The sequence below is a fragment of the Wenzhouxiangella sp. YN1 genome, assembly GCF_056324145.1.
In genome coordinates this window covers 1-115,343 of the sequence record NZ_JBJNIO010000123.1, presented here as the reverse complement: position 1 = coordinate 115,343, position 115,343 = coordinate 1, and the positions used below count along the sequence as shown (strand labels likewise).

General features: G+C 64.6%; 95 protein-coding genes and 1 tRNA gene (1 of these 96 running past the window's edge). 44 read left to right on the top strand and 52 right to left on the bottom strand.

The genetic code is table 11. The features are described from left to right. The 3 genes in view from ACEWQZ_RS04690 to ACEWQZ_RS04680 are tightly spaced (at most 59 nt apart) and all read left to right on the top strand, a layout consistent with a single transcriptional unit that may run on beyond the window. On the top strand, positions 1–130 hold the final stretch of the coding sequence (locus ACEWQZ_RS04690) for an SdpI family protein (RefSeq protein ID WP_476481906.1). Its footprint begins 572 nt before the window's first position; only the last 130 of its 702 coding nucleotides appear in the window; its start codon lies beyond the left edge, outside the window; its stop codon occupies positions 128–130. 59 nt (positions 131–189) lie between these two features. After that, positions 190–435 (top strand): hypothetical protein, encoded by a 246-nt coding sequence (locus ACEWQZ_RS04685; RefSeq protein WP_476481905.1) that lies wholly within the window; start codon positions 190–192, stop codon positions 433–435. Continuing rightward, the gene (locus ACEWQZ_RS04680; RefSeq protein WP_476481904.1) at positions 432–1,199 is read left to right on the top strand and encodes a YggS family pyridoxal phosphate-dependent enzyme; all 768 of its coding nucleotides are present in this window, start codon (positions 432–434) and stop codon (positions 1,197–1,199) included. The genes ACEWQZ_RS04685 and ACEWQZ_RS04680 overlap by 4 nt, the downstream gene beginning before the upstream one ends. A gap of 18 nt (positions 1,200–1,217) precedes the next feature. Here the strand turns inward: ACEWQZ_RS04680 and ACEWQZ_RS04675 are convergent, their stop codons facing one another. Beyond that, positions 1,218–1,850, bottom strand: coding sequence for a glutathione S-transferase family protein (locus tag ACEWQZ_RS04675; protein WP_476481903.1), 633 nt, complete (start codon positions 1,848–1,850; stop codon positions 1,218–1,220). Positions 1,851–2,001: 151 nt separating this feature from the next. Here ACEWQZ_RS04675 and dauA point away from each other — a divergent pair, with 151 nt between their 5' ends. Continuing rightward, positions 2,002–3,795 (top strand): C4-dicarboxylic acid transporter DauA, encoded by a 1,794-nt coding sequence (gene dauA / locus ACEWQZ_RS04670; protein ID WP_476481902.1) that lies wholly within the window; start codon positions 2,002–2,004, stop codon positions 3,793–3,795. On the opposite strand, the gene nei is transcribed toward dauA, so the two are convergent. Genes nei through ACEWQZ_RS04655 form a run of 3 tightly spaced genes read right to left on the bottom strand, consistent with a single transcriptional unit; the run spans position 3,737 to position 7,816 of the window. Continuing rightward, positions 3,737–4,570: an endonuclease VIII gene (nei, locus tag ACEWQZ_RS04665; RefSeq protein ID WP_476481901.1), complete on the bottom strand. Its 834-nt coding sequence runs from the start codon at positions 4,568–4,570 to the stop codon at positions 3,737–3,739. The two genes, dauA and nei, sit on opposite strands and share 59 nt — an antisense overlap. Positions 4,571–4,574: 4 nt before the next feature. Further along, a complete protein-coding gene (locus tag ACEWQZ_RS04660; RefSeq protein ID WP_476481900.1) occupies positions 4,575–4,925 on the bottom strand; it encodes a hypothetical protein in 351 nt (116 codons plus the stop codon). Positions 4,926–4,969: 44 nt separating this feature from the next. Beyond that, on the bottom strand, positions 4,970–7,816 hold the full coding sequence (locus tag ACEWQZ_RS04655) for a hypothetical protein (protein ID WP_476481899.1): 2,847 nt from the start codon (positions 7,814–7,816) through the stop codon (positions 4,970–4,972). 96 nt (positions 7,817–7,912) lie between these two features. Here ACEWQZ_RS04655 and ACEWQZ_RS04650 point away from each other — a divergent pair, with 96 nt between their 5' ends. Continuing rightward, on the top strand, positions 7,913–9,253 hold the full coding sequence (locus tag ACEWQZ_RS04650; RefSeq protein WP_476481898.1) for an amidohydrolase family protein: 1,341 nt from the start codon (positions 7,913–7,915) through the stop codon (positions 9,251–9,253). Between the two features lie 103 nt (positions 9,254–9,356). Beyond that, the gene (locus ACEWQZ_RS04645) at positions 9,357–9,941 is read left to right on the top strand and encodes an N-acetylmuramoyl-L-alanine amidase (RefSeq protein WP_476481897.1); all 585 of its coding nucleotides are present in this window, start codon (positions 9,357–9,359) and stop codon (positions 9,939–9,941) included. On the opposite strand, the gene ACEWQZ_RS04640 is transcribed toward ACEWQZ_RS04645, so the two are convergent. Continuing rightward, entirely contained in the window at positions 9,938–11,473 is a 1,536-nt protein-coding gene (locus tag ACEWQZ_RS04640; RefSeq protein ID WP_476481896.1) for a phospholipase D family protein, read from the bottom strand. The genes ACEWQZ_RS04645 and ACEWQZ_RS04640 overlap by 4 nt on opposite strands. 70 nt (positions 11,474–11,543) lie before the next feature. Next, positions 11,544–13,244: a serine hydrolase gene (locus tag ACEWQZ_RS04635; RefSeq protein ID WP_476481895.1), complete on the bottom strand. Its 1,701-nt coding sequence runs from the start codon at positions 13,242–13,244 to the stop codon at positions 11,544–11,546. A gap of 259 nt (positions 13,245–13,503) precedes the next feature. Here ACEWQZ_RS04635 and ACEWQZ_RS04630 point away from each other — a divergent pair, with 259 nt between their 5' ends. Together ACEWQZ_RS04630 and ACEWQZ_RS04625 are read left to right on the top strand one after the other, a co-directional pair. Further along, positions 13,504–14,616, top strand: coding sequence for an HlyD family secretion protein (locus ACEWQZ_RS04630; RefSeq protein ID WP_476481894.1), 1,113 nt, complete (start codon positions 13,504–13,506; stop codon positions 14,614–14,616). Positions 14,617–14,620: 4 nt separating this feature from the next. Next, positions 14,621–15,706 (top strand): FUSC family protein, encoded by a 1,086-nt coding sequence (locus ACEWQZ_RS04625; RefSeq protein WP_476481893.1) that lies wholly within the window; start codon positions 14,621–14,623, stop codon positions 15,704–15,706. Between the two features lie 33 nt (positions 15,707–15,739). Here ACEWQZ_RS04625 and pepN read toward each other — a convergent pair whose 3' ends face one another. Then, positions 15,740–18,394, bottom strand: coding sequence for an aminopeptidase N (gene pepN / locus ACEWQZ_RS04620; RefSeq protein WP_476481892.1), 2,655 nt, complete (start codon positions 18,392–18,394; stop codon positions 15,740–15,742). Positions 18,395–18,496: 102 nt separating this feature from the next. Between pepN and ACEWQZ_RS04615 the strand changes: the two genes are divergently transcribed. After that, positions 18,497–19,387: a threonine ammonia-lyase gene (locus ACEWQZ_RS04615; RefSeq protein WP_476481891.1), complete on the top strand. Its 891-nt coding sequence runs from the start codon at positions 18,497–18,499 to the stop codon at positions 19,385–19,387. Positions 19,388–19,646: 259 nt separating this feature from the next. Continuing rightward, on the top strand, positions 19,647–20,141 hold the full coding sequence (locus ACEWQZ_RS04610) for a SixA phosphatase family protein (RefSeq protein ID WP_476481890.1): 495 nt from the start codon (positions 19,647–19,649) through the stop codon (positions 20,139–20,141). On the opposite strand, the gene ACEWQZ_RS04605 is transcribed toward ACEWQZ_RS04610, so the two are convergent. The 10 genes from ACEWQZ_RS04605 to pilM all read right to left on the bottom strand — a co-directional run bounded on the left by ACEWQZ_RS04605 (position 20,120) and on the right by pilM (position 31,198). Further along, on the bottom strand, positions 20,120–20,572 hold the full coding sequence (locus ACEWQZ_RS04605; protein WP_476481889.1) for a GAF domain-containing protein: 453 nt from the start codon (positions 20,570–20,572) through the stop codon (positions 20,120–20,122). The two genes, ACEWQZ_RS04610 and ACEWQZ_RS04605, sit on opposite strands and share 22 nt — an antisense overlap. Further along, entirely contained in the window at positions 20,569–21,171 is a 603-nt protein-coding gene (locus tag ACEWQZ_RS04600; RefSeq protein WP_476481888.1) for a DUF938 domain-containing protein, read from the bottom strand. The genes ACEWQZ_RS04605 and ACEWQZ_RS04600 overlap by 4 nt, the downstream gene beginning before the upstream one ends. After that, positions 21,168–22,523 (bottom strand): formimidoylglutamate deiminase, encoded by a 1,356-nt coding sequence (locus tag ACEWQZ_RS04595; protein WP_476481887.1) that lies wholly within the window; start codon positions 22,521–22,523, stop codon positions 21,168–21,170. Before ACEWQZ_RS04595 ends, ACEWQZ_RS04600 begins: the two co-directional genes overlap by 4 nt. Beyond that, positions 22,520–23,302 carry an N-formylglutamate deformylase gene (hutG, locus tag ACEWQZ_RS04590; RefSeq protein ID WP_476481886.1) on the bottom strand — a complete coding sequence of 261 codons (783 nt, stop codon included), beginning with the start codon at positions 23,300–23,302 and terminating at the stop codon, positions 22,520–22,522. The genes ACEWQZ_RS04595 and hutG overlap by 4 nt, the downstream gene beginning before the upstream one ends. 85 nt (positions 23,303–23,387) lie before the next feature. Next, complete coding sequence (locus tag ACEWQZ_RS04585) at positions 23,388–26,057, bottom strand: hypothetical protein (protein WP_476481885.1); 2,670 nt, start codon at positions 26,055–26,057, stop codon at positions 23,388–23,390. 74 nt (positions 26,058–26,131) lie between these two features. Beyond that, positions 26,132–28,294 carry a type IV pilus secretin PilQ gene (locus ACEWQZ_RS04580; protein ID WP_476481884.1) on the bottom strand — a complete coding sequence of 721 codons (2,163 nt, stop codon included), beginning with the start codon at positions 28,292–28,294 and terminating at the stop codon, positions 26,132–26,134. 65 nt (positions 28,295–28,359) lie between these two features. After that, positions 28,360–28,890 carry a pilus assembly protein PilP gene (locus ACEWQZ_RS04575; RefSeq protein ID WP_476481883.1) on the bottom strand — a complete coding sequence of 177 codons (531 nt, stop codon included), beginning with the start codon at positions 28,888–28,890 and terminating at the stop codon, positions 28,360–28,362. Between the two features lie 8 nt (positions 28,891–28,898). Next, positions 28,899–29,522, bottom strand: a complete 624-nt coding sequence (locus ACEWQZ_RS04570) for a type IV pilus inner membrane component PilO (protein ID WP_476481882.1) — start codon at positions 29,520–29,522, stop codon at positions 28,899–28,901. A gap of 3 nt (positions 29,523–29,525) precedes the next feature. Further along, on the bottom strand, positions 29,526–30,125 hold the full coding sequence (locus ACEWQZ_RS04565) for a PilN domain-containing protein (RefSeq protein WP_476481881.1): 600 nt from the start codon (positions 30,123–30,125) through the stop codon (positions 29,526–29,528). Continuing rightward, a complete protein-coding gene (pilM, locus tag ACEWQZ_RS04560) occupies positions 30,125–31,198 on the bottom strand; it encodes a type IV pilus assembly protein PilM (RefSeq protein WP_476481880.1) in 1,074 nt (357 codons plus the stop codon). Before pilM ends, ACEWQZ_RS04565 begins: the two co-directional genes overlap by 1 nt. A 223-nt stretch (positions 31,199–31,421) precedes the next feature. Between pilM and ACEWQZ_RS04555 the strand changes: the two genes are divergently transcribed. The 3 genes from ACEWQZ_RS04555 (at position 31,422) to mnmG (ending at position 36,585) form a co-directional block, all read left to right on the top strand. After that, positions 31,422–33,932, top strand: a complete 2,511-nt coding sequence (locus tag ACEWQZ_RS04555) for a penicillin-binding protein 1A (RefSeq protein WP_476481879.1) — start codon at positions 31,422–31,424, stop codon at positions 33,930–33,932. Positions 33,933–33,953: 21 nt separating this feature from the next. Then, complete coding sequence (locus ACEWQZ_RS04550; protein ID WP_476481878.1) at positions 33,954–34,604, top strand: hypothetical protein; 651 nt, start codon at positions 33,954–33,956, stop codon at positions 34,602–34,604. A 100-nt stretch (positions 34,605–34,704) separates the two neighbouring features. After that, positions 34,705–36,585, top strand: coding sequence for a tRNA uridine-5-carboxymethylaminomethyl(34) synthesis enzyme MnmG (gene mnmG, locus ACEWQZ_RS04545; protein WP_476481877.1), 1,881 nt, complete (start codon positions 34,705–34,707; stop codon positions 36,583–36,585). A 60-nt stretch (positions 36,586–36,645) separates the two neighbouring features. Here the strand turns inward: mnmG and ACEWQZ_RS04540 are convergent, their stop codons facing one another. The 3 genes from ACEWQZ_RS04540 to ACEWQZ_RS04530 form a co-directional block, all read right to left on the bottom strand. Further along, positions 36,646–38,064 carry an alanine/glycine:cation symporter family protein gene (locus ACEWQZ_RS04540; RefSeq protein ID WP_476481876.1) on the bottom strand — a complete coding sequence of 473 codons (1,419 nt, stop codon included), beginning with the start codon at positions 38,062–38,064 and terminating at the stop codon, positions 36,646–36,648. 121 nt (positions 38,065–38,185) lie between these two features. After that, positions 38,186–40,045 (bottom strand): signal peptide peptidase SppA, encoded by a 1,860-nt coding sequence (gene sppA, locus ACEWQZ_RS04535; protein WP_476481875.1) that lies wholly within the window; start codon positions 40,043–40,045, stop codon positions 38,186–38,188. 90 nt (positions 40,046–40,135) lie between these two features. After that, positions 40,136–41,524, bottom strand: a complete 1,389-nt coding sequence (locus tag ACEWQZ_RS04530) for an MATE family efflux transporter (RefSeq protein WP_476481874.1) — start codon at positions 41,522–41,524, stop codon at positions 40,136–40,138. Between the two features lie 131 nt (positions 41,525–41,655). Between ACEWQZ_RS04530 and ACEWQZ_RS04525 the strand changes: the two genes are divergently transcribed. Next, positions 41,656–42,252 (top strand): hypothetical protein, encoded by a 597-nt coding sequence (locus ACEWQZ_RS04525; protein ID WP_476481873.1) that lies wholly within the window; start codon positions 41,656–41,658, stop codon positions 42,250–42,252. Here the strand turns inward: ACEWQZ_RS04525 and ACEWQZ_RS04520 are convergent. Both ACEWQZ_RS04520 and panD read right to left on the bottom strand, forming a co-directional pair. Then, complete coding sequence (locus ACEWQZ_RS04520) at positions 42,249–43,670, bottom strand: hypothetical protein (protein ID WP_476481872.1); 1,422 nt, start codon at positions 43,668–43,670, stop codon at positions 42,249–42,251. The two genes, ACEWQZ_RS04525 and ACEWQZ_RS04520, sit on opposite strands and share 4 nt — an antisense overlap. A gap of 16 nt (positions 43,671–43,686) precedes the next feature. Further along, positions 43,687–44,067 carry an aspartate 1-decarboxylase gene (gene panD / locus ACEWQZ_RS04515; protein WP_476481871.1) on the bottom strand — a complete coding sequence of 127 codons (381 nt, stop codon included), beginning with the start codon at positions 44,065–44,067 and terminating at the stop codon, positions 43,687–43,689. A gap of 330 nt (positions 44,068–44,397) precedes the next feature. On the opposite strand from panD, the gene ACEWQZ_RS04510 reads away from it, so the two are divergent. From ACEWQZ_RS04510 to ACEWQZ_RS04500, 3 genes are read left to right on the top strand one after another with little or no spacing between them, the layout of a single operon-like run. Next, positions 44,398–45,108, top strand: coding sequence for an ABC transporter ATP-binding protein (locus tag ACEWQZ_RS04510; protein WP_476481870.1), 711 nt, complete (start codon positions 44,398–44,400; stop codon positions 45,106–45,108). Next, positions 45,108–47,537 (top strand): ABC transporter permease, encoded by a 2,430-nt coding sequence (locus tag ACEWQZ_RS04505; protein WP_476481869.1) that lies wholly within the window; start codon positions 45,108–45,110, stop codon positions 47,535–47,537. Before ACEWQZ_RS04510 ends, ACEWQZ_RS04505 begins: the two co-directional genes overlap by 1 nt. After that, complete coding sequence (locus ACEWQZ_RS04500; protein ID WP_476481868.1) at positions 47,534–48,652, top strand: lipocalin-like domain-containing protein; 1,119 nt, start codon at positions 47,534–47,536, stop codon at positions 48,650–48,652. Before ACEWQZ_RS04505 ends, ACEWQZ_RS04500 begins: the two co-directional genes overlap by 4 nt. A gap of 241 nt (positions 48,653–48,893) precedes the next feature. Here ACEWQZ_RS04500 and ACEWQZ_RS04495 read toward each other — a convergent pair whose 3' ends face one another. The 3 genes from ACEWQZ_RS04495 to erpA all read right to left on the bottom strand — a co-directional run bounded on the left by ACEWQZ_RS04495 (position 48,894) and on the right by erpA (position 51,537). After that, on the bottom strand, positions 48,894–50,186 hold the full coding sequence (locus ACEWQZ_RS04495; RefSeq protein WP_476481867.1) for a metal-dependent hydrolase family protein: 1,293 nt from the start codon (positions 50,184–50,186) through the stop codon (positions 48,894–48,896). Between the two features lie 72 nt (positions 50,187–50,258). Beyond that, positions 50,259–51,071 carry a hypothetical protein gene (locus ACEWQZ_RS04490; protein WP_476481866.1) on the bottom strand — a complete coding sequence of 271 codons (813 nt, stop codon included), beginning with the start codon at positions 51,069–51,071 and terminating at the stop codon, positions 50,259–50,261. A 124-nt stretch (positions 51,072–51,195) separates the two neighbouring features. Next, complete coding sequence (gene erpA / locus ACEWQZ_RS04485) at positions 51,196–51,537, bottom strand: iron-sulfur cluster insertion protein ErpA (protein WP_476481865.1); 342 nt, start codon at positions 51,535–51,537, stop codon at positions 51,196–51,198. Positions 51,538–52,031: 494 nt separating this feature from the next. Between erpA and ACEWQZ_RS04480 the strand changes: the two genes are divergently transcribed. Together ACEWQZ_RS04480 and ACEWQZ_RS04475 are read left to right on the top strand one after the other, a co-directional pair. Continuing rightward, positions 52,032–53,699, top strand: coding sequence for a M20/M25/M40 family metallo-hydrolase (locus ACEWQZ_RS04480; protein WP_476481864.1), 1,668 nt, complete (start codon positions 52,032–52,034; stop codon positions 53,697–53,699). A 55-nt stretch (positions 53,700–53,754) separates the two neighbouring features. Next, on the top strand, positions 53,755–54,174 hold the full coding sequence (locus tag ACEWQZ_RS04475; RefSeq protein ID WP_476481863.1) for a CopD family protein: 420 nt from the start codon (positions 53,755–53,757) through the stop codon (positions 54,172–54,174). A gap of 891 nt (positions 54,175–55,065) precedes the next feature. Here ACEWQZ_RS04475 and nudE read toward each other — a convergent pair. From nudE to gspG, 10 genes are all read right to left on the bottom strand, one after another. Then, positions 55,066–55,629 (bottom strand): ADP compounds hydrolase NudE, encoded by a 564-nt coding sequence (gene nudE, locus ACEWQZ_RS04470; protein WP_476481862.1) that lies wholly within the window; start codon positions 55,627–55,629, stop codon positions 55,066–55,068. After that, positions 55,626–56,369, bottom strand: a complete 744-nt coding sequence (locus ACEWQZ_RS04465; RefSeq protein WP_476481936.1) for an inositol monophosphatase family protein — start codon at positions 56,367–56,369, stop codon at positions 55,626–55,628. The genes nudE and ACEWQZ_RS04465 overlap by 4 nt, the downstream gene beginning before the upstream one ends. A 79-nt stretch (positions 56,370–56,448) precedes the next feature. Beyond that, positions 56,449–57,168, bottom strand: a complete 720-nt coding sequence (gspN, locus tag ACEWQZ_RS04460) for a type II secretion system protein N (protein WP_476481861.1) — start codon at positions 57,166–57,168, stop codon at positions 56,449–56,451. Continuing rightward, positions 57,161–57,649 (bottom strand): type II secretion system protein GspM, encoded by a 489-nt coding sequence (gene gspM, locus ACEWQZ_RS04455; protein WP_476481860.1) that lies wholly within the window; start codon positions 57,647–57,649, stop codon positions 57,161–57,163. Before gspM ends, gspN begins: the two co-directional genes overlap by 8 nt. Continuing rightward, positions 57,646–58,821 (bottom strand): type II secretion system protein GspL, encoded by a 1,176-nt coding sequence (gspL, locus tag ACEWQZ_RS04450; RefSeq protein ID WP_476481859.1) that lies wholly within the window; start codon positions 58,819–58,821, stop codon positions 57,646–57,648. Before gspL ends, gspM begins: the two co-directional genes overlap by 4 nt. Before the next feature lie 2 nt (positions 58,822–58,823). Further along, entirely contained in the window at positions 58,824–59,747 is a 924-nt protein-coding gene (gene gspK, locus ACEWQZ_RS04445) for a type II secretion system minor pseudopilin GspK (RefSeq protein WP_476481858.1), read from the bottom strand. After that, a complete protein-coding gene (gspJ, locus tag ACEWQZ_RS04440) occupies positions 59,744–60,334 on the bottom strand; it encodes a type II secretion system minor pseudopilin GspJ (protein ID WP_476481857.1) in 591 nt (196 codons plus the stop codon). Before gspJ ends, gspK begins: the two co-directional genes overlap by 4 nt. Next, positions 60,331–60,690: a type II secretion system minor pseudopilin GspI gene (gspI, locus tag ACEWQZ_RS04435; protein ID WP_476481856.1), complete on the bottom strand. Its 360-nt coding sequence runs from the start codon at positions 60,688–60,690 to the stop codon at positions 60,331–60,333. The genes gspJ and gspI overlap by 4 nt, the downstream gene beginning before the upstream one ends. Further along, entirely contained in the window at positions 60,687–61,220 is a 534-nt protein-coding gene (locus tag ACEWQZ_RS04430) for a prepilin-type N-terminal cleavage/methylation domain-containing protein (protein WP_476481855.1), read from the bottom strand. The genes gspI and ACEWQZ_RS04430 overlap by 4 nt, the downstream gene beginning before the upstream one ends. After that, positions 61,189–61,629: a type II secretion system major pseudopilin GspG gene (gspG, locus tag ACEWQZ_RS04425; RefSeq protein WP_476481854.1), complete on the bottom strand. Its 441-nt coding sequence runs from the start codon at positions 61,627–61,629 to the stop codon at positions 61,189–61,191. The genes ACEWQZ_RS04430 and gspG overlap by 32 nt, the downstream gene beginning before the upstream one ends. A gap of 94 nt (positions 61,630–61,723) precedes the next feature. Between gspG and ACEWQZ_RS04420 the strand changes: the two genes are divergently transcribed. Both ACEWQZ_RS04420 and prmA read left to right on the top strand, forming a co-directional pair. Next, positions 61,724–62,455: a 16S rRNA (uracil(1498)-N(3))-methyltransferase gene (locus ACEWQZ_RS04420; protein ID WP_476481853.1), complete on the top strand. Its 732-nt coding sequence runs from the start codon at positions 61,724–61,726 to the stop codon at positions 62,453–62,455. Beyond that, positions 62,452–63,381: a 50S ribosomal protein L11 methyltransferase gene (prmA, locus tag ACEWQZ_RS04415; RefSeq protein WP_476481852.1), complete on the top strand. Its 930-nt coding sequence runs from the start codon at positions 62,452–62,454 to the stop codon at positions 63,379–63,381. Before ACEWQZ_RS04420 ends, prmA begins: the two co-directional genes overlap by 4 nt. Before the next feature lie 40 nt (positions 63,382–63,421). On the opposite strand, the gene ACEWQZ_RS04410 is transcribed toward prmA, so the two are convergent. After that, positions 63,422–64,300 (bottom strand): class I SAM-dependent methyltransferase, encoded by an 879-nt coding sequence (locus ACEWQZ_RS04410; protein ID WP_476481851.1) that lies wholly within the window; start codon positions 64,298–64,300, stop codon positions 63,422–63,424. Between the two features lie 109 nt (positions 64,301–64,409). Between ACEWQZ_RS04410 and ACEWQZ_RS04405 the strand changes: the two genes are divergently transcribed. Genes ACEWQZ_RS04405 through ACEWQZ_RS04395 form a run of 3 tightly spaced genes read left to right on the top strand, consistent with a single transcriptional unit; the run spans position 64,410 to position 67,977 of the window. After that, positions 64,410–65,564 (top strand): class I SAM-dependent methyltransferase, encoded by a 1,155-nt coding sequence (locus ACEWQZ_RS04405; RefSeq protein ID WP_476481850.1) that lies wholly within the window; start codon positions 64,410–64,412, stop codon positions 65,562–65,564. Then, on the top strand, positions 65,561–66,973 hold the full coding sequence (locus ACEWQZ_RS04400) for an MBOAT family O-acyltransferase (RefSeq protein ID WP_476481849.1): 1,413 nt from the start codon (positions 65,561–65,563) through the stop codon (positions 66,971–66,973). Before ACEWQZ_RS04405 ends, ACEWQZ_RS04400 begins: the two co-directional genes overlap by 4 nt. Before the next feature lie 2 nt (positions 66,974–66,975). After that, complete coding sequence (locus ACEWQZ_RS04395) at positions 66,976–67,977, top strand: hypothetical protein (protein WP_476481848.1); 1,002 nt, start codon at positions 66,976–66,978, stop codon at positions 67,975–67,977. A gap of 30 nt (positions 67,978–68,007) precedes the next feature. Here ACEWQZ_RS04395 and ppa read toward each other — a convergent pair whose 3' ends face one another. After that, entirely contained in the window at positions 68,008–68,541 is a 534-nt protein-coding gene (gene ppa, locus ACEWQZ_RS04390; protein ID WP_476481847.1) for an inorganic diphosphatase, read from the bottom strand. A 129-nt stretch (positions 68,542–68,670) separates the two neighbouring features. After that, the gene (locus tag ACEWQZ_RS04385; protein WP_476481846.1) at positions 68,671–69,258 is read right to left on the bottom strand and encodes a hypothetical protein; all 588 of its coding nucleotides are present in this window, start codon (positions 69,256–69,258) and stop codon (positions 68,671–68,673) included. Positions 69,259–69,478: 220 nt separating this feature from the next. Between ACEWQZ_RS04385 and ACEWQZ_RS04380 the strand changes: the two genes are divergently transcribed. Then, positions 69,479–71,500, top strand: coding sequence for a sodium-translocating pyrophosphatase (locus ACEWQZ_RS04380; protein WP_476481845.1), 2,022 nt, complete (start codon positions 69,479–69,481; stop codon positions 71,498–71,500). 298 nt (positions 71,501–71,798) lie between these two features. Here the strand turns inward: ACEWQZ_RS04380 and ACEWQZ_RS04375 are convergent, their stop codons facing one another. Further along, complete coding sequence (locus ACEWQZ_RS04375; RefSeq protein WP_476481844.1) at positions 71,799–72,500, bottom strand: M48 family metallopeptidase; 702 nt, start codon at positions 72,498–72,500, stop codon at positions 71,799–71,801. Between the two features lie 116 nt (positions 72,501–72,616). Here ACEWQZ_RS04375 and ACEWQZ_RS04370 point away from each other — a divergent pair, with 116 nt between their 5' ends. From ACEWQZ_RS04370 to ACEWQZ_RS04360, 3 genes are all read left to right on the top strand, one after another. After that, on the top strand, positions 72,617–74,572 hold the full coding sequence (locus ACEWQZ_RS04370; protein WP_476481843.1) for an ATP-binding cassette domain-containing protein: 1,956 nt from the start codon (positions 72,617–72,619) through the stop codon (positions 74,570–74,572). Between the two features lie 74 nt (positions 74,573–74,646). Beyond that, positions 74,647–75,903 (top strand): metallophosphoesterase family protein, encoded by a 1,257-nt coding sequence (locus tag ACEWQZ_RS04365; RefSeq protein ID WP_476481842.1) that lies wholly within the window; start codon positions 74,647–74,649, stop codon positions 75,901–75,903. Further along, the gene (locus ACEWQZ_RS04360; protein WP_476481841.1) at positions 75,900–79,337 is read left to right on the top strand and encodes a hypothetical protein; all 3,438 of its coding nucleotides are present in this window, start codon (positions 75,900–75,902) and stop codon (positions 79,335–79,337) included. The genes ACEWQZ_RS04365 and ACEWQZ_RS04360 overlap by 4 nt, the downstream gene beginning before the upstream one ends. A 77-nt stretch (positions 79,338–79,414) precedes the next feature. Here the strand turns inward: ACEWQZ_RS04360 and speD are convergent, their stop codons facing one another. Further along, complete coding sequence (gene speD, locus ACEWQZ_RS04355; RefSeq protein WP_476481935.1) at positions 79,415–80,206, bottom strand: adenosylmethionine decarboxylase; 792 nt, start codon at positions 80,204–80,206, stop codon at positions 79,415–79,417. 280 nt (positions 80,207–80,486) lie between these two features. Here speD and crp point away from each other — a divergent pair, with 280 nt between their 5' ends. After that, the gene (gene crp, locus ACEWQZ_RS04350) at positions 80,487–81,116 is read left to right on the top strand and encodes a cAMP-activated global transcriptional regulator CRP (protein WP_476481840.1); all 630 of its coding nucleotides are present in this window, start codon (positions 80,487–80,489) and stop codon (positions 81,114–81,116) included. 31 nt (positions 81,117–81,147) lie between these two features. Here the strand turns inward: crp and ACEWQZ_RS04345 are convergent, their stop codons facing one another. After that, positions 81,148–81,663, bottom strand: coding sequence for an FHA domain-containing protein (locus ACEWQZ_RS04345; RefSeq protein WP_476481839.1), 516 nt, complete (start codon positions 81,661–81,663; stop codon positions 81,148–81,150). A gap of 14 nt (positions 81,664–81,677) precedes the next feature. Continuing rightward, a complete protein-coding gene (locus ACEWQZ_RS04340; RefSeq protein WP_476481838.1) occupies positions 81,678–82,475 on the bottom strand; it encodes a PP2C family protein-serine/threonine phosphatase in 798 nt (265 codons plus the stop codon). A gap of 123 nt (positions 82,476–82,598) precedes the next feature. On the opposite strand from ACEWQZ_RS04340, the gene ACEWQZ_RS04335 reads away from it, so the two are divergent. Continuing rightward, positions 82,599–85,187: a bifunctional aspartate kinase/diaminopimelate decarboxylase gene (locus ACEWQZ_RS04335; protein WP_476481837.1), complete on the top strand. Its 2,589-nt coding sequence runs from the start codon at positions 82,599–82,601 to the stop codon at positions 85,185–85,187. Here ACEWQZ_RS04335 and ACEWQZ_RS04330 read toward each other — a convergent pair. Further along, entirely contained in the window at positions 85,184–86,062 is an 879-nt protein-coding gene (locus tag ACEWQZ_RS04330) for a hypothetical protein (protein ID WP_476481836.1), read from the bottom strand. The genes ACEWQZ_RS04335 and ACEWQZ_RS04330 overlap by 4 nt on opposite strands. Beyond that, positions 86,052–88,454, bottom strand: coding sequence for a Lon protease family protein (locus ACEWQZ_RS04325; protein ID WP_476481835.1), 2,403 nt, complete (start codon positions 88,452–88,454; stop codon positions 86,052–86,054). The genes ACEWQZ_RS04330 and ACEWQZ_RS04325 overlap by 11 nt, the downstream gene beginning before the upstream one ends. A gap of 184 nt (positions 88,455–88,638) precedes the next feature. On the opposite strand from ACEWQZ_RS04325, the gene ACEWQZ_RS04320 reads away from it, so the two are divergent. Beyond that, positions 88,639–90,174: a Na+/H+ antiporter NhaC family protein gene (locus ACEWQZ_RS04320; protein ID WP_476481834.1), complete on the top strand. Its 1,536-nt coding sequence runs from the start codon at positions 88,639–88,641 to the stop codon at positions 90,172–90,174. Further along, entirely contained in the window at positions 90,171–90,413 is a 243-nt protein-coding gene (locus ACEWQZ_RS04315; protein ID WP_476481833.1) for a DUF7513 family protein, read from the top strand. The genes ACEWQZ_RS04320 and ACEWQZ_RS04315 overlap by 4 nt, the downstream gene beginning before the upstream one ends. A gap of 17 nt (positions 90,414–90,430) precedes the next feature. On the opposite strand, the gene ACEWQZ_RS04310 is transcribed toward ACEWQZ_RS04315, so the two are convergent. Continuing rightward, positions 90,431–91,243 carry an Nmad3 family putative nucleotide modification protein gene (locus tag ACEWQZ_RS04310; RefSeq protein ID WP_476481832.1) on the bottom strand — a complete coding sequence of 271 codons (813 nt, stop codon included), beginning with the start codon at positions 91,241–91,243 and terminating at the stop codon, positions 90,431–90,433. 75 nt (positions 91,244–91,318) lie between these two features. Here ACEWQZ_RS04310 and ACEWQZ_RS04305 point away from each other — a divergent pair, with 75 nt between their 5' ends. The 8 genes from ACEWQZ_RS04305 (at position 91,319) to xth (ending at position 102,558) form a co-directional block, all read left to right on the top strand. Then, positions 91,319–92,431, top strand: a complete 1,113-nt coding sequence (locus ACEWQZ_RS04305; protein WP_476481831.1) for an energy transducer TonB — start codon at positions 91,319–91,321, stop codon at positions 92,429–92,431. 58 nt (positions 92,432–92,489) lie between these two features. Further along, positions 92,490–94,379, top strand: coding sequence for a DNA topoisomerase IV subunit B (gene parE, locus ACEWQZ_RS04300; protein WP_476481830.1), 1,890 nt, complete (start codon positions 92,490–92,492; stop codon positions 94,377–94,379). Positions 94,380–94,461: 82 nt separating this feature from the next. Next, entirely contained in the window at positions 94,462–95,022 is a 561-nt protein-coding gene (gene msrB, locus ACEWQZ_RS04295; RefSeq protein WP_476481829.1) for a peptide-methionine (R)-S-oxide reductase MsrB, read from the top strand. 92 nt (positions 95,023–95,114) lie between these two features. After that, positions 95,115–95,693 (top strand): peptide-methionine (S)-S-oxide reductase MsrA, encoded by a 579-nt coding sequence (gene msrA, locus ACEWQZ_RS04290; RefSeq protein WP_476481934.1) that lies wholly within the window; start codon positions 95,115–95,117, stop codon positions 95,691–95,693. Between the two features lie 106 nt (positions 95,694–95,799). Continuing rightward, positions 95,800–98,583 carry a M16 family metallopeptidase gene (locus ACEWQZ_RS04285; RefSeq protein WP_476481828.1) on the top strand — a complete coding sequence of 928 codons (2,784 nt, stop codon included), beginning with the start codon at positions 95,800–95,802 and terminating at the stop codon, positions 98,581–98,583. A 63-nt stretch (positions 98,584–98,646) separates the two neighbouring features. Next, complete coding sequence (locus ACEWQZ_RS04280) at positions 98,647–99,294, top strand: lysophospholipid acyltransferase family protein (protein ID WP_476481827.1); 648 nt, start codon at positions 98,647–98,649, stop codon at positions 99,292–99,294. A 63-nt stretch (positions 99,295–99,357) separates the two neighbouring features. Beyond that, entirely contained in the window at positions 99,358–101,760 is a 2,403-nt protein-coding gene (locus ACEWQZ_RS04275; RefSeq protein ID WP_476481826.1) for a sensor domain-containing protein, read from the top strand. Between the two features lie 33 nt (positions 101,761–101,793). Continuing rightward, a complete protein-coding gene (xth, locus tag ACEWQZ_RS04270; protein WP_476481933.1) occupies positions 101,794–102,558 on the top strand; it encodes an exodeoxyribonuclease III in 765 nt (254 codons plus the stop codon). A 27-nt stretch (positions 102,559–102,585) separates the two neighbouring features. Here the strand turns inward: xth and ACEWQZ_RS04265 are convergent, their stop codons facing one another. Together ACEWQZ_RS04265 and grxD are read right to left on the bottom strand one after the other, a co-directional pair. Continuing rightward, on the bottom strand, positions 102,586–104,025 hold the full coding sequence (locus ACEWQZ_RS04265; protein WP_476481825.1) for an MltF family protein: 1,440 nt from the start codon (positions 104,023–104,025) through the stop codon (positions 102,586–102,588). 14 nt (positions 104,026–104,039) lie between these two features. Beyond that, positions 104,040–104,942, bottom strand: coding sequence for a Grx4 family monothiol glutaredoxin (grxD, locus tag ACEWQZ_RS04260; protein ID WP_476481824.1), 903 nt, complete (start codon positions 104,940–104,942; stop codon positions 104,040–104,042). 215 nt (positions 104,943–105,157) lie between these two features. Here grxD and hemP point away from each other — a divergent pair, with 215 nt between their 5' ends. After that, entirely contained in the window at positions 105,158–105,328 is a 171-nt protein-coding gene (gene hemP / locus ACEWQZ_RS04255) for a hemin uptake protein HemP (RefSeq protein WP_476481823.1), read from the top strand. 69 nt (positions 105,329–105,397) lie between these two features. Further along, the gene (locus ACEWQZ_RS04250) at positions 105,398–107,635 is read left to right on the top strand and encodes a TonB-dependent hemoglobin/transferrin/lactoferrin family receptor (RefSeq protein ID WP_476481822.1); all 2,238 of its coding nucleotides are present in this window, start codon (positions 105,398–105,400) and stop codon (positions 107,633–107,635) included. A gap of 3 nt (positions 107,636–107,638) precedes the next feature. Here the strand turns inward: ACEWQZ_RS04250 and ACEWQZ_RS04245 are convergent, their stop codons facing one another. Continuing rightward, a complete protein-coding gene (locus ACEWQZ_RS04245) occupies positions 107,639–108,943 on the bottom strand; it encodes a hypothetical protein (RefSeq protein WP_476481821.1) in 1,305 nt (434 codons plus the stop codon). 120 nt (positions 108,944–109,063) lie between these two features. On the opposite strand from ACEWQZ_RS04245, the gene ACEWQZ_RS04240 reads away from it, so the two are divergent. After that, complete coding sequence (locus ACEWQZ_RS04240) at positions 109,064–110,065, top strand: serine/threonine protein kinase (RefSeq protein ID WP_476481820.1); 1,002 nt, start codon at positions 109,064–109,066, stop codon at positions 110,063–110,065. Between the two features lie 52 nt (positions 110,066–110,117). Here the strand turns inward: ACEWQZ_RS04240 and ACEWQZ_RS04235 are convergent, their stop codons facing one another. Further along, positions 110,118–110,882 carry a hypothetical protein gene (locus ACEWQZ_RS04235; protein ID WP_476481819.1) on the bottom strand — a complete coding sequence of 255 codons (765 nt, stop codon included), beginning with the start codon at positions 110,880–110,882 and terminating at the stop codon, positions 110,118–110,120. Positions 110,883–110,974: 92 nt separating this feature from the next. Then, positions 110,975–113,233 (bottom strand): choice-of-anchor Q domain-containing protein, encoded by a 2,259-nt coding sequence (locus tag ACEWQZ_RS04230; protein WP_476481818.1) that lies wholly within the window; start codon positions 113,231–113,233, stop codon positions 110,975–110,977. A gap of 233 nt (positions 113,234–113,466) precedes the next feature. Between ACEWQZ_RS04230 and ACEWQZ_RS04225 the strand changes: the two genes are divergently transcribed. Beyond that, positions 113,467–113,541 (top strand) — tRNA-Val (locus ACEWQZ_RS04225). A gap of 451 nt (positions 113,542–113,992) precedes the next feature. On the opposite strand, the gene ACEWQZ_RS04220 is transcribed toward ACEWQZ_RS04225, so the two are convergent. Together ACEWQZ_RS04220 and ACEWQZ_RS04215 are read right to left on the bottom strand one after the other, a co-directional pair. Further along, the gene (locus tag ACEWQZ_RS04220) at positions 113,993–114,478 is read right to left on the bottom strand and encodes a hypothetical protein (RefSeq protein ID WP_476481817.1); all 486 of its coding nucleotides are present in this window, start codon (positions 114,476–114,478) and stop codon (positions 113,993–113,995) included. Positions 114,479–114,627: 149 nt separating this feature from the next. Further along, positions 114,628–114,999, bottom strand: coding sequence for a hypothetical protein (locus ACEWQZ_RS04215; protein ID WP_476481816.1), 372 nt, complete (start codon positions 114,997–114,999; stop codon positions 114,628–114,630). Positions 115,000–115,343 lie beyond the last annotated feature (344 nt).

Sequence of the window (115,343 nt, the reverse complement as noted above, 5' to 3'; positions counted from 1 at the left end):
GACCGCCTGGATCGTCATGGCCGCAGCCGTTGCAAGCGCAGCACTCGTGTCGACCGTGCTGTCCTACCTGGTGTGGCGCAAGGATCCCGAAAGGGAAACATACAGCGCCGACAACCACGACGGAACCTGACGCTGCCCGGTCAGGCCAGTGGGCCAGCAGGTTCAAGAACTGATCAGAAGGAAAACGCCATGCCCGATGCAAGCACACCGCCGCACCAGGACCAGGGTCTGCAAACCCTGGCCAGCCCCTGGTCGGTCAGCGAGACCATCGACCGGCTCGAAGCCGCAGTGCGCGCCCACGGGGCAACGGTCTTTGCCCGCATCGACCACGCTGCGGCCGCCGGGCACGCGCTGGCACCGGGCGCACGCGCGGCGCTGGCCGATGAAATCGGCAAACTCGTGCAAGATACCTGCGGAGGCCGGGCCGAACAGTGAGAAAAAGCGACTCGAACGCCCACCACCAGGCCGCGGCCGATGGCGTTGACATTGCCGGCAACCTCGCCGCGGTCAAGCGCCGGATCGCGGCCGCCTGCCAACAGGCTGATCGCGACCCGGCCGAGGTCACGCTGCTGCCGGTAAGCAAGACCGTCGACGAGCGCCGCATGCGCCTGGCCTGGCAGGCCGGCTGCACAAGCTTTGGCGAAAACAAGGTCCAGGAGGCTCAGCGCAAGGTCGAAGCCCTGTCCGACCTGGACGCGCGCTGGTCGATCATCGGCCACCTGCAAAGCAACAAGGCCAAGTACGTGGCCCGCTTTGCCCACGAGTTCCAGGCGCTGGATCGAATAAGGATTGCCGAAACGCTCGAACGGCGCCTGCAGATGGAAGGCCGGAGCCTGGACGTATTCATCCAGATCAACAGCTCGGGCGAGGTAAGCAAGTACGGCCTCGAGCCCGATGACGCGATCGATTTCGCGCACGCGCTCAAACCCTTCTCCGCCCTGCGGGTGCGCGGCCTGATGACCCTGGCCGCGCTGACCAGCGATCGCTCGCGCGTCAGAGACTGCTTTCGCCTGATGTACCGGCTTCGGGAACGGCTGCGCCAGGACGGACCGGTCGATATGCACTTCGATGAGCTATCGATGGGCATGTCCGGCGACTTCGAGATAGCCATCGCCGAAGGCGCCACGGTGGTCCGCGTCGGTCAGGCCATTTTCGGGCCACGGCCGCTGCCCGACAGCCATTACTGGCCGTCGAACTGACTGGACCCAGAGCGCTCTTCAGCCCTTGATGGCCGGGCGGTTGGAAACGCGTGCATGCCAGGCCGTGAGCGCCCTGGCTCGGGCGGGCATTTCCATCTTCAAGCCCCGCAGGCCAAAATCGAGAGCGACCAGCGCGGTGATATCGGCAACGCTGAACTCGTTGCCGGCAACGTGATCATGCGCGGTGAGCATACCGTCAAGGTCGTGCATGAACCAGTCGAAGCGCTGACGCCCTCTTTGCGCCAGCTCGGCAATCTGCGCGACCGGGCGCCGACCCGGCAGTGCGCGGTCCTTGAAGCCCTCGAGCGAATTGCGAAAGCCTTCCATGACGGCCAGCAGACCGTTCATTTCCACCCAGCGATCACGGTCATCGATGCGGGCGCGCTCCTGCGGCGTCACTCCGAGCAGCGGCGGCTCGGGCTTCAGGCCTTCGAGATGGCGGCATATGGCCGCGCTGGAGCCCAGACGCAGTCCATCATCGAGCTCGAGCACCGGCAGCGTGAGATCGGAGTGAACAGCGGCGAACGCTGGCGTCAGGTGTTCACCCTTGCGCATGTCCACGAAAACCTGCTCGATCTCCAGGCTTTTTTCGGCGAGAAACAGATGAACGCGGCGCGGGCTGGGCGCCTCCGGGAACGTGTAGAGTTTCATGACCTCACCTCTTTTGCTGCGTACGCCAGGCTGGCAAGCCGTCGTCGGGATGGCGCTCACGATCCCGGGTGGCGACCAGATTGTCGGCTGACGCCGACCGAGTCAAGCGCAGACGCGGGCCGGCACTCTCCAGCGCTATAATCAGGGGCCTATGACTGCACCCTCGAACTTTCTCGATCGATCCCCTTTTTCAGCCCTGATCGACACCCTGCGCGCCGGTTACGGGCTCAACGAACTCAAACGCGACATTCTTGCCGGGCTGACCGTCGGCATCGTGGCCATTCCGCTGGCCATGGCGCTGGCAATTGCCATTGGCGTGCCGCCGCAGCACGGTCTGTATACGTCCATTGTTGCCGGCTTTCTGATCGCTGTCACGGGCGGCTCGCGCTTCAACATCTCCGGCCCCACCGCCGCCTTCGTGGTGGTACTGATGCCGGTGGTTGCCGAGCACGGCCTGGGCGGATTACTGCTGGCCACGATGATGGCCGGCCTGCTGCTGGTGCTGATGGGCGCCACCGGCCTGGGCCGAATGATCCGTTTCGTTCCCTATCCGGTGGTGGTCGGCTTCACCGCCGGGATTGCGGTGGTGATCGCCACGCTGCAGATTCGCGATCTGCTCGGACTGGTTGCCACCGAATCAGGTGGGCATTTCCTGGAGCAGGTTCACGACATCGTGCTGGCACTGCCGAGCACCAGTTTTCAGGACCTGGCCGTGGGCCTGCTGACCCTGGGCATTCTCCTGGGCTGGCCGCGCCTGAAAAGTGCCGTACCCTCGCCGCTGATTGCGCTGCTTGTTGCCGGGCTGGGCGCCTGGCTGGCGGCGCGTTACTGGCCGGGCTTCGAAGTGGCCACGATTGCCAGCCAGTTCAGCTACGAGCTGGGCGGCGTCTCCGGACAGGGCATTCCGCCGGGGCTGCCGCATTTCAGCCTGCCGTGGCATCTTCCCGGCCCGGACGGCACACCGCTGCAGCTTGATTTCGCGTTGCTGCGCAACCTGTTTGGCCCGGCCCTGGCCATCGCCATGCTCGGCGCCATCGAGTCGCTGCTGTGCGGCGTGATTGCCGACGGCATGACCGGGACCCGACACCGCCCCAACTCGGAGCTGGTCGGTCAAGGTATCGGCAACCTGGTCGCCCCCCTGTTTGGCGGCATCACGGCGACCGCTGCCATTGCGCGCACCGCAACCAGCGTGCGCTTTGGTGCGGCGTCGCCGGTAGCGGGGATGGTACACGCCGCCGTTGTGCTGCTGGCGATGCTGTTCTTGGCCGGCATCCTGTCGCAACTGCCCATGGCGTCGATGGCTGCCCTGCTGCTGGTCGTGGCCTGGAACATGAGCGAAGCCGGACACTTCCTGCGCATACTCAGAACCGCTCCGGGCGGAGATGTTGCCATCCTGCTGACCTGCTTCGGCCTGACGGTGGTCTTTGACATGGTGGTGGCCGTGGCCGTGGGTGTGGGGCTGGCGGCCATGCTGTTCATTCAGCGCATGGCCGACGTGACCGCCTCGCAGCCGATGATCGGCAAGGAAGGCGGCCTGCCGCGGGACCTGCCAACCGACCTCGCCGCCTACCGGCTGCGCGGGCCGATGTTCTTCGGCGCGGCCGAACGCGCGCTGGCCACCCTGCACCGGCTCGAACCGGAAGTGCAAATGGTCATCCTCGACATGCGCGAAGTGCCCAGCATGGACATGTCGGCCATTGTCGTTTTCCAGTCCATGCTCGAGCAGCTTGCCAAACGCAAGGTCGGCCTGATCGTCACCCACGCCGAGCCGCGCATCATCGTCAAGCTTCGGCGGGCCGGCATTCGCCGCGTCAGCCGCCAGCTGACCTTTGCCCGTGACACGGCGCACGCGCTGCGCGTGGCCGAGCGCTGGCGAGACCGGCCAATCAAAAAGCACGCCGCCGGGCCTGACAGCTCGGACAGCAATACAGGCGCCGACCACTGACGCTGATGCGCTCGATCGGCGTATTGCAGGCATGGCAGACCTGACCGTCGCGATTGAATACGTAATGCCGATAGTCACGCCGCGGCCAGCCGGCGTGCTCGAGTTGCACGATGCGATCGGGATCGTTGGTCAGCCCGCCGGTCTCGGCCGAGCGCCACATCAGCCCATGGGCGGCTGCCGCCAGCCCCCATAACGCAGCATCGTCGAGATCGCGCAGTCGATGCTGCCAGTGCAAGCCGGCGACGTACAGGATTTCCGAGCGCAGATAATTGCCCACGCCGGCCAGAAAGCCTTGATCAAGCAGTAGATGGCCGAGACGCTTGCCGCCGAAACGATCCTGGCTGATCCACTCGGCCACGCGCTCGACCTCCGCGCCGCTGGAAAGGATATCCAGACCGGCCCGGGCGATGAAGGGGTGCTCGCCGAGCCTGCCGGACTCGATCACCAGGATTTCCGAGGCGCTGTAGAGCAGCGCCGAGCGCTCGTCGGTGGATAACGCCAGGCGCAGCTGCCGGCGGGTATCGGGGCGGCGCCCGGCCGCAGCGAACATCCAGCGCCCGTAGAGCTGATTGTGGGTATAGATCGTGGTGTCATCAGCGAAACACAGCAGCAATGCCTTGCCCAGCGTCTCGACCCGTGCCAGGGGTTGGCCAATCAAGCGCTGCGACCAGGGCTTCAGGCGCTCGAAGGCAAACCATACCTCTTCCAGCGGGCGTTGCCCCACCGCAGCGGCGATATCGCGCGCGGCACGGTACATCTCCGGCCCTTCCGGCATGCGGTTACAGTCCCAGCGCCACGATCAGCGCTGCCAGTGCAGCCAGACCCAACGCCGTGATCGTCAGCCAGCGGATCAGCGTGCGCCGGGCAATCTCCGCGCCCTCGTCTTCGAACCGCTGGAGCTCGTGCTCGTCGAGCGCGGTGGTGGCCCGATGATCGGCATCTTCGAGCAAGGCAGCGGCATCCTCGGCCTGCTCGCCCAGCACCGCCCACAGCGCAGCCCGAAACCGGCCCCGATGCGCCAGATTGAGCCGCAACGAGGTCATGTCCGTGACTTGAGTAACGATACCGCGTGAACGCAGGAAGGCGGCGCGCTCCTCGGCCTGTGAACGCGAAGGGTATCTGGCAATCATCTGCATGCATTGCACGCTACCACGATTCCCAGGCGGCGGGCGGTTCAGGCCTCGACAGTATGGCTGAAGCGCAGTTTGCCACCGGCGTCGTAGAGCCGAATGCGCCGCCGCTCGAGCAGACCGAGAAACGGCGGCTGCATGCGTTGTTCGTCGACGCGGGACTCCAGCCTGACCAGCCTGGCGTGCTCGCTGAGCAGCGTCGAGCGTACCAGCTGGTAGAGCTCTTCACGGCCGCTGTCGCCGGCGCCGGGCTCACCGCCCCGCGCCTGTCGCAGCTCCTCCAGCGCCTCGACAACACTCACGTCCCACAGGCGGATGTTGTTCCAGGTGGTGGTGAATTCGCGGAGGGCCGCGCGTGCGTCGGGAACCCGATCAACCAGCTCGGCAAACTCCCGAAGCTGCCGTGGCAGTTCAGCCAGCCCGAGAAGACCGCAGTCCGGATTGAAGTGCAGACGATTGACCTGCAGGTAGGACAGCATCCGGCGCCGCCGCGCATTGGCGGTCTGGCGGTCAGCGCGCTCAAGTCGGGTTGCTTCGGCGCGCAGCAGGGTTTCAGCCGTGCGATACAGCTTTGCCACCCGGCTGCGCGTGACCTGGTCGCGGCGGAAATCGCAGACCAGATGGTCGAGCATCTCGATCACCCGCGGGTCCAGCCATACAGCCAGGCCACTGCTGTTGTCCCTGGCGTGCTGCACCAGAGGCGTGATTCGCTTCTTGTCGCTGACGGTCTCCGAACGCAGGCTGACGACATCCAGCAGGCGGCTGTCGCACTGCTGCATTGCCGTTTCGAGCTGCTGCATCACCCCCGCGTCCACGCGCCCTTGCCGCTTGAGACGAATGGCCTCGGCCAGATGGCGGGCAACATTCTCCTGAGCGCTTTTCCGACGCCGCAGACGCCGTGCTTCTTCTTCCGGCGGCAGGCAGTCGATGAGCGAGCCGTAAACGATTTCCCACGCCGTCGTGCCGCGGTTGGCAATATCCTGCTCCAGCAAGAGCGCATCGATTCGGGGCAGCACCCCCTTCTGCTGCCGCAGCGCGGTGGGCTGCGTTCCTTCGCTCAGACCCAGGCTGGTGAATTTCCAGCTCGAGTAGCGAATCGAGGTTGGCAGGCCCTCGCCCTTCGCCAGGTTGTCAATGGCTCCTTCGCGCCCGAAATGAATGCCGGAGAAATCTCCTTCGAAGGTGGCTTCACCATCCATCAGCCCCTCCAGCTCGGGAATGGTCAGGCTCTCCCAACCCTTGTGTCGTGCCTTCTTGAGCGCGCGATAGGCGGGCCCGGGCTGGTTGACGATATTTTCCGGCTTGAGATCGCTGTGCGTGACGTCATCTTGCAGCAACTGGTAGCCATTGCGGAACAGGTTGGCGGCCATCCGCAGTCGATGGCTGAGCGAGCAGTCCTCGAGCAGGCGGCGGCGGGCGACCATGTCCGACAGCATGCCGTGCTCACTCCAATCCAGCACCGTCAGCATCAGCTTGTGTTCATAGTCCACGGTCACCTGGTGCAGCAACGGCCCGATATTGCGGGTGAACAAGCGGGTCCAGTTCTGCTCGAAGAGTTTCATGGCCGAGGCCGGAAAAATGTCGCGCGTATACCTGCGTTCGCTGAGAAGCCCGGTGGCGGCAGCCAGGATTTCGCCCGCAAGCTCCGGGCAGCTGTCTGCCTGCGCCATCAGCGCCGGCACCTGAACCCCGTGAACGTACTGATGCGCCTGAGCCAGACGGACCAGATCGCCGGCTGACTCGAAGGGCACCGCCTTGACGGCGACCCGATGCGAACCGCTGCGGTAGACCGCCACGTTGCGGTGGCTGCCAACCACCCTGGGCGCGTCATTGCTGTCTCGCTCCAGCGACCACTCCAGCCCCTTCATGACAAAGGACTCGTGGTTGTGGAACCAGGCCTCGCACTCGCCGGGCCCGCCCCAGATTCTCTCTTCGGCATTCTTGCGCCATGAGCGCCGCTCCAGGCTGTTGAGCCGCTCGGCGCTGCGGCTTTCGACAAACGCGCGAAAATGCCGCTCCACGTTTCCGCCGGCCGCCGCGAACATGACCTTGCCGCTGGCCGTACGCAAGGCAGGCCCGCGTGAATTGCCCACCAGCACGTGCGTGATCGACTGTGAATGACTGCCGTCTTCCTGTCGGTGGGGACGCACCGACAGGCGCAGGGAAATCGGTCCTTCCTCGGGGGTATGCGCACTGAAGTCGTAATCATGCATGGCGCGCTGAAAGGCATCGCGCCCGCCGCCGGGAGAACGCCGCTGTTTGACGATATTGTGGTTGAAGGTCTGGATCGCCGCGAGCAGATCGAACTCGCTTGCATCTCTCTCGGGCAGGATCAGCTCGTTGAACCACTCGGCCAGCTCGAGATTGCAGTCGCTTTGTACGGCCATGAGCGCAAACACGCGCCGAAAGTAGGCCGAGCGCAAGCGTTCGGAGTCGCGAACCTGTTCCACCGTATGACCACGGCCTTCCAGGTAGAGCGGATCCTCGATGCGCGCATACAGCCGTGTATGGCCGAGATTCAGCTCGTGTGCCGTATCCCCCTCAGCCGATGCATAGCGAAACGTCAGCTCCACGTATGTCACCGCCGGATCATCGGTGGGAAAGATCCGGCGCGGCCGGGCCTCGAGATCGGCAAACGCGGCGGTACCGAGCGCAGAGTCATCCTGCCCGGTGCGGTGTTGAACGAGCGGAATCGGCGGCACACGGCTGGCAAACTCCTCCACCAGCGCCCGCTCCCGCCGAAGCTGTCTGTGCAGGGCAGCAGCGGACAACTCCCAGTCCTGGGGGGAGCGCGACAACAGACGTTCGAGCGGGTTGGCGATCAAAATGGATACAGTCTGCAGGCCGATATCAGCCGCAAGCACTTTACTGGAGGGGGCTGAATGCGGCAAGTCGGCCGGGCACCAGGGCCCCACTTTCGAGCGCGCGGGGAGACATCCGTTACACTCGAAGCTGCCATTCGATCGTTCTTGCGCGAGGAGCCAACCATGTGGAGCCGAGTATCCATCGTCCTGACCGCAGCGCTGCTTGCCGGGCTCGCTCATGGCGAGAGCCTTGTTTTCGAAAATGTTCGCCTGGTCGATATCGACCGGGCGACGGTGTCCGAACCGATGCACTTGGGCGTTCGCGATGGCTTCATCGTCGCGGCCGATTCGATTGACACCGCCGTTGCCAGCGAGGTTGTCAGCGACGCCGGTTACCTGATTCCAGGCCTGGCGGAAATGCACGCACACGTACCGCCAATGCTCGACGGCGAGCAGCACGTTCACGACACCCTGATGCTGTGGCTGGCCCACGGCATCACCACCATCCGCGGCATGCTCGGCGAGCCCGGCCATCTGGCGCTTCGCCAGAAGCTGGCCGACGGCCAGACTCCCGGCCCGCGCCTGATCACCTCCGGCCCGTCGTTCAATGGCGGCTCGGTCTCGTCGGCCGAGGACGCCCGGCGCATGGTGCTGGCCCAGCACGAGGCCGGCTACGATTTTCTCAAGCTGCACCCGGGCCTGTGGCCGCAAGCCTTCGATGCCATCGCCGGCAGCGCCGACGCGCTGGGCATCGGCTATTCGGGGCACGTCTCGGTGGCCGTGGGCCTCGATCGCGTGCTGGAGTCGAGCCAGGGCACGATCGATCATCTCGACGGCTATGCTCAGGAGATGGTGCCGGAAAACCATGAGCTCCACGGTAGCGACCCCGGCTTGTTCGGAGCAAACCTGATCGCGGCCATGGACGCGGGCCAGATCTCCGAACTGGCGCGGCGCACGGCCGATGCAGGCATCGCCAACGTGCCCACCCAGAGCCTGATCGAGAACTGGGCCACCGGCGATATCGAGGCGCTGATGAACCGTGACGCCATGCGCTGGATTGCGGCCGACACCGCCGCGCGCTGGCGCGAGCGCATCGGCCGGATGCGCGAAAGCTACAGCTCCGAAGAAAATGCCGAGCGCTATATCGAGCTGCGCCGCAGGCTCATCAAGGCCCTGCACGAGGCCGGCGCGATGATCCTGGCCGGCGCCGACTCGCCGCAGATCCTGAGCGTGCCCGGCGATGCCATTCACCATGAGCTTTCGCTCTACGTCGCCTCCGGCCTGAGCCCGGCGGAGGCGCTGGCAACCGCCACGACCAACGTGGCCGAATACCTCGGCGAAACCAACCGCGGATGCCTTAAGCCGGGCTGCGTGGCCGACCTGGTGCTGCTCGAAAACAATCCGCTGGACGATATCGACAATACGCGCTCGATCCTGGGCGTGATGCGCGCCGGGGCATGGTTTGATCGCAAACGCCTCGACGCCGCGCTGGATGCGATCGCATCTCGGGCAAGTGACAGCTGAAAATCAAAACCCTTGAAACGCAAAGACGCCAAGCGAAAACTTCGGAAAAAGAAATCCTGAACCACGGAAGACACGGAATTCACGGAATGGAATTTCTTGGGCCATGACTACTACCGTACCGCTGGACATGAACTGCAACCCGCTGAGCTACGTCGACCGGCTCGACGAGCGCCCGCTCGCGTCGATCGAGCTGGTGGTGATTCACGCCACCGAGCTGCCGGATCTGGAAACGGCGCGCGAGTACGGCGAGCGGATTCACTACCAAGGTTCGCAGACGGGCAACAGCGGGCATTTCTACATCGACCGCGACGGTTCGGTTCATCAGTGGGTGGCGCTCGAGCGGGTGGCGCACCACGTGCGCGGCCACAACCGGAACTCGGTCGGTATCGAACTGGTCAACCGCGGGCGCTGGCCCGACTGGTTCGACAGCCGCCATCAGGACTGGCCGGAAGATTACAGCACCGCCCAGATCGAGGCCTTGATCCTGCTGCTGTCAGAATTACGATCCAGGCTGCCGGGGCTGCGCCATATCGCCGGCCACGACGAGCTGGATACCGGAACGGTCGCGGCCAGCGACGATGCAGCCATCGAAGTCCACCGCAAACTCGATCCCGGCCCGCACTTTCCCTGGACCCGGGTGCTGGACCGCGTGGCTCTGGAAAGAAACGCGGGGCTGAGCAGAGGTTAAAGCAACCACTCGACCGGCAGCCAGCCGACCACAGTGATCGCGGCATTCTTCCAGGCATTGCTGCCGGGCTCGCGCTCAAGCGGCGCAGCATTGGCGTCAGCAGCGTCGGTCCAGACCATCCCACCGCCGCGATTCTGGACCTTCCAGGCCAGTCCGGCCAGGCCCTGGTCGAAGGCCCGGTGCAGACCTCCGGCCATGTGCTCGCTGTGAATGAGCACGCCCATTTCCGTATTCAGGCGTGCCGAGCGCGGGTCGAAGTTGAATGAACCCACGAAGATGCGATCACCGTCAACGGCGAAGGTCTTGGCGTGCAGGCTGGCCGCCGAAGAACCGAACGGCCCGAGGATGTCCGACGGTTTGGCCGGCGCGGCGGCCGGACGCAGCTCGAACAGTTGCACCCCGGCCGCGAGCAGATCGTCGCGCCGCTTGGCGTAGCCGGCGTGAACGGGCAACACATCGGTGGCGGCCATGGAGTTGGTCAGCATCCGCACGCTCACGCCGTGTTTTTCCAGACGGGTGAAGGCCTTGACGCCTTCCTCACCGGGAACGAAATACGGCGATACCCCGTCGAAACGCTCCGAGACATCCCCCAGCGCTTCTGCCAAATGACCGGTCAGCAGGTCCTTGCGCGGCAAAGCACCAAGCCCCTTGGCCGGATCATCGCTGACCAGAGTAGCCCGGGTCCATTCAAAATCCAGCGCGCCTTTGGTGATCTGTTCGAACAACTTCGAAGCCTCGACCACCTGCCGGTAATGCGCCATCTGCTCGCTGTCGCGGAAACGCGCCAGGCTCTCGCCGACCGGATCCCGGCTTTCGCCGGCAGCAACAATTTGGTCAGCCGGATAGGCCGACCGGCTATTCCAGTAGCGATCGAAATCCCGGGAGATTTCAGGAACGATCTGGCCGACGGTCAGTACGTCGAGGTCAACAAAGAGCGCGGCCGAGCCGGTGCCGAAGTACTCATCGCCGACGTTGCGCCCGCCGAGAATGCTGACACGATTGTCGACGGTAAAGCTCTTGTTGTGCATTCGGCGATTGAGGCGGAAAAAGTCGAAGCCGTAGGAAAGCGCCTTCAGGGTGCGCAGGTTGAAGGGGTTCCACAGCCGCACTTCGATGTTGGGATGCGCGTGCAGGGCCGCGAGCTCGGCATCCAGCCCGGCGGTGCCGTTGTCATCGAGCAGCAGGCGCACGCGAACGCCGCGGTCGGCCGCGCGCTTGAGCCGTTCGAGCAGCAAGTAGCCGGTCAGATCGCCGTGCCAGATGTAGTACTGCGCATCGATCGACGAGCTGGCGGCATCGGCCAGCAACAATCGCGCGGCGAAGGCGCTGGCACCGTCGGAAAGCGACACGACACCGGACCGTCCCGGATGCCGGGACGTCTCCGCGGCCACCGATTCGGCCAGCCGGCCCGCGGTTGCGGGCGCCAGCGCAGTCGTCGGTTCAGCCTGGTGGGCCGGCAGCGCGAACAGCCATCGCGCCACGATCACCGCCAGCAGGCTGACGCAAACGGTAATGAACAATATCCAGAGCATTCGACGTATCACGCAGACTTTCCCGCAGATTCCCGCAGCACCACCGGCCCAGCAACCGCTATCGACAAAGCTATTGTTGCCTGGCCCTGATGACCGGGCCTTCGATCGTCGACAAAATCAGCGCTCCGGTCGAATCGATGCGGTAGCGCTCGATGACCGACAAGAGCGTCAGTATGGCTTGCTCCTGATTCATCAACGCCTCGGGACAGGCCATTTTCGTCGTGCCCGTCGGCGACAGGCTCAAGCGCCCGCCTTCCTGGGCCTGGTAGCTGCCGATGATGCGGTTGCAGGTGGCGTTGCCCGCCAGGCGACCGTCCGGCAAGAACTCGAGGCTGGCCCGGGTGTCGTCGATCACGCCGCGACCGGCCACATCCTCGATGATCCACTCACGTCCGCGCAGCAGCGCATCATCATGGGGCATCGGATTCTTGTCCATCAGGTAGCGGGCCACCGCCCGGTAGGCCGGCAGCGAGGTCGCGTCGTTGGCGGCATTGGCCGCGACCGGATGCGAAGCGAAACGCACGATGACCATGTCGGCGGCCGGGTCGATCCAGATCGTCTGGCCGTGAACGCCGCGCGCGGCGAACGCGCCGTGCTCGTCATGGCTGTTCCACCACATGCTCGCGTAGCTCCAGCCCGGCAGCGTGTCGTAGCCGGCAACGGCGAACTTGTCGGGGTCGCCGCCGCGCCGGATGCTGGCGATGGCCTGCGGCGGGACGATCTGGTCGCCGGCCAGGCGGCCGTCATCGAGCATCAGCTGCCCGAGCCGGGCGAGATCGCGCAGGGTGGCGTTGAAGCCGCCGCCCGCGAACGGCGTGCCGATGGAATCAACGGTGTAGAACGCCTCGCGCTCGGTGCCGATGCGGCTCCAGATGCGCTCGGACAGCAGCTCGGCCACCGACTGACCGGTCGTGCGCGCAATCAGCCAGCCGAGCGCGTCGGCGTTGACGGTCTTGTAGCCGAAAGCCTGGCCGTGGCGCCCGCTTTTTTCGACCGTCTGCAGGAAATCGAAATAGCTGCGCGGCCCGTCGTAGCCTTCGGGCTTGGGCAGCGGGCTGCCGGCCTTTGCGTAGGTCCAGACCTCGGCGTCGGGGTCGCTGTAGTCCTCGGAGTAGTCCAGGCCGGTGGTCATGTTCATGACCTGGCGAACGGTCGCCTCGCCGAAGGCGCTGCCCTGAAGTTCGGGAATCAGATCGCCGGCCCGGGCGCGCTCGTCGAGCCGGCCTTCGGCCACCAGAATTTCAGCCAACAGGCCGGTCAGCGACTTGGTGACCGACATGGCGCCGTGCAGGCTGCGCTCGGTCAGGCAGCCGGCGTAGCGTTCGTACACCACCCGGCCGTGGTGAAGCACGATCACGCCGTCGCTGTAGTTGGCGTCGAAGGCTTCGTCCCAGCTCATCGTCTTGTCGCTGCCCATGGGCGCAAACGTCACCTCACCGATCGCCGGATCGATTGCGCGCGGCAGCGCTCGGGCCGCACCGCTGCTGTTATCGACGCCGACGGTCGGCATCAGCTCGCGAAAGTGGCACACCGTCCAGCGCAGCTTCGGGAAAGAGAAATAATCCGGGTCGGTAAAGCGGATGAGCTTGTCATCAGGCGGCGGAAAACCCTGCATCCAGCCGAGCTGTTCGGGATCGGAGCCCTGGGCCGTCGCCGGCGATTGCGAGGGCTGCCGACGCTCGTCCGGGCCGGCATCCTGCGCGGGCGTGGTCGCGCAGCCGACGCTCGCGGCGGCCGCAGCCAGGGCGATGGCGCGAATCAGATGCTGCATGAGACCTACTCCTGTGCTTTTGATTTTTTCGAGCCAATCGGGCGGTTTCAGTTGATTGCTTCGGCTGGCTGACACACACTGCAAACGGCAGGCGTCCATCCATCAGGGCACCCTGCGAAGAACAATTTACTCTAGCACGGCGCTTTCGCAGCTACGTTCATGCCCTGGTACAGATACCGGCGCTTCTTGCCGCGGCAAGGGCTTCGACAATTGGAGACCAGGCCGCCATCGACAGCGAGCAGGCTCAGGGAGATTCCAGATGCCGGATAACAACACGAACACCCGCAAGACCGAACCCGCCGAAGCCCGCAATCCGGCCGCACCGATCGCAATCGGAATCATTCTGCTGCTCCTCGCGCTGGTGGTGTACTACGCCCTGAGCGATCGGCTGGCCCCCAGCTCGTCGCGCGGCACGGTCTCGGCCCAGGTTGTCCAGATCGCGCCGCGGATCGGCGGCCAGGTCACGGCGGTGACCGTGGATGACGATGCCGTTGTCGAGGCCGGTGACGAGCTGTTCCGGATCGATCCGCGACCTTTCGAGCTCGCCGTCGCGCAGGCCGAAGCCGAGCTGGCGAGCACGACTCAGAGCATCGACGCCTCCAGCGCCGCGCTGGTGGCTGCGCAGGCGGCCGTCACCCAGGCACGCAGCCAGCTCGACACCACCCGCTCGGAGGTCGACCGGATCCTGCGGCTGGCCGAACGCGGCCTGGTATCCGAGGCCGATGCCGACGCGGCACGCGCCCGTCTGGCCGACGCCCGTTCCGGCCTGCGTTCGGCACAGGCCAACCTGGAAAGCGCGCGCGCCGAGCTGGGGCCCAGGGGCCGCGACAACCCGGCCATTCTCGCCGCCCAGGCGCGCCTCGAGCGTGCCCAGTACGATCTGGCCTCGACGTCGGTGCGGGCGCCTCACTTCGGCGTGGTCACCAGCGTCACGCTCTCGGAGGGCCAGTTCATTTCGTCGGGCAACCCGGCCATGACCTTCATCGACGCCGAGGCGGCCTGGGTCACCGTCGATTTTCGCGAGAACCAGCTGCGCGCGGTCGACCCCGGAGATCACGTGCACCTGCTGTTCGATGCCGTGCCGGGGCGGATTTTCGAAGGCCGGGTGCAAAGCATCGCCTGGGGCATCGACCCGGGCCGCAGCAGCCAGGGCGGCCTGGTGGTGAATCAGCCCGCCAACCGCTGGTTCGAACCGGCGCGGCGGATTCCGGTGCGCATCGAGCTGGCCGACGGAATGGATGCCTGGCCGCGATCAGCGCGGGTGGGCGGCAAGGTGCACGCCCTGGTCTTTGCGCACGGCGCGCTGAACCCGATCGCGCTTGTCGGCCGCACGCTGCAGCGCCTGCGCTCGTGGACGAGCTACCTGCACTGAAGCCATGTACGTCACCCCGCGCCCGAGAACCGAGGATGACCCGCTGTTCGCGCTGCGCCTGGGCGCAACGGGCGCCCTTTCCTACCTGGCCATCGCGATCTTCGACCCGGCGCTTGCGCCGATCATCGCCGCGCTGCCGGCGGGCATGATCGGCGCGCAGCGCAAGGCCTTCAATGCCGGCAAGGCGATCGGCGGGCCCGTGGCGATGATCGTGCTGGTCTGTGCCATGACCTGGCTTGTCGAGCAGCTGCGTCCGATGCCGCTGGTCTACATCGGTGCCATGTGGCTGGTCTACTTCGCCGGGTTCCGGATGATTCTCAAGACCGGCGCCCAGGCGGGGATGCTGATCGTCATCATGGCGGTGCTGCTGTCGGTGATGGGCATGCACGGGAGCGCGACCGTCGAGTCGATGCGCGACGGGTTCGTCCAGGCATCGCTCGTGGCGCTGGTGATCGGGCCGCTGGTTTATCTGCTGTTTCCGCCGCGAAGCCGCGAGCAGCACGTCGATGAGCCGATACCCACGCCGGGCAACGTCAGCGTCGGAGCCGCGATTCGCGCGACGGTGCTTCTGGGGCTGAGCTTCTGGCTGTATGCCGTGATGCAGCCCTCGGACATGATGATGGCGGTGATCGCCGCCATGGTCGTCGTCTTCCCGACCCGTCGCGCGGTCTTTCACGAGGCCCGGCAGCGAATCCGGGCCACGTTCTACGGCGGCGCGATCGCGCTCTTGGCGCTCTTTCTCTTCACCCTGTCGCCGCACCTCCCGATTCTTCTGGGGCTGATCTTTCTCGGCGGCCTGTGGCTGGGCAACCGCGTGCTCCAGGGCCCGCATCCGGCCAACGTGTATCAGTACGCTTTCTCGGTAACCCTGGCGCTGATCGCCGGCGCGCTTTCGACCCAGGATCCCGGCTACGCGACGTTCACCCGGATCGTGCTGACGCTGATCGGGGCGCTGTCGGCGGCCTTGTGCGTGGCGCTGCTCGACGCTTTTTTCCGCTGGCGAGAGCCATGGCCCAGAGCGGGGGCACTGATTACCGAGAGCCGGAGCGGATCGCATGTTGACCTGCAGCCTTCCGGGAAAGGCGATTGACCGTGAACTCCGTGGCTTCCGTGGTTCCGGATTTCAGTCTTTACGCTCCTTCAGCGCCGCGGTGACGATTTCGCCGATGTCGGGTGACAGGCCCTTTTTGGCCGCCAACTTCTGGAGCTGGTCCTTCATCATTGCCGAGCGCTTGTCGTCAAAGGCGCGCCAGCGGTTGAAGCAGGTCGTCAGGCGGGCGCCGATCTGGGGGTTGATTTCGTCGAGCTTTTCGAGCACTTCGCCCACCAGCCGGTAGCCGGCGCCATCGGCGCGGTGGAAGGCCACCGGATTTCTCATCGCCAGCGCGCCAATCAGCGCGCGCAGCTTGTTGGGGTTGCTCAGCCGGAAGGCGGCGTGGCCCATCAGGCGGCGCACGTCGTCGACCACCGCCTCGTCGGCGCGCGTGGCCTGGACGGCAAACCACTTGTCCATGACCAGCGCATCATCGGCGAAGCGCTGCTCGAAGTCGGTCAGCGCTCGATCCGCGCCCTCGAGCCCGTTGTGAACCAGGGCGCGCAAGGCGGCGAGCCGGTCGGTCATGTTGTCGGCCCGGGCATAGTGATTCGAGGCCAGCTCGGCGGCCGACTCCGAGCCGGCGGCGGCCAGCAGGCCGAGTACCGCGTTGCGCAGGCGTCGGCGGGCGGCGTCCGGGCCATCGGGAGACCATTCATCGCTCGGCGCCAGGGCATCGAAGCGCTGCCGCAGCGCGCGCTCCAGGCGCTCGCCCAGCAGGCCGATCAATTCCTGCCGTGCAGCGTGGATGGCTTCAATATCGACCGGATCGCGATCCTGGGCGAGTTCGCCCACCGAGGGCAGGCTCAGCAGCTCGGCAGCCAGCGCGGGATCGGCATCCGAGCCGTCAAGCACGGCCGCCCAGGCCTCTATCAGCAGCTCGGCGTCGTGCCCGTCGCGGCCTTCGATCAGGTCGCCGAGCACGCGCAGGCTCAAATCGCGCATGGCGCGCCAGCGGCAAAACGGGTCGGGGTCGAAGCCGGCCAGGCGGGCCAGGTCGCGGCTAGCGTAGTCGTAATCGAACTTCACCGGGGCGGAGAAGTCCCGGAGCAGCGACGGCAGAGCGTCGGTCGGCAGATCGCGAAAGCGGAACTCGGTCTTGTCGTCGGTGAGTACCAGCAGGCGGGTTTCCGGGCCCTGCTCCGTTTCCCCGGCCAGGGTGACCGGCAGCGGGCGGTTGTCGGCGTCGAGAAAGCCGACCTTTACCGGAATCATCAGCGATCCGATGTCGCGGTTGTCCGGGTGCTCGGGCAGGCACTGCGAGAGGCTGAGTACCAGCTCGCCGGTTGCCTCGTCAAAGCGCGTGGCGGCCGCGACCGTGGGCGTGCCGACCTGGCGGTACCAGCGCTCGAACTGCTCGAGATCGCGCTCGTTGGCGTCGGCCATGGCGCGGCGGAAATCGTCGCAGGTTACCGCCTGCCCGTCATGGCGCTGGAAGTAGAGATCCAGGCCGCGGCGGAAACCGGCGCGGCCGAGCAGGGTTTCGTACATGCGCACCACCTGCGCGCCCTTTTCGTAGACCGTGGCGGTGTAGAAGTTGTTGATCTCGACGTAGCGCTCGGGCCGGACGGGGTGGGCCATCGGGCCGGTATCCTCGGGAAACTGGTGTGCCATCAGATCGGCGACGTCCTGGATACGCTTGACGCCGGCCGAGCGCTGGTCGGCGCTGAATTCCTGATCGCGGTAGACGGTCAGTCCTTCCTTGAGCGTGAGCTGGAACCAGTCGCGGCAGGTGACGCGGTTGCCGGTCCAGTTGTGGAAGTACTCATGCCCGATGACGGACTCGATGCCGGCATAGTCGGCGTCGGTGGCGGTTTCGCGGTCGGCCAGCACGTAGCGGGCGTTGAAGACGTTGAGGCTCTTGTTCTCCATCGCGCCCATGTTGAAATCGTGGGTGGCGACGACGTGGAAGATGTCGAGATCGTATTCCAGCCCGAAACGTTCCTCGTCCCAGGCCATGGCGCGCTTGAGGCTGTCCATGGCGTAGTCGAGCCGGTCGATGTTCTCCGGCTCGGAATGAAATTTCAGGGTCACTTCCCGGCCCGAGCGCGTGGTGAAGGTATCGCTCAGCTCGGCCAGATCGCCGGCGACGATGGCGAACAGGTAGCTGGGCTTGGGAAAGGGATCTTCCCAGACGGCGAAGTGCCGGCCGTCGTCGAGTTCGCCGGACTCGACGCAGTTGCCGTTGGACAGCAGAACGGGAAAGCGCTCACGATCGCCGGTGAGGCGCACGCGGTAGGTGGCCATCACGTCGGGGCGGTCGGGAAACCAGGTGATCTTGCGAAAGCCCTGGGCCTCGCACTGAGTCAGCAGCATGGAGCCGGATTGATACAGCCCTTCGAGCGCGGTATTGCGGTCGGGGTGGACGACTACCTCGATGCTGACCTCGGCGCGCTCAGGCACATTCTCGACGATCAGCATCCCGTCGCCGGCGCGCTCCTCGAACTGCGCCGGCTCGCCGTCAATCTCGACGCGCTTGGTTTCCAGGCCGGCACCCGACAGGGTCAGCGGCGCGGACTCGAGCTCACCGAGCTCACGATTGCGGCGCACCCGCATGCGGCTTTTCACGCGGGTTGCGGCGGCGTCCAGGTCGAAATCGAGCTCGACGTGCTCGACCCACCAGGCCGGCGGCCGGTAGTCCTGGCGCAAAACGGGGGTGCGGGGCTGGTCACCACGGGCTGACATGAGCGGGCTCCTGTTCGATCGGGCAAGTATCATGGGCGGATGCCTGTCGAATCCACGCTGACCCCGAAAGACGTTGTCCGCGCCCGGGAGCGGATCCGGTCGATGATCCGAACGACTCCGGTCATGACATCCGATGTGCTTGATGAAGTGACGGGCGCGCGCCTGTTTTTCAAGTGCGAGCACCTGCAGCACACCGGCTCGTTCAAGCTGCGCGGCGCCGGCCATGCGGTGTCGCTGCTGAACAGCGACTGCCCCGGCGTGGCCACGCATTCATCCGGAAACCACGGCGCAGCGCTGGCCTGTGCGGCCGCGCAGCGTGGCTTGCGCGCCGAGATTGCGATGCCCGAGGGTGCGGTGGCCGACAAGGTCGACAATGTTCGCCGCCACGGCGGCCGGGTTCATTTCTGCGAGCCCACGCAGGCCGGGCGCGAAGCGATGCTTGCCCGGCTGGTCGACACCGGCCTGGAACCGATTCCACCGTATGACGACGACCGCATCATCGCCGGCCAGGGCAGCGCGGCGCTGGAGCTGATCGAGCAGGTACCGGATCTCGACTGCATCGTCGCGCCGGTGGGCGGCGGCGGGCTGGTGTCCGGCACGGCCCTGGCCGCACTGACAACCACGCGGCCACCGGAGGTGGTCGGCGTCGAGCCGGCCGGCGCCGACGATACCGCGCGTTCGCTGGCCGCCGGCCGCCGGGTTGCGGACCATCAACCCGACACCGTCGCCGACGGCCTGCGGGCGCTGGTGGGCGAGCGCAATCTCGATCTGATCCGGCGCCACGTCACCGCCGTGACTACGGTGACCGAAAAGCAGATCCTGGCGGCGATGGAGCTGATCTGGGCACAGCTCAAACAGACCGCCGAGCCCTCAGGCGCCACCGCACTGGCCGGCATACTGGCCGATCCGGAGCGATTTGCCGGCCGTCGTACCGGCGTGATCATCAGCGGCGGCAATCTGGACGTCGCCGCCTGCCTGGCGGCGCTGCGCTGAGCCGACGCGCTTGATCAAACCAGTCGCTCGCACTGCTATTGACCCGGCGGCTTGCGGACGGGCGCTGCAAGCGTTTCCGTTAACGGTTTTCAATTCACTTTCCGTGTATTCCGTGTTTTCCTTGTTTTGCGTGGTTACAAGCCTTTTCCTGCGAGAAGAAAGCGGAAAGCGGCGTAGTCTGCGCCCCCCGAACTGGGGCCGGATATGGAAGCGACGCACAAAGGTTCGCGCGCTGGTATGCTGACGCCCCTTGCAATCAATGGAGAGGCCTGCCCGGATGGAGCTGTGGCTGTTACGTCATGCGCGCGCCTGCTCGGCTGCGCGCGACCAGAAGGATCAGGAGCGCCCGCTGACCGAGTCCGGTCGCGAAACCGCGCGCAAATTGGGGGAGTGGATTCAGCAGTCGGGTCTGGACGTTCCGTCGACCGTGCGTGTTTCTCCTGCGGTGCGCACCCGCGAAACGACGCAGCTGATGCTCGATGGGCTCGAAGGGCCCGAGCACATTGTCGAGCCGGACCTGTGGGAGGCGCTCGAGGAGGATCTGGTCGGCATTCTGAAAAAGCATCAGGACGCCGAATCACTGCTGCTGACCGGCCACAACCCCGGTTTCGAGTGGCTGGTGCAGTGGCTCACCAACCAGCGCCCGCGTCTGGGCATCCAGCCCGGCACGCTGGTCATCATCGATGCCGACATGCCACCCGCGCCCGGCTGCGGGCAAATCCGCACGCTGGTTCAGCCCAGCGACCTGACGTAGGCTTCCGCCAGCTTTTCCAGCCCGCGCTGATCGGCCTCGTCAAAGCGGCCGCGCCGCGGGCTATCGAGATCGAGCACGCCAATGACCTGGTCGTCGACAATCAGCGGCACCACCACTTCCGAGCGCGAAACCGGGTCGCAAGCGATGTGCCCCTCGAAAGCCTGAACGTCCTCGACGCGCTGCGTTGACCGGGTGGCCGCCGCCGTGCCGCACACGCCCTCGCCCATGGCGATGCGTACGCAGGCCGGCTGCCCCTGAAACGGGCCGACGATCAGCTCGTCGCCTTCGAGAAAATAGAAGCCGACCCAGTTGACCTCGGGCAGCGCGTGGTAGATCAGCGCGCTCAGGTTGGCGGCGTTGGCAATGCGGTGCTTCTGCCCGGACAGCAGCCCTTCGGCCTGCCGGGCCAGCTCATCATAGTTGACGCTCATTGTTGTCTCCTGAAGATCACGATTCGATTATTGGCCGGCATGGCAATTTCAGCCTCGGACGTCCAGCCACAGGATTCCGCTTCGCGGTGAACCTGCCCGATGTCGCGAAGGCCCATGGCCGGGTCGGTCGAGCCCAGCTGCTGATGGAAGCGTCGGTTGCTGTCGGTATCGAAGCGCTCGCCGTCGCGGAAGGGGCCGTAGATCACCAGCAGGCCGCCGGGGCGCACTCGCTCGGCTGCACGCTGGAGCAGCACCGGCGTGCACTCCCAGGGCATGATGTGCAGGGTATTGGCGGTATAGACGGCATCCCACGGGCCATCGGGCCAGTCCCGGGTCGCCATCACGTCCAGCGCCAGCGGCGCCGGCAGATCGGGCGCCTCGGCGCTCAGGCGGGCGCGGATCGCGGGCAGGTTTTCAGACAGATCGCTGGCCTGCCAGGTCACTCCGGGCAGCAGGGAATGGAACCAGGCGGCGTGCTGGCCGCTGCCGGCGCCGATCTCGAGCACGCGCGCGTCGGGTTCGAGCCAGCGCTGCAAAATTTCACCAATGGGCTGGCGGTTGCGCTCGGCCGCCGGAGAATGTGACGGGCCCGGGCTCATGCTGACGCCGTGGCCTCGACAAGCCGTCGACGAAGCCCGGCCACGCGCGTCTCCAGCGCCGCCCTGGCCGGATGGCGGCCTGCGGACACAATCTTCTGGCCGCCGACCCGGACCTGATCGATCATGCCGGCGGCGTGCGCGAAGATGAAGCCGTCGAGCATCTCGGGCGCCGGCAGACCGGCGAGCAGTGGATGGGCGTTATCCAGGATCACCAGATCCGCGCGCCGGCCCGGTTCGAGAGCGCCGGCCGGCTGCTCGAGCGCGGCGGCGCCGCTGGCGGCCGCCTGCCGCCACAGGCCGGTGCCGATATGCTCATCGGCGTTGCAGAGCACGTTGCGCTGGTGCAGGCGCAGCCGCTGCCCCCACTCGAGCAGGCGCAGCTCCTCGGCGGCCGACATCACCAGGTTGCTGTCGGAGCCGATGGCGATGCGGCCGCCGCGGTCGAGATACTCGCGTACCGGGAACAGGCCGTCGCCGAGATCGGCCTCGGTGGTGGGGCAGATGCCTACCAACGCCGAGCGTTCAGCCAGGGCCTGCATTTCGTCTTCGCTGGCGTGGGTGGCGTGAATCAGGCACCAGCGGCTGTCGATGTCGACGTGCTCAAGAAGCCAGTCGATCGGGCGTTGGTCGTGGTGCTCGAGGCAGCTCGCCACTTCCGCGGGCTGTTCGGAGATGTGCAGGTGAACCGGCCCCTCGCCGATGCCTTTCAGAAGCTGCGGCAGATCGCGGGCGTCGACGGCGCGCAGGGAATGCGGCGCCACACCGATGCGCTGCAGGCCGCCGGCCTCGCGCTGGAGAGAGGTCACCAGCTCGACGATCTGCTCGAGCTCCATGCCGAAGGCCCGCTGGCGCTCGCCGAGCGGCTGGCGGCCAAAGCCGCCGTAGCGATACCAGACCGGCAGCAGGGTCAGGGCGCAGCCGGCCTGCTGAGCCGCGTCGAGCACCTGCCCGGCGGTCTGGGCAGGCTGCTGCCCGTCCAGACCATGCGGATAGTGAAACTCGCCGGTGGTGGTGTAGCCGCCTTCGAGCAGCTCGATGAAGCCCCAGGCCGCCAGGGCGCGAAAATCTTCGCCTGTGAGCAGGCCGACGGCCTTGTACATGCGCTCGCGCCAGCTCCAGAAGCTGTCCTCCGCCCCGGCGCTGCGGCCGGTCAGGCCGGCAATCAGTCGCTGGTGAATATGCGAGTGGACGTTGACCATGCCCGGCAGCACCGGCCCGGACAGGCGCTCGGCGCCTTCGGCGCAGCCGGGGATGACCGAGGTGATGACGCCATTGGCGTCGATTTCCAGGGTGACGTCCTCACGCCAGCCCGTGGCCAGGAGAACCCGTGAACAGTACAGCCTTTGCGTCATGCCGGGCGCCATTGCGAGAGCGTATCGATGAGCTGCTTCAGCTGCGCGATCAGCGGAGCAGCGGCGGTCGGGTCCCAGTCTCGGGGTCGTGACTCGTCCATGTAGCAGGCCTGGGCAATCTCGAGCTGCAGCGCGTGTACGCCTGCCTCCGGACGACCGTAGTGACGGGTGATGAACCCGCCCTTGAAGCGGCCGTTGACCACGCTGGAGAACCCGCTTGCGTCGGCCAGCAAGTCGGCCGCCCGCTGTTGCAGTTCGGGGTCGCAACTCCGGCCTTCAAAGGTGCCCAGATTGAGGTCGGGCAACCGACCCTCGAACAGCCGGGGAATGGCACTGCGGATCGAGTGCAGGTCAAGCAGCACCGCAAAGCCGTGGCGGCGGCGCAGGGCTTCGAGCTCGGCGGAGAGCTTGTGGTGGTAGGGCCGCCAGTAGCGCTCGATGCGCGCGTCGACTTCTTCCTCGTCGGGCGGGCTTTCACCATAGACCGGTGAACCGTCGAAATTCACGGTAGGCACCAGGCCAGTGGTTGCGCCCGCATACAACGGCTTGTCGTCGCTGCCGCGATTGAGGTCGATCACGTAGCGGGAATAACGGGCGCACAACACCGAGACTTCCGATCCGGCGGCTGCCTCGGCTAATCGATGCACATGCCAGTCGGTGTCGGGCAGCTCACGGCTGTTGCCACTCAGCCGGGAGGCCAGCTCTGGCGGCAGTTCGACACCCGCGTGGGGAACATTGACAAGCAGCGGCGTGCTGCCGGAACGGTCATCGTGAAGCATGCCGCCATTGTACTGCTTCCCGGCAAAAAGAAGGCCCGGCAGTGCCGGGCCTTGGGTTTCGTGGACAGATGGCCCCTCAGCCCCCTCAGGGCGTGCAAGGTGGTGAGACCCCGCTGGCGCTGGCATTGACGCCAGTAGCGACAAAAGTGCCCACCGGCGAGCCACTGGATGTGGTGAATGTACAGCGGCCCAGGCGCGGGAAGCCCTCGGAATCAGGATCACCGGTGCATTCCGTGAGCCCAACTTCTACGCGGGCGTTTGTCCTGCCGTCGGCGTCGGTCACGCCGGGGCCAGACGTCAGCTTCAGAGTACCGCCGTCGTCAGCGCTGCATTCGCCGACCAGGTCAACGCCAGGCATCGGATCGCCGCCGCTGGCCAGCAGAGTCAGCGTCAGCCTTACACTCACGACGCTATCACTCGGATCAGTGTAGCTGGACGGGCTGACCTGAAGCATGGCCGAGCCCGGTGGCACCACCTTGACGTCCGCCGTTGCGCTACCGGCGCTGAAGCGAATCAGTGACTCGTCACCTTCGGGCAGCATGCCGCTGGTGTTGACTTCGGTGACGGTGCAGCCGTTGCCGCTGGAGCCAGTCGGCATTTCGGTCGTGGCCGGCATGGCCCGTCCATCCAGCCTACCGCTGGCCGGGCCCTCGACCAGATCGCCGCGGATGAACACGTTGTTGATGGGCGCATTCAACGCGTCCGTGTAGCACAGCCGCACGGTGGTCGTCGAGTTGCCCTGAATTGACGAGGGCGTGGCCGACAGCTGCGCCGGCGCAATACCCGGGAAAGTCATCGCATGAACACGACCCACGGTCTTGCTGCCGCCGTCTTCGACCCGGTGGCCCTGCCCCCAGATCACCAACGGACGCCCCACGGCGCTGATGGGATAGGTCAGCTTGACCGATCCGCGTCCCTGGGTGCTCAGATTGGCCTGACTGTCGATTGCGCCGAAACGCGCGCGACCGATCACCCAGGGAATGACGAAGCTATCGTCGACGATGACACCGCTGCCGTTATTGGGATTGAAGTCCTCGGTGACCGTGACGGTGCGGTTGTCAACCACGCTGGCCACGGTTCGAGCGGCTTCGTGTTCGCGGTTGCCGGGAATATCCTTGCCCAGCAGCACCAGGGTGTCGCCCGGCTCCACTGCCTCGTCAACATCCGGCGCGCTGGGCAAGAAGCCGTCCGGCGGGTTCTGGGCGCTGAACAGATTGCCGCCCTCCTCGGGATTGCCGTCGCCGCCTGAAAACACGAACTCACGCGGCAGCGTCTTCGTCAACGGCGCGTCGATCTTGCCAAAATCAATGGGCGTACCGGAAAGCACCGGATTGCCGGCCTGGTCCTTGCCTTGCGCGGTGACGGTCAGGGAATAGGTGCCGTCGGCGCTGGGCGGAATGACCACGCCCGTGTCCGGATCAATATTGGGTTCTTCATCAGTGATGATGGTGCCCACCGTGTTATTGGCATGGATGGCACTGACCGAGGGACTGACGATTTCGAGGCTGAACAGCCGGCCGTCGCCCACCTTGACCGTGGTTTCGGCGGTAATCGGGTCGAGCAAATCATTGTCGACGTTGTTGTCGGCCCGGTCGGCGGTCGCCGTGATCCTGTGGCCGCCGGTTTCCGTGGCGCCGTTGAGGGAGAAATTCACCACGCCATTGACTGACTGGACGTCAATCTCGCTGCCGCTGACCGACCCGGAAGCCCCCGTCCCGCTCAGCCGGGCCTGACTGTCGCCGGGGGCGTCGAGGGTCAGGGTCACGTTGTTGAACCCGGCACCACCGCCTTCGGGGTTGGGCACTGGGTTGCCGCCGGAGTCATCGACGAACAGAGTCATGTTCTTGCTCGTGCTGCCACCCGAGCCGGTAATGTAAATCGGGTCGGTAGGCACCGAGAAGTCAAGATTGGCCGGCAGAAAGTCTGCGGCGCCCTCGGCAATCTGGATTTCGAAGTCCTCGGAGAAGGTATCTCCGGTGGTGGCGTCCTGGGCCGATACGGTCACCGTTACCGGGCCCGGCTGCGTATCGCTGTGGACAAAGATGGTGGCCACGCCTGCCGCCATATTGACCGGGCCATTGCCCATCAGTACGTAGAACTCGTTGATGTCTTCGGTTTCAGGATCATCCAGGGTGGAATAGGCTGCCCGACTCACCGGTGAGATGCCCACGGCAATCTTGCCGTCGGTGACGCTGCCGGCACTGCCATCGGCGTTGCGGTAGCGCACGGTAAGCTCGTTGATGAAGGGAGAGCCCATGAATATCTCCACGCCTTCGGTGTTGGGCGGCATGGTGCGGGCACCCGTGACCTGCAGCCGTCCCTCGGCACCCGGGTCCTCGATCACTTCGATCTCACGCGTGGCGGAAACCGTTCCGGCACCGCTGGGGTTGGCAGCAGAGGCGGTGAGCGTGACGCTGCCGGTGTTCGAGCGTGCGGTGAAGTTGAAATTGGCCTGGCCACCGCTGGTAGTGGTGCTGGCAGAAGCGCCCGAGGACTCACCCATCGCCGAAACGACGCCGCGATTGGCATTACTGGAGTTGAGGGTGACCTCGGTTCCGTCGGCCACGGCCGAGCCGTCGGCGGCACGAAAGCGTACCGTGACCTGAATGGAACTGTTGGTGGCCACCTGGCTGGACTCGACCGCAATACTCATGCTCGCCGAACCACCGTTATCGAAGCTGCCTGAAGAGCTGCCCCCGCAGGCCGCAAGCAGGGCAGTCGCTGCCAGAATGATTCCGTATCTGATTGTCTTCATGAATCTCAATCCCGAGTTTTTTGATGTGGTGTTCATCGCTGCTTTGTTCATGGCTACGTTGCTGCGCTGCAGCATCAGTCAGCCGATACGCGCTCATCAAGAATGGACGGCGTCACGAAAATCAGGAGCTCCCGTTTGAGATCCTCGGTTCCACGCTGCCGGAACAGGCCTCCAAGGACCGGCACGTCGCCGAGAACCGGCACCTTCTGCTCCTGATAGGAGCGCTCCTCCTGGAAGATTCCGCCCAATACCACGGTCTGGCCGTTGTCGACCAGGATTCGCGTCGACAGCTCGCGGGTGTCGATCGAGGGAATGAAACCGCCGCGCCCGTTGGGGTAGAGCTCACCCACCGTGTCCTGCTTGACCTGAAGCTGGAGCTGAACACGGTTGTCCGGCGTGATCAGTGGCGTCGCGCGAAGCTCGAGGACGGCTTCCTTGAACTCGACGTTGATGGCGCCGGCCATGGAGCCACCCTGGGTTGATTCGTACGGAATCTCCACGCCCTGCAGCACATAGGCTTCAGCCTGGTTGGCGGTGATCACTCGCGGCGTGGAAATGATTTCGCCGCGGCCTTCGCTTTCCAGCGCGCTGAGTTCCAGATCGAGCAGCACATCGGCAGCAAGCACGCTGAAGCCAAGGCTTCCGGCCGGGTTGGCAACGGGCAGGTTGACGTTGAGGCGGTCGCTCAGGCTCGGTAGATCCACCGGCGTGCTCGAGCCGCTGCCCGAGCGGCGATTGGCCAGGCCATCGCGCACCATCTGATCGGTGCCTTCGTTGGTCGAGGCCATGGTGTAGAGGTTGCCGCGGGAATCCTGGCGCGCGCCGGTGACACCGAAGCGGACGCCGAGCTGGTGATTGAAGTCGCTGCGCGCAATGACAATGCGTGACTCGATGAGCACCTGACGAACCGGGCGATCGAGATCACCAACCAGCTCCCGAACAGCATCGATGCGATCGGCCGTGTCGTTGACCAGCAGAGTATTGGTGCGCTGATCAATGGTGACCGAGCCCCTCGGCGAGAGCAGGCCGGTCGAGCCGCCGCCAGCCTCTTCGCCGGCACCACCCGAGGCCGACTGGATCAAGGCGGCCATCTCGCCGGCATCAGCGTAGCTCAGCGGGAGGATTGCCGTGCGCAGCGGTTCAAGCGTCTGGCGCTCGACGCGGGCCTGCAGAATGGCCTGTTCACGCTGGGCAATCTCCTGGGTGGGCGCAATCCAGATGACGTTACCGGATTCGCGCATGTCGAGGTTCTTGGTCTCGAGCACGATATCAAGCGCCTGATCCCAGGGCACGTTGGTCAGGCGCAGCGTCAGATTGCCGCTGACCGAGTCCGAAACCACGATGTTGCGCTGCGACACATCGGCGATCAACGACAACACCGAGCGCACCGGAATATCCTGGAAGTGCAGCGACATGCGGTTGCCCTGATAGTCGCGATCCTCGAAGAATGTGAGCTCGCGATCCTGCGGCGTTTTCTCTTCCGGCTGACTGAGCTCGACCACGACCTGGCCGTCGGACTGGTAGGCGAGGTGCTCGTAGGCCCCGGCCACTTCAACATTCAGGCGCACATTGTCACCGCGCTGCTCCGGCGTGATCATCTGCGCCGGGGTGGCAAAGTCGGTGACGTCGAGGCGCTGGTAAAGATCATCGGGCAGTTCGCTGTTGAACAACACCACGCGCAGGCCGCCGGTCTGTTCGCTGACCGAGATATTGACTCCCGGACGGTTCATGTCGACAAGCACCCGACTCTCGCCATTCGCTCCGCGGCGAAAGTCGATGCCCGTTACCTCGAAATGTTCGGTGCTCGCCGACGAAGCGGTGCCCTCTGCGCTGGCCACGGCCGTGGCGGTGGTGCCGGCACCGCTGGACTGGACCGCCAGGGTGACACGACTGCCGCTGACCTCGACATCGTAGGGAGCGCTGCGAGCCATATCGACCACCAGACGGGTACGCCCTCCGGCGCTCAGCGCCGTGTAGCTGCGCGCCGGGCCTGCACCGACCGGCACCCTGGAGGCATTCACGCGGGAGTTCGTGTCGGGCAGCTCAAGCACAATTCGCGGCGGCTGCTCGGTGGTGAATACAGATGGTTCGCCCGGCTCGCCGTCCAGCTCGAGTATGAAACGAACCTCGTCGGTTCCGCTCTCGACCTGGATATCGGTCAACTCCGTGGCCTGGGCCATGGAAACCATCCAGAACAGCCCGACCAGAAGCGTTAGCGCTTTGCTACTGCTGTTCATTGCCCATCTCCCGTTCATCGCCCATGAAGACTTGCTCATGATGTTCAATTCCTTACCGGTATTCATTAGTCTTCTGCCATGGTCACGCGTACCCGGCGTTCTGACCAGCCGCCACGACCATCCTGCACAAGTTCACGCACCTCGACCCGACTGGCACTGATGTCTGTGACCAGGCCATGGTTCTGTCCCATGTAATTGCCCTCCCGCACTCGATGGACCACTTCCTCGTTGTCTTCGATGAGTGCGTACTGGACACCTTCCATGGTCAACGTGCCAACCATCGCCAGCGTATCGAGAGGGAAACTCTCGAGATACTCCTTGCGTCGATTGGGATCGGGTCGCAGCCCACCACCCTCTTCACGGGCTTCTTCGCTGATCTCTTCCTCGTCCTCGCTTTCGCTTCGAGCCGGCTGGAAGGGATCACGCAGGCCCATCGCATCGTAAGTCACCGGCTCCGGCGTGCGAATCGGCGGAATCGGCTCGATCGGATCCGGCTCGCGGGCGCGTACCTGAGCCGTCCAGTCTTCCAGATCACCGGTTCCCCGCTGACACCCGGCCAGCAACACGATCATTGCCAGAAGCAACAGATTTCGCATGCTCGAGCTCATCGTACGCCTCCTGCCGAGACGGCCCCACCCTCGGTCTCGTCGAGATAACGATAGGTGTTGACCACGCCCTGCAACCTGAGTCGCCCCTGAGAACCCTCGACCGGCTCAAGCGAAATATCGCTCATGGTCAGGATGACTACACGCGACAACGATGCAACCGTGCTGACGAAGCTGCCGAACTGATGATAGTTGCCCACCAGGCGCACTTTGATGGGCTGCTCGGCGTAGAAGTCGCGCTTGATTTCCGACTGGGGTTCGAACAGTTCGTTGTCGATGCCGGCACCCAGTGCGGTCTGCGAAATATCGACCAACAGCGCCGGCATCTCGGTTTTCGACGGCAGCTGGAGAAGCATCGCTTCGAGCATTTCCTCCATCTCGGCCAGCTGCTGTTCGTAGGCCGACAGGTTGGCTGCCTTCTCCGCCTTGACCTCGAACTCCTGCTTGAGCTGACGCTCGGTGTGCTCGCGCCGCTCGAGCGTTTCGAGCTTGCCCTTGACGATGTAGAAATAACCACCCACCAGGATGACGACCGTAAGCACCGCCAGCAAAAACACCTTGACGCCCGTGGAGGCCGAACCGATGTTGCTGAAATCCAGGTCTCTGAGTTCAGACAGATCCATTGGTCAGGCCTCCTTTTCCAGCGCTTCTGCAGCGGCCTCTTCCTGCGCCACCGTCTTGGGTGATGCAATCCGGGCACGCAGCTCGAAGCGATAAGGTTCAAAGCCGGAATCGGACTGCTCGATCGCCTCGATGATGCTCAGCTCCGGATCATGCATCCATTCAGCACGCTCGATATTGCGCATGTAATCGGACACCCGGGTCTCCGACTGCGCTGTTCCGCGAATGGTCAGGCGCTCGCCGGACTGCCCTACCGAATTGAGGCGGATCCCTTCAGGCACGGTCTGGGCCAGCGAATTGAACAGATGCACCATCATCGATCGATTCTCCTGCAAGCGCTCGATCACTTCCTTTCGCTGCAGCAGATCATCACGCTTGGCCTCGAGCTTCTCGATGGTCGCGATCTCGCGGTCGAGCGTGCGGATTTCATTCTGCAGATATTGATTGCGATCATCCTGCCCGCTGATCTCGCGCTCGACCATATAAGAGCCGGCGAATACCAGAAGAATTGCCACCACGGCCGTGGCGGCCAGTGCAATCATGAAGTTTCGCTGTCGTTCCCGGCGCAGATTCTCGCGCCAGGGCAGCAGATTGATTCTGGCCATCAGTCAAACCCCCGCAAGGCCAGCCCGCAGGCTGTAGTCAGTGCCGGCCGCACACGTTCAAGGCGGGCGGCATCGATGGACGGCGCCAGGCGCATGCCCTCGACGGGGTCGGCCACCTCGCAGGAAATGCCAACCTCGTCACCGACCGCTTCGGCCAGGCCGGGTGTGGACGCCGCCCCGCCGGTCAGGAACAACGTGTTGATTCCGGAGTAATCGCTGGAAGAGGAGTAGAACTGCAGCGCACGGCTGATCTCCTGGATCACGTTCTCGCGGAATGGCTCCAGGATCTCGTCCTCGAATCCGGCCGGCGGGGTCTCGCCGCGCTGCAGAAAGGCCGCCTGCTCCGAATCCATGCCGTAGCGCCGCATGCAATCGTCGACCAGCTGCTGCCCGCCGAAGGCATGCTCGCGGCTGTAGATCGTGCGATTGCCGCGAAGCGCGATGAACGTGGATGCGGTCGCGCCCATATTCAGCACTCCGATCGCCTCGCCTTCGTCGATCCCTGCATGCCTGCGTACCAGATCGAAGGCGTTGGCGATGGCGTAGGACTCGACATCGACGACCCTGAGACCCAGCCCCGCCAGCTCGGCCACCTCGCGACACAGATCGACATGTTCGGTCTTGGAGGCTGCGAGCAGGATCTCGACAAGCTCGGCACTGCGCGGAGCGGGCCCCAGAACCTCGAAATCCAGGCTGACCTCATCGCGCGGGTAGGGGATGTATTGCCCCGCCTCGACCTCGATCTGGGCCTCGATATCGTCCTCGGAAAGATCCGATGGCAGGTTGATGACCTTGGTAATGACCGCCGAACCGCTGACGGCCATGGCGCAGTCCCTGGCCTTGGCGCGCGAGCGCTTGATGGCACGCTTGACCGCCTCGGCCACGCGATCGGTGTCGGTGATGGTGCCCTCGCTGATCGAGCCGTCGGGCGTTTGCTCGATGGCAAACGCTTCGACGCGATAGCTTGAACCGCTGCTGCCCAACTGCAGCACCTTGATGCTGCTGGTGCCGATATCGACGCCCAGTAAAGGCGGCGGCGCGGCGCCCAACAGCTTTCTCAGAAAGTTGCTCATGTTGTTGTCTTTCGCCCTCTGGTCGGCCGGCCGTTCATGACTGGCTCGTGCTTTGTTGGCCGACCGGACACTACCCCTCACAGTGCCGGTCTGGCCAGGTACAAGTCGTGCTACCCTCTGATCGAAGGTCGTCCGGACCTCAGTTCACGGGCACTTTTGCCCTCGGTTCCCGTCCAAGACGTGCATTGCCCTGTCTTCACTGTGCCTACATTTACCATAACTGATGGCCCGAATAAAGCCTTTAATAGTTTTTTCTATCCGCCTGTTTTTGCTGCTGTTCATTCTCGCAGCAATTGGCGCTCTTGTCATCTGGCTGACGATCGTTCCGTCCCTGCCCCCGGTCGAGTCGCTTCGGGACGTGCAGCTGCAGGTCCCGCTGCGGATCTACTCGGCCGATGACGAGCTCATGGCCGAGATCGGCGAGCAGCGCCGCCGGCCGGTCGCGCTCGATCAGATGCCCGAGCAACTTGTCCAGGCATTCCTTTCTGCCGAGGACGACCGATTCTACAGCCACCCCGGGGTGGACTGGCGGGGAACGGCGCGTGCGGTCTGGCTGTATGCCTTGAGCATGGGCCAGGGTCGGGTTCCCGGAGGATCGACCATCACCCAGCAGGTGGCGCGGCGCTTTTTCCTGTCGACCGATTACTCGGTCACGCGAAAACTACGCGAGATGCTGCTTGCCTTCAAGATCGAGCGGGAGTTGAGCAAGGACGAGATTCTCGAGCTCTACCTCAACAAGGAGTTTCTCGGGCATCGCGCCTACGGCGTGGCCGCCGCCGCCCAGGTCTACTACGGCAAGCGGCTCGACGAGCTCACGCTGGCCGAGACCGCCATGATTGCCGGCCTGCCCAAGGCGCCGTCGCGCAACAATCCGATTTCCGGGCCGGCGCAGGCGATGGGACGTCGCGACTGGATTCTCGGGCGCATGCTCGAGCTGGGGCACATTACCGAACCGCAATATCGCCTGGCGCTGGCTCAGCCCAACAGCGCCAGTTATCACGGTCCGATCGTCGAGCTCGAGTCACCCTGGGTGGCGGAAATGGTGCGGCAGAATGTCGTCGATCTGGTCGGCTCGGAAGCGGCCTACAATGACGGACTGGTGGCACGGACGACCATTCGGGGCCGCCTGCAGCGAGCAGCCAATCAGGTCGTCCGCGAGGGCCTGTTGACCTATGACCGTCGCCATGGCTGGCGTGGGCCGGAAGACCGGATCGATGCCGCCGGGCTCGATGATTCCGAGGCGGTATCGGAACGCCTCGAATCGATGCGACCGATTGCCGGGCTGCAGCCGGCGGCGGTGCTGTCGACCGACGAGAAGGCCGCCTACCTGCAGCTGGCCGATGGCAGTTCGGTAACGCTGCCGTTCGAAGCCCTGTCCTGGGCTCGCCCGTTCATCAGCAGTGATGCAACCGGCGCGGCGCCGGAAACACCCGCTGATGTCGTGGCCGCCGGCGACATCGTGCGGCTGCGCAAGAACGATGGCAGCTGGCAGCTGGCACAGCTGCCGCAGGCCGAAAGCGCGCTGGTGAGCATGAACGCTGAAACCGGCGAAATCCTCGCCCTGGTCGGCGGGCTCGATTTTGCCCACAGCCAGTTCAATCGCGCCACACAAAGCCGCCGGCAGCCAGGCTCGGCGTTCAAGCCCTTCATCTATTCCGCGGCGCTGGATCACGGCTACACGCCCGCCTCACGGGTCAACGATGCTCCGGTTGTGGTCAATGATCCGTCGATGGAGCGCGCATGGAAACCGACCAACTTCAGCCACCGCTTCTTCGGCCCGACCCGACTGCGCGAGGCGATGGTCAACTCCCGTAACCTGGTCAGCGTGCGCCTGTTGATGGATATGGGCGTAGATTACGGGCGCGACTACATCACCCGTTTCGGCTTCGATCGCGAACAGCTGCCCAACGGCCCCTCCATGGCTCTGGGCAGCGCATCGATGTCGCCGCTGAAGCTGACCTCCGCCCTTGCCCCCTTTGCCAACGGCGGTTACCGCATCGAGCCCGAGTATCTCTACAGCATTGGCGACAGCGACGGTGAAACACTGTTCGCAACCGAGTGGGCACTGCCTTGCGAGCACTGCGCCGACATACCGCCACCAAACCCGACCGCAGCCGACGCCGTGGCGCCGCCATCAGTCGAGGAAAAGAACGCCCCGCGCCTGCGCCGGCCCGAGCTTGCAGGCAGCGAGTCGCCCGACATGGAAGAACCAGTGGACTCCGGTCGCGAACTCATCGGCCCGCCGCGCCCGACCGGCGCTGAGCGCGCGCTCAGCGCCCAGACCAGCTGGCTGATCGACTCCATGATGCGCGACGTCATCCGCCATGGCACCGGGCGCCGGGCGCTGGCCCTGGGGCGCGACGACCTGGCGGGCAAGACCGGCACCACCAATGATCAGCGTGACACCTGGTTCGCCGGTTACGGCGGAAACATCGTCACCGTTGTGTGGGTCGGCATGGACAGCAACGAATCACTGGGACGCCAGGAACAGGGGGCCCGCACTGCCCTGCCGCTGTGGGTGAACTTCATGCAGATTGCACTGGAGGGTCGCCCCGAAGCCCATCGGCCGGTGCCGGTGGGCATCTCCCGGGCGCTGATCGACCCGGAAACGGGTCTGCGCGCCCGCCCCGGAACACCCGGCGCCATCCCGGAGTGGTTCCACAGCGACAATCTGCCGCCGATGGCAGACGACAAGGCCGGCGGGAAGGAAACCGACCCCTACCGGGTTTTCTAGCGTGTCCGGGAGGGTCTGATCATGAGCGAAAGACACATCATGCGTAACAGCCGAATCCGGCAGGAAGTCGCTGCCGAAGCCGCGCGCATCATCGCGACCGAGGGCCAGAAGAGCTATCTGGCCGCCAAGGAAAAAGCCGCCCGGCGGGTGGGCGCCTCGTCAAGAACGGGCCTGCCGTCCAACAGCGAGGTCGAGCGTGCCCTGCGTGAATGGCAAAGCCTCTACGGCGGGGTCGAGCATTCGGCAAATCTGCTCGAGTTGCGCTCAGCGGCGGCCTCGGCCATGCGTCTGTTCGCCCCCTTCCGGCCTCGCCTGGTCGGCCCGGTTCTTGACGGCACCGCAGACGAGCACTCGCGCATCAGCCTGCACGTGTTCAGCGACGACCCCGACGCCATCGTGCACTTCCTGATGGAGCGTCACCTGCCCTTCAGCCAGGAAACCCGGCGCATACGATGGCATGACGGCAGCGCACGCGATCTCGAAATCGTGGTCCTGGAAGGCGGCGGCCACGTGGTCGAGCTGATCCAGATGATCGGGCCACAGGCACGCCAGGCACCACCCAGCCCGGTCGACGGCCGCCCCCAGCAGCGCATGGCCCTGCCCGAACTGGAGGCCATGATCGAAGCGGACTCCGCCGCCGTTGACGCAAGCCAGACGGATTGGCGCACATGACCGCTCCGGCCGCCGCCGGAGCCGCCCGGAGCGGCGGCTTTCGTCACCCCCGGGATTACGGTTAAAATACGCCCTTAATCACGCACTTGGCTATTGATTCATGCGCTATCCCGACAGCTATGATGTCATCGTCATCGGCGGCGGCCATGCCGGCACCGAGGCCGCGCTGGCCGCAGCACGCACGGGTGCGCGCACGCTTCTGGTGACCCACGCGATCGAAACCATCGGCCAGATGAGCTGCAACCCGGCCATCGGCGGTATCGGCAAGGGACATCTCGTGCGCGAAATCGACGCGCTGGGCGGCATCATGGGCCAGGCGGCCGATGCTGCCGGTATTCAGTGGCGACGCCTCAACGCGCGCAAGGGGCCGGCGGTTCGCGCCACGCGCTGCCAGGCCGATCGCACGCTCTACCGCAACGCCATCCGCCGGGCCGTGGAGGCACAGGACAATCTCACCCTGTTCCAGCAGCCGGTCGATGACCTGGTGGTCAAAGGCGATCGCGTCACCGGCGTGCGCACGACCATGGGCCTGGAGTTCAGCGCGGCCGCGGTGGTGCTGACCACCGGCACGTTTCTCGGCGGCCGCATCCACATCGGCGAGACTCAACTGGCCGGCGGCCGCGCCGGCGACGCGCCGGCCAACGCCCTGGCCGCACGCCTGCGCGAGTTGCCTTTCAGCGTCGGCCGACTCAAGACCGGCACCCCGCCGCGGCTGGACGGGCGCAGCATCGACCTGCCCCGGCTCGAGGAGCAGGTCGGCGATGCGCATCGACCCGTGTTTTCGTTCCTGGGCGAACGCGACCACCACCCCGAGCAGGTCTCGTGCTACGTCACGCGCACCGGGCAGGCCACGCACGACCTGATTCGTGCCAACCTCGATCGCTCGCCGATGTATGCCGGCCAGATCGAGAGCAGCGGCCCGCGCTACTGTCCCTCGATCGAAGACAAGGTAGTGCGCTTCGCCGACAAGGACTCGCACCAGGTCTTTCTCGAGCCCGAGGGCCTGGGGCTGAACGAGTGGTATCCCAACGGCATTTCCACCAGCCTGCCCTTCGACGTGCAGATCGAACTGGTGCGCTCCATCCAGGGCCTCGAGCATGCGCACATCACCCGGCCGGGCTACGCCATCGAATACGACTTCTTCGACCCGCGCGAAATCCGCGCCAGCCTCGAGACGCGCCACCTCGCCGGCCTGTACTACGCCGGTCAGATCAACGGCACCACCGGCTACGAAGAGGCTGCAGCACAGGGCCTGATCGCCGGCCTGAATGCCGCACGTCAGGCGCGCGGACAGGCGCCGTGGACGCCCGGGCGAGACCAGGCCTACATCGGCGTGCTGATCGACGATCTGATTACCCAGGGCGCGCCCGAGCCCTACCGGATGTTCACCAGCCGCGCCGAGTTTCGCCTGCACCTGCGCGAAGACAACGCCGATCTGCGGCTGACCGAAACCGGGCGCGAACTCGGCCTGGTCGACGATACGCGCTGGCGTCGCTTCTGCGCTCGCCGGGAAGCCATCGAGGCCGAGCGCGCGCGCCTGAGCGCGCTGCGGGTTCCGGCGCGGTCCGAGCTGGCACAGCGCGCGGCCCGAACCCTGGATATCGACATCCGCAAGGACGTCACCGCCGAGGAGCTGCTGCGGCGACCGGAAGTCGAATATGCGGCGCTGATGGACATCGAGGGAATCGGCCCGGGGGTCGAGCTCGACGACGTTGCCGACCAGGTCGCCATCCAGATCCGCTACGCCGGCTACCTCGATCGCCAGCGCGCGGAAATCAGGCGTCAGCGCCGTGCAGCCGCAAAACCCATTCCGGACGACTTCGATTTCGAGACGGTCAAGGGGCTGTCGTCCGAGCTGCTGGAAAAACTCGAGAAAACCCGCCCGGCCACCATCGATCAGGCCAGCCGCATTCCCGGCATGACCCCGGCGGCCATCTCACAGCTGCTGGTCTATCTCAAGCGCCACCGCGCCGCGGCCTGACGAACAGGCGACCAGACGCGGCGCTGCTCTGCAAAACATGAGAACCACGGAGGGCGCGCCCTATTTCCTGACGCGATCGATCGAATCGGCGGCATCCTTCCAGGCTTCGCGATCAATGTTCAGATCGGCAAACTTGTCCGGATCAAAAACCGGCACTTTGCCGGCGCGCGACTGCTGGTCGTAGTCGTTCATCAGGCGGAATGCGACTTTCATCAGCAGTGCCAGCGCGACCAGGTTGAACACTGCCAGCAGCGCCATGGTCAGGTCGGCAAAGCTGAACACCGTGGTCAGATCCTGCATCGATCCCCACAGGATGAGCACCAGCATGAGCACCCGAAACATGATGAAGAACACCGGATTGCCGGGCGTCATCCAGCTCGAGGAGTTCTCGCCCAGATAGAAATTGTAGAGAATCGAGCTGAAGGCGAACAGTGTCAGGATCACGCTGACAAAAGTCTGGCCCCAGGGCCCCACGTGCTGCTGCAGCGCCAGCTGGGTCAGCACGACCCCGTTGTCGACCGAACTCTGCTCGTGCATGCCGGCAATGAGAATGATCAGCGCTGTTGCCGTGCAGATGATGGCAGTGTCGATGAAGACGCTGAAACTCTGCACAATGCCCTGATTGACCGGGTGCGGAACATAAGCTACCGCCGCGACGTTGGGTGCGCTCCCCAGGCCGGCCTCGTTGGAAAACAGACCACGCCGCACGCCCATCATGATGGCAGCACCGATACCGCCGCCGACGGCTTCCTCCAACCCGAAGGCGGACTTCACGATCAGCGCCAGCACGCCCGGCACCTCGCCGGCATTGAGCCCGACGACAACAATGGCAACGATGACATAGGCCACGGCCATGACCGGCACGATGACCTCGGTGACACGGGAGATGCGCTGCACACCCCCGAAGATGGTCAGGCCCACGACAATGGTCATCACGATACCGGTGACATGCATGGGAATGTCGAAGGCTTCTTCCAGGGAGGATGAGGCCGTGAACGACTGCAGCGCCACAAAGGCCAGACCGAAGGTAAACAGCAGCAGCAGCGTGAAGATCATGCCGAGCTTGCGGCTGCCCAGGCCGCGCTCCATGTAGTACATCGGGCCGCCACGGAACGTGGACGTCCTGGAATCAATGGTCTTGAAAGCCTGCCCCAGAGAGCATTCGAAAAAGCTGGTAGCCATGCCGATCAGGCCGACCACCCACATCCAGAACACGGCGCCGGGACCGCCCAGGGTGATGGCCACTGCCACACCGGCCACGTTGCCGGCGCCCACGCGCCCGGCCACGCTCAGCGTCAGCGCCTGGAAGGAAGAAACATGCCCGGTGTGGTGCTTGAAGGCCTGCCCGAGCACGCGAAACATTTCGGCGAAGTAGCGCAGCTGGACGAAGCGTGAAGCGACGGTGAAGATCAGGCCAAGCGCAATCAGCACCACGACCAGGACATAGGACCAGAGAAAATCAGTTACGGCAGCCAGCATGGGTTGAACTCATCCCCGTTTGGTGTATGGATCGCGTCGACCGCCTCCGTCCCCGCCCGGCCAGAGCGAAGCGGCCATCATACTCAAAGCAGGTCGAGATTGAAACGCGTTTCCGTGGCGCTCAGCGCGGCGCCCGGCACAGGCAGTGCGCCATGACGCCGGGTCGGCCGGTTTGCGTCTGATTCAGCACCAATCGCAGGTCAGCGAGCAGAGTCTGCCCCAGCTCGCCGGGAAGCCAGCTCGCGACCCGAGTCGTGGAGTGGGCCGCAGCCATCCGAACCGAGGCCGATGCCATGTCGACCAGGAACTGCTCGACCGGCGAGAGCCTGGGCTCGACATAGGTCACCTCATAGCGCTCGCCGATGCCCGCGCTGCGCGCCACCGAAGCAACCGCCTCAGAGAGCGTGCCGAGCTGATCAACCAGCCCGAGACGCTGGGCCTGCGCACCGCTCCAGACGCGACCCTGAGCGACCGCATCGACCTCCTCGAGCGACATGTGGCGGTGCTTTGCCACCAGCCGGGTGAACTCGCGATAGCCATGCTCGATAAAACTCTGGAGCAGATTGCGTGCCGGCTCTTTCAGTGCACTGTCGACACGCAGGGCGCCGGACAGCGGCGTGGTGCCGACGCCATCGGTATGCACGCCAATCTTCGCCAACGTGTCCTGAAACGTCGGGAAAAATCCGAAAATGCCGATCGAGCCGGTGAGCGTTGTCGGATAGGCCCAGACTTCATCAGCGCCCATGGCGATCCAGTAACCGCCGGATGCGGCAACGTTGCCCATGCTCACCACCACCGGCTTGCCGGCCTCCTTGAGCGCCATCAGCTCGCTGCGGATGACCTCCGAGGCAAACGCGCTGCCGCCGCCCGAGTCGATGCGCAACACGACGGCCTTGATGCTGTCGTCGCGCGCGGCCTGGCGAATCAGGCGCGAAGTCGACTCCGAGCCGATCGTACCCGGCGGCTGGTTGCCTTCGACAATCGCTCCCTGCGCGACGATGATGCCCACCTGATCGGCGCCTGGCCGCCACTGCTGCGAGGCCTTGACGTAGGTCGCAAACCCGATCTGACGGAACCCCTTGTCGGCATCGGCACTGCCACGATTGGCCAGCTCGGCGCGCAGCTCCGGTCGACTGACAAGTCGGTCAACGAGCCCACGCTCCAGGGCCATGGCGGCCAGATTGCCGTCGGCCGCCTCGACCACGGTGGCAAAATTCTCGGTCAGATCGACCAGCACTTCCACCGGCAGGCCGCGATGAATCGCTACCTGATCGAGCCAGCTCTGCCAGAGATCGCTCAGCCAGGTTTCGGTTGCCCGGCGGTCGGCCGCGGACATGTCGTTGCGGATGAACGGCTCCATCGCCGACTTGTATTCGCCGACGCGGAACAGGTTGACATCGACCTCGAGTTTTTCGAGGCCTTCGGCATAGTACTGCCGATACTGGCTGTAGCCCTCGAGCAGCAACATGCCGTCCCGATCCAGCCAGACCTCATCGGCCATCGAAGCCAGCATGTACTGCCCCTGCATCATCGTGCCGCCGTAGGCGATGACCTGCTTGCCCGTCTCACGGAAGCGCGCAAAGGCATCGGCCAGCTCGCTCTGCAGCCCCGGGGCCAACCCCCAAAGCTTGTCGGTGCGAACCAGGACCTGCACGATGCGATCGTCTTCGGCGGCGCCGTCCAGAGCCGCCAGAATGTCGCGCAGCCGGGTTTCGGTCGCTGCCTGGCCGATGGCCTCGCCCAGGGCACGATCCAGCACGGTCCCGGTGTATTCCTCGACGATCGTACCTTCGGGTTCGATGACCAGCGTCGTCTGCGCATCGACGATGATCTGATCGGATGTAAAGAACAACACGCGGATCAACAGCGCCAGCACAACCAGGAAGATGATGTTGAACACGGCCATGCGAAATGCGGTCAGGCCGCGCCAGAAGCCCAGCCACAGCCGGACGAGCACGTTGGGTCTCGAATTCAGAGTCATTGAGGAATTTTTGGCGAGGAAGGATCTACAGCCATTCTACTCAGTCTCCGCAGAAGCTCACAATATGCCGTTAGTCATTGACGTCGTGAATCACTCAGGCGCACTCTGCACCGCCGCGAGCGTGCGGACGCGTTCGCCAGAAGTGGTGGTGCGCAGAAACCGGAAGCTCAGCAGAAAAGCCGCAGCCGTCAAACCGGCAATGATGCCGCACCACATGCCCGCCGGCCCCCAGTTCTGACGGAAGGTCAGCCACCAGCCCAGGCTCATGCCCACCAGCCAGTAAGCGGCGACGCTGTAGAACATGGGCACGCGCGTATCTCCAAGGCCACGCAGCGCGCCGGCAGCCGAGACCTGCAGACAGTCGGCCAGCTGGAAGACCGCAGCAAAGAACAACAGGCTGACGGCCAGCGCGACGACCTCGGCGTCTGCGGTGTAGAGGCGCACGATGGCCTCGGGGAAAAGCACCATGAGCGCGGACGACAGCGCCCCGAACCCCAGCGCCATCAGCATGCCGACGACGCCGGCGCGGCGGGCGCCCGCGCGGTCCTTGCGACCAACCGCGTTGCCCACCCGCACGGTAATCGCCCCCGCCAGGCCCAGCGGCACCATGAACATCAGCCCGGCATAGTTGACCGCCACCTGGTGCGCAGCCACCGGCACCGTGCCAAGGGTACCGATCGCCAGAGCGCTGGCGATGAACAGACTGACCTCGAAGAACACCATGACCCCGATCGGCAGACCCAGCCTGATCAGACCCAAGATCTCGCGCCACACCGGCCCGCTGAAACGCGAAAAGACCGCGAACGGACGATAGCGAGGTTGCCACAGGATCCAGGCCGCCATCATCAGCAGCTGCAGCCAGAACACGCTGGCCGTGGCCCAGCCACAGCCCTCGGCCCCCAGAGCCGGCATGCCGAGCTTGCCGAACATCAAGGTGTAGTTGAGCGGCACATTGAACACAATGCCGGCCACGCCGATGTACATCGTCGGGCGCGTGTAGCCGATGCCTTCGGAGAAAAAGCGCAGCGCGGTCATGCCCGCCAGCGCCGGCATGCCCCAGCTGATGGCCAGCAGGTAGCGGTTGGCCAGCTCGCCCACGGCCGGCTCCACACCAATGGCCGACATCACCCAGCCGCCGCGACGCATGAGCCAGAACAGCAGCAGCGAGACCAACAGGGCCAGCCAGAGCGCCTGGCGGGTCAATTCGCCGGCCTGGCGACGCTGCCCGGCGCCCTCCAGCTGGGAGACCGCGGCGGAAACGGCCATCAGCATGCCGACGATGAACACCATGCCGGCAGTCCAGATGGACGAGCCCACGGCAACCGCGCCGAGATCGAGCGCGCCCAGCCGGCCGGCCATCAGGGTGTCGACGACCGTCATCGCATAGCCGGTCACCTGGCCGATGATCAGCGGACCGGCGAGCAGCAACGTTCGCCGGATTTCTGCCGGCAGATCAGGGGCGTGAGAACTTGCAGACATGTGCTCGAATGGGTTGGCAACGGCCGGGGAAGCGGCATTGTCGGTTGCCCGCTCCCCGGGTGCAAGCCGAATTGATGTCGGGCTGTTATCCTTCGACCCCGGTTGACTTCAATGAAGCACGAGAACCTGCCATGTCGAACAGCGCCTGCCGCCTGTCTCTCATCGTTTTCTGCCTGATCATACTGACCGCCTGCTCATCGCGACAGGTTCAGGATTCGCTCGTCGGGGCGAGTGCACAGCAGCTGGTGACACACAGCATCGACGACCTGATGCAGCATCTGCCGGCCGGGGATTTCGCGCCGCATTCAGGCAAGCGCGTGCACCTGTCCAGCCATTTCGTCAACCACACCGATATCCAGCGGTATGCAGACTGGCGCCTGGGAGTGGAGTTGGCCCGGCGCTTTGACATGCAGCTGGTCGACGAGCCGAACGAAGCCGAGATCCGGCTGGAAGTCTTCTATACCGCGCTGGGCACCGATCAGAGCAGCAAAGGGCTGGTGCTGCCACTCGGTTTTGTGCCGGGCCTCAGCGAGACCGCGCGGATCAACCTGATCACACTCGATCAATTCCACGGCGTGGCCGAGATGTTCTACTTTCTGGGGCCGAACGGAACCGAGCATCGAGGCGATGTATTGCAGGCGCGCACACGCAACGATGCCATCGGTCTGCCGATCATCACCATTCCGATCAACAGCACCAACCGCAAAGGCGAGGGTGGCGACGGCTAGTCGAGCCGGCGCCTGATCTCGCAGGCCAGGCGCTTGCCTTCCTCGACGCCCCACTGATCGAAGGGATTGATCCGCCAGATCACCGACAGGGCATAGACCGCCTGCTCGAAGCTGGCCAGCAGCCATCCAAGCGAGGCGGCATCAAGCTGGTCGATCAGCAGAGTGGCCACGGGTCGATTGCCCGGCATGCGCTGAAAGGATTGCCCCTCGGCACGACCGCTGGACAAGGCCTCGGCCTGGGCCAGCAGATGCGCCAGCTGACGCCGCTGCCAATCCGGTCGATCATGCCCACCCTGCCGCGCGCCGATCAGAATCAGCGGATGTGAATCCGGCCCCTGATGCAGGGCCTGAAAGATCGAGTGCTGCAGATCGGTGCCACAGCCGCCGAAAATCAGCGGCGCCGTCGGCCCGTCGACGAGCCGGCCCGTCAGCTCGACGCCCTTGCCAAGGCTTTCCATGATCAGCTGCTGCAGGTAGTCGGCCAGCAGCGCCAGGCGCGGTTCGTAGCTGACGAAGCCAAGCGTCTTGCAGTCAAGCTCGCGACGCAGGTAATGCATCAGCAGGCCCAGAAATGTGGCCGCTCCGGCGGCATCGGGCCGATCGCGAAAGTCGTCATCGGCCGCTTCAGCGCCGGCCAGCAGGGCTTCGAAACGATCCACGCCGATCGCGGCCGCCGCGCTGACGCCGACTGAAGACCAGAGTGAAAAGCGCCCGCCCGTCCACGCCGGAAATGAAAGAATGTGCGCGTCGTCGAGACCGAATGCCCGCGCGCGCTCGACATTGGCCGTGGCGGCCCAGCAGCGTTCGGCCCAGCCGCTGCCGAGCCACTCCCTGGCGGCGCGGGCCAGCAGCAGGGTTTCTTCAGTGGAAAAGGACTTCGAGGCAATCACCAGGCCGGTGGTGGCCGGATCCAGCTGTCGACACAGGCGCTCGAAACGGCGACCGTCCAGCGTCGACAGCCAGTGAACGCGTACCGCGCTGTCATCGCCACTCAGGGCGTCGGCCACCAGCCGGGGCCCCAGGTCGGAGCCGCCGATGCCCACGTGAATCAGGTCGGTGAGGCCGGCTTCGCCGGCGTGGAGCCGGCGCGCCACACCCAGGAAACGATCGCGCTCGGCGAGCACGCGCTCGGCTTCGCTGGCTTCCAGCCCCTGAAAGGACCTGGAAGCACGCAGCGCCATGTGCAGGGCCGGCTGGCCCTCGCTGGGGTTGACCACCTTGCCGGAAAACAGCTGCTCCACGGCAGCTTTCAACCGCGATGCTGCCGGCAGCGCCTCCAGAGCCGCGAGCCCTTCGCGGGTCATGGGCACCCGCGAGAAGTCCAGGCACCAGCCGCCGCCGCTGCGCACAAAATCCTGCGCCCGGCCGGGATCGGCAGCCATCAGCGCAGCAACAGTCGGGGTGTTGTTTTTTTGCAACGATGGCGCCTGAAAATCAGGCGGCCTGGACAGGAATCCGCCCGGCAGTGCGCACGACTCGATTGTCGGCGTCAGGATAGACCAGACGCGGCTCGTGCTCGCCTGCCTCGGCCTCGGACATGCGCGCATAGGCGGCAATGATGACCAGGTCGCCCTGTTCCGCCCTGTGAGCCGCGGCGCCGTTGACCGAAATCACACCGCTGCCGCGCTCGCCGCGAATGGCGTAGGTCACGAAGCGCTCGCCGCTGGTGATATTGTAGATATGTATCTGTTCATGCTCGAGAATCCCTGCTGCCTCGAGCAACGTTTCGTCGATGGCGCAGGAACCTTCGTAGTCGCGCTCGACCCGGGTAACGGTTGCGCGGTGAATCTTGCCTTTCAACATCGTCAGCTGCATGTCGATGACTCCGGATCTGGATCGTTATTGTCGGTTGACTCAAAAAAAAGCCCCTCCCGGGTCACGGGAGGGGCAATTATGTCGGAGTGATGTACCTCGCTTCGCGCCCTGCGACCCTGGTTCAACCGTTGCGGTTTTGCCAAGGTTGGTTGTAAGGCTACCACAGATGATGCACAAACACCAATCCAATTGCGAAAATCGCCCGCAGGGCTTCCGCTGATTAAGAGCGGCACGGCAGCGGAAAGTTCCTCCCCACCGGGGGCAGAGCCCCATCAACGGGCAGTTTCTTCCATAATGACTCCCGGCCTGCGTCAAACAGGAGTTCAGTCGATGACCGAAAACCGCTCGTCAACCGCACTGGCGCTGCGCGGCGTGACCCGCCGATTCCGCGCCGGTGCACGGGTGGTGACCGTGCTCGAGCACCTGAATCTTGACGTCGCAAGGGGCGAGCGTGTCGCCGTGATGGGCGCCTCCGGCTCGGGAAAGTCCACGCTGCTCAACCTCGCCGCCGGCATGGATCGGCCCGACGCTGGCGTCGTGGAAGTGCTCGGCGAGAGGCTTGCCGACCTTGCCGAACCCGGGCTGACGCGCTTTCGGGCGCGCAACATCGGCCTGGTCTTTCAGGACTTCAATCTCATCGACTCGCTGAACGTGCGCGAAAACATCACGCTGCCGCTGTGGCTCAACGGCCTTGATGCTCCTGCAGGGGGCGGCGGCAGCAACGTCAACGACAGGGCCGGCGAACTGACCGCAATACTGGGCATCTCCGAATTGCTGGAGCGGATGCCCGACCAGCTCTCCGGGGGCGAAAAGCAGCGCGTCGCCATCGCCCGCGCCCTGATTCACGGGCCCGAGCTGCTGCTCGCCGACGAGCCCACCGGCAGCCTCGACGAGGCCACGGCCGAGCGCGTACTGGCGCTGTTCGACCGAATCACGGCGGCTCAGGGCTGTGCCCTGATACTGGTCACCCACAACCCCGCCGCAGCCGCAATCTGCGACCGTGGGCTGAGCCTGCGCGGCGGCCGTCTGCACGCAGACTGATGTATCTGCTGCTGCAATCATCCCGGCGGTTCTTCCGGCGCCACCCGGGCCAGCTGGCGCTGGCGCTGGCCGGCATGGCCGCCGGGGTGGCGGTGATGACTGGCGTGGCGCTGATGCGCGATGTGCTCGTCGACTCGCTCGACGGCGCGGCCGTGGCCCTTTCCGGGCGCGACAGCGTGCGCGTGACGTCACCGGGCGGCCCCCTGGACGAGACGCTTTACCGCCGGCTGGCACTGCACGACGGCGCACCACCGCTGACTCCCGTACTTCAGCAGCGGGTGGCCCTCGGCGAGCATCGTCTCGAATTGCTGGGCATCGACCCCTTTGCCGGCGACGGCCGCAGCCTGCTGCCGCCCGGGCTGCTCACCCGCCTGCTCGAATGGCCCGCCGCAGCCGCGGCCAATGCGTCAACGCTCGAGCGTCTCGGGCAGGCCGAGGGTGAGGCGCTGTCCCTTCGCCTCGGCGAACGCAGCTTCGAAGTCGAACTCATCGGCCCGGTGGCCACCGGGCCGGACCTCGACGATCGCCTGCTGATGGACATTGCCGCGCTGCAGGACCTGACCGGCCGCCAGGGCGAACTGAGCTGGATCAACGCCCCGGCTGAAGCCCGCGACTGGCTGCAGCAGCGGCTGCCGGACGACCTCGAACTGAGCAGCGCCACCCAGCGCCGCGATACCGCAGCCCGGCTGACCGAAGGCATGCGCGCGAACCTGACGGCGATGGGCCTGATCAGCCTCGCCGTGGGCCTGTTCGTGATCTTCAGCGTGCTGTCTTTCCTGCTGGTCCAGCGCCGCCGCAGCCTGGCGATGCTGCGCGCCGTTGGCGTGACCAGCGGTCGCATCACCGCACTGCTGCTGACCGAAACCGCCGTGCTGGCAGGGCTGGCCGCGCTGATCGGCCTGGTGCTGGGCACGCTGCTGGCCGCCGGCCTGATCGGGCTGGTGCGCACCCCGGTTGCCGAACTCTACGGCCTGCTGGCGCCCGCCCGCGTGCAGCCCGAGGCCGGCCTGTATCTGTTTTTGTGGCTGGGCGCCGTAGGCACCGCCCTGATCTCGGTGCTCGGCCTGCTACACGAAGCGCGCCGGATTCCGCCGGGCCGCCTTCTCCGCCTGCCCCCGGCCCAGGCCGAACACCGGCTGCTCAGCGTGACCGCCGCGCTCGGTCTGCTGGGCCTGGCGGCCCTCATCGTGTCGGCCAGCCGCAGCCTGGAGGTGGCCTTTGCCGCCCTGTTTCTCGCCCTGGGCGGCTTTGCCCTGCTCGCGCCGGAGCTGGGCGTGCGCGTGCTCTCGGCCTTGAGCCGGGTCGCACCGCGGCGCCTGCCCGGGCGCGCCCTGGCGCTGCTTCTGGCCGGCCAGAAGCGCATTCGCCCGGCCCTGGCCGCGCTCAGCCTGGCGCTGGCGCTGGCAGTCGGCCTGGCGATGATGGTGCTCGGCTTCCGCGCCGCGGTCGACGACTGGATCGACCGCCTGCTGCGCGCCGACAGCTACGTCACCGCCAGCCACGGCGGCCTCGATGCGGCCACCGTCGAGCGAATCGCCGCCCTGCCCGGCCTGGCCGATACCTCCGGCGCGCGCCGCCGCGTGCTCGCCGACGGCCGGGAACTGATTGCCTACGGCCTGCCGCCGCGCGGCTGGGCCGGCTTCGAGTGGCTGGCCGGTGATCCGGACGCAGCCTACCGGGCAGTGCTCGCCAACGAGGCGGCAATCATCTCCGAGCCGCTGGCGCGGCGAACACGGCTCGGCACCGGCGACACCATCGAGCTGAGCACGCCGGGCGGCCACACAAGGCTGCCGATCGTCGGCGTCTATCGCGACTATGCCAGCGAGATGGGCACCGTCGCCATTCATCTGCCGCTCTACCGCCGGCTGTTCGGCGACTCGCTGACCGACCGCCTGGCGCTCTACTACGAAGACGCGACGATCGACAGCGCACGCCTGGCCGATCAGCTGCACGCCATCGATCCCGGGCTCAGGCTCACCTCGAGGGATGCGGTCTATGCCAACACGCTGGCGGTCTTCGACCGGACCTTCCGCATCTCCTGGGCGCTAGCCGCGCTGGTCGGCCTGATCGCCACCATCGCGCTCGTCAGCGCGCTGCTGGCGCTGGGGCTGGAGCGCCGGCGCGACTATGCCACCCTGCGGGCGCTGGGGCTGACGCCGGGCAACCTGCACATCCTCGTCGTCTGCCAGACCGCCGGGCTGGCGCTGGCCGCCGCCCTGGTAGCGGTCCCGCTTTCGCTTGCCATCCACATCGGCCTGTCGCTGGTCATCCAGCCGCGCGCGTTTGGCTGGAGCCTGCCGCTGAGCTGGCCGCTGGCCCCGCTGGCCGTCATGCTGCCGCTGGCGCTCGCTTTCGGGCTGCTGGCGGGCGTGTATCCGGCCTGGCGCATCGGCCGCCGCGACCCGGCCGGCGAGCTCAAGGAGGAATGATGCGCCGCGATTTCGCCATCGTCGCTGTCGTTGCCCTGGCCCTGATCGGCTGGCTGGCCTGGCAGACCCGGGCGCAGCCGGGCATTGACGGCAGGCTGAGCGCCAGCGGGCTGCTCACCGACGCACCCGAGACCTTTCGCCGGGTGACCGAACCGCGACCGTTCATCTTTCCCGCAGACCATGCCGCGCATCCGGGCTACCGCAACGAATGGTGGTATTTCACCGGCAACCTCGACGGCCCCGATGGCGACCGCTGGGGCTTCCAGTTCACGCTGTTCCGCTTCGCGCTCGACCACGCGCGCCGCGCCGACTCGGCCTGGAGCGCCGAGGCCGTGTGGATGGCCCACCTGGCGCTCAGCGACGTGGAAGGCCGCGTCTTTCACCAGGCCGAGCGCTTCGCCCGCGGCGCGCTGGGCCTGGCCGGCGCCAGCGAAGATCGCTGGTGGCTGCGCGACTGGGAGGTCAGACGCGGCGGCGATCAGTTCAGCCTGCAGGCCGGCACCGAGGAATTTGCCCTGGACCTGGAAATGGAATCGCTGCGTGCGCCCGTGCCGCAGGGAGAGAATGGCTACAGCCAGAAAGGACCGCAGCCGGGCAACGCCTCGTACTACTACTCGATCACCCGCCTGGCCACCAGCGGCCATGTCCGGGTCGATGATCGACGGGTTGCGGTCGCGGGTCTGGCCTGGCTGGACCGCGAGTGGGGCTCGAGCCAGCTGACCGACAACATGGTCGGCTGGGACTGGTTCTCGCTGCAGCTCGACGACGGCCGCGATCTGATGGCCTTCCGCCTGCGCACCGACGACGGCCGATCCGCGCGCTTTTCCGCCGGCAAGGTGGTCTACCCCGACGGCAGAGCGCGAACGCTGGGCCCGCAAGACTTCCGCCTGACCCCCACGCGCCACTGGCGCGACGCCGATGGTCATCAATGGCCGCTGGAGTGGACCATCGAGCTGCCCTCGGAGGAGCTGTCACTCGAGGTCGAAGCCCGTTTCGATGACCAGCGCTGGCACGGCACCGTCAGCTACTGGGAAGGCGCCGTGGGCGTGCGCGCGGCCGACACCGGAGAGAAGCTCGGGCACGGCTATCTCGAACTCAGCGGCTATGCGGATTGAAGGGGCCCGAAAACCAGAACCTCTTGAACGCGATGACGCGGAGAATGCAAAGGAAACGCCAATCAAGATAAAAGCATTGAAACCACGGAAGACACGGAATCACACGGAAAAAGAAACCCAACTTTTTTTGAAGGAACTTCTTCTTCCGCGCCTTCCGTGCCTTCCGTGGTCGATGGTTTTCAATCCTTAATTCTTTGCGTCTTTGCGTTTCAAGGATTTCGATGGTTGACCGTGAACGCCATCAGTTGGCGTCCGAACGATCGACGAACACCTGCCCGTCGCGCATGACGAAGCGGACGTTCTCCAGCACGGTCACGTCTTCAAGCGGGTTGCCGTCGACAGCGATCAGGTCGGCGGCGAAGCCGGTCTCGAGGCGGCCGATCTCGTCTTCGCGGCCGAGCAGCTCGGCGGCGTGGATGGTTGCCGAGCGCAGGGCATCGGCCGGGCTCATGCCGGCCTCGACCATGTAGCCGAACTCCTGAGCATTTTCGCCGTGCGCGCTCACGCCGGTGTCGGTTCCGAAAGCGATGCGCACACCAGCCGCATGAGCACGCGCAAAGGTGTCTTGCATCTGCGGTCCGATCTGCCCCGCCTTCCGCGCCACGACCGGCGGAAAGTAGCCTTCGACTTCGGCCTTTTCGGCCACGAACTTGCCTGCCGCGATGGTCGGTACGAACCAGGTACCTCTGTCGACCATCAGGGCCATGATCTCGTCGGTCATGAAGGTGCCGTGCTCGATGGAGTGGATACCGGCCTCGACGGCGCGGCGCATGCCTTCGGCACCGTGGGCGTGCGCGGCAACGTGCATGCCGTAGTCTGCGGCAGTCTGGATGATCGCCTCGAGCTCGTCCATGCGGAACTGGGCGTTGTCGCCGCTGGACGCCACGCTGAGCACACCGCCGGTAGCCGTGATCTTGATCACATCGGCGTTGTCCTTGTAGCGCTGACGCACGGCTTCACGGGCCTCGGCAACGCCGTTGAGCACGCCCTCTCTGGGACCCGGAGCTCCGGCCAGATCCGAGCGCCAGCTGTTGGTCGGGTCGGCATGCCCGCCGGTCGTCGCCAATGACTTGGCAGCGGTAAAGATCCTGGGCCCCGGAACACGGCCTTGATTGATCGCGTCGCGCAACGCCACGGTTTCATTGAAGCTGTCCCCGAGGTTGCGCACGGTGGTAAAGCCAGCCTCCAGCGTCTTGCGAGCATAATCTGCGGCACGCAAGGCCGCGTCGGCCTCGTTGAGGGTAAACCGTTCGATATACGACGAAGGGCTGGACTGAGAGCTCAGGTGGACGTGCATATCCATCAGGCCCGGCAGGCAGGTCAATTCGGACAGATCGACGCGCTCCACGCCATCGGCCCAGGCGGGGTGACCGGAACGCAACTCATCAACCTGCCCATCGCGAACTACGACGGTATGCGCATCCAGCCGCTCGCCGGCGGCCACATCGATGACACCACCGCAGCGAACCCAGGTTTCACCGGAGGCAAGCCCGGCAATAGACAAGCCGGCAATCAAGATAAATAAACGTTTCACAGCAACTCTCCTGATAGTTGAAGACAGATCAAACACCGCATGCCTACCCTCAACCCCCCGAGACCCGGCACATCACACCAACCAGCCCGCGATCAGCATCACACTCATGATCACCAGCCACAGCACCAGCATACGCCAGACCAGCTGGTGGCCGCGACGCAGACCGGTTTCAAGCGAAGTTTCATCGCCCAGAACAGCGCCGAACACATCATCGATCAGGCGCGGCGAAACGATCCACCAGGCGCGATCACGGTGATAATGCTTCCAGGCCTGCACCACCCGGTCGAGATCGGTAACCAGGCCCAGAGAGGCGGTCATCAGCACCAGCACGGGCCACTCCAGGATCCAGCGCAACCGCGCCAGGCTGTCGACCTCGCCTTCGGAAAGATCTTCGATCTGCATGGCCTTTTGCGACAAGCGATAAAGCAGCGCGCCGGGGATGCCCAGCAGCACAAACCAGAACAGAACCGCAAACCAGCGCCTGCGTGCGGCATGCGCAACCGCCGCGCCACCGGCCTGGGGGCTGGAATCCGGGGTCAACCCCAATGCTCGCGCGGCCCGGCGCCCGTTGGCATGTTCAGGCTGCTCGAGGATCAGCTCGATGTCGTCATCCAGATCGCGCGGCCCCAGCGTGTAGATCAGCGTTGCCAGAGCCAGCAACGCCCAGCCGAAACCACCCAGCACAGCGACCGCCACGGCCGTGGCCAGCCACGCCGCCAGCACCACCGTGGCAATGATGACAGCCAGCAGCAGCCAGGGCATCGGAGAAAATCGCGAACGCAGGCGGCCGGCGGGCCAGAGCAGCCAGCGAAAGTCACGCCAGCGACCGAAGGCGGTCACGTGATGGCTCAGCAACAGGCCGACAAGAACGATAAGGACAGTCATGTCCTGGCGATATTAACCCGCAACCGGTGCGATTGCTGCCGGGCTGAAGACAGGCATCAAGGGACGCACGTTCGACCGTTGCCCGACCGCGGGGGCCTGAGCCGCGCCCCCTCGCAGCAACTGCTCAACCGACTCCGAAAGAGGAGCCGCAGCCGCAGGTCGTGGCGGCATTCGGGTTGCGAATGACAAAACGCGCGCCCTGCAGACTTTCGCTGTAGTCCACCTCGGCGCCTTCCAGGTACTGAAAGCTCAAGGGATCGATGACCAGAGTGACATCCTCACGCTGAACGGTGAGATCGCCGTCCTCGATTTGTTCATCAAAGGTAAAGCCATACTGAAACCCGGAGCAACCGCCCCCGGTGATGTAGACGCGCAGCTTGAGCTCGGGATTGCCCTCCTCGAGAATCAGCTCGCGGACCTTGGCGGCGGCTGACGGGGTGAAGATCATGGGTTCGGTGTTACTCATTTGCTGCTCCGGGACGTGTCGATACCTTGGACAACGGAAACATGGTGTTTGCTCGCTTTGCCTTCAATCCCGTACGCGGGGTCGTCAATGGCCCGAGCAAGATGGCCAGGAAGGCCGCTTCGCCACCCCTTCCGCTGCCGTTGAGGACCGGGTGATCTCAGCCGGGTGGCGGCCAGGAAAAAGAAAGCGGCCGGATGACCGCTTCAAGATGGTATGCCCCAAACCGGATGGATCAGCACGTTCGTTTTTTTAAACCCATGACGTTGTAAATTCATGAATTTTTTGTGATGTGCGCGTATTTTATACATTGCCGACCGGGTCGGCGTCAAGTGACCACCCGCCCCGGCGGCGGCAACCCAAGCGCCGTTGATCCATGAAAGGTCGCAGCCCCGGTCGCGTCCTGATGCCGCAACGGGGGCGCAGCGCGGTGATTTCCAGCGGTTGTTCTTTGCTGCTAGACTGACACGCCTGCTCATCACCCCAGCGAGCCCGCGATGTCTTTCAGAACCACGCCCACCACCCTGCTGATGGTCGCATGCACCATGCTGCTGTCTTTCAACACCCATGCAGCGAGCGTCAGCGCCGAAAACCTCTCTGAAATAGTCAGGGTTCTGGCGTCCGATGAGTTCGAGGGCCGCGCCCCGGGCACCCCCGGAGAAGAGAAGACCGTCAAGTACCTTATAGACCAGTTCAAGGCCATCGGCGTTGAGCCCGGCGGCGAGGATGGCGGCTGGACGCAGACGGTTGTGCTGCAGCATACCCAGCTTGAACCTGCGAGCAGCTTTGGTTTTGATATCAAGGGAAAGCGGCTTGACCTCGAGCAATCCACCGATGTGGCCGTGAAGACGGCCCGGTCGCAGGCAGAAGTCACCATTGCCGAGGCCCCGGTGGTATTTGCCGGCTTCGGTGTCGACGCACCGGAGCGTCAATGGGATGACTTCGGAGACACCGGCTTCGAAGGCAAGGTGGTGGTTTTTCTGGTCAACGATCCCGACTTTGCGGCGCAGCCCGACGAGCCCGTAGCCGGACTTTTCGGCGGCAGCCGCATGACTTATTACGGCCGCTGGACCTACAAGTTCGAAGAAGCCGAGCGACGCGGCGCGATTGCCGCGTTGATCGTGCATGAAGACAAGGCTGCCGGCTATGGCTGGTCCGTGGCTTCGTCCGGTCCCGGATCCCTGCTCTCTCTGATCCGTCCCGAAGGGTCTGCGCCCCCCATTGCCTTGCAGGGCTGGCTTGCCGGCGATGCCGCAAGCGAGCTGTTCGAGAGCGCCGGACTGGATCTGGATGAGCAGCGCAAGCTTGCCCGCAGCCCCGACTTTCAGGCGTTTGAGCTGGAAGGCGTCACTTTCAGCGCAGATCTCGACGTCAGCACAGAAACCATCAACAGCGAGAACGTGCTGGCCAGGCTGCCCGGCACCACCCGCGCCGATGAGACGCTGATGCTGGCAGCCCACTGGGATGCCTATGGCCTGGGCGAGCCGGATGAACAGGGTCGCACGGTGCGCCCCGGCGCCAACGATGACGCCTTGGGAACGGCCGGCATCCTCGAGCTGGCGCGCGTGCTCAAAGCCGAAGAACCGCTCGAGCGCAGCGTCGTTTTCGCTATCTGGACCGCTGAAGAAAGCGGCCTGCTCGGCTCGGCCGCCTATGTGGAAGACCCCATCTACTCACTGGAGAAAACGGTTGCCAATTTGACGCTGGATATCCTGCAAACCGCAGGCCCGGCCAGGGATGTCATCCTGGTTGGCGAAGGCCAGAGCGACCTGGAAGAAGACCTGGCGCGCGCCGCGGCCTTGCAGGACCGCGTGCTCACCCCGGAAAGCCTGCCCGAGAACGGGCTGTTCTTCCGCGCTGACCACTTCTCCTTGGCCCGCAAGGGCGTGCCCGTGCTCCTCATCATGGGCATCGCCGGCGGCAATGACCTGGTGGAAGGCGGCCGTGAAGCCGGCGATGCCTGGGTGGCAGAATATGTCGGCAACTGCTACCACCAGACCTGTGACAGCTGGAGCCCCGACTGGGATCTGCGCGGTGCCGTAGAGGACATCGAGCTGTTTCACACCATCGTGCGAGACCTGGGTGACTCGAAGCGCTGGCCGCAGTGGAAAGACGGCTCCGAATTCAAGGCCATCAGAACCGCCAGCGATGCCGTCCGACAATAGCAAAGCCCGGCCCGTGCGGGCACTATGAACCGGGACCAGTCCGCAGGAGCGCCCCATGCGTTGGGTTGAAGCGTTTCATGTCATTTTCGTCGTCACCTGGTTCGCCGGCCTGTTCTATCTGCCCAGGCTGTTCGTCTATGCCACCGAGAATCCCACGGGGCACACCGTCGAGCTGCTCAAGATCATGCAAAGGCGCCTGCTGGGCATCACCCACATCGGCGGCGCGCTGGCGGTCACCTTCGGCCTGGCCACGCTGATCGGCGAACCCTGGCACCTGAGCAACGGCGCCTGGATGCACGTCAAGCTGACGCTGGTGGCCGGACTGATCGGCTATCACCTGTGGTGCTGGCAGCTTGTGCGGGCCTTCGCCCGCGGTGACAACCGCCACAGCTCGAAGTGGTATCGCCTGTTCAATGAAGTCCCGGCGGTGTTTCTCATCGTCATCGTGGTGCTCGTGATCGTCAAACCGTTCTGAGAAAGCTTCGCGGGTCGATGAGGTGGTCTCGACACTTCAAAATCAAGGTCAAAGGCGTTTCTCCCGCCTGCTTCGCAGGCTGATGGCGAGTGACTTTTTTCCAGAGCTGAAAAAGTAACCAAAAATCGCTCTTCAACGTCAAGGTCCAACGCTTGGTTGTCTCAAGGACTCGGTTGCTGTGCGGGCTGGCCCCTTCGGTGCGGGGGCTTCGCTCTGGCCCGGCGGGTCGCGTGGTGCCCGGGATAGTTTCCGGAAGTGGCCATGGGAAAGATCCGGCGGCTTGCGCTCGCGAGGGCTACACCGCGCGTTGCGCGCCACCGGCGGGGTATTGACGCCAGCACCTGCAGGAGCGGCCTCCAGACCGCGATACGGCGCTGATCGAAGCCAAAGGCGTGGGTAATTTCCCCCTGGCCGGATGCCCGCTTATCAAAGCCGGGCTGCCCTCTTGCGGGCTTCATCCTATCCGGATTACGGCCACCGGATCCACCGACCGAGCCCTCGCGAAGCCCGCTCCCCGAAGGGGCCAGCCACCTCCCGGTGCAAGTCCTGAAACCCCGGAACGTGGGATCTTGAAGTTGACTTTAAAGCGCGCTTTTTCGTGCCTTTTTTCGCGCAGGAAAAAAGGTACCCGCCATCAGCCTGCGAAGCAGGCGGGCGGAACGCCTTTGACTTTGATCTTGACTTTAAAAGTGTTGAGGCTCTTGGAAGTGCCGCGGCCCGCACAACACCCCGCAGCATCAGCCGTACAGGCGACTCAGCGCATAAAAGATCGCGGCCTGGAGGCCGCTCCCACAGTTGCAGCGGTGCCAGCTGCCCATCAAAGTTGGCACTGATCTCACCCGCGACGCAGCACAGCGGTGCAACCCGGGACGCGCACCGCGCGGCCATCACTCAACCTGAGTTCACTATATCCCGCGCCATGTACAGGGCAGCGATACTGCGGCCTTCAGTGCAGTCATCACGCTGTATAAGGCTGACCAGATCATTCATTGGCCACTTCACTACTTCAATTTCTTCGGGCTCGTCGCCGGGCAGTTTCGACTCATAGAGGTCACGGGCGAGAATGACGTGTGTACGGTGGGTCATGTAACCCGGCGCCAGCGTCAGGTAGCCCAACTCGGTCAGTGAGCGTGCGGCGAAACCGCATTCTTCCTGCAGCTCGCGGTTGGCGCCTTCGGTATGGCTCTCGCCCGGCTCGAGTCGGCCCTTGGGCAGGCCCAGTTCATAGCGATGCACGCCGCAGGCGTATTCACGAATCAGCAGTACATGATCGTCATCCGGCATGGCCACAATAATGACGCCGCCGACCCCGCGGCTGATCAACCGCTCGTAGGTGCGGCGCTCGCCGTTGGCAAACTCCAGATCAAGCTGTTCAACGCGAAACAGGTCGGCTGGGCGCCGCTCACGCCGGGCGTGAACTACCGGCAGGGGATGGGAGGATTCTCGTTTGCTCATGTGCGCGAGGATAGCAACTGTCGGTGCAATTCGGGGCAGGCCGCCAGCACCGAGCGGGTTTCCAGACCGGGTTCATGACCATCCAGATCGGTGAAGACGCCCCCGGCTTCCCGCACAATCACGGCCAGCGCAGCGATATCAAGGATATTGACATCACTTTCGACGACCACATCCTGGCCGCCGTCGGCCAGCCGATGGTATGAATAGAAATCACCGTAGCCACGTGAGCGCGCCGCGCGGGCAACCAGCTCACCGACCCAGGGCCAGCCGGCACCGCGTGCCAGGCTGCGCAGATTGCCGAAACTCACGTCGGCCCGCTCCAGCTGGTCGAGCTGGCGTACCTGCACCGGGCGGTCATCAATGAAAGCACCCTGCCCCCGGATGGCACGTGCACGCTCACCAAAGCTCGGGGCCGAGGACACGCCGAGCACCAGCTCGCCGTTGACCATCAACGCGATCTGCGTGGACCAGAAGGGCAGCGAGCGAATGAAGCTGCGCGTGCCGTCAATCGGATCGATCAGCCACAGGCAGTCGCTCTCCCCACTGTAGCCATACTCCTCGCCAAACAGGGCATGATCGGGAAACTCGCCCTGTATGACGTCGCGAATGGCTTGCTCGGCTTCGCGATCAGCGGCCGTCACCGGGCTTTCGTCAGGCTTGACCTCGACCTCGATCGCGCCCCCGAAGTGGCGCATTGCAATCGCATCGGCGGCATCGGCGGCGGCCTGCGCTGTCTCCATGGCTCGGGCCAGATCAATCATCAAAAATCTCCTCAACTATGCGGTTGCTGGTCAACAGCGCCTGTCAGATCATCCATCCCTACCAACCCAGCGCGCCGCTGAGACGCACTCGGACCTGTCCATCGGGCTGCGGCTCGCCAAGCCAGGCAATCTGACGCAGCAGCTCGGGGCGCTCGGCGCTGGCGCGCAACCACAGATCCACTTCGTAGCGCTCGGCCCCCAGGTCGATATCACCGCGTACCTGAATTGCACCCGGTTCGGTGGATACCACTTCCGCCCGCTGGCCACGGCCTTGTGAATCCAGGCGCACCGTGATTTCTCCCAGCGACTCCTCCACCGCGCCCGCGAGCCGCGCATCGCGCCAGATCAATTTGCCGTCGACCTGTGGTGGCTGCCCGTCCGCGATCACTGCGCGGGCCACGTCCACCTCAAGTTCTCCGCGCGGTCGGGCGCTGATCAACCAGGTTTGTGCATCCAGTTGACGCATGTCAATCCTGCCACTGATATCGGCAAGGCGGGTCGCTGCCATGCTCGGCTGCCAGCTGCCCCGCAGATCCACCCCCTGCCCTTGCGCCTGCCAGGACCAGTCGCTCCAGCCATTCCAGCCGCTCCAGCGCCAGCGCAGGTCGATGGCAGCCATTCCGGGCTGCTGCCAGACGGCCTCGCCCTGCCACAGGGTCCCCTGCACGTTGCGAAGGTCCTCGGCGACGTCCACTCGCGAGACGATCACGTGTGCCGGCAGCGTGATCACGACGATCACCGGCACCATGAGAATCATCAGCCACAGAATTCTACGCATTGCTGACAAGAGTGACGCGAACGTTGACCCGGCCCTCGCTGCCGCTCCCGTCGACCTGAAGTTGATCGACACGAACCGAGTGACTGCGCGAGAATGTTTCCAGCCACTGCATGACGGCGACAAATTCCGCACCCTCGAGCCACACGCGCACCTGGGCGTCACCGACAGGCTCTATGCGCGCCAGCGTGCCGGCCAGGCCGCTGGCGCGGGCGGTCTCATCGGCCAGGCCGAGCAGCGAACGTTCGCCCGAATCCGGTGCGGAAGCGCTGTTCCGGCGCAGGCGTTCGGCCATTGGCGTGACGTCCTCGAGCCAGCTCAGCAGCGCCTGCTGGCCGGCAATACGCGCGCGCGCGGACTCACGCGCCTCGGCCAGTGGCTCCCACAGCCAGACATAGACCAGCACCGCCACCAGCACCACCCCGGACAGGGCAATCAGCCCGCGCTGCCGCGGCTCGAGCTGCTGCCATGCATTCATGCTCATGCGCCGCCTCCACGACTGACGCGAATACGCCCCTGCGCGCCCTGGTCGTCCATGCTGGCCGTCTGCACCTCGGCGACGAGTTCAAGCACGCGCAGCCGCTGCTCCAGCTGCTCCAGAGCGGCCACATCCGGAGCCCTCAGACCCAGCTCAAGCACGCCATCACGATAGTCCAGGCGCTCGAGCTCCAGCTGCGACTGGCCATCGATGACCGGCGCCACACGATGCATCAGATCCAGCAGGCCCTCGGCCTGACCGAAGCGCAGCCGGGCGAGCTCGCGCTCGGCCTGCACTTGCGGGCGAACGATGCGCCCGACCTGCGGAAAGGCCTGGCGAAACTGCCGCTCGATGGCGGCCTCGAGTTCAGTCGAGCGCTGCCCAAGCTGGTAGCGCTCCAGCGCCGCACCCGCCACGAGCGTGACGACCGCAACGGCTGCCAGAATAGCCGTCCAGCGCCACTGCGCCTTGATATTTGCCGCCGATTTCGGCGCCCAGTCGCCACGCAGCAGGTTCAGATCGATCGTCGCCGCCGTGGCGGCCAGAATGGCCGGCAATGACCGCCCATCGGCCAGGTTTCGGGCACCGTGCTGCTCAACCCATCCGGGTGGATCACCGCCATACCAGTCCCATCCAGCGTCGTCAGGCGCTGCCGCGGCCAGCATGTCGGCGGCCAGCTCGCCATCAAAACGTGCAAACGACCATGCGTCCCAGCGCGCCAGGATCTGGCCCTCGTGCTCGGCCAGGCTGACCCGGCCCGGCTGCCAGGGCAGGCACAGGGCATCGGGCAGCATGCGCTCGGCGTCCACGTGAGCCAGCGAGTCGGCCAGTTCCGCCATCACCGGGTTGGCGATACTCACGCATTGCAGGCGCCCCGAGTCATCACGCGGGCCCGCGACCACATGTTCGTCTTCGGCGCTGCCGGCCAGGTGCTCTTCGGCCGCCCAACGCAGCGCCTGTTCAAGCTTTCTGCCGCGCAGAGGCGGCAGCTCCAGGCGCAGCCCCAGGCAACGCGAGGCATCAATCAGGAGGGTGGCCGGGCGATCACCAGGCCAGTCCGGCGCGGCGGGATCACAGCGCACCTGCTCGACCACTCGGCCGCCGCGATCGAGCAGCGCCCAGGACCAGCGTGCACCGGCGGCGTGAATGACCAGGCTGTCCGAGCGCGAACGCGCCATGTTCAGGGCACCCCCTGGCTGAAACGACGAAAACCATCATAACCTGCCGCCGCGCCGCTCATCAGGCGGAAGTAATCGCGCTCCACTCCGTCGATGACGACCCGCGCGCGGGCCAGGTACCAGCGGCTGCGAGTCGACAGGTGTTGCTGCTCGTCGGGTGCGATGATCGGCTCGATCAGCGGATGCCGGACAAACCGCACCACATCGGAAAAGGGGCCTTCGGCGACCACCCGCCGAGCCTGATCAAGGCCTACCTCGGCGATCACGGCAGCCAGCACTTCTGGCTGGGCGGTGTTGACGTTGATCCGCAGCTCGGGCTCGGGCAGCGCTGTAACCAGTGGGGCCAGCGCCTGCCAGACCGCCTGATCCACGCTTCTGAGCCAGCGCAGCTCACTGGCGCTGGCGAGCAAAACGCCCCCGGTGCGATAAGGCGGATCCTGGCGGGCATACCAGTCGTTGGCGGCACTGCCCGGGCGCGGCAGCATGGCGCCATCCAGCCAGTCTGCCAGCTCATCACTGATGATCGGATTGAGACCCTGCTGCTCGAGCAGGCGAGCAAACGCTTCGCGGGCTGCCGAGGCCGTGGCATCATCCGGATGCGCCAGCGCATTGAGATTGAACAACCCGCCCTGGTCTTCGAGCCGGCCCTGAACCAGGCCTCCAGGCACCTGAAAAGGCGCCGTCCAGGAATCCTCCAGGGTCGACGGGTCGGCGCCTTCAGCCATGGCCTGCTCGAGCATGCGCCGGGCCAGCACCGACATCCCCCGGGCATACTGCCAGGAGCGTTCGGTCGCCAGCAGCGCCTCGCTACGGGCCAGCGATCGCTGTCCGCGTTCGAGCAGCGTCGTGGCGATCACCATCGCCAGCGCCGCGGCCAATAATGCAATCAAAAGCGCGCTGCCGCGCTGGCGCTGCAGCATGATCATTGCAGCACCACCACCCGCCGCACCCGCCCGAAGCGGCGCGTATCGAGCCTCATCTCGATCGCTGCCGGAAGGCGCGCCAGCGCCTCGTCGGGCGGCCAATGCTCCTGCCAGCCGCCGCCGGCGGAGCGATAGGCAAACCGCAGCGCCTCGACATCAGGGAGCACGGTTTCGGCTTGCGCCTGGGCGTCGGCGGCACGGTCGGTGACCGGCCAGTGGACGCGCTGCAGCTCGCTGCCGGACAGCTGCCAGCCGAACCGTTGCAGCGTGGAGCGCTTCACCTCGGCCGGATTGACCCAGCCGCCGCGGGTAGCCCGCAGGCGCCGCGGCTCACCCTGCAGGGCCGGCTCGACCCGGCCGGCGGGCGCGGCCACCGGTCGGGCTGCGAGCTGGCGCAGATCCGCATCCATTCGCGTCACGGCCAGCTGCAGCGCAGCGAAGGCCTGGCTGCGCTCGCGGTGGCCACCGGCGGCCCGGCTGAGCGCATCCAGGGCCACGTAGGCACTGGCCGACATGACCCCGAAAACCAGTACCGCTACCAGCACCTCGACCAGAGTGTAGCCGCCGGCAGACTGGCGCGAAACGCTCACGGCGGCAGAAATCCGGTATGCATGGCCACCGGCGATTCGCTCGCCGCAGATGCAAAAACGGCCACCTCCACCCGCAGCAGCTCGCCACCCGGCGCCGGCTGGATCAACATTTCCCAGTGCCAGGTCTGCTGTCCCATATCGGCACTGCCCTGACGCCGACCAGGGGTCACGCCACCGTCGAGCTCGAGTTCGGCCAAAGCGTTGTCGGCCACCCAAAGCGCCCAGGTTCGTTGCTCGAGCTGCGCCTGACTGTCGAGCACCTGGCTGCCCGCCCGACCGAGCGCGGCAACGGCAACGGCGACCACGACCAGAGCGACCAGCACTTCAAGCAGCGTGAAGCCCGCAGCCAGCCTCATTGCCCGTCCTCGAGCGCGAGCACACCGCCGGGCTCGCCAGCCAGCGCCGTCATCCGATCGCCGGCTCGCATTTCGAGCCGGAAAGCCGTCAGTTCGCCCAGCGGCTGGCAGAGCAGTTGCGGGGCAGGGGGATCTTTCTCGAGGCCTACGGTGCGTTGTTCGACCACCAGATCCAGCGCCGCCTGGCCGCGCCAGGCACGGGGTCGGGCCACCTCGTCGTCCGGCAGGGGCAGCCACCCGGAGGCGGTCGACTGCCAGAAATCATAGCCTTCGGACGTCAGCCGGATGCCGCGCGGACGCCCCTGGAACAACGCCTGCTCGCACTGATACTCGATCAGCGCCGCCAGGCGCCTCAACTGCTCCTCCGGCTCGGCACCCGAGCGCCAGTTGCCCAGACGAAGAACGACCAGCGATGCCAGCACGGCAGCAATGGTCACCACCACCAGCACCTCGATGAGCGTGAAACCTGCGCTGCATCCGGGGCGAGCCAGGCGCCGGCTATTCGTTCTGCCAGTTGCCGATTTCCGCATTCGTTCCCTCACCCCCTGCCGTGCCGTTGGCGCCGAAGGACCAGACGTCGATCTCGCCATGCGCGCCGGGATTGAGATACTGGTAGCGGTTGCCCCAGGGATCGGCAGGCAGCTGATCGAGGTAGCCGCCCTGCTTCCAGTTGGGCGCCGGCGGCTGGCCCGAGGGCGGGCGCACCAGGGCTTCCAGACCCTGTTCGGTGGACGGGTAATTGAAGTTGTCCAGCTTGTACATGTTGAGCGCGGTCACCAGGGCCTGCACGTCCTGCCGGGCCTTGGTCACGCGGGCACGTTCGGGCTCGTCCATGACGCGCGGCACCACGACCGCGGCCAGAATGCCGATAATAACCACCACGACAAGGATCTCGATCAAAGAGAAGCCGCCGTGGGCACGAGCGTTGGAGTGGTTCATTGAGTCCGTTACGGGCTGTTGCTGCCATTGCCATGATACGCGCAAACTGTTCCTCGGCAACAAGTTGTCGGCGGCCATCTGAAAGGCTCGAATCATGCGCATCATACGGATCCATACTGAACAGCCGCTCGAAGCCGGCCACGAAGTCGAGCTCGAGCCGGGCCCATCACGACACCTGGTACGCGTGCTGCGGCAGAAAGCAGGCCATCAGCTGGCGCTGTTCAATGGCGACGGCCACGAATACTTTGCCACCATCACGGCGACCGGGCCGGGTGATCGCTGCAGCGTCGCGCTGCAGCAGCGAGTCGAAGTCACCGTCGAATCACCGCTGTCGATCTGCCTGGTGCAGGCCGTCGCCCGCGGTGATCGCATGGACTGGTGCATCCAGAAAGCCTGCGAACTCGGCGTCACCGAAGTCCGGCCGGTGTTCACCGAGCGCACGGAAGTGCGCCTGGACGGCAAGCGAGCCTCCAAGCGCCAGCGCCACTGGCAACAGGTGGCCGTGGCCGCCTGCGAGCAAAGCGGTCGAGTGTGCGTGCCTGCCGTGCAGCCACCGGTCGAACTGACCGCCATGGACTGGCCGGCAGGCCGGCCTTTACATCTGGATCCGACAAGCGGAGATACGCTCAGCCGCATTCGGGCGCCCGCCGACGACGGGGTGGCACTGATCATCGGCCCCGAAGGCGGACTGACCGATACCGAGATCGGCTGGCTCGAGCGACAAGGCAGTACCGGCGTGGGGCTGGGCCCGCGCATACTGAGAACCGAAACCGCGGGACCGGCAGCGATTGCCTGCCTGCAAACCCTCTTTGGAGACTGGCAATGATCCATGCAGCAACCCCTGCCGGCTGGCTGAAAGCCCGCGTCACCGTAGACGATGAAAACGCCGATCAGGTCGAAGTGGCCCTGTCAGAGGCCGGCGCACACGCCGTCACTCTGCTCGATGCGGCCGACGTACCGGTCCACGAACCCCTGCCCGGCACCACGCCGCTGTGGCCGCAGACCATCGTCGAAGGTCTGTTCGACACCGACATCGACCGCACGGTGATCGCCGACACCCTGGCTCAGGCCGGGCTCGACGAGGCCGCCGCGAGCCTGCGCTTCACCGAACTGGCCGACCAGGACTGGGGACGGGCGTGGATGGGCCAGTACCAACCGATGCGCTTTGGCCGCGATCTGTGGATCTGTCCTTCGCACGTCACCCCCGAGCCCGACTGGCCGCTGGTCATCCGGCTTGATCCGGGCCTGGCGTTTGGCTCGGGCACCCATCCGACCACCGCGCTGTGTCTGGAGTGGATCGACGGCATGGAACTGACCGGCCGGGATGTGCTCGACTTTGGCTGTGGCTCGGGCGTTCTCGCCATCGCGGCCGGGCTGAAAGGCGCGGGGCGGCTGGTAGCCGTCGATCACGATCCGCAGGCGCTGCAGGCCACACGCGAAAACGCCCGGCGCAATGATCTGTCCGGCCGCATCGAGCGCCTGCTGCCCGAGACCTTCGAACAGCTCGATGGCCGCCTGCGGCGTTTCGATCTGGTGCTGGCCAACATCCTCACCGGCCCGCTGATCGAACTGGCACCACAGCTGATGGCCTGCCTGCGCCCGGGCGCCACGCTGGTGCTCTCCGGCATCCTGTCAGAACAGGCAGAATCCGTCATTCAGGCCTACGCCGGGCTGGACGAGCCGATCGATGTCAGTGAGCGGGATGACTGGGTGCGGCTAGCGTTCCGAAGCGATACCGAACGCGCTGACTGAGCCTGTCATACCAGGCCATGCGGAAGGGTTTAGCCACACTTCAGCGTCGTGGAATGCGAATGGCCACGGCATCCTGGCCCACCCAGAAAGCCAGCGGCTGATAAAGCTCGGGCGCCACGCCCAGCGCAGCCTGTATCTCGCGCTCGACCACGTCGCGCGTGGTAAACGTGGTGCCGTAACGCTGCGGGTCAAGTGACGGAGATTCACTGCTGGGGGTAAAAAAACAGCCGGCATCATCCAGCGTCACGCCAAAATCACCGGCGACCCCTTCGTTGTGAAACGACAGCAATAGCAGGCCGCCAGGCTCGACAGCTCTGGCAAGGCTACGCAGCCAGCGCTGCCAGTCAGCCACCGGAAGGTGCGTGAACAGCGAAAGCACGAAGACCAGTTCATGACGAGCCGGATAGTCCATGGACTCCGGCTCGAAACTGGACTCCAGCGTCTGGACGCCGAACTGTTCGCGGGCAAACGCCATGCTCCCCGGCAGGATATCGGCACAGCGCAGGCGCCCAGGCAATAGCGGTGCAAGGTGGCGCGTGAAACGGCCGAAGCCGGAAGCGAACTCGAGCATGCTGGCAGTCTTGAGCAGTGGCTGATCGAGCCGCTCGAGCAGCACCATCAGCTCGCTGAGCGTCCGCCAGCCGTCCGCCAGGTAGTCCCGAACCGGATTCCTGCTCTGGCCGTCGCGAGCGAAAAAACGGAAGATGTCGTCGTCCGGATGGATGTTGCAATTGATGCGCATCCAACGGCTGAATCGACGCGCATGATTCAGGCGCTCCAGCGCGTTGTGTGCCTCCAGGCAGGCCGAATCGCAATCCAGTGCTTCGGCATACAGATCGCCGGCCCGCTCATCGCCCCCCTGCTCCGCAGCACGGGCGCGACTCAGCAGCGAATGAAGGTTTGTATCTCGTTCTTCCATCGAACTGAACTCTGGAAAAGGCTGAGGCTGGTGGTCCGCCAGGCGATCACGGCGGCGCATAATGGTAGCATTCCGCGTCACCTCGTCGCGCGGCAAGACTTCCACCAATATGAGCGAATCCGAACTCTCCCGTCTACAGGCCAGTGCCGATCGCGCGCAGCAAGATCCACAGCTGGCCGAAACCCTGGCTGCCCACGGTCGGGATCTGCAGGCTGGACGGCTCGATGCCAGAATCCACCCCGACTGCCAGATGCTGGCCCATTCGCTCAATGCCCACGGCGACGCCAATCTTGCCGTCAGCCAGTATTTTGCCGTTGCCCTGCAGCAGTACCAGGTCGTGCGCCAGCTGATCGAGCGACTGTACGGCCGCTTCGACCGGCTGCAGCTGCTTGACTTTGCCTGCGGTTACGGGCGCCTGCTGCGCTTTCTGACGCACACGCTGCCCCAGGAGCACCTCCACGCAGCCGAAATCCAGGCCGATGCCGTCGCCTGGGTTCGCCGGCGCTACGGCATCGACGCACTGCTCTCGACCGCCATGCCGGAGGATTTCCGCCCGGCCCGCCGGTTCGACATGATCTGGGCGGCCTCGTTGTTCTCGCATCTGCCCGACGGGCTTTTCGCACGCTGGCTCGCTCGCCTGGCCGGGCTGCTCGAAGACGACGGGGTGCTGTGCTTCAGCGTTCACGACGAGGCCACACTGCCGCCATCGATGAGCGTGCCCGCTTCCGGCCTGCTCTACATAGCCGGCAGCGAAAACGCAGAACTTGATCCGGCCATCTACGGCACGACCTATGTAACGCCGGGCTATGTCGAGCGCGTCGTAGACGAGCAGCTTGGCCGCGATGTGTCGCTCTGGCGCCTGCCGCGACTGCTGGCGCACGAGCAGGATATTTACGTTCTTACCCGGGGCCGGCGCGACCTCTCGAAGCTGGATGGTTTTCGACGCGGCCCCCGGGGCTGGCTCGACGAGCTTCATCTCGACTCATCCGGGCGCAAGGTTCATCTGGCCGGCTGGGCAGGCTCGCTCGATGACGCCGGTTTCGACGGTGTGACAATCCGCCTGGGCGAGCAGACCTTCAGCCAGCCTGTCGGCCTGCCCACTCCAAAAGTCGCTGAAGTTCTCGGGCATGCCGGACTGGCCCAAAGTGGCTTTTCCTGCACCCTCGAGCTGCCCAATCAGCGGGCGCCCTGGCTGTCGCTGACCGCGGTAACTGCAGACGGAGAGCGCGCCCTGATCTACTGCGGGCGTCTTCAGCGCGAATGACTTTCGACTCGCTGACCTTCGCGCTGTTCATCGTCGTGCTGTGGGGCCTGGTGGCACTCAGTCGCGGCTGGCGCGTACGCAAGCTCGAACTGCTGGCCGCCAGCTATCTGTTCTATGCTGCCTGGAACCCGGTTTTCATCTGGCTGCTGGTAATTTCCACTGTCGTCGACTGGCACGCCGCCCGGCGCTTGAGCCAAAGCGACCGCCCGGGTCATCGCAAGCTGTGGCTGCTGCTGTCCATCCTGATCAACCTCGGACTACTGAGCTGGTTCAAGTACGCCGACTTTTTCATCACCAACTACAACGAAGTCGCCGGCTGGCTCGGCCTGGCCGCCTTCCAGGCGCCGCTGCTCGACGTCGTGCTGCCGATCGGCATTTCCTTCTACACCTTTCAGACCCTGTCCTACACCTTCGACGTCTACCGCCGGCGTATTACACCCGGCAATGACCTGATCGACTACGCGCTTTACGTGAGCTTCTTTCCGCAGCTGGTGGCCGGCCCGATCGTGCGTTACGAGCAGTTTGCGCCCCAGCTGGCGGCCCCGCGACCGATCACGGCCGGCAATCTCGAATTGGGGGCGGCGCTGATGGTCGGCGGGCTGTTTCTCAAGACGGTGCTGGCCGACAGCGTATTCGCGCCGGTGGTCGACGCCGGCTTTGCCGCTGCCGGGGGCATCGGCACCCTGCAGGCGTGGTCGAGCATCCTGTCGTTCAGCGGCCAGATCTACTGCGACTTTGCCGGCTACTCGCTGTGCGCCATCGGCGCGGCGCGCGTATTCGGCTTCGTGCTGCCGAAGAATTTCCATACGCCCTATGCCGCCGTCGGCTTTTCCGACTTCTGGCGGCGCTGGCATATTTCCCTTTCAACCTGGATACGCGATTACGTCTACATCAGCCTCGGCGGCAATCGTCATGGTCGCGCACGCACCCTGGCCAGTCTTGTCATCACCATGGGCCTGGGCGGGCTGTGGCACGGTGCGGCCTGGACCTTCGTGCTCTGGGGTCTGGTCCACGGCCTGTGGCTGGTCATCGAGCACACGCTCAGGCCGCTGGCCGGGCGCTCGGCCCTGCTCGCCCATCGCGCGATGGCGCCGCTGTACATGGCGATCACCTTTGTCATGGTGACGCTGACCTGGGTGCTGTTTCGCGCCGAAAGCCTGGCGCAGGCCGGTTCGTTCTACGCCGCCCTGCTGAGCGCCTCGGCGTCGACGATGAACACGGCCGGCTGGCTTGCGCTGGCGACCATGGCGGTGCTGCTCGCCTGGCATGCGGCCATGCGCCGCGTCGAGATCGAGCGCGTCCACGCTCGACTGCCCTGGCCCGTTCGCGGGATGATGGTCGGGCTGCTGCTGGCCGCCGTTCTCATGAGCCCCGGCGACAGCCGGGCCTTCATCTACTTCCAGTTCTGAGCATGCAACGCAAGGCGCAATCCATCGCCGTGATCGTCCTGGTCCTGCTGGTCGCAGGCGTAACGCTGACCGGCTGGGAGTGGCTGTGGCGCCAGCAGGGCCACGAACCGGCGCTCTACGACGACCGCGATCTGTGGAGCCTGCACCGCGACCGGGCAACGACTGTCGCTCAAGCGCGGAATTTCACCGTCATCGGCGCCTCGCGGATTCAGCTCGCCTTCTCCACGGAGGCCTTCGAATCAAGCATGCCGGGCTGGCGCGCCACTTCGCTGGCCATCAATGGCCACTATCCGACCGCGGTGCTGCAGGACCTCGCCCATGACCCGGACTTTGCCGGCGTGCTGCTCGTGGCTGTGGATGCACGCGGTCTGGCCCACTGGTATCGCGACATGAGCGAACCCTGGGTGCGCCACCATCAGCGCGACTTCGGCCCCCAGCGCCGCATCGAGCGACAGCTGCTCACGGGGCTGCAAAAACGTCTGGTCATGGCCGGCAGTGACTTCAACCTGGTCCGGCGGCTGACGGGCTGGCTCGACGACCGTCCCCCACCACACCACTACACCCGCCTGCTCGACGACCGCACCATTTCGGCGGACTACAGCCGGGCAAATGTCGCCGGGTTGCGAGAGAACTTCGTCCACGGACTGGCCGCAGACTACGCGCGCCGGCCGCCACCTTCCCCGGCGCGCTGGCTCGACGCACTCGAGCCTCTTGCCGAGGCCGTCACCGCCATCCAGCAGCGCGGCGGCAAGGTGGTATTTCTACGCATGCCCACTGCCGACGATCACTGGACGCTTGACCGCGAGCACTATCCGCGCGAAAAGTACTGGAATCAGCTGGCCAAGGCCACCGGCGCTGTCACGGTGCATTTCGCCGACCACCCGCAGCTGGCCGAGCTCACGCTACCCGATACTTCGCATATCGATGGCAGCGACCGCGGCCGGTTTACCCGGTCGCTGATCGGCATTCTGAACGAGGCTGGCGTACTGCCGGCCGGCTATTGACGCCGGGTTAATAACAACCAAGTTGAACGATCAAGCGTTACCGCTGAACGCCTCGATGGCTTTGACGATCTCCCCGCGCGCCTCATCGGGGCCGTGCCAGCCCAACACCTCGACCCATTTACCGACTTCCAGATCCTTGTAGTGACTGAAGAAGTGGCGAATGTTGCGGCGGCTGAACCGAGCCAGATCGTCGATGGACTGGATATCCTCGTGCAGCGGCGAGACTGCCTCGATCGGCAGGGCCGCGATCTTGACGTCACGCCCGGCCTCATCGGACATTTCAAGGTAACCGATCGGACGGCAACGAATGATCGAACCGGGCAGCAGCGGTACGCTGATGAGCACCATCACATCGAGCGGGTCGCCGTCTTCAGCCAGCGTGTTGGGCACGAATCCATAGTTGCAGGGATAGCGCATGGCCGTGGCCAGCAGCCGGTTGACGTGAATGCCGCCGGTCTCCTTGTCGACCTCGTACTTGACCGGTGGGCCGTCGAGCGGTATTTCGATGATGGCGTTGAAGTCGTCGGGCGGATTCACGCCCGGCGCAATATCATTGACGTTCATGTATGCAAAGCCGTTTTGCGGAAGTCTGGATTGGGATCATCCTGCCATAATCACCGCCTGCGCGCTCCACCCCGTGCTTGCCGATACCGGCTCCGGCAGGCCAGCCACTCGCCATGATGATGGCGACCATCAGCGTCGGAGCCGGCGACGGCGCCTCATCAACAGTCGGGAGCGACCGGTGTAATCGCTTGATTTTGCCTCTGCCGCTGGCGGTGAAGGCGGTGACTCGGCGCCCGCTCGTGGCGCATCATCGCTGTCGCCCACGACCTCATCCCAGCCGGATTGATAACTGGATGATGCCTCCGGAGCGGCGTCGATGTCGCCAAAGACATCCGGCTCTACCGCGCCGTCTGGCGCGGGTGCCGATACTTCCTCGGGCGCTGCGGCAGCCGGTGATGGCTCTGTCGCTGGCTCGGGAGCCGGCTCGGGCTCAGGTTCGGGTTCGGGTTCGGGTTCGGCATGGAGCAACGAGCGCCCATCCACAACCACGTCTTCGACCGCAGCAACGCCGCGAATTGTCGACAGCTCGTCGATAAGCGCCCTTGGGTCTCCGAACTCATGCTCCGAGTCGGCACTCAGCTTGATTCGATACCCCGCGTCGGCGTCGATGTAGCGGTGTTTTCTGAAGTTCAGTCCGGCCCGGCTGACAGCCGAGACCGCGGCGGCGAGCATGCCCGACCTGCGGCTCAGCGACAGCGTGATGGCAACATCAGCCATGTCCAATAAACCCCTCTGGTCATTTCCCTGCTTCTTGCCTCACCTGCGCCCTGAAATATCGCCACCCGACGCGGGCAGGCTGATCGAACAAGGCGCGAAGTATAGCAAGGATAGCGGTTTTTCCTTACAATTACTCGATTTTGCGTTCCGGGCGTTTGCCCGGAGCCGTACGCTCGCGCTTGCATTCCAACAATTTGTGACCTGATCTTCGGGAGTCAAAATGAACCAGTTGATGATCCCCCCGGTTCTCGGGGTCGTGGGCCTGATCGTGGCCTTCATTCTGTACCGCGTGGTGATGCGCTACCCGGCCATGGAGGGCCGGCCCAGCCAGATCGCCGAGCTGATCCAGCAGGGCGCCTCGGCCTTCATGCGCCGTGAATTGATACTGATCGGCCTGTCGGTCGCCGTGATCTTCGTGGCGCTGTCGGTGTCGGGCTTGGGCATTCAGACCGCCATCTCCTTCCTCGTTGGCGCTGTATGCTCCGCCATGGCCGGCTTTTTCGGCATGTTTGCCGCCACGCGCGCGAACGTGCGCACGACCACCGCAGCCCACGAACACGGCACCAACCGCGCCCTGAGCGTCGCCTTCTACGGCGGCTCGGTGATGGGCATGCTGGTCGCCTCCCTGGGCCTGCTCGGCCTGGGCACGCTCTACCTGGTGTTCGGATCCGATCCGGAGACGGCAAACAACATCCACGGCTTTGGCATGGGGGCCAGCGTGGTGGCACTGTTCTACCGTGTCGGCGGCGGCATCTTCACCAAGTCTGCCGACGTTGGCGCCGACCTGGTGGGCAAGGTCGAGGCCGGCATTCCCGAAGACGACCCGCGCAACCCCGGCGTGATCGCCGATAACGTCGGCGACAACGTCGGTGATGTGGCCGGCATGGGCTCGGACATCTTCGAATCCTACTGCGGCGCCATGATTGCCACCGTGGCCCTGGCCACCGTGATGTGGCAGCGGGCCGGCGGCGGCTATATCGACGGTCTGGGCGAAGGCTCGGCGGTGATGGGGCTGCCACTGCTGCTGTCTTCTCTGGGGCTGGTCTGCTCCATCGGTGCCATCCTGCTGGTGCGCGCCTCGTCGGGCAAGAGCCCGGAAGTGGCCCTGCGCACGGGCACCATTTCCTCGGCGATCGGCTTTATCGCGCTCGCCTTTTTCCTGGTCAAGTATCTCGGCATCAACACCGGCGTCTGGGTTGCAGCGCTGGTCGGCGCGGCCGGCGGCATCGTCATCGGTCTGTCGACCGAGTATTTCACCGCCGGCAAGCCGGTTCGCGACATCGCTCACTCCGGTGAAACCGGGGCCGCCACGGTGATCATTTCCGGACTGTCCACCGGCATGCGCTCAGTGGTCATTCCGGTGCTTGCGATCTGTGTGATGATCTTCGTGGCAAACGCTGCGGCCGGTCTGTACGGTGTGGGTATCGCCGCGGTTGCCATGCTGGCCACGGTCGGCATGACGATGGCCATCGACGCCTACGGCCCCGTGGCCGACAACGCCGGCGGCATCGCCGAGATGGCCGGCCTGGGCGAGGAAACCCGCAAGATCACCGACTCGCTCGACGAGCTCGGCAACACCACGGCCGCCATCGGCAAGGGCTTTGCCATCGGGGCTGCCGCCATGGCGGCGCTGACCCTGATCTCGGCCTATATCGCCGAAGTCAGCCACCGCATGCCCGACTTTTCGCTGGAAATCTCCGATCCCAACGTGCTCATCGGCATGTTCATCGGCGGCATTTTCCCGTTTCTGGTCGCGGCCATCACCATGACCGCCGTCGGCGACGCCGCCTTCGAAATGATCACCGAAATCCGCCGCCAGTTCCGCGAAATCCCCGGCCTGCTCGACGGCAAGGCCGAGCCCGACGCGCCGCGCTGTGTCGACATCGCCACGACATCTGCCATCAAGCGCATGATGCTGCCGGCCGCGCTGGCCGTGCTGGGCCCGGTGGTCATCGGCTTTGGTCTGGGCGCCGAGGCGCTGGGTGGCATGCTCGGCGGCGCGCTGCTGGGCTGCGTTCTGCTGGCGCTGACCATGGCCAACGCCGGCGGCGCCTGGGACAACGCCAAGAAGTACGTCGAAAAGGGCCACTTCGGCGGCAAGGGCTCGGAAGCGCACAAGGCCAATGTGGTCGGCGACACCGTGGGCGACCCGCTCAAGGACACCTCCGGCCCGTCGATGAACATCCTGATCAACGTCATGGCCATCGTCAGCCTGGTGATCGCACCGCTGCTGACGCACTGATCGGCAGCATCGAACTCAGTGCTCTGGAAACGCGGCCGCTGGCCGCGTTTCCTTTTTACGGGGGTGGCTCAGCCGATCGAGCCGGCGATTCGAACTCGAAATGCCCGGATCACAAGCACCAAATCCCAAACAAATCCGAAGTCTCGATTTTTGAATGACCTGAACGGGGAGCCGAGCCACCTGCGAACCCGAAGTGGCCCCCCGACGAGCGAAGCCGGAATTGGCTTCGATCATTCAAGCATGGGACATCGAGAAATGTTTGAAAATTGGTGCTTGGTACTGGTGTCGTCGCTCGTGGTCAGCTTGCCGTCACCCAGTCGGGCAGTCGATTCGAGACGATCTTGAGTTCTTGCATGTGCTGGCGATAGCCCGGGCATAGCTCACCGACGCGGCGCCAGAAAGCGGGCGAATGGTTCGGGTGCTCCAGGTGCACCAGCTCGTGAATCAGCACGTAGCGGCAGGCTTCGGGCGAGCACAGCAGCAGCCGCGCGTTGAGCGAGATATTGCCGCGGGATGAGCAGCTGCCCCAGCGCGTTTTCTGATTGCGAAAACTGAGGCAGCCCGGATTCAGGCCGTGCTGCGCGGACAGCGCCTGGACCCACGGCGTCAGGCTTGCCCGCGCCCGCTGCTTGAGCCAGGCTTGAAGACGACGCGCAATCTGCTCCTCCGCTTCGGCCTCGGGCAGATGGACGACCTGTTCAGCGCGGCAACGATCCACCGAACCTGCTCCATGTGGGCCGTAAATCACCGCCCACTGCTCGCCGATCGCCGGCAGGTCGAGGCGGGCCGGGCGAAGCCCGCTGGTTGCCGGATCCCGACTTTGACGCTGGCTTGCCAGGCGCGCGCGCACCTGCGCGATCCAGGCTTCCTGGGCCTTGACGAAACGATCGATCTCGCTGCGACGCACCCGAGCGGGTGCGGTGACCACCAGGGCGCCATCGCGCTCGATGCGCAGCTTGACGCGCCGGGCGCGGGGGTGATGGCGGAGACGGTAGTTCATGCTGGTTTGCTGGTTTGCTGGTTTGCTGGTTTGCGCGCAATTTTACTGCGCTACCATACGCGGCCAGCATCGCTATCGTCCGACATTCGCAACCAGCCAACCTGCCAACAACCCCAATGATCCAACTTTCCGGAATCACCCTGCGCCACGGCCCCGAGCCGCTGCTCGAAGACGCTTCGGCCACAATTCACCCCGGCCACAAGGTCGGGCTGGTCGGCGCCAACGGCAGCGGCAAGTCGAGTCTGTTCAGCCTGCTGTTGGGCCGAATGAGCGTCGATCAGGGCGAAGCGTCAGTGCCCGATGACTGGACCATCGGTTACATGGCCCAGGAAATCGGCGACCTGGAACGACCGGCCATCGAATACGTGATCGACGGCGATGCGGATCTGCGCGCAGCCGAAACCCGCCTGGAGCGTGCCGAAACGGATGCCGATGGCCACGCCATTGCGACCGCGCACGCTCGCCTGGACGAGGCCGGCAGCTATACCGCTCTCGCGCGGGCCGGCGCACTGCTCAACGGCCTGGGTTTTTTGCCTGATGCACACCAACGCCCGGTGGGCAGCTTCTCGGGCGGCTGGCGCATTCGGCTGAGCCTGGCCCGGGCCCTGATGACCCCTTCAGCCCTGCTGCTGCTCGATGAGCCAACCAACCACCTCGACATGGAAACCGTGGTCTGGCTCGAAAGCTGGCTGAAACGCTATGACGGCACCCTGGTGGTAATTTCCCACGATCGCGATTTTCTCGACAACGTGGTCTCCTCGATCATCCACATCGAGCACCGCGGGCTGCACCAGTACACCGGGGGCTACAGCGAATTCGAGCGTCAACGTGCCGAGCGCCTGGCACAGCAGCAGGCCAGTTTCGAAAAGCAGCAGCGCGAAATCGCGCACATGCAGAGGTTCATCGACCGCTTCCGGGCCAAGGCTACCAAGGCGCGGGCAGCACAGAGCCGCATCAAGGCCATGGAACGCATGGAAAAGGTGGCGCCCGCGCATATCGACTCGCCCTTTGACTTTGCTTTTCCCGAGCCACCGCGCGCGGCCAGCCCGCTGATCCACCTCGACCAGGTGCGTCTGGGCTACGGCCAGACCACCATCCTCGACGGGGTCAGCACCAGCCTCGCGCCGGGCGATCGCGTGGCCCTGCTCGGCCTCAATGGTGCGGGCAAGTCCACGCTGGTGCGGGCGCTGGCCGGCGAACTCGAGCCGCTGGCCGGGACCATTACCGCCAGCCGCAACCTGGCGATCGGCTATTTCGCCCAGCACCAGCTCGAACAGCTCGACGTGGAGGCCAGCCCGGTGACCCATCTGCAGCGCATCGCTCCGGATGAGCGCGAGCAGAACCTGCGCGACTTTCTCGGCGGCTTCGACTTTCGCGGCGACATGGCCACCGCAGCAGTAGGACCGTTCTCCGGCGGCGAAAAAGCGCGGCTGGTGCTTGCTTTGCTGGTCTGGCGCTCACCCAACCTGCTCTTGCTCGATGAGCCGACAAACCATCTCGATCTGGACATGCGCCATGCCCTGACCGTCGCCATGCAGGGCTTCGAAGGTGCCGTCGTCACCGTCTCGCACGATCGCCATCTGCTGCGCAATACCGTGGATGACTACTGGCTGGTGGCCGATGGCAGCCTGCGCAGCTTCAAGGGCGACCTCGACGACTACCGACGCTGGCTCAAGGAGCGCTCACCCGAGGGCGAAGCGCCCAGGGCCACCGCCGAGAACAGCGCCAGCGCCAACGGCCGATTGCCCGAATCACGCAAGGCACAGCGCCGCGACCGCGCAGCTCAGCGCGCCCGCCTCAGACCATTGCAGAACCGGGTGCAGAAACTCGACCGCAAACTGGAAACCGCCTCAGCCGCCCTGGAAGACATTGAAGCCCGACTTGCAGACGCAACGCTCTACCAGGAAGACCGGTCTGGCGAACTGCAAGACACTCTCGCCCGTCAGGCCGAGCTCAAACAGTCGCTGGCAGCCATCGAAAGCGAGTGGATGGAAGCCGCCGAAGCGCTGGAAGCAGAGCAGGACGCGTTGAGCCTTGCCGGCCGGGATCACTCCTGCAGCCACGGTCGGTAAAAGCCGGGCGCTGTCTTGTCGCCCCGCCTTGAATCCTTTATGTTGGCCGGTTGAAGCAACCAACCGGGGACGACTTGACCAACCTGCTTGCCATCGGTGACATGCACCTGGGGCGCCCGCCCGCGGCGATTCCCGACGATCTCCATGCCAGGCGCCAGCAGCTGGGCCCGGACATCGCATGGTCGCGCGCTGTTGATGCGGCGGTGCAGCACCGCGTCGATGCGGTGCTGCTGGCCGGCGATCTCGTTGATCAGGAGCGGGATTTCTTTGTCGCCTACGGCCAGCTCAAGGCCGGGGTGCAGAAGCTGGCGGCCAGCGGAATCCGTATCCTGGCGGTCGCAGGCAACCACGACACCGAAGTGCTGCCACGGCTGGCCGATGAAATCGACGCGCTGGAGCTGCTGGGCCGCAACGGGCAGTGGCAGACACAAAAGGTCAACGACATCACGGTGCTGGGCTGGTCCTTCCCGCGTGCGCAGGTCCGCCAGAGCCCGCTGCCGGATCTGCCGGCCCTGTCGCCGGACGGCCCCCTCATCGGCCTGCTCCACTGCGACCTCGACCAGCCCGACAGTCCTTATGCGCCGGTCAGCCGGCGCGAGCTGGAAGCGGCCCCCGTTGACGCCTGGCTGCTGGGCCACGTCCACCGCCCCGACGAGCTCGATGGAGATCGACCGATGGGCTACCTTGGTTCGATCACCGCGCTGCGGGCATCGGAGACCGGATCGCGCGGCCCCTGGCTGATCCGGATCGACGACCAGGGCATCACCGCTGACCAGCTGACGCTGGCGCCGCTGCGCTACGAAGCCATGACCATCGACTGCAGTGATGTCGAAGATGCGGCAATGCTGAGCGAGCGCATTCTGGCTGCCGCCCGCAAGCAGGTCAGGTCGCTGGTCGCCAAGGACATCGCACCCACCGCCATGGGGCTGCGGCTGACGCTTGCGGGCCATTCTACGGCTGCCATCAGAATCGAAGAAGCCGCCGCTGAGCTGGCCGGCGACCACCGCAGCTGGAATGAACAGGGTGTTCACTGTTTCGTTCAGCGCATCGAGTGCCGCATCCTGCCCAGGCTCGACCTGGAACAGTTGTCGGGTCGCAGCGATCCCTGCGGGCTGCTGGCGCGGCGACTGCTGGCGCTGGAGTCCCCAGACAGCGATGAATATCAGCGCCTGGTCCGGCTGGCGCGGCAATCCATGGCCACCACCGTCGGCGCCCGCGAGTTCCAGCCGCTGCACGCCGATCCGGATGATGCCGCCGTGGCTGCGTGGCTAAAGCGCGCCGCCCGCTCAGCACTGACTCGGCTGATCGCCCAGCGCGAGCGCGCACAATGAAACTCGAACGCCTCGATATTCACCACCTGGCCGGGCTTGCGGAGCCGCTGTCGGTCGCGTTCGATGCCGACGCGATCAATTTCATCACCGGCCCCAATGCCTCGGGCAAATCCAGCATCATTCGTGCGGTCCGCGCGCTGCTCTATCCGGAGCTGACGCCGGCTTACTGCCATATCCGGGCGCGCTGGCGCAGCGGCGACACCACCCTGGAGTGCGAGCGTCACGGCGCACAGGTCAGCTGGTTTGACAACGGTGAGCCAGCCCCGCCGCCGCGCCTGCCGGGCAGCGAAAACGTCGGCGCCTACCTGATCAGCTCCGAAGACCTGGCACGACTTGGCGATACCGATGCCCACATCGCCGCGCAGATCCGCACGCTGCTGGCCGGCGGCTACGATCTTGACGCCCTGCTCGAACAACCGCCGCTGGCATCGCTTCCGCGGCCGCAAAAGCGCGCCCGGGAGCTACTTGATCTGGCGCGCGCAATCGATGACAAGCAGAAGGAATACGCCGAGCTCAAAGACGAACTCGACACCCTCACGATGCTGCAGCATGAGCTGGAGGAAACCGGCCAGGCGGCGGGGCAACTGCGTGCCTGTGAGGATGCGCTGGCGCTGGCAGATGCCATTGCTGCTCGCAACGCGCTCGAGAACACGCTGATCGAGGAATTTCCCGGCGGCATGGAGCGTCTGCACGGCGATGAGCTGACCCGCCTCGATCAGATCGAGGAGCAGATCGAGCAGCGCAATCGCGACCTCGACCTCACGCGCCAGGCACTGAAAACAGCGCAGTCGCGCCTGGACAGCAGCGGCGGCGCTGATCCGCAGCAGCTCGAGGCCCTTCAGGCCGAGCTGGCCGACCGCCGCGATGAGCTTGCCGATATCGAGCGCCGGATCGACCAGCATGCCGCCGCGCTCGATCAGAGCATGCGGCAGCGCGAAACCACGGCCGAGCGCCTCGGCGACCTCAAGCCCGAGACCCAGCCTCAGCTGACGCTGACGCAGCTTCAGGCCTTCGAACAGCGCGTCGAAAAGGTGCTCGATCAGCGCGAAAGAGTGCGCTCGATCAGCGGCGAACTGGCCTGCCTTCACGTCCCCCGGGACCGTGCCGAAGACACGCCGGAGCAGCTGCGATCAGCGCGCGACACACTGATGGAGTGGCTGGAGCATGCGCGTCTGAGTGGCCTCGAGGGTCTGCTGTGGAGCGGCCTGTCGATTACCGGTGCGCTGGCGGGCTGGCGGCTGCTGGGTCCGCGCGAAATCGAGCCGTTTGGCGAACTTGTCCTGCTCATTCTGCTGGCGGTCGGAGTGCCGGCCTTTCTTCTGTGGCGCTTCGTGATGCGCTATCGCTACCTCACCGGCGCGCGTTCGCGCTTTCTTGCAACCGGCGTCGAGCCGCCGCTGGGCTGGAGCGAGGAGGAGGTCGAGACCCGGCTGGACCGTCTCGAACAGGAATTCGAAGCGGCCACGCATCGTCAGGTTCAGCACAACCACGCCGGTGATCTGCGCACGCGGCTCAACGAAGCGCGCAGCCGGCTCGAGCAGGCCCTCGAACAGCTTCAGTCCAGCAGCAAGGCGGCCGGGCTGACGACCGAACCCCGGCTGGAAACCAGCTTTCTGCTGTGGGCGCGGCAGCTGCATGACTGGCAGCAGGCCGACCAGACCGTTGCCGGCCACAAGCAGGCGCTCGAACACGATCGATCGGCCCAGGCAGCCAGCCGCAAGCAGGCGGTCAAATTGCTCGCACACCATGGTTTCGAGCTGACGCCGAAGTTCTCCAGCCGCGATCTGGCCGCGATACTGCACCAGCTGGCGCCGCGCATGCGCACCAGCGCCGAACTGCACAACGAGATCCAGGCGCACCATCACCGCATCGGCGAACTCGAGGCCGATATCGACATGCTGCGCCAGCGTCGGCAGCAGCTGTTCGCCCAGATCAGCATCGGCAGCGACGACCGCGAAACCCTGGTCAAGCGCATTGATCAGCACGAGGAGTGGCGCCAGCTTGAACACCAGCGCCGTGCGGCCTCACTGGAAATCGCCCGCCTTGAACAGCGGCTCGGCACAGACACGGCCCTGCTCGAGCAGGCGCGCAAACAACAACGCGACGAGCTGACACAGCAGCACCAGAGCCTGGCCGAAAAGGTGGACCGTCGTGATGAGCTCAACCGGCGCATCGCCACCATCCATACCCGTCATGAAGATCTGCTCGATCGCCGCGAGCTATGGCAGCTGACCGGAGAATTCGAGCGCCAGCGCGAGGCTCTGGCCAACGACTTCGATGAGCACGTGCTCGCAGCCGTCGGTCAGGCCCTGATCGAAGACGTGCGCATGGCACACCAGGCCGACAACGAACCGGCCGCGCTCAGGCGGGCGGGCTACTGGTTCGAGCGCTTTACCCATCATCGCTATCGACTGCGCTTTCGCGGCGAACGCTTCGAGGCTTTCGACGCCCGCGCCGAACAGGGCCGCGCCCTGTCCGAGCTTTCCACCGCCACGCGCGCACAGCTCCTGCTGGCCGTCCGCCTGGCCTGGATCGAGCAGGCCGAGCACAACCGCGAACCGCTGCCGGTCTTCATGGACGAAGTGCTCACCACTTCCGATCCCGATCGTTATCGCCTGGTGGTCCAGTCGATCCAGGACATCGCCAGTGACGGTCGGCAGATGTTCTATCTGACCGCCCAGGGTGACGAAGCCGCCGCCTGGGCATCCTGGATCGAAGACGGGCCGAAGCCTCACATCATCGACATGGCCGAAGTCAGACGCGACCAGATCGAGCCGCTCGAGCTGCGCATGCCCGAAGGTGAGCGGCGCAAACGCGAGGTGCCCGAGCCCGGCGAAAGCACGCCCCAGACCTGGGCGAGAAAAGCGGCCATCGGACCAATTCGGCCGTGGCTCGGCAGCGGCATGATCGAAGTCTTCCACCTGCTGCACGACGATCTCTCACTGGCCGCACGGCTGATGCGCCTGGAACTGTCGCGGGTCGGCGAACTCGCGGGGCATCTCGACAGCGACACCGGCGACAGACTGTTTGACGCCAGCGAATGCGAGATGCTCGAACGACGCTGCCGGGCGGCCGGGCTGATCCTCGATGACTGGCGCGAGCGCCATCATCGTCCGGTCGACGCCGCCACGCTGGCCGCCTTCGGACAAATCACCGATACCTTCATGCCGCGCGTGCTCGATCTGCTCGAGCGGGTCGACGGCCACCCCCAGGCTCTGATCGATGGCCTGCTCGACGGTCGCGTGAAGCGCTTCCGAGCCGACACCATCGAGGCGCTGGAGCAGTGGCTGAGCGACCATGGTTACCTGGCAGCCCGGGCCGACGATAGCGCCATCACCGCCGCCGAGCTGTCGAGCCGAACCGGCCTGGGCCCGGAAGAGGCCGCCAGCCTGCGCGAATGGATCGTGAGCGCGATCGATGACCCGCTGGGCTAGCCCGATGCGCCGGCGGAGCTCGGCATGCATTCCGTGACCTTCCGGCGCACCGCGCCACGGATCACGGGTGTGGTTCGCTACAGGTTCCGCCCGTAGAACAGCTCCTGCATTTCCTTGCGCAGGCGCTTTTCAACGCGGTTGCGCTCGCGCTTGTCGAGCTCGCCGGCGTTGCTGCCGAACAGATAATTATCCAGCTCGAACTCCTTGAGCCGCATCTTGGTGTGGAACAGATTGTCCTGATAGACGTTGACGTCGATCATCTCGTAGCCACGTTTGGTATCGCGACTCAGATAGTCCTGAATGGAGGTGATCTTGTGGTCGATGAAATGCTTGCGCCCGCGCACGTCCCGGGTGAAACCTCGCACCCGGTAGTCGACCGTGACGATGTCCGACTCGAAGCTGTGAATCAGGTAATTGAGCGCCTTGAGCGGTGAAATCACGCCACAGGTGGCAACATCGATATCAGCACGGAACGTGCAAATACCGTCGCGGGGATGGCTTTCGGGATAGGTATGAGCGGTGATATGGCTTTTGTCCAGATGCCCCACAACCGACTCCGGCAGCGGGCCTGGTACGGCTGATCCGCCGGCTGCGGCGCCATCGACCGGCTCCTCGGCAATCAGCATGGTCACGCTCGCGCCCTGCGGCTCGTAGTTCTGCCGGGCGATGTTGAGAATATTGGCCCCGATGATCTCGGACACATCGGTAAGGATCCGGGTCAGACGCTCAGCGTTGTAGGCCTCATCGATATAGGCTATATACTCCTCGCGCTCGGTCGAAGAGGTGGCAAAGCACAGATCGTAGATATTGAAACTGAGTGCCTTGGTCAGATTATTGAAGCCGTGCAGCTTGATGCGACGAGAAGCCATTGCTGTTTGAGTACCTGTGCCGGCGCCGGTGTAAACGCGCTGATTATCAATCATTGTCCATCTCCGTTTCCACCCTGAAATCCGTTACACTTCCGAAGTCGGCATAATCCCGGGTTTGACGCGAGTCACAACCCGGGGGCAAAATTGTCGGCAGCCGCATCAGGGCATGCCCTGGTTCCAAGGGGTTCCCGCGTGATCGCTGGAACGAAAAGCATCCATACCATTCAAACCAGAACACGTGATGAGAGATTTCCAGTTTTACCCAATTGACCGCGGAGCAATGGACCGGTTTCTTTCCATCTGCCAGCGCCAGCACTACCCGGCCAAGACCACCGTCATGCGACCCGGCGACTCGGGCGACAGCCTGCTCTATATCATCGAAGGATCGGTATCGGTTTCGACCGAAGGCGATGACGGCCGCGAGCTGATCCTCAGCTACCTCAACCCGGGCGATTTCATCGGCGAAATGGGGCTTTTCATGAAGCCATCGCAGCGCGAATCGCTGGTACGCACACGCAGCAAGTGCGAAGTCGCCGAAGTATCCTACGACCGCCTGCGCCAGGCGCTGGACAACGAGCTACGCGACCACGCCATCGACATCCTCACGGCCATCGGCTCCAAGCTGGCCCAGCGCCTGCTCCACACTCGGCGCAAGGTCTTCCATCTGGCCTTCCTGGATACCCAGGGCCGCATCGCCAAGGCCTTGATCGACCTGTGCAGCGAACCGGACGCGATTTCCCACCCCGAAGGCACGCAGATCAAGATCACGCGCCAGGAGCTGAGCCGCATCGTGGGTTGCTCGCGGGAAATGGCCGGGCGAGTGATGAAAAACCTCGAAGAAGAAGGCATGATCCGCGCTTCCGGGAAAACCGTGGTGGTGCTGGGTACCTACAAGGGTGCGCCGGCCTGAGCCCGGCCCCGGCCGCAGACCCCGTGCCCGCCTAGATAAGCCAGTAGACTGCCGCGGCCACGACGACCGCAGCGGCGGCAACCGCCGCCCAGGGCAGCCATCGCGGGCTGTCGTGCCCGGCAGCCTCCGGCGAATCATCCGGATCGAAGAAGCGGAACTCCACGCGACCGAAGCGCACCCGGTCGCCGCTGGCCAGTGCCGAACTCGAGATCTTGCGATCGTTGACGAAAGTGCCGTTGGTCGACAACAGGTTGACCACGCGCCAGCCGGCCGAATCCCGCACCAGCCGCGCGTGCTCGGAAGAAACGCTGGACTCGTCGAGCTTCAGATCACAGCTTTCGGCCCGACCGACGATGATCCGGCTGGAACTGAGCGCAAACGACTGTACGCTGACTCCTGCGCTCAGGCCGGTCAGCTGCGCGCGTGAACCCGACACCGGATCGCTCGCCGCCTCCTCGATCAGCTGGCTGACCTCATCGCGGCTGAATACCTGCGTTCCCTGAGGTCCCTGATCCTTGCGGCTGCTGCGTCCGTTTTCGCTGCTCATGTCATTGCACTCCATTATTGCCCTATCTTACCGAAGGGCCACTTCCAGCGCGAGCGCCGGCCCGGCAGGCCCGGTGGCGCCGCCACCACGATCGCCGACACATTATCGCGCGCCCCCGAGGCCAGGGCGCCCTGCAACAGCGTGTCGACCAGCTGCTGTGCATCTCCAGCCTGACTGGAGCGCACGATCCTCTCCATCTCGGCGTCACTGAGCTCACCCGACAGGCCGTCGGAACACAACAGAATCATGTCGCCGGGCTGCCATTGGCCGTGAATGGTATCGATGCGCGGGGCGGCCTCTCCGTTCAGCCCGAGACAATCGGTCAACACATGGCGCTGTGGATGCCGAGTGGCCTGCTCTGGCGTCAGCGCACCCGAGGCCACCAGCACGCCAGCCACATTGTGGTCACTGGTGAGCATCTCCAGGCGCTTGCCATCGGGCCGAAACCGATAGGCGCGACTGTCACCTACCCAGCAGATCTGATAGCGGCCCTGTTGCTCCAGCAGCGCCACGATGGTTGTACCCATATCGTTGAACTCGGGCTGCTCGCGCTGCCCGGAGCGAATGGCGTGGTGTGCGGCAAGAACGGCATCGGCCAACTCCCCGCCCCGGCGAACCTGGTCGCGAATCGTATCCCGGGCCGTACAGCTGGCCCGGGCGCCGCCAGCGTGGCCGCCCATGCCGTCGGCCACCAGCCACAGGCCCAGCGGCTCGTCGGCCAGTACCGCGTCCTGATTCTCACGCCGTACCCGCCCGACATCACTGGCTGAAGCTGATCGACTTTTCCCCTTGCTGACCGTGACGCTGTTCATGTTCGCACTATCACGTAGAATTCCGGAAGCCTGCACTCCTGTAAGAACGGATCCGGACCCATTTTTCGGCCAGAATAGCGGATTTTGATCAAATCAGCGAATCCACCTCAACGGCATAACGTAATGAATACAATTCCAGGCACTCAAACCAGCGCATGGCGCGTCCTGAAATTTGGCGGCAGTTCGGTTGCACAGGCCGAAAACTGGCCGCGCATTGTTGAGCAGGTCGAGCTGGCGCGAAAACAGGGGCTGAAAGTGGTCGTTGTGGTCTCGGCGCTGCGCGGCATCACCGACCTGATCCAGGACTACATCGACAGCAGCACCGACCCCGCAGCCCTGCTCGCCGAAATCGAGCGCCGGCACCGCGAGCTGCTGAGCGCCCTGGGCCTGCCTGCCGACAGCCTCGACAAGACACTGAGCGCGTTGCGCAACCTTGTCGAGCAAGGCTTCAACGCCGGTGAGCCGGCCGACCAGGCCCGGCTGCTGGCCTTCGGCGAGCTGCTCTCCAGCCGGCTGGCGGTCGCCAGGCTCGCGCGTGCTGCCGACGACGTCCGCTGGCTCGACAGCGGCAGGGCGCTGACCAGCGATGCAGGCGAGCAGCGCAGTCGCCGCGCCTGCTATCTTTCCGCTCGCTGCCGAGCGCTGCCAGACCCCGACCTGGCCGACCGCCTGGCAAACGAAGCGGGTATCTGGGTGATGCCGGGCTTTGTCGCCGCCAATCCCGCCGGCGAGACGGTTCTGCTCGGCCGCGGCGGCTCGGACACCTCGGCGACCGGTCTGGCCGCCGTGCTGAGCGCAGAGCGCGTTGACATCTTCTCCGATATCCCGGGCCTGTTTTCGGCTGACCCGCGCCGCGTGCCCGGCGCACGCCTGCTGAAGCAAGTGGGCTTCAGAGAAGCACAGGAGCTGGCGGCCATGGGTGCCAAGGCTTTGCACCCGGCGGCCCTGGCACCGGCACAGGCGCATGGCATCGCAATTCACATGGCCCAGACCGACCGGCCCGACATCGAGGGCACGCGCATCACCCCTGCGATCAAGGAGCACGGCGCCCAGGTCAAGGCGATCGTCCAGCGCCAGCCGATCACGCTGATCTCGCTTGAGGATATCGGCATGTGGCAACAGGTCGGCTTTCTTGCCTCGGTCTTCGAAGTGTTTCGCCGGCTGGGCCTGTCGGTCGACCAGATCTCGACATCCGAGTCCAACGTCACCCTCACGCTCGACGCCAACGCCAATGCCGCCGACCAGGCCATGCTCGATGAGCTGGGCCGCCAGCTCAACCGCTTGTGCAAAACCGAGATCCTGACCGACTGCGCGACCGTCAGCCTCGTCGGGCTGGGCATTCGCACGATCCTGCACCGGCTTGGCCCTGCGCTGGAGGTCTTCGAGCAGCGACGCATCTTTCAGGTCAGTCAGGCGGCCAATGATCTCAATCTGACCTTTGTAGTGGAATCCCGCCATGCCGAGCGTCTGGTGCAGCAGCTGCATCAGCAGGTCATCCCCGGCGGCGTCGGCGGCGACTCGGTGTTCGGGCCAACGTTCGAGCAGCTGTTCCGCGACGAGAGCGCGCCGATTGCCACCGCACCGTGGTGGCAATCGCGCCGCAACGAGCTGCTTGCCCTGATGGAAGATCGCGACAGCGCCTACGTCTACCACCTGCCGACGGTGCGTGATGCCTGTCAGCGCCTGTGCCGCCTCAACTCGGTCGATCATGTGCTGTATTCGATGAAGGCCAACCCGCACCCGGCGGTGCTGCAAACCGCGGTCTCCGAAGGTCTGGGTATCGAATGCGTGTCCCTTGCCGAGGCCCGTCACGCGCTGGCACAGGCACCGGGGCTGACGCCGGGCGATATCCTGTTCACACCCAATTTCGCGCCGCGAGCGGAATACCGCCAAGCGGTAGCCATGGGCCTGTTGCTGACCATCGACAACCTGCACGCGCTTGAACACTGGGGCCATGATCTGGCCGGGCAGTCGGTCTTTCTTCGCCTCGACCCCGGCTCCGGCCTGGGGCACCACAAGCTGGTACGCACAGCCGGCAGCCACTCCAAGTTCGGCATTCCCTTGAGCCAGCTCGAGCGCGCGCAGACCCTGTGCCGTGCCCACGACATCCGCATTCGCGGCCTGCATGCGCACACCGGCTCGGGGATCATGCACGCTGACAACTGGCATCGCAGCCTGGAAACCCTGGGCGAGGCCGCCCGCCGCATCGATTCGGTCGAAATCATCAACCTTGGCGGCGGCCTGGGCGTGCCCGACCGCGCCGATGAGCTGCCGCTGGATACCACGGCGCTGGACGGCGGACTGGCCGAGCTCAAGCAGCAGTTGCCGCGCTCGGTCCAGGTCTGGATCGAGCCGGGCCGCTATGTCATCTCGCCGGCGGGAGTGCTGTTGGCGCGAGTGACACAGACCAAGAGCAAGGGCGGGGTGCGCTATGTCGGTGTGGCTACCGGCATGAACTCGCTCATCCGGCCAGCGCTTTACGGCGCCTGGCATGAAATCGTCAGCCTCACCCGGCTCGACGAGCCCGGCGATCAGGTCTACAACATCGTCGGCCCGATCTGCGAGACCGGCGATATCCTCGGCCTCGACCGGCTGCTGCCGGAGTCATTCGAGGGCGACGTGCTGATGGTGGCCAATGCCGGCGCTTATGGTGCTGCCATGGCCTCGCGCTACAACCTGCGCGCGCCGGCCGAAGAGCTCGTGCTCGACTAGTCGGCGATACCGGCGGGAGCGACCAGCACCGGCAGGCGCCAGCGCGCCAGCAGACGCTCGGCAGCGGGTGAGTCGAGCCAGGCGCCGCCGCGGGCCACCATCAGTTCGGCGGCGTGTTCTTCGGCCAGAGCGCGCAGCAGCTCGCCGGTGGTCAGGTTCGCCAGACTGCGCACGCGCGCGCTGGCGGCCAACTCTGTCAGCCGGGCGTGCGCACGCCGATCCGCATCCGGGGCGGCCAGCACAACGAGCCGGCGCGCAGTCAATTGCGCCCGGGCCGTGGCCGCGCCCAGCAGTGCCGGGCCGGCAGCCGCATCCTCAACCAGCACCGCAACCCGGCCACGGTGGCGTGCGGTGGCCGTCACGCTGATCTGCACACTGCCCTCGGCGGCGCGCGCCAGCCGCAGCGCGGCAGCGGCCAGGCTGCTTCCGGGGCGCACCAGGGGCGTGGCGTGGTCGAGCATCAGCAGATCATCGCGCCCGGACACCGCCAGCACCTCGTCGATCAGGTGCTCGCGAACCACCATTGCCTCCCAGGAAACCCTGGCCTGGCGAGTGACCCGCTCGATGATGCGCCGAATCTCGGTGGCGCCGGGGTTGAGGCGACGCGCCACCACGGCGCGGTCGAGCGGTCGGATTGCGCCCGAGAGCGCGCCCACCTCGCAGGCAAACGGATAGGCGGCGCTGCGCGCTCGTGCCGGTTCATCGGCAATCACGGCCAGCAGCGGCAGGCGCTGCTGTGCGGCCATGGCCGCCGCCGAGCGCAACGCCATCAACGCCTCGGCCGAGGCGTCAACAACCACGATGATCCGCCCCGGCCGGCCGTCGCTGTTGCGCTCGGGAGCACGCGCGTGGCGCTGCTTGCGCTCAGGCGTCATTGCCACGATTCCTCGCCTCATGCTCCGCGTTGTCGCCACGCTTGCGCGCCACGCGTGCAAATGCCTGCAAGCGATCGGCCACGCGACGATTGAAGCTGTCGGCAGCGAATTCACCTTCATCATCACGCCCACCCGCAGGCAGCCCCGACAGCAGCGCCAGTGCATCGTCCACCGTTTTGACGGCGTAGATCCGGAAGCGACCATCGGCGAGGGCCTGACGAACCCTCGACGCGACCATCAGGTGCTCGACGTTCGCGGCGGGGATGAGCACGCCGTGCCCATCAAGCTCACCCGCCTGTTCGCAGACGTCGAAGAAACCCTCGATCTTTTCATTGACGCCGCCCACAGCCTGGACCTGGCCGTGCTGATTGATCGAGCCGGTCATCGCCAGCGATTGCGCCAGCGGCACATCGGCGACCGCCGAAAGCAGCGCGCAGACTTCGGCCAGCGAAGCAGAATCGCCGTCGATGCCGCCGTAGCTCTGCTCGAAGACGATGCTGGCCGCAAGCGAGAGCTCGGAATCGGGCGCGTAGCGGTTGGCGATGAAGCGCGACAGGATCAGCACGCCCTTGCTGTGGATGGGCCCGCCGAGCTTGACCTCGCGCTCGATGTCAACCACCTGACCACGGCCGGGGCGTGCGGTCGCGGTAATGCGCGCTGGCCGGCCAAAGCGGAAATCGCCGAGCTGAAGCACCGACAGGCCGTTGACCTGACCGCAGGCTCTGCCCTCGGTCGAGATCATGACGGTGCCGCGGTTGATCTGCTCGAGGCTGGCCTCACGCATACGCCCGGCGCGCACGTTGCGCTGCTCGATGGCCTGCTCCACGTGCTCGCCGCTGACGGTATCCGACGATGCCTGGCCGGCCAGGTAGCCGGCCTCGGCGAGTACGTCACGCAGCACCCGATCGTTGGCGCTGAGCTTGCGCTGATCATCGGCCAGGCGGCTGGCGTGCTCGATCATGCGCGCCACGGCGCTGCGATCGAGCGGCGGACAATCGCTGCGTCGCGCCAGATCAGCGAGCATGCGTGCATAGAGCATGTGATTGGCATCGCTGCGCTCGATGTGGTCTTCAAAGTCGGCCTCGACCTTGAACAGCTCGAGAAAGTCCGGATCATGCTGCGCCAGCAGATAGTAGAGCAGCCGCTCGCCGACCAGCACCACCTTGAGCGAGAGCGGAATGCTTTCCGGCTGCAGGCTGGTGGTGCTGACCATGCCGTAGAGCCGCTCCAGCGATTCGATGCGCACATCGCTGGAAAAAAGCGCGCGCTTGAGACTCTGCCACGCCAGCGGTTGCGAGAGCACGCGTTCAGCGTCGATGATCAGATAGCCGCCGTTGGCCCGGTGGAGGGCGCCGGGCCGAATCCGGGATACATCGGTATACAGCGCCCCCTCGCGCATCTGGTATTCGATGCTGCCGACCAGATGATGGTGGCCCGGCAGGTCCTCGTAGACGACCGGCGCACCCTCGGCCCGGGAGTTGTCGATCAGCAGATTGACGCGAAAGCGCTCGAGCAAACCTTCGGGCGGCCCGCTGCCGTCGCGGCCACGCAGGGCCGCGGCATTCTCGATGACGTGCTCGCGCGCGGCATCAATCCAGGCGCTGACGTCCGCATGGTCCGACCACTGCTGCTTGAGCTCCTCGACCGGCTCGCCCAGCGCCAGCCCGATCATTTCTTCGTTGAGCTTGCGCACACGCTCACGCAGCTCCTTGCGCAGCGCCGGCACGCGTTGAATCTGCTGCTGCAGCTTTTTCTGCAGCTCGGCAATTTTCTCTTCGACCGCCTTGCGCTCGTCTTCGGGCAGCTTTTCGTACTCCTTCGGTTCCAGCACTTCGCCGTCGCGCATGGGCGCCAGGCTGAACCCCCCGGGGGTTGAAACGAGCGCGATACCGGCCTCACTCGCCTCCTCGCTGATGGCACTCAGGCCCTTGCGCTGACGCTGCTCGAACTCCTCCTGCAGATCCTGCATCCGGCCCTGATACTCTTCGCTCTCGAACACTGCCGCAACGCCGGTGCGCAGCTCCTCGATAAAACCGTCCATGTCCGCACGCAGGCGCTGACCCCGGCCTGCATCGAGCTGCAGCGCCTGCGGGCAATTCGGTTCAGCAAAGTTGTGAACGTAGCACCAGTCCGGTGGCGCCGGCTGACTTGTGGCGCGGTCTTTGAGAAAGCGCTGAACTGGCGTATGGCGGTCGAAACCGCGCGGTCCGAGAACGAACAGATTGAAACCGTGATTTTCAATGCCGGTGCCAAAGCGCAACGCATCGAGCAGGCGCTCCTGCCCGATCGGCGCGGCCAGCGCTTCGAGATCGGCGGTGGTTTCGAAGTCAAGGGTCTCGGCACGACAGCGCCGGTAGACCTGGTCACCATCCAGTGGTTTGATGTCAGGCATTCCTTGGATCCTTGCGCACACGGTCACTGCCCTTCAATCTAACCCATCGGCAGGATCGAGCGGGTGGATTCAGCCAGTCATGGGTTCGCCGGCTTGAACTGCCGTGCCGATCAACGCTATTCTCTGGCGCTGATTATCGTCACCAGATTGCTGCTGACCTGCAGCCCAAGAGGGAATCGAGTACATGAATCAGCCGGAAACCGCCGGACCGGACACGGCCCCGACAGGCAACATCGAGTTTCGTGGCGGCCGGGCGCTCAGCGCTCTGCCCATCTTGTTTTTCATCGTCTGGGCCATTTTCCAGTCGGGCCTGATGGGCATCAGCGACACTGGTGGCCTGATTATCGGCATGCTCGTCGGGCTGATCCTGGGCATGCTGTTCGTCAAGGGCGACTGGAAAGTCTACGCCGACACGGTTTTCGAGGGCATGGCCCAGCCGGTGGCGGTTACTGCCATCGTCGCCTGGCTGTGGGCCGGCATGTTTGCCGGCACGCTGCAGGTCGGCGCCTTTGTCGACGGCCTCGGCTGGCTGGCCGTCATCGGCGGCATCGGGCCGCTGCTGTTTCCGGCCATCACCTTCCTGCTCGCTGCCCTGCTGGCCACCGGCATCGGTACCGGCTACGGCACGGTCATCGCCTTTGTCGCCCTGTTTTTCCCGGCGGGCGTCGCGCTCGGCGCCGATCCGGTCATCATGTTCGGCGCGATTCTCTCCGGCGCCGTGTTCGGCGATAATCTGGCGCCGGTTTCCGACACCACCATCGTCAGCGCCGTGACTCAGGATTCCGACGTCGGTGGCGTGGTCGCCAGCCGCTTCAAGTACGCCATCATCGCCGCGATACTGTCGCTGATCGCCTACGTGATCGCCAGCGCACTGTTCAGCGGCCGCGCCATCGCGCCCGAAGTGGCTGAAGCCTTCCGCGACCGGGTCAACCCGGCCGGCCTGCTGCACCTGGTATCGATGGGTGCGGTCATCTTCACCGCCATTGCCGGACGACACATCATCGAAGCCATCTCCTGGGGCCTGATCGTGGCCATCATCGTCAACCTGGTCTTCGGCCTGGCCCCCGGCACCGACATGCTGGTATTCAATGTCGCCGAGGGCGGCTGGGCCGCCGCCACCTTCGGCAGCTGGCCGCTGGTCGAAGTGGTCGCCGGGGCCGACGCTGGCGTCGGCGGCAGCCTCTATGACGGGGCACTCGGCTTCGCCGACCTGGCGGTGCTGATCCTGCTGGTGATCGCCGGCGCCCAGATCATGATGCGCGGCGGGGCCTTCCACGCGCTGCAGGACTGGCTGTTGCGCACCCTGGCCCGATCAGTGCGCTCGGCCGAGGTCGTGATGGTTATCGCCACCGCTTCGATCAACGCGGCCATCACCATCAACACCGCGGCGCAAATCGCGGTGGCACCGTATGTCGCCACCATCGGCAAACGCTTCAATATCAACGGCTACCGGCGCGCCAACATTCTTGATGCCAACACCTCGGCACTGGGTTACATCTTCCCCTGGGCCGGCGGCGTGCTGGTCGGCTATACGCAAATGGTGGCTCTGGTCGATCAATACGACTGGTTCACCCGCGACATGGTCGTCGCTCCCATCCAGGCCTGGCCCTGGGTCTTCCAGGGGTGGCTGCTGGTCATCGTCTTCCTGGTTTCGGCCTGGACCGGCTTCGGCCGCGAATACACCACCGACCGCCTGAGCAACCGGAGCAGCAAATCATGAGCAAAGGACTGTTTGCCAACTGGCGTTTCCGCACGGCCACGCCGGCCTTCGAGCCGGGCCAACAGCTCGAGGTCTACCTGACCGGCTTTGACGCCGGCCGCGGAGAAGCCCGGGTGGGCGATACCCTGATCGAGGTCGAAGGCGCTTCGGCGGCGCAGGTTGATTCCCTGGTCGAGATCACCATCGACTCCTTCGACAAGGCAGCCCATCGCGGCAAGGCGCGCGTCAGCGAGCAATAGCCGCCACCGGCCCGGGGTCACCCCCGGTCAAGCAGCTGATCGAGCCAGCAACGCGCCTCGTGATAATGTCGGGTGTCGAGCACGAACTCCTGGCCCCGACTGACCGCCTCGAGCAACGTCACTCCGGCTTGCGGCTCCCAGCGACTGCTGCGCCGGTGATAGCTCAGCGGCCAGCGCCCGGCGCGCGGGCGAAACCACTCCGGCAGGCGCCACAGGCCGGGGCGCTCGCTGTCGGGATGGGTCAGCACTCGGTGGCTGGCAACGCGCTCGAACACGCCGGCATCAGCCTTCGACGCTGCCAGGTACACGGTATTGTTCGGATCAGGTGCCCGCGCAAAATGCGGGTGCTCTCCCGCCCACTGACGAACCCGCTCGCCGCAGTCGTCCACGGCCCAGATCTCGGCGATACGCAGCCAGCCCCAGATGACGTGTCGGCGGGCAGCCGCCGGGTCGAAAACCCAGCGACCGCGCTGGCGCAGCGCGCGACGAAACAGCCCGAAGAAAACAAAGACATCGCCAGGCCCGACCCCCTGCCGTGCCAGATGGCCCTGGGCGGCGCCGGCCTGACCGAAAATCGGGCGCCATTGCGGATGCCGCGGCCGGTCTGCGGCGACCAGATCAGGATCGAGATGGGCGCGTGAACTGCGCCGGATGCGCCCACGCGTCAGGTTCGAAGCCAGGCAACCAATGTCACGACCGATATCACCGTAGCGCAGCGGAGAAAGCGGGTCGGGAATCGGAAGAGACACGATGCGCCCGTCGGGAAGAATCGGGCTGGGCACGCCACCCGAGCTCGAGTCGAAACCCTTGCGGCTGAGTATGATTTTCACGTCCGGCCTGCTGATTTGCGCAAAAACCGGGCATTCGTTACCCTCTGGTGACAACTGGCGTTGGTGAGCACAATCATGCGAAATTTCAATCCTGGGTCAACTGCAATCTTCATTCTGGCAGCTTTGCTGTCCACGGGGCTGTCCAGCAACCTCGTGGCGTCTTCCTGTCTGCAACCCGATCAGGAAGCTCAACCGGTAGAGCGAACGCCCCCAGCCTATCCGCATCCAGCCATCCTGATGTGTATCGAGGGCAACGTGGTGCTGGAAATAAACGTCAACGAGGCCGGTCGTGTCGACGCAGCCAGAGTACTGGAAAGCGACCCCCCGGGCATCTTCGACCGGGCCGCGCGCCGCGCACTTGATCAATGGCAATATCTGCCCGAGTGCCGCGACGGCCAGCCCACGACCCGCACACTCAAGACACAGCTCGAGTTTACGCTCGCCAGCGAAGATCCGACCGACTGCCCCAACGAACCACTGCAGCTCGACGACAGCACGCTGACGCTGCTCGGTGAAATCGGCGCCCTGTACGCGCTGGCCGCCGATTCATACAACGGCTACCTGACGATCGACCAGTTGCACGACGCCATCACCGGGACGACCGAACCCACGCTGGATGACGCAGGCAGACAAGTCTGGCGTTACCACCGAGATGGGCTGCTTGCAGAAATCGACCTGGCGCAGACCGCCTGGCAGCGCTTGCATGAGCTTGGCTTCCCCGACCTGCTGTTGTTGAAGGAGACTTTCACCAAGGATCCCGACTTGACTCAAACGCAGGCCACTATGGGTGAAATGCGCGCAGCGCTGGAAGAGTACATTGACCGACTCAGAGCCACTCATCAAGAAATGCGGGCCCGCCACAAAGCCTTGGCCAGCCATACGGATTATGATCAGGCAACCCTCGTGCTGCTGACTCACATCTTCAGCGGCTCGCTCGATCAGGCCATGCTGGCAGACGCAATCAGCAGCCTTGAGCAGCAGTTCCAGCTGACCTCCGAGATCGTCGAACTGCTTGTAACCGAGCGGGAAAGTTGGCATATCGAGCACTCCGTCCCACAGTTCGATGACCCTGACCTTGCTGCCACCTTCTACACACGACTGTTCAGACTCAATGACCTGGTAGAGGAAGGCCGGCAGCATGCGCGGGCGACCTATCGCAGTTACGAGGATTATTCGCTCTCGGACTGAAGCGGCAGTTGCGCCATAATGGTGTGATGCACAGGAAAGCGACAGCAGCCATCACGCCATGACCAATGCCTATCAGGCCTCCGATATCGAGGTTCTCCAGGGCCTCGAGCCGGTTCGCCGCCGGCCGGGGATGTATACCGACACCACGCGGCCCAACCATCTGATTGCCGAGGTGGTCGACAACGCCGTCGACGAAGCGCTGGCCGGCCACGCAAAGCGCATCGACGTGATCCTGCACGAGGACGGCTCCGTGGAGGTCACCGACGACGGCCGCGGCATGCCCGTCGACCCGCATCCCGAGCACGAGCTGCCCGGCGTGGAGTTGATCCTCACCCGGCTGCACGCCGGCGGCAAATTCTCCGGCAAGAACTACAGGTTCTCCGGCGGCCTGCACGGCGTGGGCGTGTCGGTGGTCAACGCGCTGTCGGAAAAACTGGTCTGTCGAATCAAGCGCGCCGGAGAGGAGCATGAAATCATCTTTGCCGGCGGCGAGACGAAACAACCGCTGACCGTCATCGACTCGGTGGGCCGGCGCAATACCGGTACGCAGCTGCATTTCTGGCCCGACCCGCAGTACTTCGACTCGCCCAACATCTCGCGCCCGAAGCTCAAGCACCTGCTCAAGGCCAAGGCCATTCTCTGCCCCGGCCTGGAAGTCCGGCTCGACGACCGCGCCAATGACGAGACCGAATCCTGGCAGTTCGAGGACGGACTGACGGACTACCTGACCGAACGCCTCGAAGGCTTCGAGCGCGTGCCCGAAGACCCCTTCACGGGCGATTTCTCCGGCGCCGACCAGGAAGCCGAGTGGGCACTGACCTGGGTGCCCGAGGGCGATCTTGTGCAGGAGTCCTACGTCAACCTGATTCCCACGCCGGCCGGCGGCACCCACACCAACGGCCTGCGCACCGGCCTGATCGAGGGCCTGCGCGAGTTCTGCGAGATCCGCAATCTGCTGCCGCGCGGCGTCAAGCTCGCACCCGAGGATGTCTTCGAGCGTCTGAGCTTCCTGTTGTCGATCAAGCTCGATGATCCGCAGTTCTCCGGCCAGACCAAGGAGCGCCTGTCGTCGCGCTCGGCCGCGAGCTTTGTCTCGGGCGTGGTCAAGGACGCCTTCGCGCTGTGGCTCAACCGGCACGTGGCCGACGGCGAAGCGATCGCCAGGCTCGCCATCGACAACGCCCTCAAGCGCCAGAAAGCGCGCAAGAAGGTTGCCCGGCGCAAGGTCACCGCCGGCCCCGCCCTGCCCGGCAAGCTGGCCGACTGCGCCTCCACTGATCTGGAAGAAACCGAGCTGTTTCTCGTCGAGGGGGACTCGGCCGGCGGCAGCGCCAAGCAGGCGCGCAACCGCGAATTCCAGGCAATCATGCCGCTCAGAGGCAAGATCCTCAACACCTGGGAAACCGACCCGGCCCAGGTGCTGAGATCACAGGAAGTCCACGACATGGCGATTGCCATCGGCGTCGACCCGGGCTCCGACGATCTGAGCAAGCTCAGATACGGCAAGGTCATCATCCTGGCCGACGCCGACTCCGACGGCCTGCACATTGCCACCCTGCTGGCAGCACTGTTTCTCAAGCACTTCCGGCCGCTGGTCGAGGCCGGGCGCATTTTCGTCGCCATGCCGCCGCTCTATCGCATCGACGTGGGCAAACAGACCCACTACGCGCTCGACCACGAAGAGCGTCAGGGCATCTTCGCCCTGATCGAGGCCGAAAAGCTCAAGGGCAAGGTCACCGAAACCCGCTTCAAGGGCCTGGGCGAGATGAGTCCGCTGCAGCTGCGCGAGACCACGATCGACCCCGACACCCGTCGTTTGCTGCAGCTGACCGTCGACGATGCTGCCGGCACCGACGCCCTGATGGACATGCTGCTGGGTAAAAAGCGCGCTGCCGACCGCCGTAACTGGCTTGAAGAGAAGGGCAACCTGGCCGACATCGAGGTTTGAACCCGGGCGACAAGCGGCCATTCGCCGCCTGACCGCGCAGGCGTTGACGAACTCCTGACGCCGAATCTGTTCCAATTGGGACATGACAACGCAGATCCGCTCTTCATCGCGCAGGCGCCTGCTGGGACTGGCGGCGGGTTCGTTTCCGCTGCTCTGGCTGGGCGGCCTGCCCACTGGCAGCCTTGCAGGAGAGACCATGCATTCGCTCACGCTCCCCCAGTCATTCGAGCCGCTGGAACTCGATGATGCTCGCTGGCGAGAGATCCTCACGCCCGACGAATACCGCGTGCTCCGGCGCGAGGCCACCGAGCGCTCCGGCTCGAGCCCGCTCAACGACGAGCACCGCGCCGGCACCTTCATCTGCGCCGGCTGCGCCCTGCCGCTGTTCTCGAGCGAGCACAAGTTCGAATCCGGCACCGGCTGGCCGAGTTTCTACCAGCCGATCCACGCCGACCACATGGAAACCCGCAAGGATTTCCGGCTGATCTGGCCGCGCACCGAGTACCACTGCGCGCGCTGCGGCGGCCATCAAGGCCACGTCTTCAACGACGGCCCCGAACCCACCGGCCAGCGCTGGTGCAACAACGGCGCAGCCCTCGATTTCGTCCCCGAAGGCGAGTCACTGCCGGCACTGCGCCAGTAGCCGTCGACGGGGTGCCTGACATGCTCGGTCTTTCAACGCTTCGTGGCTCTCGTACTCCACTTCACGGCGTTCGTGTTTTGCCCCTGGCCGTGATGCTGGTGATGAGCCTCATCGCGAGCGCGGCGACGGCGGCCGATGACGGTGGACTCGAGCGGGCAACCTTCGCCGGCGGCTGCTTCTGGTGCATGGAGCCGCCCTACGACCGGATCGATGGCGTCGTCGAGACGATTTCGGGCTTCAGCGGCGGCCACGCGGTGGCCCCCTCCTACCGGCAGGTAGTGCGCGGCGGCACCGGCCATCTGGAAGTCGTGCAGATCGTCTACGACCCAAAGCGGGTTGGCTATCGTGACTTGCTGAAGATCTACTGGCGCAACGTCGATCCATTCGACGGCGGCGGCCAGTTCTGCGACCGCGGCGACAGCTACCGGCCGGCGATTTTCGTCAGCAACGAGCACCAGCAACGGCTGGCCACAGAAAGCAGGCGCGCGCTTCAAGAGCGCTTCGATGAGTCCATCGCCGTGACCATCGAACCGTTCGAGGCCTTTTATCCGGCCGGGCAGGAGCACCAGAACTATTACCGGCAAAACCCGGTGCGCTACAAATACTACCGCTGGCGCTGCGGCCGGGACGAGCGGCTCGAAAGCGTGTGGGGCAGCGAAGCCGGCGGCTGAACACCCCTGCGGGACAATCCATGACTTCTGTCACGCTCGCTTCGTGCCGCAAATCGGCATCATGTACCCTCCTCCTTCCCCAACATGATTTCATGGAGATAGACGTATGAAACGACCTGCGTGTGGCGCGCGGCGATGGCTTGTCGCCGTGTTGATGCTCCTGCCGGTGCTGGCCTCAGCCCAGCCCGACGGGCTCGATCAAATCACCCGCGTCGAAGGCATTACCGAGTATCGCCTCGACAACGGCATGAAAGTTCTGTTGATGCCCGACCGAAGTCGACCGACCTCGACCATCAACGTCACCTACTTCGTCGGCTCAAAGCACGAAAGCTACGGCGAGACCGGCATGGCGCACCTGCTCGAGCACATGCTGTTCTACGGTACTCCCGATCATCACGACATCAAGGCCGAGATCTCCGAGCGCGGCGGCTCGGCCAACGGCACCACCTGGTACGAGCGCACCAACTACTTCCAGACCCTGCCGGCCGGCGAGGAAAACCTGGAGTGGGCCATCCGCATGGAAGCCGACCGCATGGTCAATTCACTGATCTCCGGCGAAGATCTTGAATCGGAAATGACGGTAGTGCGCAATGAGTTCGAGATAGGCGAAACCAGCCCGTTTCGCGTGCTGATGCAGCGCGTGATGGCCACCGCCTATCTGTGGCACGGCTACGGTCGCTCGACCATCGGCGCACGCTCGGACATCGAGAACGTGCCGGTCGAGCGCCTGCAGGACTTCTACCGTCGCTATTATCAGCCCGACAACGCCATGATCATCCTGTCGGGCAACTTCGAGCCCGAACGTGCGCTCGAGTTGATTGACGCTCAGTTCGGCGCCATTCCGGCACCCGAGCGAAGCGGCGACATGAAACTGTGGCCCACCTACACCCGCGAGCCGACCCAGGATGGCGAGCGCAGCGTCAACGTACGCCGCTCCGGCCAGTTCCAGTCGGTCATGTCGGCTTGGCACGTTCCCGCTGCCGCACATGAAGATTTTGCCGCCATCCAGGTGCTCTCGCACGTGCTCGGCGAGGCACCCTCGGGCCGTCTGCATCAGGCGCTGGTGACCGAAGAGCTGGCCAGCCAGGTCGGCGCGTTTTCGCTGTCGCTGGGCGAGCCCGCGCTGCTGCTGGCCTTCGCTCAGGTCGACAAGGACGACGACCTGGAAGCCGCGCGCGCAACGCTGCTCGAGACCATCGATGCGCTTGAAGACAACCCGCCGACGCAGGAAGAAGTCGAGCGCGCAATCAATGCGCTCAAACGCAACATCGAAGTCACGCTCAACGACTCCAATCGCGTCGGCATCGAGCTGAGCGAATGGGCGGCTGCAGGTGACTGGCGGCTGATGTTCCTCAATCGGGATCGGCTCGATGAGGTCACGGTCGACGATGTGGTACGCGTGGCTGACACCTATCTCGTTCGCGACAACCGCACCGTTGGCCAGTTCATTCCCGAGAGCGAGCCACAGCGTGCCGAAATTCCGGAAGCACCCGATACCGCGAAGCTGCTGGCTGACTACACCGGCGGAGAAGCCCGCAGCGAGGGCGAGTCGTTCAACCCCACGGCCGAGAACATCGAAGCCCGACTGGTGCGCTTCGAGCTGCCCAATGGTGCAAAGGTCGCGCTGCTGCCCAAGCAAACCCGCGGCAATCGCGTTCAGGGCCGGATCACCATGCGCACCGGCACGCTCGAAACGCTCACCGGCCTGGACAATGTCCCCGACATGACCGCCAGCATGCTCATGCGCGGGTCGGAAAACCACGACCGCCAGGCCATCCGCGATCGCATCAGCGAACTTCAGTCAACGCTGTCGATCAGCGGCGGCAGCACGATCACGACCAGCATGGAAAGCACGCGGGACCGGCTCAGCGAGCTGATGACGCTGACGGCCGAGATTCTGCGCCAGCCCACCTTCGACGACTCGGAATTCCGTGAGCTGCGCCGGCAACAGCTGACCGGACTCGATCAGGCCCGCGACAACCCGATGGCGGTGGCCTCGCGGCTGCTGCAGCGCCACGGCAATCATCAGCCGCCCGAGCACCCGGAATACACCCCCAGCTGGGATGAGGCCGAGGCGCGCATCAAGGCGCTCGAACGCGAGCAACTGCTCGACTTCCACCAGCGTTTCTACGGTTTTGGCCCGGGCACGACCATCAGCTTTGTCGGCGATTTTGATCCCGATGAGCTGCGCACACAGCTGGAGTCCCTGTTTGCCGACTGGGAGCCTGAAATTGCCTTCGAACGCTACGAGCGGCCTTACTACGAACCCGAACAGGCGGCGCTGACAGCGCAACTCGACGACAAGGCCAATGCCGGCCTGGTCGGTGCGCAGCCGCTGCCGCTGAGCGACGAGCACCCGGACTATCCGGCCCTGTCGCTGGCGGGTCATCTGCTCGGCGGCGGCTTTCTGAGCTCGCGACTGGCCGATCGCATCCGCGATACCGAAGGCCTGAGCTATGGCGTGGGCGGACAGATCCAGGCCGCCAGCCTCGACGAGCGCGGCACGTTTGTGGTTTTTGCCATGTATGCGCCGGAAAACCGCGAACGCCTGGTTGAGGTGCTCTTTGAAGAACTCGATCGGGCCGTTGACGAAGGCTTTGGCGACGAGGAAGTCGCCCAGGGCCGGCGCGGCTATCTGCAGCAGCTCGAGCTTGGCCGCAGCAACGACGGGCAGCTGATGTCCATGCTCAACAGCAACCTCTATCTCGGGCGCGATATGTACCATCGGGCCGAGTTCGAGCAGGCTGTTGCCGAGCTGACCGCCGAAGACGTCACACAAGCCGTGCGCAAGCATATTGCACCCGAGCGGCTGAGCTATGCGGTCGCCGGCGACTTTGAGTCGGACTCCGAGTCCGAATCAGAAGCTGAAGCCGACGACCAGCAAGAATAATCGGTTCGGCACTCGCTGGCGCGCCCCCCCGGGGCGCGCCAGCGGGGTATCATTCGCGGCACCATGTTTCGCCGCCATATTCTCCCCCGCCTGATCTACAGCGTCTATCGCAGCTGGAGCGCCACCTGGCGACTGCAGCGATGCGAGCCGCCGTCTTTGCTGCAACACATCGAATCCGGTCAGCCGTTCATCGTCGCCATCTGGCACGGCGACGAGCTGGGCATGGTATGTTTTTCACGCTACTACCACCTGGCCGCCATGGCGTCCTGGAGCAAGGACGGCGAGCTGATGAATTACGTGCTGCGAAAGTTCGGCTTTGCCACCTCTCGCGGGTCATCAAGCCGCGGCGGCTCAAAAGCGCTTCGCGGCCTCATGCGGCTGGCGCGCGAGGGCTACTCGCCGGTGATCGCGGTTGACGGCCCGCGCGGCCCCGTCCACAAGGCCAAGCCGGGCATCCTGGAGCTGGCCCGCATCACCGGTCTGCCGGTCTTCCCCTGCGCCATGGCCTGCAGCCGCGGCATCACCCTGCACCGCTCCTGGGATCAGACCGAGCTGCCCCTGCCCTTTGCCCGGGTGTTGGTCCACTGGGGTGAGCCCATCACGGTGGCGCGCGACCAGAACGCCCGATCAGCAGACATGGCCGCCCGACTGGAACAGGCAATCAACGACTGCCGTCGAATGGCCGTGACCGCCTTGGATGCACAGCGATGACGCCGCACGCTTTTCACCGCCGGCCCGCGGACGAACGAGCAGCGCTTTGAAAGGAACGCAGAGATGACCCAGGCGGTCGGCAGCGTATTCGAAAACAACTACTCGGTCATGCTGTTGATCGATCCCGACGACGGCCAGATTGTCGACGCCAATCCGGCAGCGGTCGAATTCTACGGCTGGTCTCGCCAAACCCTTCGCAGCATGCGGATTTCCGACATCAACGTGCTCGATGCAACCGAAGTGGCAGAGCTCATGGACAGTGCTCGCCGCAAGCAACGCAACGCCTTCCTGTTCCGGCATCGCGACGCCAACGGCCAGATTCACGACGTTCACGTTCAAAGCGGCTTGATCCGGCACGACGGACGCAAACTGTTGTATTCCATCGTTCACGACGCCAGCGAGTACCTGGCGACCCTGCGTGCGCTCGAACAAAGTGAACTGAACTTCCAGCGCGTCATCGCCGCCGCGCCGGACGCCATTTTCATCCACAGCGACCTGACTTTTCGTTACGCCAACCGGCAGACCGCGCGGTTGCTGGGCCTGGACGACGAGGAGGCCCTGCCCGGCCGTTCGGTACTGAACTACATTCACCCGGACTTCCGCGACCTGGCGAGATTGCGTATCTCGCAAATGCATGACTCCGGCAATGGCGCACCCCCGGTCGAAATCGATATGCGTCACGCCGACGGGCATACCATCCATGTTGAAGTCTCGTCGGTGCCGATCCAGCATGAGGGCATCGCCGGTATCCTTGTCATCGCTCGCGACATCACGCGCCGCCGGGAAGGAATCCAGCGCCTGCGCCTGTCGGCCACGGTTTTCGAGAGCACGGGCGAGGGAATCATCATTGCCGACCGCGAGCGCCGCATCGTCGGCGTCAACCCGGCGTTCACCCAAATCACCGGATACACTGAGGCAGAAGTCCTCAACCGGAACCCACGGCTGCTGCAATCCGGGCGACAGGACAAATCATATTATCGCCGCCTGTGGCAGTCATTGAATGCCCAGGGTCGCTGGCAGGGGGAGCTGTGGAACCGGCGCAAGGACGGCAGCCTTTACCCGCAGCTGACCCGGATCAACGCGGTACACGATGAGCAGGGCGCGCTGACCCACTACGTGGCTGTCATTACCGACCTCAGCGACTTGCACAGCTCGAAACAACAGATCGAGCGGCTCTACTACCACGACCTGCTGACCGAGCTGCCCAATCGGGTCATGTTTCTGGCACGACTCAAGTCCGCCCTCGAAAGTCTGGGGCAGCGGCAGTCAGTACACGTGCTGCACATCGACCTGGACGGCTTCAAGCACATCAACGAGAGCCTCGGGCTCGCAGCCGGTGATCAGGTCTTGCAGGAGGCGGCGCGCCGGCTGCAGACCCTGCTGGCACCACAGCATCTCGTTGCGCGCATCGGTGCCGATGAGTTTGCTGTGCTGCTTGCCAACAGCGACGCCGCAGAGAGGCTGGCTGAATCCATTCGGCAGGCCCTGGCCCGCCCCATTCCCATCAACGGCCGCATGCTGTTTGCCACCGCCAGTGTCGGCGTGGCCTCGAGCAGTTGTACTGACTGCGACCCGGAAACCCTGCTGCAGCAAAGCGATGCGGCGTCGTATCAGGCCCAGGGCGAAGGCGGCAATCTGGTGCGTCAACACAGCGGTGACCTCGGCCAATATGCCCGCGATCGCGTGCTGCTGGCCGCGCAGCTGCGCCAGGCCATCGAACAGCGCGAGCTCAGTGTGCATTACCAGCCCCAGGTCGCGCTGCACTCCGGCCGCGTGGTCGGCCTCGAGGCGCTGGTGCGTTGGCAGCACCCCGAGCTTGGCCTGCTCTATCCCGAACGCTTTATTCCAATTGCCGAGGACACCGGCCTGATCGTGGAACTTGGCGCGCTCGTGCTCGAGACCGCCTGTCAGCAGGCCCGACTCTGGCTGGATGATGGCATCGACTTTGGCCGCATCTCGGTCAACGTATCCGGCATTCAGGTTCAGCGCAGTGATCTCCGGGCCCGCATCGAGCGGTGCCTGGCATCTTCCGGGCTGCCCGCCAACCACCTCGAACTGGAGCTGACCGAAAGCTTCATCATGGGCACCGGGGACTCCGCCGCAGCCTTGCTGAACAAGCTCAAGCAACTCGATCTGGAGCTGGCCATGGATGATTTCGGCACCGGCTATTCCTCTCTGGCCTATCTCAAGGAACTGCCCTTCGACACCCTCAAGATCGACCAGAGCTTCACCCGAACACTGGCCGACAATCCGCGCGATGCGGCCGTCTGCCAGGCAATAGTCGCCCTGGGTCAGGCGCTGGGCTTTCGTACTCTGGCCGAAGGCGTCGAAACCGAAGGCCAGCGCCGGCGACTGCAGGCCATCGGCTGCCGCCATGGGCAGGGCTTCCTGTTCAGCCACGCCGGGCCCGCCAAGGACATCCCCGAAGTGATAAGCCGCCTGAACGCCGGCCGTACGGAAGCCTGATTGCCAGCAACCGATCAGGTACACTCCTTTGCCATGAAGATTGCCAGCTGGAACGTCAACTCCCTCAAGGTGCGCCTGCCGCAGGTGCTCGACTGGATGGAACACCAGCGCCCGGACGTGCTGGGCCTGCAGGAAACCAAACTGACCGACGACAAGTTCCCGATCGAAGCCATCGAGGAGGCCGGCTATCAGGTCGCCTTCGCCGGCCAGCCGACCTACAACGGCGTGGCCATGATCGCGCGCGAGCAGCCGCTGGATGTCGTCACCGAAATCCCGGACTTTCTCGACGAGCAGAAACGCGTGATAGCCGCCACCATCGGCGACGTGCGCGTGATCAACCTCTACGTCGTCAACGGCCAGGCCGTGGGTTCGGAAAAGTTCGACTACAAGATGCGCTGGCTCGAAGCCGTGCAGCGCTGGATTGCCGACGAGCTGACGCGCCACGACAAGCTCGTCGTCATGGGCGACTTCAACATCGCCCCGGATGATCGCGACGTACACGACCCCGAAGCCTGGCACGAAAAGATCCTGTGCTCCACGCCGGAGCGCGAAGCCCTGCAGCGCATGCTCGACCTGGGCCTGCACGACAGCTTTCGGCTGTTCGAGCAACCCGAAGCGACCTTCTCCTGGTGGGACTACCGCGCCGCCGCCTTCCGCCGCGGCATGGGCCTGAGGATCGACCTCGTGCTCTGTTCCGACGCCCTCAAGGACGCTTGCACCGCCAGCTACGTCGACATCGAGCCGCGCCGCAACGAACGCCCGAGCGACCACGCGCCGGCGGTGGCCGAGTTCAGCTGAGCCTGCCTGGACTCGCGACGCGGCAGCTCAGCTGTCCTCGCGCAGCAACTCGCTGGCGCTGTTTTTTGCTATCAGTCGGAACGCGATGTGGTACTTGAAGATGTTGGAGACATAGTCGACCGTTTCGCGGCCGATTTCCCGTGCCGCCATGTGTTCGACATTGTCGAACCATACGTTGCGATCAAGCCCGGCGGCCGCAGCGTGGCGGCGTAGTTCGCGTACCCGTCTGGGGCCGGCATTGTAGGAGGCCAGTGCGAACAGCAGCCGATTATCGGCATCCATCGCCTCGCCGGCGTAATAGCGATCGATCATCCAGCGCAGATACTGCGCACCGGCGTGAATGTTGTTTTCCAGTTCGGTGATGTCGGCGACACCCAGATCGGCCGCGGTCGACGGCAGAAGCTGCATGACGCCGATTGCACCAGCTGCGGATCGAGCCGACTGATCCAGTTGCGACTCCTGGTAGCCCTGGGCGACGAGCATCAGCCAGTCGAGCTCGTACTCCTGCCCGTACTGGCGGAACAGATCGCTCATTTCCCGAAAGCGGCGCATGGCGCGGTCGCGCTGCTCATCAAGCACCCAGCTGGTATTTTCCAGATAGCGCTTGAAAGTCAGGTTGCCAAACAGCGTGCCGGCACGGTTGTCGTCGAGGAATTCATCAAGGCGCTGTTTCAGCTTTCGACTTTCAGGGCGCACGGCAAAGGCAATGGCGCCGCCGTCACGCAGAATCAGGTCGTCGTGCACGTGGATATCGGGCAGCACCTGCGACCAGAACCTGGCCAGGTAGTCATCGGAGACCGCGTAGTCGACCACGCCGCTGTTTACCATTTCGAGCACGTCGCCGGTTTCGAAGTGGCCGGGGGCGAGTTCCAGCTCCACCGCCCGCAGATCACGCGACTCCAGCGACTCATTCAGCGCTTGCAGGCTGTCAAAATAGCTGCTGTTTTCGCGCACGAACACGGTTCTGCCGGCCAGAGCCTCGAGCGAGTGGAGCGGCACTGCATCGGGGCCCGATACCAGCACCTCATTGACCGAACGCCGGATCGGCGTGGTGAAACCCACCTGCTCTCGACGGCGCTCGGTGACCGTGAGGTTGGCCGCGATCACGTCACCGCGACCTTCGATCAGCCAGGGAATCAGGCGATCGCGGGTGACCGGAATATAGACCACCCGCGTACGCAGCAGGCCGGCGTGGCGCTGCTCGTTGAGCCAGTTTTCGAACGCTTCCATGAAATCGAACGACAGGCCGCGCTGATGCCCTTCGGAGTCGAGAAAATAGAAGGTCTTGCTGAAAGGCACGAGCACGCGGATCTGGCGGCGTTCGACCATGCCGTCCAGATCGCCATGCCAGGACTCGACCATCGGCTCAAGGCCGGCAGCCTCGCCCGCGGGCGCTTGCGACGAATCCGGCACATCACTGCCACAGCCGCTCAGCAGCAGCACGACGGCCAGCAGTCCGAATCGCACGCGCCCGCGGCGGCTCACGAAGTCAAAGCTTCAGCGCCGCCTTCCAAGTTGTAGACCTGCGTATACCCCTGCTTGCGATAATGCTCGGCGTACTGCTGCGATGCCTGGCCTACGTTGCATACGAACACCAGCGGCTGATTCGGGTCACCATCCTTGAGCTCGGCCATCAGGTCAGCGTCCAGCGCGCGGGCAAAGTCCAGTGGCTTTTCGGCGCGGTCGGATTCGCTGCGAGTGTCGATGACGAGCAGGCGCTCACCCGAGTTGATGCGCTGCTGCAGCTCGGCCGGTGCCATCTGCTTCACCGGTGCCGGCGCGCCCGGCAGATCCAGCTTGAGGCCTTCACCCTGCACCGTTTCCAGCCAGTCGACAGTCGCTCCACGGGCGCGCTGGGCGCTGGCCAGGTCCATCAGCACGGTGATGCCGTTGGATTCGCTCGCGATCTCCGTACCTTCCTTCGGCCCCACCTGAAACTGGGCTTCCCAGCTGCCATCGATGGCAAAGTGCAGGTGATTGCCCGGATAGGCTTCGAGAAACTCCCGAATCTTGTCGGCGGCCTTGTCGGTGATGGTGATTTCCGGCGGTGTGCGGTCGGGCTTTTCCATGCCGAACATCTCGTGCAGCTCGCCGGTGTTGAACATCTCGCCGATGATGTCGTTGCCACCGACCAGCTCGCCCTCGACATACAGCTGGGGAATCGTGGGCCAGTCGCCGAAGACCTTGATACCTTCGCGGATGGTGTCGTCTTCGAGCACGTTGTAGCTCGCGTAGTCACCTTCCAGCAACTGATCAAGAATGCCGGCGGTTTTGGCGGAAAAGCCGCACTGCGGCATCTTCGGGGTGCCTTTCATGTAAAGCACTACGCGATGGGAAGCGACTTGCGATTCGATTTTTTCGCGCACAGCGGGATCGAGCGTCATGGTGTTCGTGCCTTTGCTAATCAAGTGTCTTTACTGATGGTTGGGCTGCATCGGCTGAGTATCAAGCCGCTTGAAGTATATCAAATACATCATTCATGCCAGACAGATCATGATTTGCCGCACAACGGCAGCCCGGCCACCGCCACCGAGGGGATCCGGCCAATTTTGTCGTCACGGAGCTTGCGTTTCTAAATGAGAATCGTTATGATTTGCAGATGCGTGAGCGCAAGCCCACAGCACCCGCTTCACGGCCGGCCACCGCCGATGCGCCCGTCATCCCGGTACAGAGACTGCTGGGGCCAGGTCGGCAGGTGCGGCTCGAGCACGACGGCGGCATCTATGTGCTCCGCATTACGCGCAACGGCAAATTGATCTTGACCAAATAAACCAAACCACTGGGCCAGCCAGCCGCGCCCGCGGCGAGCCAACCCGAATGAATCAAACAGGAGCTCACCATGACCTGCCTCATTCGCCGGCTGGCTGCCTGCGGGCTGCTTTCAGCCAGCCTGTCGGCTGCAGCCGAAATCGATTCCGTCGATCTGGACCGCGTGACTGTCACCGCATCCAAAAGCGAACGCCCCATTACCGAAATTGCCGCACCCGTCACCGTCATCAACGACCGCGACATCGAGCGAACGCTCACCGAATCCATCCGCGACATGATGCGCTACATCCCGGGCGTGACCGTGCCCTTTCAGGGGCAGCGTTTCGGGCTGGCGGGCTTCAACATTCGCGGGCTGGGCGGCAACCGCGTTCAGGTGGCGGTCGATGGCGTGCGCGTGCCCGACGGGTTCGCCATTGGTGAATTCTCCAACGCATCACGAAACTTCGTCGATACCGACTCGCTCAAGCAAGTTGAAGTCGTGCGCGGCCCGGCCTCCAGCCTGTTTGGCTCCAGCGCCCTGGCCGGCGTTGTTGCGCTGACCACCAAGGACCCCGCTGACTGGCTGGCCCATTCAAGCGGCAACGCAACCGTGCGAACGCGAGCCGGCTACTACTCGGCTGACGAGGGCTGGATTGGCTCGGGCACGCTGGCTGGTCGCGGAAAGCGCCTGTCCGGTTCGCTTCAGTGGGTTGAGCGCAGCGGTCATGAAGTCGACAACCAGGGCAAAATCGGTGGCACCGGACCGGAGCGCACCCGGCCAAACCCGCATCAATACGATGGCCGCAATGTGCTGGCCAAGGTGCTTCTCGATGAGGGCTCCGACCAGCAGTGGCGACTATCGCTGGAGCACAATGAAGTCGACAGCAAAACCAGGGTGCTTGACCGCCTTGGCAGCGAAGACTATTCGGATACCTATGGCTTTCCATATGTCGTGAAGACCACCTCGTTGCGCGGCGACGACCGCAGCCGCCGTCGCCGTATCAGCGTCGACTATCAGGGCCGCAATCCTGGCTGGGCTGAGCGCCTTTCCTGGAAGGCCTACTACCAGAGTGCGCTGACCGAGCAGGACACCTTCGAGGATCGCACCACCCTTGTCTACGGCGAGCGCGCAGCTGTCCATCGCTTCCGCCGTGCAGAGTTCGAGCAGAAGATTCTGGGCACGGAAGCCACCGCTCGTTGGGACTTCAATACCGCTGGGCTGAACCATGATCTGGTCGGTGGGTTCGAGCTCTACCAGACGCGGACCGAGCAATTGCGCACCGGTTTCGAGCGCGACCTGAGCGACGGCACCAAGAGCCCGACCGTCGGACCGGACGAATTTCCGGTACGCGATTTTCCCAAGAGCACAACGCTCGAAGCCGGGCTGTACGCGGAGGATCGCATTGCCATGGGCGATCACTTCAAGCTCATTCCCAGTGCGCGCGTCGATTACTATGACCTCGATCCGAAGCTCGATTCGATTTTTGTCGAAGACAATCCCGAGTTCGAGCCGGCCGCAATCGACGAGACCAGTTTCACCCCGCGAGTCGGCGCAATCTACACGGTCAACGACCAGATCGACGTGTTCGCGCAGTATGCGCGCGGCTTTCGTTCACCACCTTACAACGACGTCAACGTCGGTTTCACCAACCTGCAGTTCGGCTATACCGCCATTCCCAACCCGGACCTGAAACCGGAAAAATCCCGGGGCTGGGAGCTGGGCCTGCGCAGTCAGGGCGACTGGGGGCGTCTGAGCATATCGGCCTACCGCAACGACTACGACAACTTCATTGAAAACCTGGTCAACGTGGGAACCGACCCGGACACCGGCCTGCTGATATTCCAGTCGCAGAACCTGAACGAAGTGCGCATCCAGGGCATCGAAGCCGCGGCCACCTTCAACCTGGCCCGAATTGCCCCCGCGCTGACCGCGTGGCAGCTACGCGGCGCTGCGGCCTGGTCGGACGGCGAAAACCGCTCCGGTGATGTTCCTCTCAACAGCATCGAACCGCCAACCGGCGTGCTCGGGCTGCGCTGGCTGCCCAACCAGCTGCCGCTCGACGTCGAGCTGGTACTGACCGCCGTGGCCGCGAAAGACGACGTCGCCAGCGCGGAGGATTTTCAAGCGCCGGGCTACACAACCCTGGACCTGCTCGCATCATGGGAATTCAATGAGACGACGCGGCTGAATCTCGGACTGTTCAACCTCACCGACCGCAAGATCTGGTCTTGGTCGACGGTGCGCAACCGTCCGGCAGACGACCCGGGACTGGCGCGTTATACCCAGCCGGGTTTCAACGCCGGCGCGAGCCTGATCTGGCAGCTCTAGCTTTCACCCTGCGCCCCGGGCATACCCACCAGCCTGACTCTCCTCGCTCGCCCGGGGCGCAGCCTCCCCTTCATCAAGGGGCTCTCCATCTTCCTCGTCTTCGTCCTTTTTGCCCTGCTTTTCCTGGCCTTCCACGTCGTCCACACCCTCCAGCACCGGGTCTTCGACGCGATCTCCGGGGGCATCCACGGGAATCGGTTCGTCTTCCCATTCCCGTGTGTCGGCGTCGTCATCGAGATAGTGCTCCAGACGATGCCGACGGGAGCGCCGGTTCTCGAACTGAATCTCGAGAGTGAAGGTAAGGCGCCAGTCGCGCCGGCGCTCGCCGGTATCGAAGTCCTTGGGCCAGGCGTGTTCGGGCTCGATCTCGTAGTAGAGCCAGTGGCGCAGAAACTGCCGCCGATAGCGCACCGCCACGAAATACTCTTCAACCTCGAAGCTCGGTTCGGTAAATCCCCAGGCGCCCACCTCCGAGCGTAGTGCGCTGCGTCTGCTGAGCTGTCGATACGACACCAGACCGCTTCGCCAGTCAATGCCATCGGACTTTTCCGACCAGGTTCCGCGGGCACTCCAGCGCAACAGCCGATCGCGATTGGGCAGCCACTCCCAGTCCACCCGGCTGGTCAAGCCCATTCCCTGTTCACGCTCCCAGAAAGCCGACTGCGTGAATCGACCCAGGGTGCGGTCGGTCAGGCCGCGCACGTAGCGGTAACGACCGCGAATCCGGGGATTGAGCGCTCCGCGGCTGACGCGCACAGTTCCGTCGACGTCCAGTCGACTGCGAGCGCGCGCGCTGGCAATGTAGCGCAGGCCCAACCGGGTGCGGTTTTCCGGGTCGTCGAAGGCGCCCGTATCAGGGTAATCGCCCTCGAGCTCCTCATCGCGCGCCACCAGCAGGCGCACGCGCTCGGACAGGCGCGGCAGAATCAGGTTGGCGCGCACGCCGGCCCGATATTTCCAACCCTCACTCTCGTCCCAGCGTCCGGCATTGCGCAGCCGGATAAAGCTGCCCACCGGATTTTCCTCCAGCGTGCGTGGGTCACCAAAAAAGCCGTCGAACCAGGCCGCCGGCTCGCACAGTCGCTGGTTGATATAGGAATGGCTGGCATCCAGCCAGCTCTCCGGGCGACCCTGTTCATCCCGACAGGACAGCTCCATCAGGCGCTGTCGCCTGCTCTTGCGCTGTTGCTCTTCACCTTCTGCCTCTTCTGCCGCCTGCTCCACGGGCTCCTCATCGGCTTGCGCCGCGGCAAAAGCTACCGTCATCAACAAGGCGAAAGACAGCCAGAGAGTCGATCGCATTTTCATGACACAATCCTCCGTTCAGGATCGAGCGTAAACGGCACGGTTCAGCCTTTGTGGTCGCACGGCTGCATAATATGACACGCCGGCAATCACGCCCGCCACCCCAGTCAGGATAAACAAGTCATGAGTGGTGCAGACAAGGCATCCAGACCCTATGAAGACCTTGGCCCCGAAGTGGTGCTTGACGCTGTCGAGGCGCTGGGACTGCACGTCAACGGGCAGCTTCTGGCGCTCAACAGCTTCGAGAACCGGGTCTGGCAAGTAGGGCTAGAAGACGCCGATCCGGTGGTCGTCAAGTTCTACCGCCCCGGCCGCTGGAGCGATCAGGCCATCCTGGAAGAGCATCATTTTGCTCACGAACTGAGCGCCGCAGGACTGTCAGTGGTCGCCCCGTTGCGCCTTCATGCGTGCACGCTGCATCAGCATGTCGGCTTCCGCCTGGCGATCTTTCCCCGGCGCGGCGGCCACGCGCCCGAGCCGGCGCACGAGCCCACGCTGCGCATACTGGGCCGCACGCTCGGGCGCATGCATGCAGTCGCTGCTGCCGGACAGTTCGCGCAGCGCGGCGAGCTCACCATTGCCGAGCGCGGCCGCGAACCCGTCGACTGGCTGCTCGAGCGGCAATGGCTTCCCCCGCACCTGGAGACTGCCTTTTCCAGCCTGGCCGCCCACCTGCTCGATGGTATCGACGCCGCCTTCGAGCGGGCCGGCGACTATCGCGGCATCCGGCTGCACGGCGACTGCCACCCCGGCAACATTCTCTGGCGCGACGAGCAGGCGCATTTCGTCGACCTTGACGACTGTCTCACCGGCCCGGCGATCCAGGATCTGTGGATGCTGATCTCCGGAAGCCGTGAAGAACGCGAGCTGCAGCTCGGCTGGCTGATCGAGGAGTATCGCCGCTTTCATGATTTCGACCCGCGTGAGCTGCACCTGATCGAGGCCCTGCGCACGCTAAGGATGATCTATTATCAGGCCTGGCTGGCGCGGCGCTGGGATGACCCGGCCTTTCCCGCAGCCTTCCCCTGGTTCGGCGACGATCGTCATTGGGAAAACGTCATCGGACAGCTGCGCGAGCAGCTTGGCGAGCTGTCGGAACCGGCGCTGAACCTCGCCCGGACCTGACCACAGCAGGCCGAGTGCCTGGGCGCCGGATCAACGCTCGGCTCGAAGGCCGTCAGCGCAGTGGTGCAAGCAGCCGGCCAACCAGCTCCGGCTTTTGTTCGACCAGCTTGCGCATCTGTTCACCCTCAAGGATGTCGAGCAGCTGCTGCACCCATTCTGTCTCGGCGCGGGCACGCGCCTGGAGCGCCTCGAAGCGTGCCTCGGCCAGCTCACCCAGGCGCTCGTGATCCCCTGCTTTCAGGGCATCGGTCGCGGCCGATTTGGCATCGACCAAAGCCTGTCGCGACCGGCGTGCGGCGCTGAGAAGCTGTTCATAAGCGGCATCGATGTTGGCAAGCTGCCGCTCGGACAGGCCGATCTCGCGCGCAAGATCGTCATCTTCCCACCAGCGCGCAAATCGCTCACGCCCCCGCAACACGCCATCGCTCTCTTCCCGTCCGGACGCACCCTCTGAAGACGAGCGGGAGCGGCGATAGCGCTCGGCTCGCTTGCGCATGGCGGCGCGGCGGTCGGCAGAGTCATCATCGCGCCGCTCTTCCTGGCGCCGCTTTTTCAACCGCTCGCGCATCGCCTGGCGGCGCTCGGGATCGGCCATGATTTCCTGCATGGCTTCCGGGTTGCGCGCCAGGGCGCGCAGCTCATCGCGCGAGAGCTCCCCGGGCGGCACGTTGGCGCTTTCCTCGCCTTTCTCCGGGGCCGCCTGCTCTGCCTCGAGCGAGGCGCTATCGGTCGGCGGCGGCGCCTGCGAATCATCGTGCGAAGAGCAGGCCGCCAGGGAGATGGCGACAAGCATAATCACGGTCAGCTTCAGGCGCATTCCATCGATCTCCTTGGCAAGGGCTTGTCGGTGGTTGATGAACAAAAACAGCCGCCCCGCCGAAGTCGACAAGGCGGCAGGCAGGGCCAGACTCAGGGCTGCTCGAAACGATCCTGGAAGATCGCTCCGGGCGTCGCCGAGAACTCGTAGGCACCCATGTCGATGGCCGGGCCGATCACCCGCGGAAAGCCCGGCCCGCGCTGGTCGTTGTTGGGCGCGCCACTACCAGCGCTGCCGGCATCGATGGCCGGGCTGTCGGCCATCAGGGCATGCGTGTAGCCGGCATTGCCGCCGTTGTCGGCAAGCGGGCCCAGTTTGGGGGCGGTGTCGAGGATGTTGCCGCCGCCGTCGCTGAAGTCCGAGTACTTGGCACCGGCCAGCAGGGTGTTGGAGACATCGCAGTCCTGGCTGCCCTTCAGGTCCTGATAGAGCCCGGTCTGGTTCGTGTTGCCGGCGAGGATCGAGTTGTTGATGCTGCAGCTCGTGCTGGTGTTATAGACGCCGCCGCCCTGGTCATAGGTGTAGTTATTGGCAATCGTCGAGTACTTGAGGTCGGCGTTCATGTCGCCCTTGAGACGCACTCCGCCGGCCACGCCGGCCGATTCGTTGCCCGAGATGGTCGAGTTTTTCAGGAACATGGAGCTGCTGGAAGAGAACTCCGCGAAGATGGCGCCGCCGCCCGTGACCGAGCTGGCCGAAGTGGCCTGATTCCGGCTGAACTCCGAGTATTTCACCTCTACCATGATGGCGCTCGAAGACGGCGAGAACATGCTCATGCCGCCGCCACAACTGGCGGAGTTGTAGTAAAAAGTGGAGTGCCCGACGCTGGCCTGGTTGGGGCTGCCGGTCAGGCGCAGGCCACCGCCGCAGGTAGTCGCCGAGTTGTCAAAGAACCCAGAATACTCGAGACCGAAATCGGAGGCGTTGGCGGTCACCTGAAAGGCGCCTGCCGCGCCGCTGGTATTGGAGTTCTCCGCAACGTAGAGGTTGGAACCGTAGAAAGCACCGTTGGTAACGGCAACATTCACCGCGCCACCCTCACCGCCGTCGGTCTGGTTGCCCCAAAACTCGCTGTTGCCGATGCTGATCTCGGAGGCCTGGACCACTGCCATCAGGCCGCCACCGCCGCCCGTTGCGCTCTGGTTTCCGTTAATACGGGCACCGTCGATAGTGGCCACAACCGTGTCCTCCAAAAACAGATGGGCGCCGCCCCCGCCGTTTTCCGCCTGGTTGTTCAAGAAAACGTTGTCGCCGGTCACATCCAGAAACTTGACCGGGTTGTCGAGCGTTCCATCGTCGCCATGATGAATGCTCAGCGATGCGCCACCGCCTGTGTCGCCGGCCTTGTTGTCGTTGAACTCGTTGCCGTCGAGAGTGATCTCGGCCTGCTGTAAGGAGGCGTTGTCTTCAATCAGAGACAGCCCGCCGCCGGAGTAATAGGCCTTGTTGTTGGTGAAGGTACTGTCCTGCAGGCCGAGCACCGCATAGCCCAGCTTCGCCTGGATGCCGCCGCCGTCGCCGTACTTGGCCTGGTTGTTTTCGAACGTGCTGTACTTGATATCGACCTGGGCATAGTCGGCAATATCCAGATGCAGGCCGCCGCCGCCGCCGTTGAGTACGGTATTGGCGTAGAAATTGGCGCCGGAAATCTGGACATTGGCACCACCGGGCGCGTACATGCCGATACCACCGGCGTAGCCGCCGGCCCCGACCACCGAGTTGCCCGAGATTTCTGAGCCAAGCATCAGCAGTTCACCCTCGCCGTAGTAGGGCTCGTGCCAGACGCCGCCGCCGGCCTCGTCCACCATATTTCCGCTGATGGTGACATCGGAAAGCTGAAGAGAATAGGCACGGGACAGCACGCCGCCGCCGCGATTACCGCCGCCGCCGGTGATCGTGACCTGGGCAAGCTGCACGGTATGGGTATAGTTGGCGCTGCCGTCGTACTTGGCGTAGAAGACCGGAGCGTTCCCCGAGCCCTGGATGGTGATGTTGTTGTCGCCGTCGATGGTGACCGACTCACCGATCGGCAGGGTCGAGCCGTCGTAGTGCGTCCCGCTCGTTCCGAGCGTGATGGTGCCGCTCAGCCCTGATGCGAAGTTGATGGTGTCGGTACCGGTGTCACCGGCGGTGCAATTACCCCAGACGTTGTTGGTCGTCGCCGAATACAGCGCCGAGCGCAGCGTGCACTCTCCCGAATTATGGCCGTCGTTGAGACTGTCGACCGTGATCGTCGCCGCCTGCAGCGAGCCCGCGGCCAGAGCTCCGCTGACCGCCGCAGTTAGCGGCGCGATCTTCGGTTGAATGTTCTGCCGGAATTCATATTTTGTCGTCGACTGATATTTGGACACGGAACTCTCCCTGAGGGGGTAAAGAATCATTGAACTCAATCACAGTTAACGTCAGATATCCGGCAGATCTGCCATCGAATTGCACAAAAAAAGAGAACGCGAGACGCGGCGGAGCCACCGAAGCCCACCAGATCGCCGGAGAGCCGCCACGATCAGGCGCAAGCGCAAGCCGGCGGCGGTCGCAATCCGGCTTGCCGCAAGCACCAAAGCACCCTAGAATACACAGCTTCGGGGGGCGATTAGCTCAGCGGGAGAGCACTGCCTTCACACGGCAGGGGTCGCTGGTTCGATCCCAGCATCGCCCACCACCGAATCCAGGCCGTCAGGCCGCGAGAAGCCCATGATTTCCATGGGCTTTTTTGTATTCATAAGCTGCCCTTTTAGAGCCCGAATGCTGTCAACTCCGGATCGCCCTCTCCGAGGCTATTAGAGGAGGCGCGGCCGGCAGCCTGCGAACTACCCCACATTCACTGCCGGGCAACGAGACCTTGGGCCGGGCTAACCTTGCGTGTCCGATAACAACCCCTGGTTCGAGCAGGCTGGAGCGATGGTTTCCGGCTATCTTCCTTTGCGTGTATGCTTCATCAAAAGCGCACAACTTGATGCCTTGTTTCAATGCAGATGACGTTTCCAGCCCGACCTGGCCCAGCGTTTACCAAAAGATGACCAGACCAGCGCCGGCGCTTACACGCGACCGCCAAGAAGACACTACAAGCCGTCAGGCCCTATAAATGCAGCGGCCCACCCGCCACTAAACACCTATCTATCGCCACTCTCCAAGGGCCTCGACGATGAATAATCAGCTAAGACAGATTTCAGCGCATCGGCAAGCTGTACAGCCTGATCACGCTGGAACAGCTCAAGCCTGATCGCACCACGCCCATGCCCATGCCCAATCTTGACCGTATGAATTCCCAACAAGGCCCCACCGCTTACTCGCACGGGTTTGCCCTTGATCTCTTTAACAGGATAAGTCTTTCGAGGCTCACCAATCCCCGGAGATAGCTCCTCGACAACCAGACGGTCTTCGTAGAGCGTGTAGGACCGTTTTCTGCGAACATTGATGTTGAGCCAGGCAATAAAGCAAAGCACAGCAGACAACATCAAGGCAGTACCAATATCAAGCTCAGAGACCCAGTAGGCCATGGGAGCAGCTACTGCAAGCGCCATAACCACACACCATGCCAGTGGAAGCCTGCCCTCTTCCGTCTGGCATGACCATAAAATCGGACTCTTGTCACTCATATCCTAATCCGTGGTTGTCAACACACTTGGCATTCAAGCCCACCTCTGACCGCCACATATTCGGTGGCGGAAAATAACAATCTACCGCACTCAACCAAAGTAACGCAGAACCAAAAACTCCTATTCTTGATGAGCTTATCGAACTTGACTCAGTCCCCGTCGTGGCCAATTTGATTTGAAGAGCTCGCCCTCAACGAGCTGATCATCAATACGCATCCAAAAATAAAAATAACAAAGGGGATAACTATGTCAGTAACCGGAGACGAATTGACCGTCGAATGGTAAAAGTCAGCAACACCGGAAAGAATTGCGATCGCCACGCAAATAAATCCCAACGTAAATCGAAAATGATAACCTCTCTCTTTCTGGATCCAATCCAAGCCAATAAAGCCCGCAATCAGAAAGATCAGGCTAAAGACAAACTCAGAGAAATCAACCGGTTCTCCGGACAGCCATTCCGACATGAACACACCACTAGCAAGCCCGCCAACCGCAACAAATCCTATATATAGAAAACGCATACAACCCCATCAACTCTGGCGACAAGTCGAAAGAAATGAGTCAGCGGTTTCCGAAACGACCCAGCTAATAAACAAGGCATAAAGCACTTTCAAGATCAATACTTTAGCAAGCAACAGGCCAATACCTGTCAACGCTAATCCGGTAGCAAGCAGTGTGATGACAATTATGCCAATAATAGCAGTGCCAGTAGAACACTCTTTAATTAAACCCCCCTTATTCTTCAATGCGGGCTAGAAAGAGGTATGGCGTGTCAATTTCTGTCGTATAATCAGAGTGTTAAGGCACTAATCCCACGACAGAAAGAGAACACGCCATGGGTGAAACACTACCCCTTTTCAAAGCC

Bases quoted from the DNA above. Each gene is read 5' to 3' on its own strand.
- ACEWQZ_RS04685 (WP_476481905.1), top strand. From the start codon at position 190: ATGCCCGATGCAAGCACACCGCCGCACCAGGACCAGGGTCTGCAAACC.
- ACEWQZ_RS04675 (WP_476481903.1), bottom strand. From the start codon at position 1,850: ATGAAACTCTACACGTTCCCGGAGGCGCCCAGCCCGCGCCGCGTTCAT.
- dauA (WP_476481902.1), top strand. From the start codon at position 2,002: ATGACTGCACCCTCGAACTTTCTCGATCGATCCCCTTTTTCAGCCCTG.
- nei (WP_476481901.1), bottom strand. From the start codon at position 4,570: ATGCCGGAAGGGCCGGAGATGTACCGTGCCGCGCGCGATATCGCCGCT.
- ACEWQZ_RS04660 (WP_476481900.1), bottom strand. From the start codon at position 4,925: ATGATTGCCAGATACCCTTCGCGTTCACAGGCCGAGGAGCGCGCCGCC.
- ACEWQZ_RS04650 (WP_476481898.1), top strand. From the start codon at position 7,913: ATGTGGAGCCGAGTATCCATCGTCCTGACCGCAGCGCTGCTTGCCGGG.
- ACEWQZ_RS04645 (WP_476481897.1), top strand. From the start codon at position 9,357: ATGACTACTACCGTACCGCTGGACATGAACTGCAACCCGCTGAGCTAC.
- ACEWQZ_RS04640 (WP_476481896.1), bottom strand. From the start codon at position 11,473: ATGCTCTGGATATTGTTCATTACCGTTTGCGTCAGCCTGCTGGCGGTG.
- ACEWQZ_RS04635 (WP_476481895.1), bottom strand. From the start codon at position 13,244: ATGCAGCATCTGATTCGCGCCATCGCCCTGGCTGCGGCCGCCGCGAGC.
- ACEWQZ_RS04630 (WP_476481894.1), top strand. From the start codon at position 13,504: ATGCCGGATAACAACACGAACACCCGCAAGACCGAACCCGCCGAAGCC.
- ACEWQZ_RS04625 (WP_476481893.1), top strand. From the start codon at position 14,621: ATGTACGTCACCCCGCGCCCGAGAACCGAGGATGACCCGCTGTTCGCG.
- pepN (WP_476481892.1), bottom strand. From the start codon at position 18,394: ATGTCAGCCCGTGGTGACCAGCCCCGCACCCCCGTTTTGCGCCAGGAC.
- ACEWQZ_RS04615 (WP_476481891.1), top strand. From the start codon at position 18,497: ATGATCCGAACGACTCCGGTCATGACATCCGATGTGCTTGATGAAGTG.
- ACEWQZ_RS04610 (WP_476481890.1), top strand. From the start codon at position 19,647: ATGGAGAGGCCTGCCCGGATGGAGCTGTGGCTGTTACGTCATGCGCGC.
- ACEWQZ_RS04605 (WP_476481889.1), bottom strand. From the start codon at position 20,572: ATGAGCGTCAACTATGATGAGCTGGCCCGGCAGGCCGAAGGGCTGCTG.
- ACEWQZ_RS04600 (WP_476481888.1), bottom strand. From the start codon at position 21,171: ATGAGCCCGGGCCCGTCACATTCTCCGGCGGCCGAGCGCAACCGCCAG.
- ACEWQZ_RS04595 (WP_476481887.1), bottom strand. From the start codon at position 22,523: ATGACGCAAAGGCTGTACTGTTCACGGGTTCTCCTGGCCACGGGCTGG.
- hutG (WP_476481886.1), bottom strand. From the start codon at position 23,302: ATGCTTCACGATGACCGTTCCGGCAGCACGCCGCTGCTTGTCAATGTT.
- ACEWQZ_RS04585 (WP_476481885.1), bottom strand. From the start codon at position 26,057: ATGAAGACAATCAGATACGGAATCATTCTGGCAGCGACTGCCCTGCTT.
- ACEWQZ_RS04580 (WP_476481884.1), bottom strand. From the start codon at position 28,294: ATGAACAGCAGTAGCAAAGCGCTAACGCTTCTGGTCGGGCTGTTCTGG.
- ACEWQZ_RS04575 (WP_476481883.1), bottom strand. From the start codon at position 28,890: ATGCGAAATCTGTTGCTTCTGGCAATGATCGTGTTGCTGGCCGGGTGT.
- ACEWQZ_RS04570 (WP_476481882.1), bottom strand. From the start codon at position 29,522: ATGGATCTGTCTGAACTCAGAGACCTGGATTTCAGCAACATCGGTTCG.
- ACEWQZ_RS04565 (WP_476481881.1), bottom strand. From the start codon at position 30,125: ATGGCCAGAATCAATCTGCTGCCCTGGCGCGAGAATCTGCGCCGGGAA.
- pilM (WP_476481880.1), bottom strand. From the start codon at position 31,198: ATGAGCAACTTTCTGAGAAAGCTGTTGGGCGCCGCGCCGCCGCCTTTA.
- ACEWQZ_RS04555 (WP_476481879.1), top strand. From the start codon at position 31,422: ATGGCCCGAATAAAGCCTTTAATAGTTTTTTCTATCCGCCTGTTTTTG.
- ACEWQZ_RS04550 (WP_476481878.1), top strand. From the start codon at position 33,954: ATGAGCGAAAGACACATCATGCGTAACAGCCGAATCCGGCAGGAAGTC.
- mnmG (WP_476481877.1), top strand. From the start codon at position 34,705: ATGCGCTATCCCGACAGCTATGATGTCATCGTCATCGGCGGCGGCCAT.
- ACEWQZ_RS04540 (WP_476481876.1), bottom strand. From the start codon at position 38,064: ATGCTGGCTGCCGTAACTGATTTTCTCTGGTCCTATGTCCTGGTCGTG.
- sppA (WP_476481875.1), bottom strand. From the start codon at position 40,045: ATGACTCTGAATTCGAGACCCAACGTGCTCGTCCGGCTGTGGCTGGGC.
- ACEWQZ_RS04530 (WP_476481874.1), bottom strand. From the start codon at position 41,524: ATGTCTGCAAGTTCTCACGCCCCTGATCTGCCGGCAGAAATCCGGCGA.
- ACEWQZ_RS04525 (WP_476481873.1), top strand. From the start codon at position 41,656: ATGTCGAACAGCGCCTGCCGCCTGTCTCTCATCGTTTTCTGCCTGATC.
- panD (WP_476481871.1), bottom strand. From the start codon at position 44,067: ATGCAGCTGACGATGTTGAAAGGCAAGATTCACCGCGCAACCGTTACC.
- ACEWQZ_RS04510 (WP_476481870.1), top strand. From the start codon at position 44,398: ATGACCGAAAACCGCTCGTCAACCGCACTGGCGCTGCGCGGCGTGACC.
- ACEWQZ_RS04505 (WP_476481869.1), top strand. From the start codon at position 45,108: ATGTATCTGCTGCTGCAATCATCCCGGCGGTTCTTCCGGCGCCACCCG.
- ACEWQZ_RS04500 (WP_476481868.1), top strand. From the start codon at position 47,534: ATGATGCGCCGCGATTTCGCCATCGTCGCTGTCGTTGCCCTGGCCCTG.
- ACEWQZ_RS04490 (WP_476481866.1), bottom strand. From the start codon at position 51,071: ATGACTGTCCTTATCGTTCTTGTCGGCCTGTTGCTGAGCCATCACGTG.
- erpA (WP_476481865.1), bottom strand. From the start codon at position 51,537: ATGAGTAACACCGAACCCATGATCTTCACCCCGTCAGCCGCCGCCAAG.
- ACEWQZ_RS04480 (WP_476481864.1), top strand. From the start codon at position 52,032: ATGTCTTTCAGAACCACGCCCACCACCCTGCTGATGGTCGCATGCACC.
- ACEWQZ_RS04475 (WP_476481863.1), top strand. From the start codon at position 53,755: ATGCGTTGGGTTGAAGCGTTTCATGTCATTTTCGTCGTCACCTGGTTC.
- nudE (WP_476481862.1), bottom strand. From the start codon at position 55,629: ATGAGCAAACGAGAATCCTCCCATCCCCTGCCGGTAGTTCACGCCCGG.
- ACEWQZ_RS04465 (WP_476481936.1), bottom strand. From the start codon at position 56,369: ATGGAGACAGCGCAGGCCGCCGCCGATGCCGCCGATGCGATTGCAATG.
- gspN (WP_476481861.1), bottom strand. From the start codon at position 57,168: ATGCGTAGAATTCTGTGGCTGATGATTCTCATGGTGCCGGTGATCGTC.
- gspM (WP_476481860.1), bottom strand. From the start codon at position 57,649: ATGAGCATGAATGCATGGCAGCAGCTCGAGCCGCGGCAGCGCGGGCTG.
- gspL (WP_476481859.1), bottom strand. From the start codon at position 58,821: ATGGCGCGTTCGCGCTCGGACAGCCTGGTCATTCACGCCGCCGGTGCA.
- gspK (WP_476481858.1), bottom strand. From the start codon at position 59,747: ATGATCATGCTGCAGCGCCAGCGCGGCAGCGCGCTTTTGATTGCATTA.
- gspI (WP_476481856.1), bottom strand. From the start codon at position 60,690: ATGAGGCTGGCTGCGGGCTTCACGCTGCTTGAAGTGCTGGTCGCTCTG.
- ACEWQZ_RS04430 (WP_476481855.1), bottom strand. From the start codon at position 61,220: ATGCGGAAATCGGCAACTGGCAGAACGAATAGCCGGCGCCTGGCTCGC.
- gspG (WP_476481854.1), bottom strand. From the start codon at position 61,629: ATGAACCACTCCAACGCTCGTGCCCACGGCGGCTTCTCTTTGATCGAG.
- ACEWQZ_RS04420 (WP_476481853.1), top strand. From the start codon at position 61,724: ATGCGCATCATACGGATCCATACTGAACAGCCGCTCGAAGCCGGCCAC.
- prmA (WP_476481852.1), top strand. From the start codon at position 62,452: ATGATCCATGCAGCAACCCCTGCCGGCTGGCTGAAAGCCCGCGTCACC.
- ACEWQZ_RS04410 (WP_476481851.1), bottom strand. From the start codon at position 64,300: ATGGAAGAACGAGATACAAACCTTCATTCGCTGCTGAGTCGCGCCCGT.
- ACEWQZ_RS04405 (WP_476481850.1), top strand. From the start codon at position 64,410: ATGAGCGAATCCGAACTCTCCCGTCTACAGGCCAGTGCCGATCGCGCG.
- ACEWQZ_RS04400 (WP_476481849.1), top strand. From the start codon at position 65,561: ATGACTTTCGACTCGCTGACCTTCGCGCTGTTCATCGTCGTGCTGTGG.
- ACEWQZ_RS04395 (WP_476481848.1), top strand. From the start codon at position 66,976: ATGCAACGCAAGGCGCAATCCATCGCCGTGATCGTCCTGGTCCTGCTG.
- ppa (WP_476481847.1), bottom strand. From the start codon at position 68,541: ATGAACGTCAATGATATTGCGCCGGGCGTGAATCCGCCCGACGACTTC.
- ACEWQZ_RS04385 (WP_476481846.1), bottom strand. From the start codon at position 69,258: ATGGCTGATGTTGCCATCACGCTGTCGCTGAGCCGCAGGTCGGGCATG.
- ACEWQZ_RS04380 (WP_476481845.1), top strand. From the start codon at position 69,479: ATGAACCAGTTGATGATCCCCCCGGTTCTCGGGGTCGTGGGCCTGATC.
- ACEWQZ_RS04375 (WP_476481844.1), bottom strand. From the start codon at position 72,500: ATGAACTACCGTCTCCGCCATCACCCCCGCGCCCGGCGCGTCAAGCTG.
- ACEWQZ_RS04370 (WP_476481843.1), top strand. From the start codon at position 72,617: ATGATCCAACTTTCCGGAATCACCCTGCGCCACGGCCCCGAGCCGCTG.
- ACEWQZ_RS04360 (WP_476481841.1), top strand. From the start codon at position 75,900: ATGAAACTCGAACGCCTCGATATTCACCACCTGGCCGGGCTTGCGGAG.
- speD (WP_476481935.1), bottom strand. From the start codon at position 80,206: ATGGCTTCTCGTCGCATCAAGCTGCACGGCTTCAATAATCTGACCAAG.
- crp (WP_476481840.1), top strand. From the start codon at position 80,487: ATGGACCGGTTTCTTTCCATCTGCCAGCGCCAGCACTACCCGGCCAAG.
- ACEWQZ_RS04345 (WP_476481839.1), bottom strand. From the start codon at position 81,663: ATGAGCAGCGAAAACGGACGCAGCAGCCGCAAGGATCAGGGACCTCAG.
- ACEWQZ_RS04340 (WP_476481838.1), bottom strand. From the start codon at position 82,475: ATGAACAGCGTCACGGTCAGCAAGGGGAAAAGTCGATCAGCTTCAGCC.
- ACEWQZ_RS04335 (WP_476481837.1), top strand. From the start codon at position 82,599: ATGAATACAATTCCAGGCACTCAAACCAGCGCATGGCGCGTCCTGAAA.
- ACEWQZ_RS04330 (WP_476481836.1), bottom strand. From the start codon at position 86,062: ATGACGCCTGAGCGCAAGCAGCGCCACGCGCGTGCTCCCGAGCGCAAC.
- ACEWQZ_RS04325 (WP_476481835.1), bottom strand. From the start codon at position 88,454: ATGCCTGACATCAAACCACTGGATGGTGACCAGGTCTACCGGCGCTGT.
- ACEWQZ_RS04320 (WP_476481834.1), top strand. From the start codon at position 88,639: ATGAATCAGCCGGAAACCGCCGGACCGGACACGGCCCCGACAGGCAAC.
- ACEWQZ_RS04315 (WP_476481833.1), top strand. From the start codon at position 90,171: ATGAGCAAAGGACTGTTTGCCAACTGGCGTTTCCGCACGGCCACGCCG.
- ACEWQZ_RS04305 (WP_476481831.1), top strand. From the start codon at position 91,319: ATGCGAAATTTCAATCCTGGGTCAACTGCAATCTTCATTCTGGCAGCT.
- parE (WP_476481830.1), top strand. From the start codon at position 92,490: ATGACCAATGCCTATCAGGCCTCCGATATCGAGGTTCTCCAGGGCCTC.
- msrB (WP_476481829.1), top strand. From the start codon at position 94,462: ATGACAACGCAGATCCGCTCTTCATCGCGCAGGCGCCTGCTGGGACTG.
- msrA (WP_476481934.1), top strand. From the start codon at position 95,115: ATGCTGGTGATGAGCCTCATCGCGAGCGCGGCGACGGCGGCCGATGAC.
- ACEWQZ_RS04285 (WP_476481828.1), top strand. From the start codon at position 95,800: ATGAAACGACCTGCGTGTGGCGCGCGGCGATGGCTTGTCGCCGTGTTG.
- ACEWQZ_RS04280 (WP_476481827.1), top strand. From the start codon at position 98,647: ATGTTTCGCCGCCATATTCTCCCCCGCCTGATCTACAGCGTCTATCGC.
- ACEWQZ_RS04275 (WP_476481826.1), top strand. From the start codon at position 99,358: ATGACCCAGGCGGTCGGCAGCGTATTCGAAAACAACTACTCGGTCATG.
- xth (WP_476481933.1), top strand. From the start codon at position 101,794: ATGAAGATTGCCAGCTGGAACGTCAACTCCCTCAAGGTGCGCCTGCCG.
- grxD (WP_476481824.1), bottom strand. From the start codon at position 104,942: ATGACGCTCGATCCCGCTGTGCGCGAAAAAATCGAATCGCAAGTCGCT.
- hemP (WP_476481823.1), top strand. From the start codon at position 105,158: ATGCGTGAGCGCAAGCCCACAGCACCCGCTTCACGGCCGGCCACCGCC.
- ACEWQZ_RS04250 (WP_476481822.1), top strand. From the start codon at position 105,398: ATGACCTGCCTCATTCGCCGGCTGGCTGCCTGCGGGCTGCTTTCAGCC.
- ACEWQZ_RS04245 (WP_476481821.1), bottom strand. From the start codon at position 108,943: ATGAAAATGCGATCGACTCTCTGGCTGTCTTTCGCCTTGTTGATGACG.
- ACEWQZ_RS04240 (WP_476481820.1), top strand. From the start codon at position 109,064: ATGAGTGGTGCAGACAAGGCATCCAGACCCTATGAAGACCTTGGCCCC.
- ACEWQZ_RS04235 (WP_476481819.1), bottom strand. From the start codon at position 110,882: ATGCGCCTGAAGCTGACCGTGATTATGCTTGTCGCCATCTCCCTGGCG.
- ACEWQZ_RS04220 (WP_476481817.1), bottom strand. From the start codon at position 114,478: ATGAGTGACAAGAGTCCGATTTTATGGTCATGCCAGACGGAAGAGGGC.
- ACEWQZ_RS04215 (WP_476481816.1), bottom strand. From the start codon at position 114,999: ATGCGTTTTCTATATATAGGATTTGTTGCGGTTGGCGGGCTTGCTAGT.